100 protein-coding genes, 1 tRNA gene, 1 other RNA gene and 3 pseudogenes (2 of these 105 cut by a window edge) are annotated in these 115343 nt (G+C 71.8%); 35 read left to right on the top strand and 70 right to left on the bottom strand.

Annotated elements, in window-relative coordinates:
- From B207_RS0103510 to B207_RS0103435, 14 genes are all read right to left on the bottom strand, one after another.
- On the bottom strand, nt 1–773 hold the 5' portion of the coding sequence (locus B207_RS0103510) for a daunorubicin resistance protein DrrA family ABC transporter ATP-binding protein (RefSeq protein WP_018635129.1). Its footprint begins 304 nt before the window's first position; 773 of the gene's 1077 nt are visible here — the first part of the coding sequence; its start codon is at nt 771–773; its stop codon lies off the left edge, out of view.
- A gap of 126 nt (nt 774–899) precedes the next feature.
- Complete coding sequence (locus tag B207_RS0103505; protein WP_018635128.1) at nt 900–1526, bottom strand: MerR family transcriptional regulator; 627 nt, start codon at nt 1524–1526, stop codon at nt 900–902.
- Between the two features lie 488 nt (nt 1527–2014).
- On the bottom strand, nt 2015–2500 hold the full coding sequence (locus B207_RS0103500; RefSeq protein WP_018499998.1) for a bifunctional nuclease family protein: 486 nt from the start codon (nt 2498–2500) through the stop codon (nt 2015–2017).
- Between the two features lie 162 nt (nt 2501–2662).
- Nucleotides 2663–3475 carry a transcriptional regulator FtsR gene (ftsR, locus tag B207_RS0103495; RefSeq protein WP_026310629.1) on the bottom strand — a complete coding sequence of 271 codons (813 nt, stop codon included), beginning with the start codon at nt 3473–3475 and terminating at the stop codon, nt 2663–2665.
- Between the two features lie 16 nt (nt 3476–3491).
- Nucleotides 3492–4037 (bottom strand): FHA domain-containing protein, encoded by a 546-nt coding sequence (locus B207_RS0103490; RefSeq protein ID WP_018635126.1) that lies wholly within the window; start codon nt 4035–4037, stop codon nt 3492–3494.
- Between the two features lie 558 nt (nt 4038–4595).
- Nucleotides 4596–4976 carry a glycine cleavage system protein GcvH gene (gcvH, locus tag B207_RS0103485; protein WP_026310628.1) on the bottom strand — a complete coding sequence of 127 codons (381 nt, stop codon included), beginning with the start codon at nt 4974–4976 and terminating at the stop codon, nt 4596–4598.
- Nucleotides 4977–5096: 120 nt separating this feature from the next.
- Nucleotides 5097–5936: a DUF881 domain-containing protein gene (locus tag B207_RS32330; protein ID WP_018635124.1), complete on the bottom strand. Its 840-nt coding sequence runs from the start codon at nt 5934–5936 to the stop codon at nt 5097–5099.
- Nucleotides 5933–6283 carry a DUF1290 domain-containing protein gene (locus tag B207_RS0103475; protein ID WP_018635123.1) on the bottom strand — a complete coding sequence of 117 codons (351 nt, stop codon included), beginning with the start codon at nt 6281–6283 and terminating at the stop codon, nt 5933–5935. The genes B207_RS32330 and B207_RS0103475 overlap by 4 nt, the downstream gene beginning before the upstream one ends.
- Complete coding sequence (locus tag B207_RS0103470; protein ID WP_154675111.1) at nt 6280–7263, bottom strand: DUF881 domain-containing protein; 984 nt, start codon at nt 7261–7263, stop codon at nt 6280–6282. Before B207_RS0103470 ends, B207_RS0103475 begins: the two co-directional genes overlap by 4 nt.
- Before the next feature lie 73 nt (nt 7264–7336).
- Complete coding sequence (locus B207_RS0103465; protein ID WP_018635121.1) at nt 7337–9853, bottom strand: sugar phosphate nucleotidyltransferase; 2517 nt, start codon at nt 9851–9853, stop codon at nt 7337–7339.
- A gap of 18 nt (nt 9854–9871) precedes the next feature.
- Nucleotides 9872–10546: a CDP-alcohol phosphatidyltransferase family protein gene (locus B207_RS0103460; protein ID WP_018635120.1), complete on the bottom strand. Its 675-nt coding sequence runs from the start codon at nt 10544–10546 to the stop codon at nt 9872–9874.
- A gap of 228 nt (nt 10547–10774) precedes the next feature.
- Nucleotides 10775–11833, bottom strand: a complete 1059-nt coding sequence (locus B207_RS0103455) for a C40 family peptidase (protein WP_018635119.1) — start codon at nt 11831–11833, stop codon at nt 10775–10777.
- A 1007-nt stretch (nt 11834–12840) separates the two neighbouring features.
- Nucleotides 12841–12914 (bottom strand) — tRNA-Pro (locus tag B207_RS0103440).
- Nucleotides 12915–13259: 345 nt separating this feature from the next.
- Nucleotides 13260–13772 carry a hypothetical protein gene (locus B207_RS0103435; RefSeq protein WP_026310626.1) on the bottom strand — a complete coding sequence of 171 codons (513 nt, stop codon included), beginning with the start codon at nt 13770–13772 and terminating at the stop codon, nt 13260–13262.
- Nucleotides 13773–14108: 336 nt separating this feature from the next.
- Here B207_RS0103435 and B207_RS32325 point away from each other — a divergent pair, with 336 nt between their 5' ends.
- A complete protein-coding gene (locus B207_RS32325) occupies nt 14109–15011 on the top strand; it encodes a class F sortase (RefSeq protein ID WP_230204802.1) in 903 nt (300 codons plus the stop codon).
- A gap of 18 nt (nt 15012–15029) precedes the next feature.
- Here B207_RS32325 and der read toward each other — a convergent pair whose 3' ends face one another.
- The 9 genes from der to B207_RS0103385 all read right to left on the bottom strand — a co-directional run bounded on the left by der (nt 15030) and on the right by B207_RS0103385 (nt 24222).
- A complete protein-coding gene (der, locus tag B207_RS0103425; protein ID WP_026310625.1) occupies nt 15030–16454 on the bottom strand; it encodes a ribosome biogenesis GTPase Der in 1425 nt (474 codons plus the stop codon).
- A 145-nt stretch (nt 16455–16599) separates the two neighbouring features.
- Nucleotides 16600–17532, bottom strand: a complete 933-nt coding sequence (locus tag B207_RS32320; RefSeq protein ID WP_018635113.1) for a lysophospholipid acyltransferase family protein — start codon at nt 17530–17532, stop codon at nt 16600–16602.
- Entirely contained in the window at nt 17529–18380 is an 852-nt protein-coding gene (gene cmk, locus B207_RS0103415; protein WP_018635112.1) for a (d)CMP kinase, read from the bottom strand. Before cmk ends, B207_RS32320 begins: the two co-directional genes overlap by 4 nt.
- A 158-nt stretch (nt 18381–18538) precedes the next feature.
- A complete protein-coding gene (locus B207_RS0103410) occupies nt 18539–19726 on the bottom strand; it encodes a prephenate dehydrogenase (protein ID WP_018635111.1) in 1188 nt (395 codons plus the stop codon).
- Nucleotides 19723–20505, bottom strand: a complete 783-nt coding sequence (locus tag B207_RS0103405) for a pseudouridine synthase (protein WP_018635110.1) — start codon at nt 20503–20505, stop codon at nt 19723–19725. Before B207_RS0103405 ends, B207_RS0103410 begins: the two co-directional genes overlap by 4 nt.
- Nucleotides 20502–21191, bottom strand: a complete 690-nt coding sequence (gene scpB / locus B207_RS0103400) for an SMC-Scp complex subunit ScpB (protein WP_018635109.1) — start codon at nt 21189–21191, stop codon at nt 20502–20504. Before scpB ends, B207_RS0103405 begins: the two co-directional genes overlap by 4 nt.
- Nucleotides 21188–22357, bottom strand: a complete 1170-nt coding sequence (locus B207_RS0103395) for a segregation and condensation protein A (protein ID WP_018635108.1) — start codon at nt 22355–22357, stop codon at nt 21188–21190. The genes scpB and B207_RS0103395 overlap by 4 nt, the downstream gene beginning before the upstream one ends.
- Before the next feature lie 8 nt (nt 22358–22365).
- Entirely contained in the window at nt 22366–23055 is a 690-nt protein-coding gene (locus tag B207_RS0103390) for a zinc metalloprotease (RefSeq protein ID WP_018635107.1), read from the bottom strand.
- A 177-nt stretch (nt 23056–23232) separates the two neighbouring features.
- Nucleotides 23233–24222, bottom strand: a complete 990-nt coding sequence (locus tag B207_RS0103385; RefSeq protein WP_018635106.1) for a ParA family protein — start codon at nt 24220–24222, stop codon at nt 23233–23235.
- A gap of 389 nt (nt 24223–24611) precedes the next feature.
- On the opposite strand from B207_RS0103385, the gene B207_RS0103380 reads away from it, so the two are divergent.
- Both B207_RS0103380 and B207_RS0103375 read left to right on the top strand, forming a co-directional pair.
- Nucleotides 24612–25712, top strand: a complete 1101-nt coding sequence (locus B207_RS0103380; RefSeq protein ID WP_018635105.1) for an S-(hydroxymethyl)mycothiol dehydrogenase — start codon at nt 24612–24614, stop codon at nt 25710–25712.
- Nucleotides 25713–25854: 142 nt separating this feature from the next.
- Complete coding sequence (locus B207_RS0103375; RefSeq protein ID WP_018635104.1) at nt 25855–26502, top strand: MBL fold metallo-hydrolase; 648 nt, start codon at nt 25855–25857, stop codon at nt 26500–26502.
- A gap of 29 nt (nt 26503–26531) precedes the next feature.
- Here B207_RS0103375 and B207_RS0103370 read toward each other — a convergent pair whose 3' ends face one another.
- A complete protein-coding gene (locus tag B207_RS0103370; RefSeq protein ID WP_018635103.1) occupies nt 26532–27002 on the bottom strand; it encodes a lipopolysaccharide assembly protein LapA domain-containing protein in 471 nt (156 codons plus the stop codon).
- 140 nt (nt 27003–27142) lie between these two features.
- Here B207_RS0103370 and rnpB point away from each other — a divergent pair.
- From rnpB to B207_RS0103360, 3 genes are all read left to right on the top strand, one after another.
- An RNA gene (rnpB, locus tag B207_RS36660) (RNase P RNA component class A) lies at nt 27143–27555 on the top strand.
- Nucleotides 27556–27709: 154 nt separating this feature from the next.
- Nucleotides 27710–28939 carry an acyl-CoA dehydrogenase family protein gene (locus tag B207_RS0103365; RefSeq protein WP_018635102.1) on the top strand — a complete coding sequence of 410 codons (1230 nt, stop codon included), beginning with the start codon at nt 27710–27712 and terminating at the stop codon, nt 28937–28939.
- A 142-nt stretch (nt 28940–29081) separates the two neighbouring features.
- Nucleotides 29082–30245 carry an acyl-CoA dehydrogenase family protein gene (locus B207_RS0103360; RefSeq protein WP_018635101.1) on the top strand — a complete coding sequence of 388 codons (1164 nt, stop codon included), beginning with the start codon at nt 29082–29084 and terminating at the stop codon, nt 30243–30245.
- Between the two features lie 140 nt (nt 30246–30385).
- Here B207_RS0103360 and B207_RS0103355 read toward each other — a convergent pair whose 3' ends face one another.
- The 7 genes from B207_RS0103355 to B207_RS0103325 form a co-directional block, all read right to left on the bottom strand.
- On the bottom strand, nt 30386–31534 hold the full coding sequence (locus B207_RS0103355; protein WP_018635100.1) for a thiolase family protein: 1149 nt from the start codon (nt 31532–31534) through the stop codon (nt 30386–30388).
- Between the two features lie 176 nt (nt 31535–31710).
- Nucleotides 31711–32865: an acyl-CoA dehydrogenase family protein gene (locus B207_RS0103350; RefSeq protein WP_018635098.1), complete on the bottom strand. Its 1155-nt coding sequence runs from the start codon at nt 32863–32865 to the stop codon at nt 31711–31713.
- Nucleotides 32866–32982: 117 nt separating this feature from the next.
- On the bottom strand, nt 32983–33795 hold the full coding sequence (locus tag B207_RS0103345; RefSeq protein ID WP_018635097.1) for a crotonase/enoyl-CoA hydratase family protein: 813 nt from the start codon (nt 33793–33795) through the stop codon (nt 32983–32985).
- 100 nt (nt 33796–33895) lie between these two features.
- Nucleotides 33896–34660, bottom strand: a complete 765-nt coding sequence (locus B207_RS0103340) for an ABC transporter ATP-binding protein (protein ID WP_018635096.1) — start codon at nt 34658–34660, stop codon at nt 33896–33898.
- Nucleotides 34653–36830, bottom strand: a complete 2178-nt coding sequence (locus B207_RS0103335) for a branched-chain amino acid ABC transporter ATP-binding protein/permease (protein ID WP_018635095.1) — start codon at nt 36828–36830, stop codon at nt 34653–34655. The genes B207_RS0103340 and B207_RS0103335 overlap by 8 nt, the downstream gene beginning before the upstream one ends.
- Nucleotides 36827–37696: a branched-chain amino acid ABC transporter permease gene (locus tag B207_RS0103330; protein ID WP_018635094.1), complete on the bottom strand. Its 870-nt coding sequence runs from the start codon at nt 37694–37696 to the stop codon at nt 36827–36829. Before B207_RS0103330 ends, B207_RS0103335 begins: the two co-directional genes overlap by 4 nt.
- A gap of 19 nt (nt 37697–37715) precedes the next feature.
- Nucleotides 37716–38903 (bottom strand): ABC transporter substrate-binding protein, encoded by a 1188-nt coding sequence (locus B207_RS0103325; protein WP_195905230.1) that lies wholly within the window; start codon nt 38901–38903, stop codon nt 37716–37718.
- A 313-nt stretch (nt 38904–39216) separates the two neighbouring features.
- On the opposite strand from B207_RS0103325, the gene B207_RS0103320 reads away from it, so the two are divergent.
- Nucleotides 39217–39945: a TetR/AcrR family transcriptional regulator gene (locus B207_RS0103320; RefSeq protein WP_018635092.1), complete on the top strand. Its 729-nt coding sequence runs from the start codon at nt 39217–39219 to the stop codon at nt 39943–39945.
- Between the two features lie 51 nt (nt 39946–39996).
- On the opposite strand, the gene B207_RS0103315 is transcribed toward B207_RS0103320, so the two are convergent.
- The 3 genes from B207_RS0103315 to B207_RS0103305 form a co-directional block, all read right to left on the bottom strand.
- The gene (locus B207_RS0103315) at nt 39997–41550 is read right to left on the bottom strand and encodes an acyl-CoA synthetase (protein ID WP_026310623.1); all 1554 of its coding nucleotides are present in this window, start codon (nt 41548–41550) and stop codon (nt 39997–39999) included.
- A gap of 72 nt (nt 41551–41622) precedes the next feature.
- On the bottom strand, nt 41623–42387 hold the full coding sequence (locus B207_RS0103310) for an SDR family NAD(P)-dependent oxidoreductase (RefSeq protein WP_018635090.1): 765 nt from the start codon (nt 42385–42387) through the stop codon (nt 41623–41625).
- A 76-nt stretch (nt 42388–42463) separates the two neighbouring features.
- Nucleotides 42464–43534 (bottom strand): phosphotransferase family protein, encoded by a 1071-nt coding sequence (locus tag B207_RS0103305; RefSeq protein WP_018635089.1) that lies wholly within the window; start codon nt 43532–43534, stop codon nt 42464–42466.
- A gap of 123 nt (nt 43535–43657) precedes the next feature.
- Between B207_RS0103305 and B207_RS32315 the strand changes: the two genes are divergently transcribed.
- Together B207_RS32315 and B207_RS0103295 are read left to right on the top strand one after the other, a co-directional pair.
- The gene (locus tag B207_RS32315) at nt 43658–44515 is read left to right on the top strand and encodes a TetR family transcriptional regulator (RefSeq protein ID WP_018635088.1); all 858 of its coding nucleotides are present in this window, start codon (nt 43658–43660) and stop codon (nt 44513–44515) included.
- A gap of 247 nt (nt 44516–44762) precedes the next feature.
- Complete coding sequence (locus B207_RS0103295; protein WP_035739820.1) at nt 44763–47183, top strand: GGDEF domain-containing protein; 2421 nt, start codon at nt 44763–44765, stop codon at nt 47181–47183.
- A gap of 324 nt (nt 47184–47507) precedes the next feature.
- On the opposite strand, the pseudogene B207_RS42720 reads toward B207_RS0103295, so the two are convergent.
- From B207_RS42720 to B207_RS0103275, 4 genes and pseudogenes are all read right to left on the bottom strand, one after another.
- A pseudogene (locus B207_RS42720) lies at nt 47508–48707 on the bottom strand (RNA-guided endonuclease InsQ/TnpB family protein).
- Nucleotides 48704–49126: an IS200/IS605 family transposase gene (tnpA, locus tag B207_RS0103285; protein ID WP_018635084.1), complete on the bottom strand. Its 423-nt coding sequence runs from the start codon at nt 49124–49126 to the stop codon at nt 48704–48706. Before tnpA ends, B207_RS42720 begins: the two are co-directional and overlap by 4 nt.
- Before the next feature lie 392 nt (nt 49127–49518).
- A complete protein-coding gene (locus B207_RS36655) occupies nt 49519–49926 on the bottom strand; it encodes a helix-turn-helix transcriptional regulator (protein WP_018635083.1) in 408 nt (135 codons plus the stop codon).
- Nucleotides 49926–50171 (bottom strand): annotated as a pseudogene (locus tag B207_RS0103275) (type II toxin-antitoxin system RelE/ParE family toxin); the annotation flags it as partial. The gene B207_RS36655 and the pseudogene B207_RS0103275, both read right to left, overlap by 1 nt.
- 690 nt (nt 50172–50861) lie before the next feature.
- Here B207_RS0103275 and B207_RS0103265 point away from each other — a divergent pair.
- A complete protein-coding gene (locus B207_RS0103265; protein ID WP_018635080.1) occupies nt 50862–51827 on the top strand; it encodes a pirin family protein in 966 nt (321 codons plus the stop codon).
- A 66-nt stretch (nt 51828–51893) separates the two neighbouring features.
- Nucleotides 51894–52229 carry a tetratricopeptide repeat protein gene (locus B207_RS0103260; RefSeq protein ID WP_018635079.1) on the top strand — a complete coding sequence of 112 codons (336 nt, stop codon included), beginning with the start codon at nt 51894–51896 and terminating at the stop codon, nt 52227–52229.
- 57 nt (nt 52230–52286) lie between these two features.
- On the opposite strand, the gene B207_RS0103255 is transcribed toward B207_RS0103260, so the two are convergent.
- Complete coding sequence (locus tag B207_RS0103255; protein WP_018635078.1) at nt 52287–53522, bottom strand: CaiB/BaiF CoA transferase family protein; 1236 nt, start codon at nt 53520–53522, stop codon at nt 52287–52289.
- Nucleotides 53519–54814, bottom strand: a complete 1296-nt coding sequence (locus B207_RS0103250; RefSeq protein WP_018635077.1) for an amidohydrolase family protein — start codon at nt 54812–54814, stop codon at nt 53519–53521. Before B207_RS0103250 ends, B207_RS0103255 begins: the two co-directional genes overlap by 4 nt.
- A gap of 293 nt (nt 54815–55107) precedes the next feature.
- Here B207_RS0103250 and B207_RS40450 point away from each other — a divergent pair, with 293 nt between their 5' ends.
- The 12 genes from B207_RS40450 to B207_RS0103190 all read left to right on the top strand — a co-directional run bounded on the left by B207_RS40450 (nt 55108) and on the right by B207_RS0103190 (nt 67571).
- A complete protein-coding gene (locus B207_RS40450; protein ID WP_018635076.1) occupies nt 55108–55557 on the top strand; it encodes a Zn-ribbon domain-containing OB-fold protein in 450 nt (149 codons plus the stop codon).
- Nucleotides 55554–56738 (top strand): thiolase family protein, encoded by a 1185-nt coding sequence (locus B207_RS0103240; RefSeq protein WP_018635075.1) that lies wholly within the window; start codon nt 55554–55556, stop codon nt 56736–56738. The genes B207_RS40450 and B207_RS0103240 overlap by 4 nt, the downstream gene beginning before the upstream one ends.
- A gap of 169 nt (nt 56739–56907) precedes the next feature.
- Nucleotides 56908–57720, top strand: coding sequence for a fumarylacetoacetate hydrolase family protein (locus B207_RS0103235; protein ID WP_035739813.1), 813 nt, complete (start codon nt 56908–56910; stop codon nt 57718–57720).
- A 146-nt stretch (nt 57721–57866) separates the two neighbouring features.
- The gene (locus B207_RS0103230; protein WP_154675123.1) at nt 57867–58805 is read left to right on the top strand and encodes a thiamine pyrophosphate-dependent dehydrogenase E1 component subunit alpha; all 939 of its coding nucleotides are present in this window, start codon (nt 57867–57869) and stop codon (nt 58803–58805) included.
- Nucleotides 58806–58932: 127 nt separating this feature from the next.
- Nucleotides 58933–59943: an alpha-ketoacid dehydrogenase subunit beta gene (locus B207_RS0103225; RefSeq protein WP_084691979.1), complete on the top strand. Its 1011-nt coding sequence runs from the start codon at nt 58933–58935 to the stop codon at nt 59941–59943.
- Complete coding sequence (locus B207_RS0103220; RefSeq protein ID WP_018635071.1) at nt 59936–60178, top strand: biotin/lipoyl-containing protein; 243 nt, start codon at nt 59936–59938, stop codon at nt 60176–60178. The genes B207_RS0103225 and B207_RS0103220 overlap by 8 nt, the downstream gene beginning before the upstream one ends.
- A gap of 29 nt (nt 60179–60207) precedes the next feature.
- On the top strand, nt 60208–61551 hold the full coding sequence (locus B207_RS0103215; protein ID WP_018635070.1) for an aromatic ring-hydroxylating oxygenase subunit alpha: 1344 nt from the start codon (nt 60208–60210) through the stop codon (nt 61549–61551).
- 55 nt (nt 61552–61606) lie between these two features.
- Nucleotides 61607–63295, top strand: a complete 1689-nt coding sequence (locus B207_RS0103210) for an FAD-dependent oxidoreductase (RefSeq protein ID WP_018635069.1) — start codon at nt 61607–61609, stop codon at nt 63293–63295.
- Nucleotides 63292–63747 (top strand): 2Fe-2S iron-sulfur cluster-binding protein, encoded by a 456-nt coding sequence (locus tag B207_RS32300; RefSeq protein WP_018635068.1) that lies wholly within the window; start codon nt 63292–63294, stop codon nt 63745–63747. Before B207_RS0103210 ends, B207_RS32300 begins: the two co-directional genes overlap by 4 nt.
- A gap of 101 nt (nt 63748–63848) precedes the next feature.
- Nucleotides 63849–65036 carry an amidohydrolase family protein gene (locus B207_RS0103200; protein ID WP_018635067.1) on the top strand — a complete coding sequence of 396 codons (1188 nt, stop codon included), beginning with the start codon at nt 63849–63851 and terminating at the stop codon, nt 65034–65036.
- Between the two features lie 195 nt (nt 65037–65231).
- A complete protein-coding gene (locus B207_RS0103195) occupies nt 65232–65963 on the top strand; it encodes an AraC family transcriptional regulator (protein ID WP_018635066.1) in 732 nt (243 codons plus the stop codon).
- A 54-nt stretch (nt 65964–66017) separates the two neighbouring features.
- Nucleotides 66018–67571 carry an ABC transporter substrate-binding protein gene (locus B207_RS0103190; RefSeq protein ID WP_018635065.1) on the top strand — a complete coding sequence of 518 codons (1554 nt, stop codon included), beginning with the start codon at nt 66018–66020 and terminating at the stop codon, nt 67569–67571.
- A 158-nt stretch (nt 67572–67729) separates the two neighbouring features.
- Here the strand turns inward: B207_RS0103190 and B207_RS0103185 are convergent, their stop codons facing one another.
- The 5 genes from B207_RS0103185 to B207_RS0103160 form a co-directional block, all read right to left on the bottom strand.
- A complete protein-coding gene (locus tag B207_RS0103185; protein ID WP_018635064.1) occupies nt 67730–69271 on the bottom strand; it encodes a polyamine aminopropyltransferase in 1542 nt (513 codons plus the stop codon).
- Between the two features lie 30 nt (nt 69272–69301).
- Nucleotides 69302–69745: a DUF350 domain-containing protein gene (locus tag B207_RS0103180; RefSeq protein ID WP_018635063.1), complete on the bottom strand. Its 444-nt coding sequence runs from the start codon at nt 69743–69745 to the stop codon at nt 69302–69304.
- A 75-nt stretch (nt 69746–69820) separates the two neighbouring features.
- Complete coding sequence (locus tag B207_RS0103175) at nt 69821–70270, bottom strand: DUF4247 domain-containing protein (RefSeq protein ID WP_018635062.1); 450 nt, start codon at nt 70268–70270, stop codon at nt 69821–69823.
- Nucleotides 70267–70773 carry a DUF2617 family protein gene (locus B207_RS0103170; RefSeq protein ID WP_018635061.1) on the bottom strand — a complete coding sequence of 169 codons (507 nt, stop codon included), beginning with the start codon at nt 70771–70773 and terminating at the stop codon, nt 70267–70269. Before B207_RS0103170 ends, B207_RS0103175 begins: the two co-directional genes overlap by 4 nt.
- 171 nt (nt 70774–70944) lie before the next feature.
- Nucleotides 70945–71646, bottom strand: coding sequence for a DNA alkylation repair protein (locus tag B207_RS0103160; RefSeq protein ID WP_026310620.1), 702 nt, complete (start codon nt 71644–71646; stop codon nt 70945–70947).
- 180 nt (nt 71647–71826) lie between these two features.
- On the opposite strand from B207_RS0103160, the pseudogene B207_RS42510 reads away from it, so the two are divergent.
- Nucleotides 71827–72891, top strand: a pseudogene (locus B207_RS42510) (PP2C family protein-serine/threonine phosphatase); the annotation flags it as partial.
- Nucleotides 72892–72990: 99 nt separating this feature from the next.
- On the opposite strand, the gene B207_RS39445 reads toward B207_RS42510, so the two are convergent.
- The 4 genes from B207_RS39445 to B207_RS0103135 all read right to left on the bottom strand — a co-directional run bounded on the left by B207_RS39445 (nt 72991) and on the right by B207_RS0103135 (nt 77289).
- Nucleotides 72991–74025, bottom strand: a complete 1035-nt coding sequence (locus tag B207_RS39445) for a hypothetical protein (protein ID WP_026310619.1) — start codon at nt 74023–74025, stop codon at nt 72991–72993.
- Nucleotides 74026–74313: 288 nt separating this feature from the next.
- Nucleotides 74314–75450 (bottom strand): bifunctional RNase H/acid phosphatase, encoded by a 1137-nt coding sequence (locus B207_RS0103145; RefSeq protein ID WP_018635057.1) that lies wholly within the window; start codon nt 75448–75450, stop codon nt 74314–74316.
- A 112-nt stretch (nt 75451–75562) separates the two neighbouring features.
- Entirely contained in the window at nt 75563–76306 is a 744-nt protein-coding gene (locus B207_RS0103140; RefSeq protein WP_018635056.1) for a zinc ribbon domain-containing protein, read from the bottom strand.
- Between the two features lie 11 nt (nt 76307–76317).
- Nucleotides 76318–77289 (bottom strand): Nif3-like dinuclear metal center hexameric protein, encoded by a 972-nt coding sequence (locus B207_RS0103135; protein ID WP_018635055.1) that lies wholly within the window; start codon nt 77287–77289, stop codon nt 76318–76320.
- A gap of 163 nt (nt 77290–77452) precedes the next feature.
- On the opposite strand from B207_RS0103135, the gene B207_RS0103130 reads away from it, so the two are divergent.
- Nucleotides 77453–77674, top strand: a complete 222-nt coding sequence (locus B207_RS0103130; protein ID WP_018635054.1) for a hypothetical protein — start codon at nt 77453–77455, stop codon at nt 77672–77674.
- 193 nt (nt 77675–77867) lie between these two features.
- A complete protein-coding gene (locus B207_RS0103125) occupies nt 77868–80135 on the top strand; it encodes a zinc metalloprotease (protein ID WP_018635053.1) in 2268 nt (755 codons plus the stop codon).
- 31 nt (nt 80136–80166) lie between these two features.
- Here the strand turns inward: B207_RS0103125 and B207_RS0103120 are convergent, their stop codons facing one another.
- On the bottom strand, nt 80167–80517 hold the full coding sequence (locus B207_RS0103120) for a hypothetical protein (protein ID WP_018635052.1): 351 nt from the start codon (nt 80515–80517) through the stop codon (nt 80167–80169).
- Nucleotides 80518–80666: 149 nt separating this feature from the next.
- Here B207_RS0103120 and B207_RS0103115 point away from each other — a divergent pair, with 149 nt between their 5' ends.
- Complete coding sequence (locus B207_RS0103115) at nt 80667–81341, top strand: LON peptidase substrate-binding domain-containing protein (protein ID WP_026310618.1); 675 nt, start codon at nt 80667–80669, stop codon at nt 81339–81341.
- A 43-nt stretch (nt 81342–81384) separates the two neighbouring features.
- Here B207_RS0103115 and B207_RS36650 read toward each other — a convergent pair whose 3' ends face one another.
- Nucleotides 81385–81891 (bottom strand): GNAT family N-acetyltransferase, encoded by a 507-nt coding sequence (locus tag B207_RS36650; RefSeq protein ID WP_018635051.1) that lies wholly within the window; start codon nt 81889–81891, stop codon nt 81385–81387.
- Nucleotides 81892–82674: 783 nt separating this feature from the next.
- On the opposite strand from B207_RS36650, the gene B207_RS0103105 reads away from it, so the two are divergent.
- The 5 genes from B207_RS0103105 (at nt 82675) to B207_RS0103085 (ending at nt 88010) form a co-directional block, all read left to right on the top strand.
- Entirely contained in the window at nt 82675–84114 is a 1440-nt protein-coding gene (locus B207_RS0103105; RefSeq protein ID WP_018635050.1) for an MmgE/PrpD family protein, read from the top strand.
- 15 nt (nt 84115–84129) lie between these two features.
- Nucleotides 84130–84870: an alpha/beta fold hydrolase gene (locus B207_RS0103100; protein ID WP_018635049.1), complete on the top strand. Its 741-nt coding sequence runs from the start codon at nt 84130–84132 to the stop codon at nt 84868–84870.
- Between the two features lie 202 nt (nt 84871–85072).
- On the top strand, nt 85073–85669 hold the full coding sequence (locus tag B207_RS0103095; RefSeq protein ID WP_026310617.1) for a dihydrofolate reductase family protein: 597 nt from the start codon (nt 85073–85075) through the stop codon (nt 85667–85669).
- A gap of 269 nt (nt 85670–85938) precedes the next feature.
- Nucleotides 85939–87441: an anthranilate synthase component I family protein gene (locus B207_RS0103090; RefSeq protein ID WP_018635047.1), complete on the top strand. Its 1503-nt coding sequence runs from the start codon at nt 85939–85941 to the stop codon at nt 87439–87441.
- The gene (locus B207_RS0103085; protein ID WP_018635046.1) at nt 87438–88010 is read left to right on the top strand and encodes an anthranilate synthase component II; all 573 of its coding nucleotides are present in this window, start codon (nt 87438–87440) and stop codon (nt 88008–88010) included. The genes B207_RS0103090 and B207_RS0103085 overlap by 4 nt, the downstream gene beginning before the upstream one ends.
- A 13-nt stretch (nt 88011–88023) precedes the next feature.
- Here B207_RS0103085 and B207_RS0103080 read toward each other — a convergent pair whose 3' ends face one another.
- The gene (locus B207_RS0103080) at nt 88024–89421 is read right to left on the bottom strand and encodes an aminotransferase-like domain-containing protein (RefSeq protein ID WP_026310616.1); all 1398 of its coding nucleotides are present in this window, start codon (nt 89419–89421) and stop codon (nt 88024–88026) included.
- A gap of 149 nt (nt 89422–89570) precedes the next feature.
- On the opposite strand from B207_RS0103080, the gene trpD reads away from it, so the two are divergent.
- Nucleotides 89571–90704, top strand: a complete 1134-nt coding sequence (gene trpD, locus B207_RS0103075) for an anthranilate phosphoribosyltransferase (protein ID WP_018635044.1) — start codon at nt 89571–89573, stop codon at nt 90702–90704.
- Here the strand turns inward: trpD and trpA are convergent.
- From trpA to B207_RS32280, 11 genes are all read right to left on the bottom strand, one after another.
- Nucleotides 90701–91546, bottom strand: coding sequence for a tryptophan synthase subunit alpha (trpA, locus tag B207_RS0103070; RefSeq protein ID WP_018635043.1), 846 nt, complete (start codon nt 91544–91546; stop codon nt 90701–90703). The two genes, trpD and trpA, sit on opposite strands and share 4 nt — an antisense overlap.
- Nucleotides 91543–92700 carry a tryptophan synthase subunit beta gene (gene trpB / locus B207_RS0103065; RefSeq protein ID WP_407671343.1) on the bottom strand — a complete coding sequence of 386 codons (1158 nt, stop codon included), beginning with the start codon at nt 92698–92700 and terminating at the stop codon, nt 91543–91545. Before trpB ends, trpA begins: the two co-directional genes overlap by 4 nt.
- Before the next feature lie 119 nt (nt 92701–92819).
- The gene (locus B207_RS0103060; RefSeq protein ID WP_051102366.1) at nt 92820–93575 is read right to left on the bottom strand and encodes an indole-3-glycerol phosphate synthase TrpC; all 756 of its coding nucleotides are present in this window, start codon (nt 93573–93575) and stop codon (nt 92820–92822) included.
- A gap of 74 nt (nt 93576–93649) precedes the next feature.
- Nucleotides 93650–94300, bottom strand: a complete 651-nt coding sequence (locus B207_RS36645; RefSeq protein WP_051102348.1) for a DsbA family oxidoreductase — start codon at nt 94298–94300, stop codon at nt 93650–93652.
- The gene (locus tag B207_RS0103050; protein WP_018635039.1) at nt 94297–95586 is read right to left on the bottom strand and encodes a flavin-dependent oxidoreductase; all 1290 of its coding nucleotides are present in this window, start codon (nt 95584–95586) and stop codon (nt 94297–94299) included. The genes B207_RS36645 and B207_RS0103050 overlap by 4 nt, the downstream gene beginning before the upstream one ends.
- Nucleotides 95583–96707 carry a monodechloroaminopyrrolnitrin synthase PrnB family protein gene (locus B207_RS0103045; protein WP_026310613.1) on the bottom strand — a complete coding sequence of 375 codons (1125 nt, stop codon included), beginning with the start codon at nt 96705–96707 and terminating at the stop codon, nt 95583–95585. Before B207_RS0103045 ends, B207_RS0103050 begins: the two co-directional genes overlap by 4 nt.
- Nucleotides 96708–96793: 86 nt before the next feature.
- A complete protein-coding gene (locus tag B207_RS0103040; protein WP_018635037.1) occupies nt 96794–98110 on the bottom strand; it encodes a beta-ketoacyl [acyl carrier protein] synthase domain-containing protein in 1317 nt (438 codons plus the stop codon).
- Nucleotides 98100–99056 carry an SDR family oxidoreductase gene (locus tag B207_RS0103035; RefSeq protein ID WP_026310612.1) on the bottom strand — a complete coding sequence of 319 codons (957 nt, stop codon included), beginning with the start codon at nt 99054–99056 and terminating at the stop codon, nt 98100–98102. The genes B207_RS0103040 and B207_RS0103035 overlap by 11 nt, the downstream gene beginning before the upstream one ends.
- A gap of 92 nt (nt 99057–99148) precedes the next feature.
- A complete protein-coding gene (locus B207_RS0103030; RefSeq protein ID WP_018635035.1) occupies nt 99149–100594 on the bottom strand; it encodes an MFS transporter in 1446 nt (481 codons plus the stop codon).
- Nucleotides 100595–100613: 19 nt separating this feature from the next.
- Nucleotides 100614–102092, bottom strand: a complete 1479-nt coding sequence (locus B207_RS0103025) for a 4-hydroxyphenylacetate 3-hydroxylase family protein (RefSeq protein ID WP_026310611.1) — start codon at nt 102090–102092, stop codon at nt 100614–100616.
- Nucleotides 102089–103513: a flavin-dependent oxidoreductase gene (locus tag B207_RS32280; RefSeq protein ID WP_084691976.1), complete on the bottom strand. Its 1425-nt coding sequence runs from the start codon at nt 103511–103513 to the stop codon at nt 102089–102091. Before B207_RS32280 ends, B207_RS0103025 begins: the two co-directional genes overlap by 4 nt.
- A 718-nt stretch (nt 103514–104231) precedes the next feature.
- On the opposite strand from B207_RS32280, the gene B207_RS0103010 reads away from it, so the two are divergent.
- A complete protein-coding gene (locus B207_RS0103010; protein ID WP_018635031.1) occupies nt 104232–105281 on the top strand; it encodes an AraC family transcriptional regulator in 1050 nt (349 codons plus the stop codon).
- Nucleotides 105282–105318: 37 nt separating this feature from the next.
- Here the strand turns inward: B207_RS0103010 and B207_RS0103005 are convergent, their stop codons facing one another.
- The 7 genes from B207_RS0103005 to lspA all read right to left on the bottom strand — a co-directional run bounded on the left by B207_RS0103005 (nt 105319) and on the right by lspA (nt 112048).
- Nucleotides 105319–106002, bottom strand: a complete 684-nt coding sequence (locus tag B207_RS0103005; RefSeq protein WP_018635030.1) for a hypothetical protein — start codon at nt 106000–106002, stop codon at nt 105319–105321.
- A gap of 200 nt (nt 106003–106202) precedes the next feature.
- Nucleotides 106203–107102 carry an ABC transporter permease gene (locus B207_RS0103000; protein WP_018635029.1) on the bottom strand — a complete coding sequence of 300 codons (900 nt, stop codon included), beginning with the start codon at nt 107100–107102 and terminating at the stop codon, nt 106203–106205.
- On the bottom strand, nt 107099–108061 hold the full coding sequence (locus B207_RS0102995) for an ABC transporter ATP-binding protein (RefSeq protein ID WP_026310610.1): 963 nt from the start codon (nt 108059–108061) through the stop codon (nt 107099–107101). The genes B207_RS0103000 and B207_RS0102995 overlap by 4 nt, the downstream gene beginning before the upstream one ends.
- Nucleotides 108062–108205: 144 nt before the next feature.
- Nucleotides 108206–108850, bottom strand: coding sequence for a DUF6308 family protein (locus B207_RS0102990; protein WP_026310609.1), 645 nt, complete (start codon nt 108848–108850; stop codon nt 108206–108208).
- A 281-nt stretch (nt 108851–109131) separates the two neighbouring features.
- Nucleotides 109132–110265: a hypothetical protein gene (locus B207_RS0102985; RefSeq protein WP_018635026.1), complete on the bottom strand. Its 1134-nt coding sequence runs from the start codon at nt 110263–110265 to the stop codon at nt 109132–109134.
- Nucleotides 110262–111203, bottom strand: coding sequence for an RluA family pseudouridine synthase (locus B207_RS0102980; protein ID WP_018635025.1), 942 nt, complete (start codon nt 111201–111203; stop codon nt 110262–110264). Before B207_RS0102980 ends, B207_RS0102985 begins: the two co-directional genes overlap by 4 nt.
- The gene (lspA, locus tag B207_RS0102975) at nt 111200–112048 is read right to left on the bottom strand and encodes a signal peptidase II (RefSeq protein WP_018635024.1); all 849 of its coding nucleotides are present in this window, start codon (nt 112046–112048) and stop codon (nt 111200–111202) included. The genes B207_RS0102980 and lspA overlap by 4 nt, the downstream gene beginning before the upstream one ends.
- A gap of 492 nt (nt 112049–112540) precedes the next feature.
- Here lspA and ileS point away from each other — a divergent pair, with 492 nt between their 5' ends.
- On the top strand, nt 112541–115343 hold the 5' portion of the coding sequence (gene ileS, locus B207_RS0102970; protein WP_018635023.1) for an isoleucine--tRNA ligase. It continues 641 nt past the right edge of the window; the window shows 2803 of its 3444 coding nt (coding positions 1–2803); the start codon lies at nt 112541–112543; the stop codon falls past the right edge of the window.

The following is a 115343-nucleotide window of genomic DNA, read 5'->3' as shown; positions in this document are numbered from 1 at the left end:
GCCGGGCCGCTGCCGAGCCGGGTGAGGACCTCCGCGGCCGCCGCCGTGTCGTCGCCCTCGGCGAGGACGATCTCCAACCGGTCACCGCCGATCTGGCGCTTGAGCTCGTCGGGCGTGCCCTCCGCGATGACCCGGCCCCCGTCGATGACGGAGACCCGGTCGGCGAGGTGGTCGGCCTCCTCCAGGTACTGGGTGGTGAGGAGCACCGTGGTGCCCTCGCGGACGAGATCGGCGATCACCCGCCACATCTCCTGGCGGCTGCGCGGGTCCAGCCCTGTGGTCGGCTCGTCGAGAAAGAGCACCGCCGGGGCCATGATCAGGCTCGCCGCGAGGTCGAGACGCCGGCGCATGCCGCCCGAATAGGTTTTCGCCTGCCGGCCGGCGGCCTCGGTGAGAGCGAAGCGCTCCAGCAGCTCGGCAGCCCTGGCCCGGGCGACCCGTGACGGCAGCCGGTAGAGCCGGCCGAACATCTCCAGGTTCTCCTGACCGGTCAGCCTCTCGTCGACCGCGGCGTACTGGCCGGTCAGGCCGATGCGCGGGCGCACTCTGTCCGGATGGCGCAGCACATCCACCCCGAGGACCTCGGCCCGCCCGCCGTCGGCCGCGAGCAGGGTCGACAGGATGCGAACCGCGGTCGTCTTACCCGCGCCGTTGGGGCCGAGAACCCCGTGGACGCTGCCCGCGCGGACGCTCAGGTCGAGCCCGGCCAGGGCCGTGTGCCGGCCGTAGCTCTTGCGGAGGCCCTCGACGAGGATCGCTGTCTGATCGGTCACCCGCGCACAGTACGACAGCGCACCGACAGATCCCCAACGGTTTTCCGCCGCCCAGCCGCCGCCCAGCCGCCACCCGGGCGGCAGCCGGCCGCCGATTCCCCGCCCAGTCCGAGCCGCCGGGGCCGCTCAGGCCGAGCTGCGGCGACGCCGGCGGTGCGCCAGCTCGTCTCCCGGGTGGGCCGCGGGCGGCTGGCCGGGCCGCTCGCAGGGCAGCTCGGCGAGCTGGCCGCGCATGTCCTCCAGGGCCCGCCCGACCGCGATCGCGAAGACGCCCTGGCCACCCCGGACCAGATCGATGACCTCGTCGTCCGAGGTGCACTCGTAGACCGTCGAGCCGTCGCTGATCAGCGTCAGGTGCGCCAGGTCGGCCACCCCACGCGTACGCAGGTGCTCGACCGCGGCCCGGATGTTCTGCAGCGACACGCCGGCCTCGAGCAGCTTGCGGACGACCCGCAGGACCAGCACGTCACGGAAGGAGTAGAGCCGCTGGCTGCCGGACCCACTGGCCCCCCGCACACTCGGGACCACCAGGCCGGTACGGGCCCAGTAGTCGAGCTGGCGGTAGGTGATGCCGGCGGCGGCGCAGGCTGTCGGCCCCCGGTAGCCGACGTCGTCGCCCGGCGGCTGCGGGATCTCGTCCCCGAAGAGCTGACCCTGCTCGATCATGGTCGCCCGCTCGTCATCCTCCCAGTGCGGATCCTCATCGTCCGGCGCCACCCGCGCGGCTGCCCCCATCGAGGTGCCACTCTTCACCAGTCCCATCCTCCGGACAGTCCGGGAGCCTCACGGCCCGCCCGCCGACGACGCCACACACATCACCGCCGTCGCACCACCACCGCCACCCCATCACCACGGACGCGCCGCCGCAGCACTGCGACACGGCCGCGACCGCCCCCGCCGCGGTGGACGGCCCCTGCTCCCCGCCAGGCCCGGCGATGGTTCGCCCGACCGTAGGGGCCGGGGCACCGCCCCTTCAATGATCCAAGGCAGCGTGTCCGTAGTCCAGCGGACATGCTGGTGCCAGCCGGTCGAGTCCGGTTTCACCCGGACGAATCGCCTCAGGTCGGACGGCGTGTCGGGCCCACAGCCACGGCCACGCCCCCGGATCGGTCATGCCGGACCTGCCGGCCCGGCCCCGCGGCGCCGTCCACGTGGTAGGCGGGCCCGCCGCACCGGAGAGCGCGGCACCGCCTCCCCGGTACCGGGTACCGGGTACCGGCGCGGCGACACCGCTCTCCGGATCACGAACCCGGCGTGTTGAAGTCCTCCGGCGAGATGGTGTCCAGGAACTCCCGGAACTTCTCCAGCTCGCTCTCCTGTTCCTGCTCCTGCTCCTCGGGGACGGTGATGCCGGCCTCGGCGAGCACCGCCTCCACGCCGTACACGGGCACGCCCATCCGCATGGCCAGCGCGATCGCGTCCGAGGGACGGGCCGAGACCTCCACGCCGTTGCCGAACACCAGGGTCGCGAAGAAGACGCCGTCCTGCAGGTCGGTGATGGTGACCTGGGTCAGCTCCGTCTGCAGGGCCCGCAGCACGTCCCTCATCAGGTCGTGCGTCATCGGTCGGGCGGTCGTGATGCCCTCCTGGGCAAAGGCGATCGCCGTGGCCTCGACCGCCCCGATCCAGATCGGCAGGTACCGTTCCCCGCCCACCTCCTTGAGCAGGACGATCGGCTGCTTCGACGGAAGCTCGACACGCACGCCGACGATGTCCAGCCGATGCACCGATCTACCTCCTAGCGCAGGTGGGGCAGGGCGGAACGCTGTGACCGGAGCCAGAAAACCCCACGAGGAGACAGTATCCCCGCTACCGCCCCGCGTCAGCGTGCCCGTCGCTTCTCACTTTCCGTTGACGATCGCACCATTTGGGTAGTGGATACCCGTGCACTACCCCGAGCGAACGGCGGCAAGCCGGGTACGCAGCAGCGCCGCGTGCATGCGCACCAGCAGCGTGGCGAGCTCGTCGACGGTCTCCGCAGCCCGGCCGTCGGTCTCGCCGAGACGCCCCGACCGCAGCGGGGCCACCGCCGCCTCGATGAGACCGGCCTCACGGTCGGCCGCGGCCCGCGCCGCCCGCAGGTGCCGGACCTGGACCCCGTGAGCCGCCAGCAGGGCCACGGTACGGGCCACCAGCAGCGCGTCGGCGTCGTAGTACCCGCCGCCCGCGATCGGCCCGACGAGCCCGTTGCTCTCCAGCTCCGCCAGCACGTCGTCGTCCAGCCCACTCGCGGCCAGCAGCTCCCGGCGGGATATCCGGATCCGCTCGGCTCCCAGCAGCGAGTCCAGGCCACGCCCCGCCGGCCGGTCCGGCACCGCCCGGGGACCCGTCCTCGGCAGCTGGGTCTCCCCCCGGTCCAGCGCGGCGAGCTCCTCCTTGATCACGCGCAGCGGGAGATAGCGCTCCCGCTGCGCGTGCAGGACGTGCCGCAGGCGCAGGACGTCATCCAGCGAGTACTTGCGGTAGTTGGCACTCGTGCGGGCCGGCTCGACGAGCCCCTCCGACTCGAGATACCGGATCTTCGACAGGGTGATGTCGGGATACTCGGCGCGTAGCCGGTCCAGCACCTCGCCGATGTTCAGCGTCTTCGCGGCGTCCCCCGCCCGCGCGGGCGTGCCCCGCCGGCCAGCGGCCGACCGGGCGTCACCCGCGGAAACGGACGGCCGCATCGACTCCGCCGCGGCGCCGCTGCCGCCGCTCACCGCCCCGTGACCCCGTTCACCGTGCTCCGACCCCCCCATAGGTCGCCCCCGTCAGGAAGACGAGGCGAAACTTTCCGATCTGGACCTCGTCCCCGCCGGTGAGCTCGGCCGAGTCGATCCGCTCGCGGTTCAGGTAGGTGCCGTTGAGGCTGCCGACATCGCGGACGGAGAAGCCCTTGGTGTACGGCGAGCGGTGGAACTCGGCATGCCGCCGCGAGACGGTCACGTCGTCGAGGAAGATGTCGCTCTCCGGATGGCGACCCACCGTGGTGAGATCAGCGTCCAGCAGGAACCGGCTGCCCGCGTTCGGGCCGCGCTTGACCACCAGCAGCGCCGACCCGGGCGGCAGCGCGTCGACCGCGGCGACGGCGTCACGCTCGGTCGACTCGTCGACGTGGTCGCCCTCGATCCCGGAGAGCGCGGCGGCGAGATTCAGCGTGGAGGTCTGCTCCGCGGGGCGCTCCGGCGCCACGGGCTCGCCCGGACGCACCAGAGGCGACCCGCACCGCGCGCAGTACAGCGCGTCGGACGGGTTCTGCTGGCCGCACCTCGTGCAGAACACAGTCTCGTCCGCTTCCTGCCGGACGCCCGCAGGCGGGTGGCCGGCCGCTCGGTCCGCCGCCCTCACGGCAGCGGGAATGGTGCCCGACAGGGGCTGACCCGACGCATCCGGGACATCACCCCACGCAGACGACCGAACGCGGCAGCATCCGCGGCCGCGGCCGTCACGGCGCACTCCGAGGCTAGTGCATCAGGAGCACCGTCGTGAAAAGGGTGCGGCGGGCGATTGTTCGGCGTGGCGTCACCGGACGCACGCGACGAGCATCCCCGCCTTGACACGGAACGCAGGACGACATAACAGACAAACCTGCGCTCCACCCTGAAGCGCGACAGCCACGCACACTGCACGTCACCAAAGAATGCTCCGGCGACCACAGTCCGTACACGGATCGTCTGGTGCGGGGGTTCGCGGGTGACGGACGGCCGATCGTCACCCCGCCCGGACGGACACCGGAGCCCGCCCCGCGACCCCCGAAACGGTCAGACGTGGCCTCGGCGTGGCCCGCCGAGGCCCGGCCCCCCGCGGAGGCCTCCCGCCGCCGGCCGTCACCGGGGTGTGCTACTGCTCCTTGGCATACTCGCCGTACTGGGCGGCATCCAGCAACTCGTCGAGCACGGACGGTTCGGCGACAGTCACCTCGACCAGCCAGCCCTCGCCGTACGGATCGGAGTTCACCAGCTCCGGCGCCGCGACGAGGGCCTCGTTGCGCGCCGCGACCGTGCCCGAGACGGGGGCATAGATGTCGGAGACGCTCTTGGTCGACTCCACCTCGCCACACGGCTCACCGGCCGCGACCGGCGCCCCGACCTCCGGCAGCGAGACGAAGACGATGTCACCGAGCGCCTCCTGGGCATACGCGGTGATACCGACCCGCACCGTGGTCCCCTCGGCCCGGGCCCACTCGTGCTCGCGGGTGTACTTCAGGTCCTCGGGATACAGCGCAATCGCCTCCTGCGGTCGTGGTGCTGCACCGGTACCGGACACCGGCGCCGGCCTGTCGCGGACCCGGCGGCCCGCCGACGGCCCGACGCCCCCGCCCCGTCCGTGCGGGGCTGTCGATCAGTCCGCGGGACGGGCGAAACGAGGGCTCGGTGCGGTGCGCAGGGCCCTGATCTCGATCTGCTCGGAGTTCGCGACCTCGGCCTGCGCGCCGTCCCGGGTAGCTACCGTATCGAGCACCCCGCCAGGAATCCGCATCGCCTGCGCGAGCGTATGCGCATCCCCGATGGCCCGCATGACATACGGCCCGGCGACCTGGCCGCCGTCGACGGTCATGCCCCCGCCCGGGGCGTCGACGATGTAGGTCGAGGCCACCACCCGCACGCCCGACAGCTCGATGGCCTCGGCCCCGGCGTCCCGCAGTTCCTGCAGCGCGTCGACGAGAATCCACGCCTCGACGGTGCCCCGAGGGTCGTCGATCGTCAGGGTGACGCCCGGACCCGTCGCCGGGCTGGTCCCGGCCAGCACGGCGAGTGCGTCGGCCTCCTGTCGGGCCCGGTCGATGTCGGCGTCGCCGCGCGCGCCGTCCGCGATCGCCGACTGGGTCGCACGCAGGCCGCCGGCCTCGTCCTGCAGGCGCTGCCCGTCGGCGGAGAGATTCTCCAGCTCGGCCGCGAGCTCGTCCGGTCGCAGCCTGCCGAGACGGTCGGCCGGGTCGGCGGATCTGATCATCACGGCCAGGCCGAATCCCAGTCCCGCGAGCAGCAGGACACTGACGATCCGCAACGCCGGACGCGCCAGACCGCCGCCGCCCTGCGTCGTGTTGCCGACAGTCGCCTCCGCGACAGGCACCGCTCCCCCCGTGACAGCTGCCGCCGCCTCCGTGACAGCTGCCGCCGCCTCCGCGACAGGCGCCGCTCCCGCCGCGCCGTCGCCGACGGCCTCGTGGTCGGCGGTCAAGGCTTCAGCAGCGATCGCCGGACCGCGCTCGCGTTGGTGAAGATCCTGATGCCGAGGACGACGACCACCGCCGTCGACATCGCGCCACCGACCCCGAGGGCGTCGCCCAGTGCGACCAGGGCGACCGCGAGGGCGACGTCCGACAGAAAGGACACCACGAAGACCCGGTCGGAGAAGACCCGCTCCAGCGCGGCTCGCAGCCCGCCGACCGCCGCGTCGACCGCGGCCATCACCGCCACCGGGAGGTACGGGTCGAGCCAGGCGGGCGGCCGCGGGGCGGCCAGCAGCCCGGCGACGACACCGACGACGAGTGCCAGCAGTCCGGTGATCGCGCCTTCACGGGTCATGATCCACTCCCTCGGGCGTATCGGAGGTCTGGTCCCGGCGCCGCCGGGACCGTCACCTCGTCGAGCCGCGCGACGGTGACCGCGTCCGGCGGGGCGCCCACCCGGGTGCGCAACCGGACGGTGACCGACGCGGAGGCCACTCGGGCCACGATCGTGCCAGGGACACCGATCGCCTCGATCACATAGGGGGCCTCGACCGGGCTCAGGCCGACCAGGATCGCGTCGCCGGCGGCCCGGACCGCGCTCAGCGCGGTGAGCCGGACCCCGTTGACCGCGACAGCCTCGGCCCCTGCGCTCCACAGCAGGTTCACCATGTCGGCCAGGTCGTGGTCGGCGAGCCTGCTGTTCGGGCCCTGCGCGAGCGGGCGTGGGTTCCCCGCGTCGGACGCCGGGCCGGTCGGCGGATCGACCAGCGTCACCCGGACCCCCGGGCCCCGGGCCGGCGCGAGCCCGGCCGGGGCCGCAAGAGAGCCGATCCGCTCCGTCGCGGCAGCCCAGGCCTCATCCGCCAGGCGCCGGCGGGTGAGCATGTCGGCGGTGACGGAACGTTGCTCGCGCACCCCACCGGCGAGGTCGTCCCGCTGCTCCGACCGGGTTTCGTAGACGGTGCCCAGCAGGCCCCGCAGTCGCTCCCGGGCCGGTGCCGACTGCGCTGCCGTCTGCAGGCTCACCGCGGTGAGCAGGCCCACGAGCAGCAGCACGAGGGGAAGAAGCAGACGGTGCGGCGCACTCCGGGGAGAGACCGGCCCCCGCACGGCCGCCTGGTCGGGCGCCCGGGCGGCCGCGCGCGCGTAGGCGGGGTCGAGCGCCGTCTCGGTCACCTGCCTGAGGGGCGAAGCCTCCTGCCCGCGGGTCGGCTCCGTCGGGTCAGGGGTCGACGGCGGCCGCGGCTGCCCGCGGGTCACCAGCCGGTCCTCGACCGGCGGCGCGGGGGACGGTGCCGGCGGGTGGGTCCGTGTCCGTACGTGCACACCTGGCATCTTGACGTCCTCTCCGGCCCGAAGGCCGGGGGTTCCCCCCGTGCCGCGCCAATCGGGGCGCGGTCACCACCGGTCAGGCCTGGCCGGTGGGAGCGTCCACCGGCGGCGCCGTGGCCACCACGGCGCTCCACCGGCGAATGAGGGCCTCGGCGTCGTCCAGGTCGGCCGCCTCGGCCCACAGATGGGTGACGGCCTCGGACGGGTCGGGCAGCACGAGCACCCAGGAGCCGTCGAGGCTGACGATGCGGACCCCGTCCGTGGTGTCCACCCGCGCCCCGGAGCCGCTGTCGACCGATTCGACGACGCGCCGCATGACCATGCCCTTCTCGGCCCAGGGGGTCGGTACCGAGGTGCGGACCATGGCGACCGGCGGGATCCGGGAGTCGATCGCGCTCAGGGTGAGGCGGGTACGCGCGACCAGCGCGACCAGTCGGACGAACACGGCCAGCCCGTCGATCACCGGGGCGAACTCGGGGACGACGAAGCCGCCGCGCCCGTCCGCGGCGAACACCACCCGCTCGCTCTCCACAATCTTGGACAGTCCCGCGCCGGACATCGGGATCCGCCGCAGGGTCAGCCCGTGGAAACGGCTGACCTGGTCGGCCACCTGGGTGGTGGCGACCGGGACGGCGACCGTCGAGCCGCGGTTCTCCGCGGCGACGAGGTCGAGCATGACCAGCAGCGCCCGCTCGTCGCTGATGAGGTCGCCGCGCTCGTCGACGATGGTGATCCGCTCACCGATGTGGTCGAAGCGCACCCCGAAGGCCGCCCGCGAGCTGGCCACCAGCGCGCCCAGCCGGTCCAGGGCGCGGCGTTCCTGGGCGGCGCCGGGTTCGGGGTAGGTCTCGTCCAGGCGGCCGTTGACGGTCAGCACGTCCACCCCGAGCCGGCCGAGCAGGGTGGGCAGCAGCAGCGACGCCGCTCCCCCGGACGGGTCGACGACCACCTTCAGATCGGCCTCGGCCAGGCCCCTGGTGTCGACGCGGTCGAGCAGGTCCTGGGTGTAGACGTCCGCCGTGCGGGCGGGGAAGCGCAGGTCGCCGATCTCGCCGGGGAACGCGCGGCGGAACTCCTGCCGGGTGAAGACCCGGTCGAGCTTGCGCTGCGCGGCCGGGGTGAGATCGTGCCCGTCCGCGTCGAGGAAGACGATGTCGATGCGCTCCGCGTCGCCGGGCTTGGAGCGCAGCATGATGCCGCCGGCGGCGGCGGAGGTCCGCACGTCGAAGCGCGCCACCGGCAGCGGGGCGACCTCCAGGTCCCGGACGTTGATCGCGCCCGCGGTGAGCGCGCTGATCACGGCCCGCTTGAGGGCGCGGGCCGCCCGCGAGCCGTCGCGGGCGGTGGTGACGGTGGTCCCCTTCTTCAGGGTCGTCGCGTAGGCGCTGGCCAGGCGCACCACCAGCTCCGGGGTGATCTCGGCGTTGACCAGGCCGGAGACCCCGCGCGGCCCGAACAGCGAGCGCTGCCCGCGTGACTCCCAGATCACGCTGGTGTTGACGACGGCCCCGGCCTCGATCGTCTTGAAGGGGTACACCTTCACGTCGTGGGAGACGAACGCCTCCTCCTGGATGACGCACTCGTCCCCGATGACCGCGCCCTCCTCGATCCGCGCGGCGCGCAGCACGTCGGTGCTCTTGCCGATCACGCAGCCGCGCAGGTTCGCCCGCGGGCCGATCAGCGCGTTGTCCTGGACGACCGCGCGGTGCAGGAACGCCCCCCGCTTCACCACGACGTTGCTGCCGAGCACGGTGAACTCCCGCAGCTCGGCGCCGGCCTCGACCTTGCTGTAGTCCCCGACGACCAGCGGCCCCTTGAGGATGGCGTCGGGATGGACGTCGGCGTCCTCCCCGATCCACACGCCCGGGGAGACCTCGAACCCGCCGATCTCGACGTCCACCTGCCGGTTCAGGACGTCCGCCTGCGCCCGCTGGAAGCTGGTGATGGTGCCGACGTCCTCCCAGTAGCCGCCGGCGACATAGCCGTAGACCGGCGCTCCGGCGGCGACCAGGCGGGGGAAGACGTCGCCGGACCAGTCCACGGCCTCCCCTGCCGGGACGTGTGCGAGCACCTCGGGTTCCATGACGTAGATGCCGGTGTTCACCGTGTCGGAGAAGACCTGCCCCCAGGTCGGCTTCTCCAGGAAGCGGGAGATCCGCCCGTCCTCGCCGGCGATGACGATGCCGAACTCCAGCGGGTCGGGCACCGACCGCAGCGCGACGGTGACCAGCGCCCCGCGGGCCCGGTGGTAGGCGACGAGCGCGGTGAGGTCGATGTCGGTCAGCGCGTCCCCGCTGATCACCAGGAACCGCTCGTGGCGCAGGGCGTCCTCGGCGTTCTTCACGCTGCCCGCGGTGCCCAGCGGGGTCGTCTCCGTGGCGTAGGACAGGTGCATGCCCAGCTCGTCCCCCGACCCGAAGTAGTTCCGGATCATGGCGGCCAGGAACTGGACGGTCACCACCGTCTCGTCGAAGCCGTGCCGCTTGAGCAGCCGCAGCACATGCTCCATGATCGGGCGGTTGACGACGGGCAGCAGCGGCTTCGGCAGGTTCGCGGTCAGCGGCCGCAGCCGGGTGCCCTCGCCGCCCGCCATGACGACGGCTCTCAAGGCTTACCTCCCGATCTTCCCGGACACCGGTCCGGAGGCCGGCCCGGCCGATCCGACTGGCCCGACCGGCCCGGCCGATCCGGAGGCGGGTGGCCGGGCGCGCTGTTCCACGGCCAGCCGGCGGGCCTGTTCGAAGTACAGGAGACCGGACCACCAGTACAGGGCGGTACCCCAGATGGCGAACGCCCACCCGACGGGACGGGCCGCCGTCGCCAGCCAGGAGTCACCGGCGGACAGCAGCAGCAGCGGGAAGGCGTACAGCAGGTTGAAGGTGGCCGCCTTGCCCAGATAGTGCACGGGCAGCGTGGTGCCGACGTGGAGACGGCGCAGGATCGGCACCAGCCCCAGCAGGACGGCGTCCCGGGCGACGAGCAGCAGCGCGAACCACAGCGGGACGATGTCACGCAGAGTAAGGGCGATGATCGTCGCGAGAATGTAGAGCCGGTCCGCCAGCGGGTCGAGCATCACCCCGAGGCGGCTGGTCTGGTTCAGGACCCGGGCGAGCTTGCCGTCCAGGTAGTCGCTGACCCCGGCGAACGCGAGCACCCCGAGTGCGGCGCCGTCCGCCTCCGGCCCGAGGGCCAGCCACAGGAACAGCGGGACGCCCAGCAGGCGCAGGCCGGACAGCAGGTTCGGAATGGTCCAGATCCGGTCGGAGGCCTGCGTAGCCGCCGTCACGCCGAGTGCCTCCTCCCCGACCCGGCCACGTGTGAACAGCCGTGACAGCCGCTGGCGCCGGCAGGCGCCGGCAGGGCTGGCAGTCCCCAGCGGCTCGCGCGCCGACCTGGCGGACGCGGGTCGTCTCCCAGACGCTAGCGGATAAGCGCAGGCAGGGTCATCGTGTGCTGGGCGCGCCGGGCAGGACGGGCACCGACCGGGCGGCGGCAGCGGGCCGCCGCCGCCCGGTCACATGATGCGGCCGACCTTGTAGGTGGAGCTGTAGATGGGGCGCAGCGAGACGACACCGCCGGTCTGCGGCGCGGCCCACATGTAGCCGTTCCCGGCGTAGATGCCCACGTGGTAGATGTCGCCCTCGGTGCCGTAGAAGATCAGGTCGCCGGGCCGCTTCCCGGACTGCGGGACGCGCGTCGACGCGTTGTACTGGCCCTGCGCCGTGCGCGGCAGCGAGCGCCCGAGCTGCTTGAAGACGTACTGCACCAGGCCCGAGCAGTCGAACGAGTAGGGCCCCTCCGCGCCCCACACGTACGGCTTGCCCTTCTGCAGCGAGGCCAGGTAGACGGCCTTCTCCCCGATGGAGCTGCCCGGGATCACCGAGGGGATCGCCTGGCTTATCGGTGCCGGGCGCGGCGCCACCGGCGCCTTGATGGTGATCGTGGCGGAGCCGGCCACCGAGGGCCGCAGGGCGCTGGTGCCGTCGAACACCGCGGTGATCGTGGTGGTGGTCAGCAGACGCGCGGTGACCTGCGCCTGACCGTTCGCGTCGGTGGTCAGCGCGGTGGACGTCTGCCACTTCGGCCCGTTCACCACGACGATGCGGACCTGCTGGTTGCTCAGCGGGGCACCGCTGGCCTCCTGCGCCCGCACGGTGAGGACGACCGGCGCGTTCGGCGCGACGGTGGAGTTGTCCGCGGACAGCGCCACCCGGGTGAAGATCGGGTCGGGGGCGGCGATGGCACCCGCGAGCGGTGCCGCCACGGCCGCCGCCGTCGCCTCCGGCGAGTCGGCTGCGCCGCCGCCCTGACCGGGGAGCACGGACGCGGTCTGGGTCGCGCCCGGCTCCAGGGACGCCGGGGCCTCCGGGGTGGACGGCACTGTAGCGGCGAACGCGGCGGTGGAGGCGGCGAGCGTTCCGGTGGTGAACGCGGCGATCGTCGCGGCCCGCCGCGGCGGGTGGGAGGCACCCCTCCGGGAGCTGGTGCCGGATCGGACGTTCGAGGAGCGCGACCGCCCCTTGACGAACTGGTCCCAGTCCTCGGGCAGCCAGGCAATTCCGCGACGGGGCAACGCGTGTCCTTCTCTCTCCGGCGCCTGCAACACGCGCTGCCGGATACAGCAGCGCGCCGTCCCGCCGGCCCGGGGCTGGCCGGTGGAACCGGGTCCGTCATCCAGCCGACCGGGGGGCGACCACCCACCCACCGGGACCGCTGACGGCCCTTGTCCCGCCCCACCTGTCTCGGAGGGGAAGTCGAGCCGGGGACGGGACACGGCGCATCGGCTCGACGCTTTACATACATCGGACAGTGCTCGGCACTCTCGAATAGCTCTGCACACAGGTGCCGAAGCTGAAGATAGTGGACTTCGGCACATGCCCGACAATCACCCCCCTCACAACAATCACCCACCCTGCGATGTGATCACCATGCGGAAATGCCCGCTTACTTTCCGTCGGATCAAGCCCGCACGCACATGGCCGCCGGCGATCGCCCATGCACCCCGCGGGGCGGCACCGAAGCCTGCCTGGTATAGGAATTCAGCCCGCCCGGAGCCCGCCGGCCTCGTGCTGGTCCGGGCCGTCGAGGCCGCCCACGGCGATCGCCGAACGGCCCGGACCAGCGCCGGGCGGTGGCGCCGGAACACCGGCGCGCCGCAGCCCGGCAATGCGCTCGAAACAGAATGCGCGGGCAACGCACACATCCCGCACCAACCTTGGTGGAGTGTCACCCGCACCGCGCAGGGGCACTCCGGAGCATCCGGGATGCAGCCGGGATGCAGCCGGGATGCAGCCGGGATGGACCAGCGAACGGGTGGATCCCCGGCCCGACCGACCCAGAGCACTCCGGATCTCCGGGAGGTCGACTGACGCACCCGAGCCGGCCGGCCACGATCCGGCCGCGATCCGGCCGCGATCCGGCCGCGATCCGGCCACGAACTCCGGCAGCGGGGACCGCGGTTTCAACGCGGTGACCCACCACCACAGGCCCGACGACGCGGGAACGTGACGGCCGTGAACAGTGCTGCGGAAAAAGCAAAAGCCCCCACTGCCACAAACGGCAGAGAGGGCTTTCCTCCTGTCGGGACGACAGGATTTGAACCTGCGACCCCCAGACCCCCAGTCTGGTGCGCTACCAAGCTGCGCCACGTCCCGTACTACCCAACATTACCCTACCGGAGATCCGGCCTCCCGCCGGGGCGGGGCCGCCTCCCGGTGTGACACCGGGTGTGGTGCGCCCCGGCGCACCTGCCCGCGCCTGGCCGAACCAGACCCGTGGAGAAGCACTGCCGAGACGCTGACTTTACCGCACCGCTGATCGCCGGCGACCGGCGGGACCCCGGGCCCGGCGCCCACGCCGGGACCCCGGACCCGGGACGGCACTCCAGATCCGGCATTCCAGGCCCGGGCACCAGATCCGGGACATCAGAACGCGCGCAGGACCGGCCGGTGTGGAACCACACCGGCCGACCCGCGCGCTCTTCCCCGGGGGGAACCGACTCAGATGGAGCCGTGCCCGCGGCGGCGCATCCCCGCGCCGATCAGGATGGCACCGAGGCCGGCCCCGGCGATCGGCAGCAGCGGGGAGCTGTCCCCGGCGACGCCACCACCACCGGCACCGACTCCGCCGACCGGAGCACCACCACCACCGACACCGACGCCGACGGCGCCGCCGGCGATCACCGTGCCGCCGCCGACCGCGCAGTCCTTGTCCTTGTCGGCGAACCAGTCGTCGTCCTTGTCCTTGTCGGCGAACCAGTCGTCGTCCTTGTCCTTGTCGCCGTCGACCTTGTCCTTGTCGTCGATGGCGGCACGGGCGACCTTGTCGTCCTTGATCTCGCCGTCCTTGTCGGCCTTGTCGTCGCCGAACCAGTCCTCGGACTGCTTGTCCCCGCACTTGTCCTTGTCCTCGAAGGCGTGCGCGGCCGTCAGGCCCGGCCCGAAGGTGAGGATGACGGAGGCCGCGCTCGACATGGCGAGAAGCGCGGCGCTCCGTCCCATTCCCTTCTTCATCTGGTCCCCTCTCTCACACATGGTTATGGCTTGGTCACTGCGAGTGACACCATAACGAGGAGTGCTCCGGATGGGACGCAGCGAGACGGCGTGGTGCGACGGCTCCGAGCGGACAGCGGCCGAGCGGCGGACAGCGTGGCCTTCCATTGCGGGACATGATCCGAGCCGCGCCCCGTGAGCCCATCGCCCGCCCTGCGCCGATGTGAACGCGCCCGACCCCGCACTCCCACGCGCCGCCGCGAGTGATTACGGTCCGCATCCACCGCGTGCCGATAGCCTCACGTTGTGTAGTTCCTGGTTGTCGTACCAGGAGCCGCCCAGAGGACGGAGAGCGACGTGGGACGTGGAACGGCAGGACCGCAGCCGGCACGGATGACGTTCTCCCGTCTCCTGCTGGTCGCGGGCGTGGTGCTGATCGTCGGAAGTGGGTTCCGTCTGGCGGACGTCGGCTCCGACCCGCCGTCCGATACCGAGCGGGTGGCCGTCAGCGATCTCGGCTCCGCGGCAGGCAAAGCGGAGGCCCCGGTCGTGCCCGGCGGTTCCGGTGCACCCCCCGTGCCGACACTGCCGCCCGTCGTGGTGACCGACCCGACGCGCCTGCGGATCCCGGTCATCAGGCTGGACGCACCGATCATCCGGCTCGGCCTGAACGCCGACGGCACCCTGGAAGTCCCGAAGAAGTGGCAGGACGTCGGCTGGTACGACAAGGGCCCGGCACCGGGAGCTCTCGGCCCGTCCGTCCTCGTCGGCCACTACGACTCGACCAGTGGGCCGGCCGTGTTCTACCGCCTGCGCGCGCTGCGTGCCGGCGACCAGATCGAGGTCGCGTCCCCGACCGGCGTCACCACGACCTTCACCGTCGACCGCACGGAGGACGTGACCAAGACGGAGTTCCCCACCGACCGGGCGTACGGGCCGGTGAACCGTCCCGAACTCCGCCTGATCACCTGTTCCGGCGGGTTCGACGACAACACCAACCACTACCTGAGCAATCTGATCGTCTACGCCCATGCCAACAGCCCGCCCGCCCCTACGGCCGCGGGGGTGCCCGGTGCACCCGGGACCATCTCGCCTGCCGTGCCCGGCGCCACCGCCCCGGTCCCGGCTGTACTCGGGCCGACCGCAGCGACGCCGTCAGCGCCTGGGCCCCCTGCGCCCCCTCAGCCGGCCCAACCGGCTCAGGGGACGCCCGCGGCCCCGCCCGCCCGGGCCGTGCCGCCGGTCCCACCCCCGGCCTGATGTCTCCGCGGCGGGAGGTCAGCGGTGGCGGTCGGGGCGCTCCCGCACGCGGATCGAGATCTCGATCGGGGTGCCGGCGAAGCCGAAGTCCTCCCGCAGCTTCCGCTCCAGGAAGCGCCGGTAGGCCGGCTCCAGGAAGCCGGTGGTGAACACGACGAACCGCGGCGGGCGCACCCCGGCCTGGGTGGCGAACAGGACCCGGGGGATCTTCCCGCTCCGCGACGGCGGCGGCGTGGCGCCGACGATCTCGCCGAGCCAGGAGTTGAGCCGCCCGGTCGGGATCCGGGTACCCCAGGACTCCAGCGAGGTACGCAGGGCCGGGGCGAGGCGGTCGGTGGCCCGCCCGGTGCGGGCGGAGATGTTCACCCGCGGGGCCCAGGCGACGCGGCCCAGATCCCGGACGATCTCCTGCTCGAGGTCGAGGCGGCGCTCGGTGTCGAGCAGGTCCCACTTGTTGAACGCCAGCACGAGCGCGCGACCGGCCTCGGTGACCATGCTGATGATCCGCTGGTCCTGCTCGGTGACCGGCTCGTCCGCGTCGAGCAGCACGATGGCGACCTCCGCCGCCTCCAGCGCCGCGGCGGTGCGCAGGGAGGAGTAGTACTCCGCGCCGGAGGCCTCCTTCACCCGGCGCCGCAGGCCGGCGGTGTCGATGAACATCCAGGTCTCGCCGCCGACGGTGACGAGCTCGTCGACCGGGTCGCGGGTCGTGCCGGCGACGTCGTCCACCAGCGAGCGCTCCGAGCCGACCAGCTTGTTCAGCAGACTGGACTTGCCCACGTTCGGCCGGCCGATCAGCGCCACCCGCCGCGGCCCGTCCTCCTCGGTGAACTGCTCCCGCGGCGCCTCGGGCAGCACCGCGAGGACGGCGTCGAGCAGGTCACCGCTGCCGCGGCCATGCAGTGCGGAGACGGGATACGGCTCCCCCAGGCCGAGGCTCCACAGCGCGGCCGCGTCGGCCTCGGCGCGGGCGTCGTCGACCTTGTTCGCGGCGAGGACGACCGGCCGGCCCGACCGGTGCAGGACCCGGGCGACGGCCTCGTCCGCGTCGGTGGCCCCGACGGTGGCGTCGATGACGAACAGCACCCCGTCGGCCGTGTCGATCGCGGCCCGGGCCTGCTCGGCGACCCGCCCGGCCAGGCCGCGGGCGTCCGGCTCCCAGCCGCCGGTGTCGACGACGGTGAACCGCCGCCCGTTCCAGACCGCGTCGTAGGCGACCCTGTCCCGGGTGACGCCCGGGACGTCCTCGATGATGGCCGCGCGGCGCCCGAGAATACGGTTGACCAGCGTCGACTTGCCGACGTTGGGCCTGCCGACGACCGCGAGGACGGGCTGGCCACCGGTGGACGACCCGCCCGGAAGCCCGGGCTCGCCCTGCGCGGGCAGACCGGCCCCGCCCACGGCGTCATCGTGCACGGCGGCGGCGAGGTCTTCGATGTTCATGATCTGCTGTACTCCGCGTGAACTGGACATCTCGGTGGGGGACGACGAGCTGTCCTTCCGCGGACGGCGGGCCCAGTACTCCAGTGACGGCAGTACTCCAGTGACGGTAGTGGCGCACCCGGAACAAACAGCGATCCGGTAGAACTTACTCCGCGCCGGGCGATTCCAGAGCGGCGCCGGCACGCGCTGTTGCCAGATGGTCGGCAAGGCGTACCCGGATGTCCTCGGCGACGGCGGCCAGCGCCCGCCGGGAACGGGGGTTCGCCGGCACCTCCACCTCGAACGGCTCGCCGAACACCACCCGGACCTTCACCGAGCGACGCGGCCAGCGCGCCCCCCGCGGCAGCGCCGCGCCGGTGTTGATGCAGGCCACCGGCAGCACCCGGCACCGGCCGTGCACAGCGAGGTAGGCGATGCCGTGCTGGACGGCCGCCATCTCACCGCTGCCCCGGGTGCCCTCGGGGAACACCCCGATCGCCCCGCCGCGCCCCAGTTCGTCCAGCGCGGTGTGCAGGGCGGCCCGGTCCGGGCGCCCACGGTCGACCGGGATCTGGCCGACGAACATCAGCAGCCGGCCCACGATGCCCTTGTACATCTCGGACTTCACCAGGCACCGCACGGTGCGGGGCGCCTCGATGACGACCAGCGGGCCGTCCATCCAGCTGCTGTGGTTGCCCGCGAAGATCAGCGGCTCGTCCCGCGGGACCTTCTCCCAGCCCTCGTGAGTGACGCTCATCACCAGGTGGTTGAGCACCTGGCGCACCGGTGGCTTGAGCACCCGGTGGGTGATGTCGTTGAACGGCTTCGACTCGGCGCCGCGGTGCGCGGGCCCCGTCTGTGCCTGCCGCGCCACGGGACGCCCCGCCGGGCGGGACGCGGCGAGCTCGGAGACCTCGGCCGGACGTACCCGCGCCACCGAGGTCTCCGCTCCCTCCGCTGCCCCCTCCGGGACACCGGGCCTGGCGAGACCGGTCCGCGCCTCCTCGGGTTCCGCCGGGGCCGGCGACGCGGGCACGGCCGTGGGGGCTGGCGGCACCGCCGGGGGCGCGGGGTCGAGGGGGTGGTCGGCGGTCGTCATGGGGTCGCGGCGAGCAGATGCTGGCTCTGACGCAGGACTTCGTCCACCACCTCGGGGACGGAGAGCGCGCTGGAATCCAGCACGATGGCACCGTCCGGAACGGACAGCGGGTCAGCTGTCCGCGTGCTGTCGAGCGCGTCGCGGCGATCCAGCTCGGCGAGGGTGCGGGCGACGTCGTCGACGCCCTTCTCCCCCAGCTGCCGGGACCGGCGCAGGGCCCGCACCTCGGTCGACGCGGTGAGGAAGACCTTGACCGGCGCGTCCGGCGCGACGACCGAACCGATGTCACGGCCCTCGACCACGATGCCGCCGGCGGCGAGCGACTCGGCGATGATCTCCCGCTGCTGGGCGACCAGCCGGGAGCGGACCGCGGACACCGCGGCGACCGCGCTCACCGCGTTGGTGACGGCCCGGGTGCGGATCTGCTCGTCGACGTTGACCCCGTCCACCGCGATCGACGGCCGGTCGGGGTCGGTGCCGACGGTGAGCACCGTGCGCTCGGCGACCTCGGCCACCGCCGACGGGTCCTCGATGTCGATGCGCCGCTCCAGGGCGACCTGGGTGATCGCCCGGTACATGGCGCCCGTGTCCAGGTAGCGCAGGCCCAACCGGCGCGCGATCTCCCGGGAGACGGTGCTCTTGCCGGAGCCGCCCGGGCCGTCGACCGCCACCACCAGGCCGGTCGGGGTCAACGGGGCGGTGCCGGTCCCGGCGGGCGCCGGGACGGGGGCTGAGGAGAGCCGTACGGCGCTCTGCTCCGCGCCCCTGCGCTGCTCCGTCCTGAGTACCTCGTCGTGGCTGCCGGTGGCCGTAACCCCCGGCGAAGCGGACCCGTCGTCGGGGCTCACCCGTCTCCTCCGTCCGGACGCGCGTCTGTCGACTCGCTGTTTCCTGTCCTCACCGGGCCGGCGGCGCCCGACCTGCACGCCGGCGGCCCGATCACAGGCCGTTGGTCCCTGCGGCACCTGCCAGGTGGCCGACCCGGATCAGGCTACTCGCTGGTCCGTCACGAACGGCGGTATGCCGTCCATCCGGCCCTCGTCAGCCGCTCGACCAGGCCGTCCGCACCGGCCGGGTCGACGGCGATCTCGACGATGCCGGCCGGGGCGTCGAGGCTGTGCTCGAACGGACCGACATCCTCGATGTTCACCTGCCACTGGCCGATCACCGCGAACAGCGCCGCGAGCTGACCCGGGCGGTCGTCGAGCACCACGCCGACCCAGCCCCACGGAAGTGCCTGCGCGCCCGCCTTGCGGGGCAGCCGTGCCCGGCCGTGACGGCCCCGGCCCATGGCGCCCGAGACGGCGGCGACGGCCTCGTCCCGGCTGCCCTCGGCCAGCACGTCGGCGAGGTGGGTGAACTCCCGCCCCAGCCGACGCACCCGTTCGGCGATGTGCGACCGGTTCCCCTCGATGATCGAGGCCCACAGCCCGGCGTCGCTGTCGGCGAGGCGGGTCGTGTCCCGGAAGCCCTGGCCGACGAACGGCAGGTCGTGCGGGTCGAGACCGAGCACGGTGCCGGCGAGCACGCTCGCGACGAGCTGCGGCACGTGCGAGACGACGGCCATCGTCGCGTCGTGCCGCTCCGGTGTCGTGCGCACCGGGATGGCGCCGCAGGACAGGGCGAGCGCGGCGGTGGCCGCCACCGCCGCCGCCCCGGTGTGCGGCACCGGGCAGACGGCCCAGACCCGCTCGGCGAACAGGTCCGCGCGGGCCGACACGGCCCCGTGCCGCTCCCGGCCGGCGATGGGATGGGCGGGGCACCAGCTGCCGAGATCGCACCCGAGCTGGACCGCTTCGACCAGCGGGCGCATCTTCACGCTGCCGGCGTCGCTGACCGTGGCCGCGAGCCCGCTCCGCTGCAGTTCCCGCAGCTCGGCGGCGACCGTCGGCAGGGGTGTGCAGATCACCGCGTGGTCGACCCGCTCGCCCTGCCAGGGCCGCCCGGCGCCCATCGCCTCGGCGAACTTGACCTGGGCCTCGTCGGTGTCACGCAGGAGCACCTCGACGCCGCGGGCGGTCAGGGCCAGCCCGATGCTCGTGCCGATCAGCCCGGACCCGACCACCGCCACCCGCCGCAGCTCCGGCAGGTGCGCGTCATCCCACGCGGGCGGGTCTGCCACCGAGGCCTCGACGCCGGGCCGCACGTAGGGCGGAGCGAACCGGCCCGCCCCACCCGCAGGCCCGGCTGTCACAGGCCCGCGGCCTTGTGGAGAGCCCCGATCTCGTGCCGGGTGAGGTGGCGGGCCCGGCCGGCCCGCAGCGTGCCGAGCGTCACCGGCCCGAACGAGACCCGGACGAGCCGGTGCACCGGGTGCCCCACGCTCTCCATCATCCGACGCACCACGTGCTTGCGGCCCTCGTGCAGCACGAGCTCCATCATCACCCGGGACGCGGCCATGTCGATGATCCGGGCGGAGTCGACCGAGACCGGACCGTCCTCGAGCTTGATGCCCGCGCGCAGTCGGCGCGGGAGATCCTTGCGTACCGGGCCGCTGATCTCGACGTAGTAGGTCTTCGCCACCCCGAAGGAGGGATGCGTCAGCCGGTGCGCGAGCTCGCCGTCGTTCATGACGAGCAGCAGGCCCTCGCTCTCGCCGTCGAGCCGCCCGACGTGGAACAGGCCGGACCCGAACTCGGTGAGCAGGTCGGCGATGGTCGGGCGGCCCCGGTCGTCGGACATCGCCGAGAGGATGCCGCGGGGCTTGTTGAGGGCCAGGTACGTCAGGCCGGCGCGGGTGACGATGCGCTCACCGTCGACCTCGATCACCGCGCGCTCGGGGTCGACCCGGCGACCCTGCTCGCGCACGACCTCGCCGTCGACGCTGACGCGCCCGGCGTCGATCAGCTCCTCGTTGTGCCGGCGGGACCCGATGCCGGCCGACGCCAGCACCTTCTGCAGGCGGATGCCCTCGGACGCCTGGCGGTCACGGCCGGGGGCGGCGCCGGAGGAGTCGGATGCGGTGCTGTTCATGACGCCACGATGTCATCGACATCGGCCACCCCGGGAAGCAGGGGTGCCAGCCGCGGCAGTTCGTCAAGGCCGCGCAGCCCCATCCGCTCCAGGAAGTAGTCGGTGGTCCGGTAGAGGATCGCGCCCGACTCGTGATCGTGGCCACACTCCTCGATCAGGTTGCGGGCGGTGAGGGTGCGGATGACCCCGTCCGCCGAGACGCCGCGCACCGCCGCGACCCGCCCCCGGCTGACCGGCTGCTGGTAGGCGACGATCGCAAGGGTCTCCAACGCCGCCTGGGACAGCCGCGCCGACTGCCCCGCCAGCACGAAGCGCTCCACCCAGGGCGCGCACTCGTCGGCGGTGTAGAGCCGCCAGCCGCGGCCCACCTGCCGCAGCCGGAAGCCGCGCTCCTCCCGCTCGTACCGCTCGGCCAGTTCGGCGAGCAGCCGCTCGACCCGGCGGGCGGGGATGTCGAGCGCGGTCGCGAACTCGGCGATGCCCACCGGTCTCTCCGCGACTGTCAGCACCGCCTCGACGAGCGTGGTGTCCGACGGGCGGCCCGGCTCCGCGCCCGCAGGCGGGCGCCTCGCCTGCCCCCTCACCGTCGGAGCCGGCGCCACCGGCTCCGACGGTGACTCGGACTCCGACGCGGACACGGGCACGTCCGCGACGCCGGTTCCGGCCGTAGTGGCTTCCTCGGTCACGCGGTCGATCTCCTCGGTCGTCTCGGTCTCCTGGGCCGGCCGCCCAGCTCGACCAGGTCCTCCTGCGGTGGCAGGCCCTCCCCCGCCTCCTCCGGCGGACCCGGGTCGTATTCAGGTGCGGGGTCGGGTTCAGGTGCGGGGTCGTATTCAGGTGTGGGGTCGGGTCCGGGTACGTCCGGCTCGTCCTCGCCAGAGTAGAGCGAGGCACCGACAGGACGGCCCTCGTCCTCGGCACGGGCCACCCAGCGGACGATCAGCTCGCCCAGCGGCCGCTCCTGCTCGAAGTCGATGCGGCCCTCCCGGAACAGCTCCAGCAGCGCGAGGAACCGGGCCACGATCTCGATCGTCTCGAGCAGGCCGACGCAGAGCACCCCGAACGAGGCCGACCCCAGTTCGCGGAGCATCCCGATGACGGCGATCATGTGCTCGCGAACGCTGACCCGCGGCAGGTGCACGTGGTCGGTCGCCACCTGCGGCGGCAGCGGCGGCTCCCGCAGCCGGGAGGCGAGCGCAGCCAGTTCGGACGGACCGATGGTGATCTGGACCTCGGGCAGCGCGGCGGCGTACCGGGGCTCCAGCGGGACGGCCCGGGCGACGAACCGCGACTCCAGCGCCATCATCGCCGTGAAGATCGCGGCGGCCTCCTTGTAGGCCCTGTACTGGAGCAGCCGGGCGAAGAGCAGGTCGCGGGCCTCGAGCAGCGCGAGGTCCTCGGCCTCGTCGTCGGAGATCGCGCCGGGAAGCAGCCGGGCGGCCTTCAGGTCGAGCAGAGTGGCGGCGATCACCAGGAACTCGGTGGCCTGCCCCAGGTCGAACCGGTCTCCCAGCCGCCGGATGTGCGCGACGAACTCGTCGGTCACCTTCGACAGCGCCACCTCGGTGACGTCCATCCGGTGCTTGGCGATGAGCGAGAGCAGCAGGTCGAACGGCCCGGAGAAGTTCTCCAGCTCCACCACGAAGGGCACCGTGCGCCCGCCGCGCGCGGTGGACGCCGCCGCAGAGCCGTCCGCCGGGCCGCCCGCGGCGCCGGACCCCGCACCGCGCGCCGCGCCGGAGGTGGAGGTGGAGGTGGAGACAGCGTCGGCAGCGGCGTTCTCCGCGAGGCCGTCCGCGGCGGGTTCGGGCGTGCCGAGGCCTCCGGCGGCACCGGGTCCGGGGAGGTCCATGTCGGCGGTCAGGGCAGGTCGATGCCGATCAGCGAGCCCAGGCCGCGCAGGAGCGGGAAGACCAGCTGACCGAGCACGGACGGGAAGCCCGGGAACAGCACCGGCAGAATGATCACCGCGAGCAGGATCGCGAGCCCGATGTTGCTGTCGGTGAGCCGGTGGTTGGCCCGGCGCCAGCCGTCGGACTGCGGGCCGAGCAGGAACAGGATGCGCCCGCCGTCCGCCGGCGGGACCGGTACCAGGCTCAGGATGCACAGCGAGGCGAAGGTGATCGCCATCCACAGCAGCAGTTCGATGCCGAAGGTGCTGCCGACGATCTCCGCCGCCCGGTCACCGGTGTCGATCAGCACCCGGCGGGTCAGCGCCCGGGCCCCGGCGAGGGCCGCCAGGGCCAGCAGGGCGTAGGCCAGCGGCCCGGCGAGCAGCGCGGCGGCCACGTGGAAGCGGCGCCTGCGCCAGACGTCGTTCATCTGGATCGGCTCCGCCCAGCCGGCCCCGCCGAGCAGCACGCCCACCCAGCTGAAGGGGCTGATCCGCTGCGTCCCGAGGCTGGCGGTGAGCCGCCCGGAGCGACGGGGCACCGGATCCCGCGCCAGCCGGGCGGCGAGGATCTGCGCGGCGTCGTGCGCGACGATGCCGATGACGAAGGCGAGCACGATCCCGAGCAGTGCCGCTGGCTCGGCAAGGTGAAACAGCACGGCGTTTGTTCCGTCCCCGATCGGTTGTCCTACTTCGGGACCCGCCGACCGGGTCCCTTCCCCACACGACCGCACCCCCCGGCCGCCCACGCCACCGCCCGCCGCTCACCGCCCGGGCCGTGCCGCCCGCACACCGCCGGGGCGATGGGACGGTGCGGGAACAACCCGGGCGGTGGTTCAGCCGACGGCCGGCGGTGTTGCGTAACGGGCCATCAGCTCACGGGCCAGACGACGGTATCCGGCCGCGCCGACCGATGTGGGTGCATACGTCGTGATCGGCTCTCCGGCGACGGTCGTCTCGGGAAAACGGACCGTACGATTGATCACCGTGTGGAATACCTCGTCCGGGAAACGCTCGACAACCCGGGCGAGCACCTCGCGGGCGTGCAGTGTCCGCGCGTCGTACATGGTCGCCAGAATCCCCGCCAGTTCCAGGCGGGAGTTGAGCCGCTCGCGAACCTTGTCGATGGTCTGCAGCAGCAGTGCGACTCCACGCAGGGCGAAGTACTCGCACTCCAGCGGAACCATGACCGCGTCGGCTGCGGTGAGCGCGTTCACGGTGAGCAGACCCAGCGAGGGCTGGCAGTCGATGAGGACGACGTCGTAGCCGTCCATGACGGGGGCCAGCGTGCGGGCCAGGCTGTGCTCCCGGCCGACCTCGGAGACCAGCAGCACCTCGGCCGCCGACAGGTCGATGTTGCTTGGCAGCAGATCGAGACCCTCGACCTGGGTCTCGACGATGGTGTCCTGGATGTCGGCGTCGCCGCCGAGCAGCAGGTCGTGCACGGTGACGTCGAACTGCATCGGGTTGATGCCGAGGCCCACCGAGAGAGCGCCCTGCGGGTCGAAGTCGACGAGCAGCACCCGGCGGCCGTACTCCGCGAGCGCGGCACCGAGGTTGATCGTGCTGGTGGTCTTGCCCACCCCGCCCTTCTGGTTGCACATCGCGACAACCCAGGCGGGGCCATGAGAGGTCAGCGCGGCCGGCACGGGGAACGCCGGCATGGGACGGCCGGTCGGGCCCGGCTTGCCGACACCCTCGTCGGCGTTGTCCTCGCCGCCGACCTCCAGCCGGCCGTCCTCGGACAGGCGAGGCTCGCCGACCGTCACCTCGCCGTAGTAGCGGCGGCCCCCCGGACCGGAGACCGCGGAGTCGGAACGGACCACGAAGTACCTGCTCCTCACGACTGCTCGGACAGCCCCGGGCTGTTACCGGATCGGTTCCTGCTGTTCTTGCTGTCTGTCGGCTGTTACTGCGTCTTCAGCGGAGATCTCCTCCTGTGACGAGCAGAAACGGACCGGTTGGAGCGTACCGACCCGGACCCGGTATCAGCGGTCTCGGGGCCCGCCCGTCGGCGTGTCGTGTTCCACGGAGCATGTGCGGCCCGAACTTCGGTGCCCACCCGGTGCGTTTCGCGCTGATATCGGTGGTACCGGGCCCCCGGCGGCTTCCGCACCTGGCGAGCGCCGCCCAGGGCGACATTGCCGGCGGGTCACCGGCGGGTGTTGGCTGAGCCGAAATCACCCGCGACACAGCCACGACGAATGGGAGTGCCATGACCGAGGGCCCGCAGGCAGTGACGGTGGAGGCGGTCGTCGCCGCAGGGAAGGGCGCGCCGGTGACCCTCACCCGGATCGTCGTGCCGGCGCCCGGCCCCGGCGAGGCCCGGGTGCGGGTGCAGGCCTGCGGCGTCTGTCACACCGACCTGCACTACCGCGAAGGCGCCATCAACGATGACTACCCCTTCCTGCTCGGCCACGAGGCCGCGGGCACGGTCGAGGCCGTCGGCGAGGGCGTGACGTCCGTCGCCCCCGGCGACTACGTCGTGCTCGCCTGGCGCGCCCCCTGCGGCATCTGCCGCTCCTGCCTGCGCGGAGCGCCCTGGTACTGCTTCGACTCCCGCAACGCCGCCAACCCGATGACGCTGGAGGACGGCACCCCGCTGTCGCCGGCACTCGGCATCGGCGCCTTCACCCCGCTGACGCTGGTCGCCGCCGGGCAGTGCGTCAAGGTCGACCCGGAGGTCCCGCCGCAGGCCGCGGGCCTGATCGGGTGCGGGGTGATGGCCGGCTTCGGCGCGGCGGTGAACACCGGGCGGGTCGGTCTGGGCGAGACCGTGGCCGTATTCGGCTGCGGAGGTGTCGGTGACGCGGCCATCGCCGGTGCGGCCGTGGCCGGCGCCCGCCGGATCATCGCCGTCGACGTCAGCGACCGCAAACTGGAGTGGGCCCGCCGCTTCGGTGCCACCGACGTGGTGAACGCCAGCACCCAGGACCCGGTCGAGGCGGTGCGGGCGCTGACCGGAGGCAACGGCGCGGACGTCGTCATCGAGGCGGTCGGGCGGCCCGAGACGTACCGGCAGGCCTTCTTCTCCCGCGACCTGGCCGGGCGGCTCGTGCTGGTCGGGGTGCCCGACCCGTCCATGACCGTCGAGCTGCCGCTCATCGAGGTCTTCAGCCGCGGCGGCTCGCTGGCCTCGTCCTGGTACGGCGACTGCCTGCCGACCCGGGACTTCCCGATCATCACCGATCTGCACCGCCAGGGGCGGCTGAACCTGGCCGACTTCGTCACCGAGACGATCGGCATCGGCGACGTCGAGGAGGCCTTCGCCCGGATGGAGCGCGGCGAGGTCCTGCGCAGCGTCGTCCTGATCTAGCGGAACGGACGCGCGCCCGCCGTTCCGGTGAATCCGGACGGGTGAGACTGACCGGCGCTGTACCTGCCCGCCAGATCGGACGGGTACGGTCGGTCGGGCCGGCCGGCGCTCGGAGCCGGAACCGGCACGGAGAGGAGTCCACGTGACGGTCAGCGGTGGCCAGCGGATCGACCGGGTCATCACCCGCGGCGAGTTCACCCTCGACGGCCAGACGTTCACCGTGGACAACAATGTGTGGCTCGTCGGCGACGAACGCACGATCGTCGTCATCGACGCGGCCCACGACCCGTCCATCATCGAAGCCGCGGCCGACGGCCGCCGGGTGACGATGATCATCGCGACGCACGGGCACAACGACCACATCAACGCCGCCGCCGAACTGTCGGACCGGGTGCACGCACCGATCGCGCTGCACCCGGACGACACAGCCCTGTGGCGCCAGGTCTACCCGCAGCGCTCGCCGGACTCGTCGCTACGGGACGGTCAGATCATCCCGATCCCCGGCGGGGAGCTGCGCGTGCTGCACACCCCCGGGCACTCCCCCGGCGGTGTCTGCCTTTACGGGCAGATCAACGGCGACCCGGTTCTCTTCAGCGGCGACACGCTGTTCCGCGGCGGCCCCGGCGCAACCGGGCGCTCCTTCTCCGACTTCCCGACGATTCTTGCCTCGATCCGCGGCAAGCTCCTCAGCCTGCCCTCCGAGACCGTCGTGCACACCGGTCACGGCGACGACACGACCATCGGCGAGGAAGCCGTCGACTACGACGACTGGGTGCGCCGCGGGCATTAGCCGCTGCCGGCCCAGCCGGCCCAGCCGGCTCAGCCGGCGCGCTTGTCCCGCCGCAGATGGCGCAGCTCCCGGCGCAGGCGGATCTGCGGGAGCACGCCGATCAGCAGGCCCACGACCAGCCCCGCCGCGGCAGCCGCGGCGAGCGCGCCGGCGACCGACATCTCCTGCGTGGAGCCGAACACCCAGATGCTCAGCCGCTGGTCGTTCTTGACGACGAACACGATCACCATGATCGCGATCAGCAGAATCAGCACCGTGATCGCGTAGGTCGTGTAGGCGACCCCGGCCCGGCGGCCCGGCCCGGAACCGCCACCGGCGGCGGCCGGCCCGGTACCCGGGGCCGGCGCGGACCCGCCCGGAGGGGCCTGCCCCGGCACCGGTGATGCCGAGGGCGGCGGGTACCCGGTGGCGGTGGCCGGGGCCGCTGCCGGCGGGACCTGGCCCGGCGCCACGGCCCGCGGAGCCTCGCCGCCACCGCCCGGCTGCTGTGGTGCCGTCATCGCCCGCCCCCTGCACAGTCCGTCCCGGCGAACTCCGGCCGGCCTGGCCGGCTCAGGCCGGCAGGGCGTCCGTCGTTCCGGGCACTGATACCCGTGCCCGCAGTCTAGGACGGCAGGTGCCATATGCTGAGTCCCGCGGACGAGTTGGCCGGGCGGTCGCGTCGGCACCGGGGCGAGAGTCCCGGCGCCGCCGAGGAACGTCCGGGCTCCACAGGGCGGGGTGGTGGGTAACGCCCACCCGGGGTGACCCGCGGGACAGTGCCACAGAAAACAGACCGCCGGTGCTCTTGGGCGCCGGTAAGGGTGAAACGGTGCGGTAAGAGCGCACCAGCGCCCGGGGTGACCCGGGCGGCTCGGTAAACCCCACCCGGAGCAAGGTCAGGATGCCCGGCCGGTAACGGCCGCGGCTGCGCAGGCGTTCGAGGGCTGCCCGCCCGAGCCTGCGGGTAGACCGCACGAGGCCGTCGGCAACGACGGCCCTAGATGGATGACCGTCACCGGCAAGCCGCAAGGCGACCCGGAACAGAACCCGGCGTACAGGCCAACTCGTCCGCCCTGGCAGACAACCCGCTCGGCACGGCGGGCCGCCCGCTTTCATCGTTATGTCGGCTTCGCCTTGGGCGCGGTCCGCTTCGCGCGTTGACGGGGCCCCGCAGAGCGCCTACGGTTCAGGCCGAACGATCGATCGGTCTGTTCAGGAGGGTTCGGTGTTCGAATACGATCTGCCCGCCCCCAGCCCTCGGGCGCGCGACCTGCATAGCCGCATGGTCACGTTCATGCGGGAGAAGGTGCTCCCGGCAGAGCACCAGTACCAGGCGCACCGCCAGGCCGTGGGCCCCGGCGGGCACCTCGTCCCACCGGTCGTCGAGGAGCTGAAGAAGCAGGCGAGGGCCGAGGGCCTCTGGAACCTGTTCCTCCCGGCGGAGTCGGGTCTGACCCAGCTCGAATACGCACCGATCGCCGAACTGTCCGGCTGGAGCCTGGACATCGCGCCCGAGGCGATCAACGGTCAGGCCCCCGACACCGGCAACATGGAACTGCTTCATCTACTCGGCAGCGAACAGCAGAAACGCGAGTGGCTGGAACCCCTGCTCAGGGGCGAAATCCGCTCCTCGTTCGCGATGACCGAACCCGACGTCGCCAGCAGCGACGCCACCAACATCGCCACCCTGATCGAAAGGGACGGCGACGAGTACATCGTGACCGGGCGCAAGTGGTGGACCAGCGGCGCCATGGATCCCCGCTGCGCCTTCTTCGTCCTCATGGGCAAGAGCGACCCCTCGGCCCCGCCCCACCGCCAGCAGACAATGGTCCTCATCCCCTGTGACAGCCCGGGCGTGACCATCGTCCGCGACTACCCCGTGCTCGGTCACCACGACCAGCACGGCCACGCCGAAGTCCTCTTCGACCGGGTCCGCGTCCCCGTCTCCAACGTCATCGGCGAGGAGGGTGGCGGCTTCGCCGCCGCCCAGGCCCGACTCGGCCCGGGCCGGATCCACCACTGCATGCGCGCGCTCGGCGCCGCCGAGCGCGCCCTCGCCCTGTTGACCGCTCGGGCCAGGGAACGGGTGGCCTTCGGCGGACCGCTCGCCGACCAGGGCGTCGTGCAACAGCAGATCGCCGAGTCTCGGCTGGAGATCGAGCAGGCGCGGCTGCTGTGCCACCACGCCAGCCACGTCATCGACGCTCATGGCAACAAGGCCGCCCGCGGCCTGGTCGCCATGGCGAAGGTCGCGATCCCCCGCGCGGCCACCCGGGTGATCGATCGCGCCATCCAGGTCCACGGCGGTGCCGGCGTCACCGATGTGACTCCCCTGGCAGCCATGTACGCGTGGCACCGCGCGATGCGGCTGTTCGACGGCCCCGACGAGGTGCACCTGCGCTCGATCGCGAAGGCCGAACTGCACCGCACGCCGGTCCTGCCGCCGCGACAGTGACAGGACGCGCCCCGATCGACGACGTGCGCCGCCCGCGCGGCCGTCCAGCTCCGCGACTGCCGGCCGAGCATGCCGCGGCTCCCGACACGATGCCCTTGAACACGATGCCCTTCGAAGAGGAACCCTGTGCCTGAGGAATCCTGTGCCTGTCGACCGTGAACTGCCCACCGAGGACGCCGTCGCCCTTCTGGCGCTGACCCGGGAGATCGCCGACGCCGAACTCGCGCCGAAGGCCACGCGGTACGAGCGGGAGGAACGCTTCCCCCGCGAGGTGTTTCGGCTGCTCGGCGAGGTCGGCCTGCTGGGCCTGCCGTTCGGCGAGGACGTGGGAGGCGGCGGCCAGCCCTACGCCGTCTATCTGCAGGTGCTCGAAGAGCTCGCGATGCGATGGGCCAGCGTCGCCCTGGGCATCAGCGTGCACACTCTCGCATGCTTTCCGATCGACAGTTTCGGCACCGAGGCTCAGCGGCGCGACCTGCTGCCGGAGATGATCGGGGGAGAGCTTCTCGGCGCCTACTGCCTGTCCGAGGCACACGCCGGATCCGACCCTGCCGCCATGCGCGCGAACGCCAGGGCGACCGACGAAGGCTGGATCGCGGTGGGAGAGAAGGCGTGGGTCACCCACGGTGGGCACGCCGACTTCTACTCGACTTTTCTCCGCACCCCTGACGACGGCCCGCGCGCCATATCGTGCTTCCACCTCACCCCGAGCCTTGCCGGCTTCAGCCCCGCGCAGCCGGAAGACAAGATGGGCCTGACCGGCTCGACCACAGCAGCCATCCGCCTCGACGGCGTCCATGTCCCGCGTGACCGCCTCGTCGGCGGTCCGGGCCGCGGCCTGAGCATCGCACTCGCCGCGCTCGACTCCGGTCGGCTCGGCGTCAGCGCGGTCGCCGTCGGTCTGGCCCAGTCGGCCCTCGACGTCGCTGTCGCCTACGCCCGCGAGCGCGAGACCTTCGGCAAGCGCATCGCCGACCACCAAGGTCTTTCCTTCCTGCTTGCCGACATGGCGGCCGCGGTGGAGTCCGCCCGCGCCACCTACCTCGTCGCCGCCCGCCGCAAGGACTCCGGCAAGCCCTACGCCAGGCAGGCCAGCATCGCCAAACTGGTCGCCACGGACGCGGCGATGAAGGTGACCACCGACGCCGTCCAGGTGCTCGGCGGAGCCGGCTACACCCGGGACTTTCCGGCTGAGCGCTACATGCGCGAGGCCAAGGTCATGCAGATCTTCGAGGGCACCAACCAGATCCAGCGCATGGTCATCGGTCGGCACCTGACCAGGGAACTCATACCGAAAACGGCCTGAGGAACAGGCTGAGGTCGGCCCGTTCCTGTTCACGGGCCGACCTCAGCCTGTTCACGCGCCCGGGCCAGAACCAGAAGCGCGGGTGGCCCTGGTCCGGGCCGGCTGCCTTTCGTGGACCAGGGCAGTGTCGCGGCGCCGGTTCAGAGCAGCTCGAAGATGGTGGCGTTGGCCTGGCCCCCGCCCTCACACATGGTCTGTAGCCCGTAGCGGATCCCGTTGTCCCGCATGTGGTGCACCAGCGTCGTCGTAAGGCGCGCCCCGGAGCCGCCCAGCGGGTGCCCGAGCGCGATCGCCCCGCCGTTCGGGTTGAGGGCCTTGGGATCGGCGCCGAGGTCGGCCAGCCAGGCCAGCGGTACCGGCGCGAACGCCTCGTTGACCTCGAACGCGCCGATCTCGGCGATATTCAGACCAGATTTCCGCAGTGCCTTCTGGGTCGCCGGGATCGGGGCCGTCAGCATGATTACGGGATCGGTGCCGGCCAGCACCGCGGTGTGAACCCGCACGATCGGGGTCAGACCCAGCTCGCGGGCCTTCTCACCGGTGGTCAGCAACAGCGCCGCCGACCCGTCGGAGATCTGCGAGCTGTTTCCCGCGGTAATCACTCCGCCCTCCGGCCTGAACACGGTCTTCAGCCCGGCCAGGGTCTCCAGCGTGCCGCCGCGGCGGATGCCCTCGTCGCTGCCCACCACGGTGCCGTCCTCCAGGGTCACCGGGGCGATCTGCGCGTCGAATCGGCCCTCGCCCTGCGCCGCGGCTGCCTTCTCGTGCGAGCCGAGAGAGAACTCGTCGAGCTGGGTACGGGTAAACCCCCAGCGTTCGGCGATCATCTCCGCGCCGATCCCCTGGTTCGGGGCGACGCCACCGTACCGGGCGTGGAACCTCGGGCCCAGTGGGTCCTCTCCCTGCATGGCGCTACCCATCGGGACCCTGCTCATGGACTCCACTCCGCCGGCCACGACGACGTCGTAGTGGCCTGCCACCAGCCCGGCCGCGGCGAAATGGACGGCCTGCTGGGACGAGCCGCACTGCCGGTCCACCGTGACCCCGGTGACCGACTCGGGCCAGCCCGCGGCCAGCGGGGCGTTGCGGGCGATGTCGAGAGTCTGCTCGCCGACCTGCGACACGCAACCCCAGATCACGTCGTCGACGATCACCGGATCGATCCCGGTCCGGTCGGCGAGCGCGCGCAGCACGTGCGCTGACAGGTCCACGGGGTGCACTCCGGACAGGGCCCCGTTTCTTCTGCCGAGCGGGGTGCGTATCGCCTCCACGATCACTGCGTCCGGCATGGCCTTCTCCTTGGTTGATGGTCGGGTCCGCTGACGAGCAGCGGTGGACGGTCGATGCCATGTGTGGAAGGACATGGTCCCGGTAAATACTTCGCGAGCATGAGTGGCGCTGATCCGCTACCGGAGTGAAGAGTTTTCCTACAGCGCCTGCCATGTGTGGCGGCACCTTCCGATGGTCACGGGCGACCTACCAGGCTACGACCGATGATCTGCTTCATGATTTCGTTGGTGCCACCGAAGATTCGCTGGATCCTGGCGTCCTGGTAGGCCCGGCCAACCGGATACTCCAACATGAAACCGTAGCCGCCGTACAACTGGAGGCAGCGGTCGATGACCCTGTTCTGCAGATCCGCCGCCCACCACTTCGCCTGCGCGGCGTCGACCTCGGTGAGCTCACCGGCGTTGAGAGCAAGAACCGCGCGATCCACGAAGACCCGGCCGATACCCACCTCCGTGTGCATCTCCGCGAGCTCGAACTGGGTGTTCTGGAAGTCCGCCACCCGTTGACCGAAAGCCCGCCGGTCACGCACGTACTGGACGGTGTCCGCGAGGATCACCTCACTGACCGCCAACGCATGCACCGCGATGCTCAGCCGCTCCAGCGGCAGCATCGCCCTGAGCTGCCCGAAGCCGCCTCCGATCTCACCGAGCACGTTTTCGGCCGGGACGAACACATCGTCGTAGACCAGCTCCGCGGTGTCCTGCGCGCGCAGACCGATCTTCTTCAGCCTGCGGCCGCGGCCGAAACCCGGCATGTCCCGCTCGACCACGAACAGGCTGAGGGCACGAGCGCCGCCCTCAGGATCGGTACGGGCAACCGTGATGACCAGATCACTCTGGATACCGCTGGTAACGAACGTCTTGGTGCCGTTGACCACCCAGCCGCCGTCCACCCGGCGCGCCGAGGTACGAATGCCCTTCAGGTCGCTGCCGGCCCCGGGTTCGGTCATCGCGATCGCGCCGATCAGCTCACCGGCGGCCATCCCCGGCAGCCAGCGCCGACGCTGCTCCTCGGTACCGATCTCGACGATGTAGGGGATCGCGATGTCGTCCTGCAGCGAGAAGCCGGAAGCCAGTGCGGTGGCGTGCGCACGGGCGAACTCCTCCATGACGACAGCACGGAACCGGTAGTCCACACCCCCACCACCGCCATAACCCTCCGGAGCCGCCAGGCCAACGATGCCCTGCCTGCCGGCGGCAAGCCAGGTCTCGCGGTCAATAAGGCACCGTTCGTCCCACCGCTCCAGATGGGGAACGACCTCACGATCCACGAACTCGGCGACAACCGACCGGAAAGCCTCATGATCATCGTCGTACAGGTCTCGCTTCATAAAGCCCCTCGGATCGTCATTGCCGGACCGAAGCCGAAGCCGAAGCCAGACCCGGGCCCGGGCCCGGGCCCGGGCCCGGGCAAGCAGACCGGTGAGGACGTCGGGCAGGCCCGCCGGTCACCGGCCCTGCCAGCTCGGTGGACGCTTCTGCGCAAAGGCCTGCGAGCCCTCAAGGGCGTCCCGACTACCGAAGACGATCTTCATGGCCTCCGCGTTGAGCAGCCACGGATCCTCACCTACCCAGGAGGCGTCCCAGTCCGAGGCGCCGGTCAGCGTGCGGTGGATCATCCGCTTGGTGTGCTGAAGGGACAGCGGCGCGTTGACGGCGATGCGGCCGGCCAGGCTCAGCGCCGCGTCGAGCACATCGCCGGCCGGGACGACCTGGTTGACCAGCCCCCAGGCGTGCGCGGTGGCGGCGTCGACCGCGTCGCCGGTCAGTGCCAGCTCGAGGGCGAGCTTGAGAGGGAGCTGCCGCTGGAGGCGTACGACGCCGCCGGCCGCGGCGAGCAGGCCACGCTTGACCTCGGGCAGTCCGAACGTGGCGGTGTCAGCGGCGACGACGAGGTCGCAGGCCAGGGCGATCTCGGTGCCGCCGCCCATCGCAAACCCGTTGACGGCGGCGATGACCGGCTTGTCGATCCAGTGCTGGACAATCCCGGCGAAGCCCCACTCGGGATGGCCGTGTGCGGCGACCGACCTCTGCTGGGCGATCTCCTTGAGATCCGCTCCGGCACAGAAGGCCCGGCCGCTGCCGGTGATCACCACAACCCGCACGTCGCGGTCGGCCGCGGCCGCTTCGAGTCCCTCTCCGACAGCAGTGGCGAGGTCGGCGTTGACGGCGTTGAGGGCGTCCGGCCGGTTCAGCGTGACAACGGCTGCGTTGTCACGCACCTCGTACAGTGCCGCCGGCATGTTCTGCGTGGTGCCCATCAACGCGCCTCCAGGACGTCACGATCAACGATCTTCTTCATGATCTCGGTGGGACCCCGGCGGATCGCGGTGGCCACGCCCGTGCCCCGCGCGCCCGCGCTCAGCCACCCAGATACGCCTTCCGCACAGCGTCGGAACGGCGGAGCTCCCCGGCCTCCCCGGACGCGACGACCCGGCCCTGTTCGAGCACGTACGCGCGGCTGGCCAGGCGCAGTGCCTGGTCGGCCATCTGTTCGACCAGCACGACGCCCGCGCCGGTGCGCTCGGCGACGAGCCGGACGAGTCGGAACACCTCGAGCGTCAGAGCGGGACTCAGACCGAGCGAGGGTTCATCGAGCAGCAGGTAGCGCGGGCGTGACGCGGCGGCCCGGGTCAGGGCCACCATCTGCTGCTGGCCGCCGGAGAGCAGTCCGGACTGCTGGTTCCAGCGTTCGCGCACCACCGGGAACGCGTCGAGCAGGTCCGCCACCGGGTCGTCGTCGGAGCGGCCGCGGGCCGCGCGGCGGCCGAGCCGGATGTTCTCCCCCACGGTGAGCTCGCCGAACAGGCGGCGGCCCTCGGGCACCAGCACGACCCCGCGCCGGGCGCGCATCTGCGCGGTGGCGCCGGTGACCCCCTCGCCGTCGAGCAGAATCTCTCCGGCGCGGGCCGGCAACAGGCCGGCGACCGTCTGGACCAACGTCGACTTGCCGGCTCCGTTCGAACCGATGACGGAGACGATCTCGCCCCGGGCGACCTGCAGGGACACACCGTGCAGGACGGTGGCCCGTCCGTACCCGGCATGCAGGTCACGGACCTCCAGTGCAGTCGCCGCCGGTCCGGCGGCACTGCGGCCCGTCGCCGACCGTGCTGCGGTGTCAGGCATCAGGCGCTCCTGCGTGATCGTGCTCAGGCGAGTCGGGCGTGGTGTCCGGGTCGGGCTCGGTAACGCCCAGGTATGCCGCGACGACGGCGGGGTCGGAGAGCACGTCGCCCACCGGACCGGCGGAGAGCAGCCCGCCCTGGTCCATGCAGCTGACCTCGTCGGCGACCTGGCCGACCAGGTCCATGTGGTGCTCCACGAGGATCATGGCCAGGCCCTGGGCGCGCAGGCTCAGCAGCAGCTCGCCCAGTTCGGCGGCTTCGGTGGGATTGAGGCCGGCCGCGGGCTCGTCGAGCACGAGCAGCCGAGGTTCGCCGGCCAGCGCGCGGGCGATCTCCAGTGCCCGCTGACGGCCGTAGGACAGGTTGCCCGCCCGCGCGTCGGCCAGGTCCACGAGGCCGACCCGGGCGAGCAGCGCCGTGGTGGCGTGCTCGAGCGCCGTCTCCCGCCGGTAGGCCGACGGCGGCTTGAGCGCCGCGCGCCAGAGTGGCATCCGCCCGGTGTCGGCGAAGCCGGACAGCACGTTCTCCCGCACCGTCTCCCCGGGGAACAGCATCGGGGTCTGAAAGGTACGGACGACGCCTGACCGGGCCACGTCGTGCACCCGCCGCCCGCTGATGGGGCGTCCGGCCAGCGTGATGCTTCCCTCGTCGGGGGCGTACACCCCTGTGATCAGGTTGGCCAGCGTCGTCTTGCCGGCTCCGTTCGGGCCGATGACCGCATGCACGGAGCCGGCGCGCACGGTCAGGCTCATCTCCCGAACCGCCTGCAACCCACCGAAACGCTTGCTCACGGCGTTCACTGCGAGAACCACCTCATCGCCGGCCGGTGGCCGCGGCGGCGCCGCCACCGACTCGACCGCCCGGCTCGCCGCTCCGTCGGGTGGCAGCGGCGCGTCCCGGTCCGCCGGATACCGCGGGTCGGCCTCCGCGGTATCCCGTCGCCTCCTCGCACCGGCCAGGGCGGCCAGGGCGGGCACGACGCGGCTCGCCGTGCCCACCAGGCCGGCGGGCAGCAGGTAGAGCACGACCACGAGCAGCAGGCCCACCAGACCCGGGACGGAGAGGTACCAGCGGTCGGAGATCAGGTCCTGCTGCAGGTCGACCAGGCCGTCGAGCGCGTCACCGTGCTGCAGCAGAACGAGGATCACCGTTCCGACCACCGGGCCGAGCACGGTGCCGCCGCCGCCGAGGATCACGGCGAGCAGCAGCGTGAGGGACAGGTAGATCCCGAAACTCTCCGGCTGCAGGTGGCCGTAGGCCTGGGTGTAGAACACCCCGCCGAGGGCACCCAGGCCGGCCGAGACGGTGAACACCGCGATCTTTCGTGCGGTGAGGTTCACGCCGAGGTGCGCGGCGAGGTGCTCGCTCTCACCGAGTGCCCGCAACGACCGGCCCCACGGCGAGCGGGCCACGTTCCGGTACAGCACAACAACGACTGCGAGCACCACCGCGAGGACCGGCAGCAGGGTGCCCTCGACACCCGCGAACAGCGGCGGCTCCAGAGCGAAGCCTCCGATGCTCACCGGGTCCAGCAGTCCGGATCCGTGCTCGACCGGGTTCGGGTAGCCGGACAACCGCCCGAAGACGCTCCACTCGGCGAGCACCCGCTCCGTCAACACCGCGAACACCAGCGTGATCATGGCGAACTGCGGGCCACGCAGCCGCATCGAGCCGAGCGCGACGAGCGCACCGACACCCGACGAGAGCAGCACGGCAGCGATGATCGCCACGGGCCACGGCCATCCCCCGTCGAGGATCAGCCAGGCGCTCGCGTAGGCACCGAGCGCGTAGAAGGCCCCCTGGCCCAGGGACACCAGCTTCGCGAAGCCGGTGAGCAGGTTCAGCCCGAGCGCGGCGAGGACCGTCGCGAAGGCAACACCGACCATCTGCATCGTCGCCAGCCGCGGCCCGTCACCGGCGAGGCCGGGGAGGGTGACGCCTACCGCCAGAGCCAGCACGACGAGGGCGAACCCGGCGTCTTTCGCGGGGGCCGGCAGCCGGTGCCACCAGGTCGTCCGCGTCGCCGTCCGCGTCGCCGTCCTCGGCGCGGATCCCGGGGACGACATCGCCTCGGCTTCGCTCGAACCGGCCTCGGCGGCATCAGCGGCCTTGGTCCCAGGGGAGCCGGCGACGCCGGCATCCGTACCGGTGGATCTGGTCGTCGCGGTCACAGCTTCGCCTCCACGCGCCGTCCGACGATGCCTTCGGGCCGCAGCACCAGCACCGCCACCACCAGCAGCAGGCCGGCGACCTGCCCCCACAGGGCGTCGATGTGGTAGCCCACGAACTGGGTGGTGACGCCGTAGACAGCGCCGCCGAGCAACGGACCCCAGAAACTGGTCAGGCCGCCGATCACGCCGACGGCCAGGGCGCCGACGAGCAGTGGCGATCCGAGACCGGGAGTGACCCCGACCTCGGCCGCCCACAGCGTGCCGGCCAGCGCCGCGATCGCCGTCGCGAGGCCGTAGGCCAGCATGCCGACCGCCCGCGGTGAGACACCCATGAGCGAGGCGGTACGCGGGTCGGCCGACACCGCCCGCATGTACAGGCCCAGCGGTGTCCGCGTCGTCAGGAGCACGAGGCCGACAGTCACCCCGATCGCGATCCCGGCGAGCAGCAGCGACTGGCCGCTGAGACGCACGCCGAGGACGGTCGGGACCGCCTTCACCCGCCCGAAGCCCAGGTTCTGCGGATTGGCTCCCTCAGCGTTTGTCAGCAGGTTGAGCAGCACATACGACATCCCCACGGTGCTGAGCAGCCAGCGCACGTCATGTGGGCCCCCCACGGTGAAGGGCACTACGAGCAGGCGGTAGACGACCGCCCCGAGCACCCCGAGCACGACCACCGTGACGGCGATCCTGAGCGGTCCGGGCAGCCACCCCCACCCGGCCAGCGCCAGCGCGATGAACGCGGCGAGCGCCATGAACTCGCCGACGGCGAAGTTCAGGGTCCGGGTGGTCAGGAAGGTCAGGACAAAACTCTGCGCGACGAGCGCGAACAGGCCCCCCGAGACCAGCCCGCCGATGACGACGTCCATGAGCGTCTCCGTCGCCCGGTCAGCAGCCGGCTGCGCCGAGGCAGTCAGCCACCGTGCCCTGCAGACTGAGCGAACCCTGGGCGTCGAACCCGTACACGTACCAGGCCGCCTGGTCCTCGGCCTCGTACAGCTCGTGGTCGTCGGCGCTGAACGGCGAGGCGATCGACTCGCCGCGCACGCTCACTGCCGGAACCGACTCCATGGCTTCCCGGACTGCGTCGTAGTCGTCCGCGTCACCGACCTGGGCCACGGCCTGCAGGTAGGCGTCCATGCCGGCGAAGAAGCTGTAGACGTTCGTGGGCAGAATCGGGGCCTCGCCGTAGCGCTTCTCGTAGTCGGCGCTGATCTCGGCCATCGCGCCCTCGGCGAGCCTGCGGGTGTCGACGAAGACCAGGTTCTCCCACTGAGCCGGCTCGGCGAGCTGCTCGAAGTCGGCCAGGATCGTCGCGTTCGTGACCTTGAGCTCGGGGCGGAAGCCCTCCTGGACCATCGCCCGCGTCACGGTGGCGGTATCCGCGCCGGCGGTGATTCCCATGAAGACCGCGGTGACGCCGGCCTCCTCCAGGCGACGCACACTCGGCGCGAAGTCCGTACTCCCGGGCTGGATGGCCTCCTCCGCGGCGATCTCGAGGCCGTTCGCCTCGGCATAGGCCTGGACCGCCTCGAGCGAGGTCTGGCCGTAGGCGTCCGTCGAGTGCACGACCCCGACCCGGTTGCCGCCCGCGAACAGCAGGTCGCCGACGATCGTGGCCAGGTCGTCGCTGGCGTAGTTGGTCCGGAAGGCCCAGTTGGGGTCGGCCTCGGGGTTGATCAGCGCAGGCGCCTGCGCGGGCAGCAGCCACGGCCGCCCGGTGCGCTGCACGACCTCGGCGACCTGGAGCGCGTTACCCGACTGCGGCGGGCCGAACAGCGCGTCGACGTCCTCGGAGTTCAGCAGCGTCTGGATGGCCTGGGAGGCGCCTTCCGGGGTGCCCCCGTCGTCCGCCTCGACGATCTCGACGTTGATGCCGTACTTCTCGCCGAGTTCGTCGGCTGCCAGCTCGACCGGCCGGATCGCGTCGGTCCAGAACTGCGGTGCGCTGCCGCTCTCGGGCCCGACGACACCGATGCGGACGGTGGGCCTGCCGCCGTCCGACACGCTGTCCGAAGACGAGCTGTCAGAGCCGCAGGCCGCGAGCAGCAGCGCGCCGACGGTGCTGGTTAACACGAGGGTGAGCGTGCGGGACCTCTTCATGGCGTTTGCGACTCCTCGATGTGTGCACGCGACGACGTGCGTCGGACTGGTAGCTCCAGGACCACGGCAACCGTCCGCAGTCGCGCCTGAGCTGGCGGCGAGTCACGACGGCACTGCCGGTGAGTTACGACGAGGTGGCGCACAAGGGACCGAAGGCGCCGAGGTGCCTCACAACACAGCAACTTGAGATGCGTGTCAAGAAAAACTTGAGATGCAGCTCAACTCTTGCCGAAGGTCGCGACACTGGGGCACCCTGCGGAGACGACTGCATGGGAGGGAAACGGGGATGACCGAGGTGGAGCCCGTCGATCGACGGGCCGACGCGCAGAGCGAGCGCCGGGACACCGGCCCGCTCACCCGCAGGGGGCGTGCACGCAGGGACGAGCTGCTCGCCGCCGCGCGCCGCGTCTTCGAACGCGACGGCTACCTCGAGACGCGCGTCGTCGACATCACCGACGAGGCGGGCGCCTCCCAGGGCACGTTCTACACGTACTTCGAGTCCAAGGAAACGGTCTTCTACGAGGTCGCCGAACGCGCCATCAGGGAGGTTCTCGACCAGTTGCACAGCGACGAGGTGCCGTCAGAGCCGGTCGAGCGGATCCGCGCGGCGCTCAAGCGCTTCCTCGACGCCTACCGGCCCGCCGCGTCGATCATCGCCCTCGTCGAGCAGGTCGGCACGATCCGGCCCGACGTCAAGGCGATGCGGCTGGCGATGCGCGAGGAGTTCGTGCAGCGCACCGTCCGCGGCATCACCCGCTGGCAGCAGGAGGGAATCGCCGACACCACGATCAACCTGCGGCTCACCGCCGAAGCCCTCGGGTCGATGCTCGACCACCTCTGCTATCTGTGGCACAGCCTGGGTGTCGACTTCGACGAGGAACCGCTGCTGGACACGCTGACCCTGCTGTGGGCACGCACGGTCGGCGTCGAGGGCGCCGCCCCCGTGGTGCGGATGGCGCCGGCGCCCCAGAACGTCCAGGCGGAGCTGCCCGTGGCGGCGGTTTCAGGGTCCTGACCTCGGTCCGGGCTCCGCACGCCGCCGCCGTCCTGTCGAGCACCGCGGCTGTCACGAGCGCGCGACGCTCGCCCGGTAGCGATCGCGCAGATCGCCCTTCAGGAGTTTTCCCGTGGGAGTGCGCGGCAGCTCGTCGACGAAGTCGATGCTTCGCGGCACCTTGTACCCGGCCAGCCGGGACCGGACGTGAACGGTCAGTTCGGCGGCGAGCTCCTCACCCGGCAGGTGGCCGGGGGCAACCTGCACGACCGCCTTGACCTGCTCGCCCATCTCGGGGTCCGGGACACCGATGACCGCGACGTCCGCGACCGCGGGATGCACCGTGAGGGCGTCCTCGATCTCCTGGGGATAGATGTTGACGCCACCAGATATGATCATGAATGCTCGTCGGTCGGTGAGATACAGGTAACCCTCCTCGTCGAGGAAGCCGATGTCTCCGACGGTCACCCAGTTCGGGTGGTCGGGGTGCTCGGCGGCCCGGGTCCTCTCCGGGTCGTTGTGGTACTCGAACGGGCGCGCGTCGCGTTCGAAGTACACCGCCCCGGCCGTGCCGGTGGGCAGGTCACGGCCGCCGTCGTCGCAGATGTGCGGAACGCCGAGGATCGCCCGACCGACCGAGCCCTGGTGGGCGGCCCACTCCTGCGGACCGATCCACGTCACCCCGGCCACCTCGGTGGAGGAGTAGTACTCGTACAGGATCGGCCCCCACCAGGCCATCATCTGCTGCTTGATCTCCGCCGGGCAGGGAGCGGCCGCGTGCACGGCGACGCGCAGGCTCGACAGGTCGTAGCGGTCGCGGGCCTCGGCCGGCAGTCGGAGCATGCGGACGAACATCGTCGGCACCCACTGGCTGTGCGTCACCTGGTAGGTCTCGACGGCACGGAGCGCTGCCTCGGCGTCGAACCTCTCCATGGCCACGACAGTCCCGCCCAGGGCCTGCACCGTCGCGCACAGGCGCAGCGACGCGGCGTGATACAGGGGTGCCGGTGAGAGGAAGACGGTGTCCGGCCCGAGCCCGAGCCTGTCACCGAACAACGCGACCATGCTGTCTCCGGGGTCACTCACCTGCCGGTCCGGAAGCGGCGGTTGGATGCCCTTCGGACGCCCGGTGGTACCGGAGGAGTAGAGCATGTCACCGCCGCGCGGCTGGTCGTCCAGAGAGTCGGTCAGCCCGGCGGCGAGCTCGGCAGCATAGTCGTGCCATTCCCCACCGTCCGCGGGCGCCGAGTCCATGGCCACCGCGTAGCGCACGCGGGCATGAGCGCTCAGGCCCGCCGCGGAGGCGGTGACGCCCGGTCCGACGAAGAGGGCCTGCGCGCCGCTGTCCGCCAGGATGTACCGCAGCTCGTCGGGCCCGAGGAGCTTGTTCACGGCGGTCACGTAGAGACCGGTGCGCTGCGCCGCCCAGTACACCTCGAAAACACGCGGATCGTTGCCCGAGAACAACGCGATGACGTCGCCCCGCCGTAATCCCTGCTCCCGCAGCCGATGCGCGAGGCGGAGCGAGTTCTCCTCCAGCTCACCGAAGGTGAGCCGGGCACCGCTCGCCGCCATGATGACGGCCGGTTGGTCGGGTGTCCGGGCAGCGTGTACACCTGGATACATCGTGTCCTCCATTCCCCGTGGTCCCTGGTTCGGCCTGGTCCCTGGTTCGGCCTGGTCCCTGGTCCGGTCGACTCAGCGGGGGGCCATGCGGATCGCTCCGTCGAGCCGGATGACCTCGCCGTTGAGCATCGGGTTGGCGATGATGTGCTGCACGAGGGCGGCGTACTCGTCCGGCTGGGCCAGCCGGCTCGGGTGTGGCACCTGCCTCCCGAGCGACGCCCTCGCCTCCTCTGGCAGGGTGGCGAGCAGGGGGGTGTCGAACAGGCCGGGGGCGATCGTCACCACTCTGATCAGGTGCTGTGCCAGGTCCCGAGCGGCGGGAAGCGTCATGGCGACGATGCCGCCCTTGCTCGAGGAGTAGGCCACCTGGCCGATCTGGCCGTCGAAGGCCGCCACGCTCGCCGTGTTGACGATGACGCCGCGTTCCTCCCCGACCGGCTCCGCCCTGAGCATCCGCTCGGCGCCGAGCCGAAGGACGTTGAAGGAACCGACGAGGTTGACCTCGACGATCTTCCGGTAGTCGGCGAGGGGCGCGGCCCTGCCCTCACGGGTCAGCACCCGTGCGGGGGGGCCGATGCCCGCGCAGTTGACGACCACCCGGACCGGGCCGAGGCTCTCGGCGGCGTCGAACGCGGCGGCGACGGCCGTCTCGTCGGCGACGTCGGCCCCGACGAAGACAGCCGCGCCGTCCAGGGCGGCGGCGGCCTCCTCACCCCGGGGACCAGGCAGGTCGATCAGGACGACCTGTGCTCCGGCCTCGGCCAGCCGCCGGGCCGTCGCCAGCCCCAGCCCACTGGCCCCACCGGTCACGACGGCCGAGGCGCCCTTGATATCCATCGTCCACCTTTTCCTGTGTGTCCGGCCGTGAACGGCCGTGATCTCCTGGTGTCGCGTCGACGGCGACGCGGACGCACTAGGTCCACGCGTCGAGCGCGGCGTGTCCGCGCTCGACCAGCGCGGGAACCATGACTCCCAGCCGCTCGAACCCGTCGCCGACGGTCAGCCCCTGCTGGGAGCGGTAGTGGATGCCCTCGAAAATCGTCGCGATCTTGTAGAAGGCGAAGCCCAGGTACCAGGGAAGGTCGGACAGATCCCGGCTGGTCCTTCGGGCGTAGGAATCGACGATCACCCGGCTGTCCGGGAAGCCGGGCACATCTCCCGGCACTGCCGCCACCGGGCTGTCCAGGCCTCGGATGCCGTCCCACCAGAGCACCGTGGAGGCGAGATCCGTGAGCGGGTCGCCCAGTGTGGCCATCTCCCAGTCGAGTACCGCGAGCACGCGCCCGCCGGCCGGATCGACGGTGGCGTTGTCCAGGCGGTAGTCCCCGTGGACGATCGCCGCCGGCTGCGGGGTCGGCAACCGCTGCCCCAGCCGCCCGCCCAGTCGGCTGAGCTCGGGCAGGTCGCGGCTGTGTGAGGCCGCGAGCTGTGCGGCCCAGCGGCGCAGCTGCCGTCCGAGATAGCCGTCCGGGCGACCGAGGTCGGCGAGCCCCACCGCCACGAAATCCGTGCGGTGCAACCGCGCCAGGACGTCGACGAGGGCTTCCGCCAGGGCCGCCGGCACCTGACCCGCGAGCGCGTCGAGCTGCCGCCGTTCCCGGAGCACGACACCGTCGCTGAAGTCCATGACGTAGAAGGGCGCTCCGATGATCTCAGGTCCGGCGCGCAGTCGTGGCCTCGGCACCGGGACGTCGGTGTGCTGCAGCGCCTCGAGCATGCGGTACTCACGGTCCATGTCGTGGGCGGTGGCGAGCACGTGCCCCAGGGGGGGCCGGCGCAGCACCCACCGGTCGTGACCGTCCCTGAGCAGGTAGGTCAGGTTGGACCGTCCGCCCGAGAGCAGCTCGACGTGCAGCGGACCCCGAGGTGGGTCCGGGAGCGTCCGCCGCAGGAAGTCCTCGAGCGCGGGGACGGACAGCCCCGGCGGACCGCCGTCCGGCGGCGGACTGCCGTCCAGCGCCGCTCTCGACCCCGTCATCGCCATCTCCTGAAACGCCACAACCTGAAACCGACCGATCGAACGTTCGCCCTGAACAGATTTCGGTACTATGTGCCCAGCCGGCGAGCGGTGTCAAGGCAGTAGGGTCGGGGCCCCAGGAGGGCGATCGTGGCACCAGTACCCGAGAAGACACCCGAGGACCGCCTCGAACGAGAGGCGCTCGGCGGACGGCTCCGGGCGGCACGACGCGCCGCCGGCCTCACCCTGCGCGAGACCGCGCAGGCGCTCGGAGTCAGCATCGGCACCTGGAGCGCCGTCGAGAACGGCCACACGAGAACCGGCGACGATCGGCTCGGCGCGGCGGCCCACCTCTTCGGCGCGGATCCGAGACAGCTGCGCGCGCCGCACACCGTCGTCCCGGCGCAGGCCCCGGCCCGAAGCTGGCGGGACTTCCCGCCGTTGGAACTGGCCCCGCCGCTGGCCGGCGCGCTCGACGCCTTCGTCGAGCTCGGCTACCACGGCGCGAGCATTCGGGACATCGCCCAACGTGCCGGGCTTTCGGCCCCCGGCGTCTACCACCACTGGCCGACGAAACAGCATCTCCTCGTCGCCCTGCTCGACCTGACCATGGACGACCTGCTGGAGCGCAGCCGCGCCGCAAGGGCCGAGGGCGACGGCCCGGTCGAGCGGCTCACCATGCTCGTCGAGTGCCTGAGCCTCTACCACACCCACCGTCGACAGCTGGGCTTCATCGGCTCCAGCGAGATGCGCAGCCTCGCGGAGCCGGACCGCACCCGCATCGCCGCCGCCCGCCAGGACGTGCAGCACATGGTCGACGACGAGGTGGTCGAGGGATGCCGGCGTGGGCTGATGGCGACCCCGCTGCCCCGGGAGGCCGCGCGCGCCGTCGTCACCCTGTGCACGGCGCTGCCGCAGTGGTGGTCGCCCGCCGGCCGCTACTCCCCCGAGCTGATCGCCGGCCAGTACGTCGACTTCGCCCTGGACGTCGTTCGCGCCACGCGTTGACGTCGCACCAGACGTCGCACCAGACGACCTCCGGCGTACAGGCCGACTCGTCCGCCCCGCAGGTCTGGCTGTGGCTACTCCTTTCCGGAAGCCTCCTGCGCTCGGTAACCATTCGTGTCGATCCGAGTACTACCAGTCATCCTGGGGCAGAGGAAGGGGATGCGGGGCTCTGCGGTCCGGCCAGGACGTCGGGCCTGCGGACGCGGACGCGGAGGCGGAGGCGGTGAGCGCGGAGGCGGTGAGCGCGATGGGCCCTACGGCTACGCCGCCGGCCGAGCGCTCGCGGACGGCGACAGCGCCGGCGCACCACCCTCTGGCCGGCCGCGGCTTCTGGTGGGCGGGGCTGACGAGTCTGCTGCTGGTCGCGGGTTCGGCGGTCGCCGCGGTGGCGCTCCCCGACCGGGCGGCGCTGCTCACCGTCCGCCTGGCCATGATCTTCTGTCTGTTGCTGGGCGGCCTCACCTGTGTGGTGACAGGGCTGCGGCGTCACGGGGCGGAACGGGCCTGGCGGCTCCTGGTCTCGGTGCTGGTACTGGCCATCTTCGCCGGCGCGGTCGCGATGTTTCCGGAGATGGCCGCAGGAGGGCCGCCGGTTCCGCCGCAGGGCGCGGCGTCGCTGGCCTATCTCGTCCCGCAGGCGTTCGGGCTGGCCGGCGTGCTGAGCTACCCTTCGGATCCGTTCGACCTGATACTGCGGGAGCCGGGGCGGGGCCGGGATCGCCGCTGGTACGTGATCACCATCCTGGATGGGATGATCATGGTCGGTGCGGCCGTGCTGCTGGTCTGGGTCGCCGTTCTCGAGGACGCCCTCGAAGAGAGGAGTCCGCTCGCGAACGGACCCATCTACTCGATCCTCCTCGCGGCGACGATTCTGGTCGTCATGGTCGGCGTGATCCTGATGGCCGTGTTTCGCCAGCCGCGGGCCGGGAGCGGGCTGGGCCTGCTGATTCTCGGCCTGCTCGCCGTGAGCGCGTCCATCATGTGGTACACGTCCGTGGTTGTCCGCGGTCTGCGTGACGTCCCGCGGCTGGTCGACGTTCTCCAGCTCACGGGTCCGTTGCTGATCGGGCTCGCGGCACTGGCACCTGACACCTCGCAGCCCACGCGCCCCGCCGGCGCCGAGGCGGACAGCCGGGTCGTGGCACCGCGGCGCCGCTGGTGGCATGCGGTCCTGCCCTACCTGCCGCTGACCGCGGCAGCCATCGTGACACTGATCGAGATCTCCGGCGAGAACCTCTCCCACTCGGAGGAGCTCTGGGCACTGCTCGCCCTGCTGCTGCTCGCACTGATCCGGCAGATGACCACGATGGCCGACAACATCCGCCTCCTCGGGAAGGTGGAGGAAAAGCAGCGCCTGCTGCGCTATCAGGCGTTCCACGACCCGCTCACCGGCCTGGCGAACCGTGCGCTGTTCACCGACCGGCTCGACCGGGCGCTGCGCCACACCGGGCAGCTTGCCGTGCTGTTCTGCGATCTCGACGACTTCAAAAGCGTCAACGACACCTACGGCCACGCCGCCGGCGACGACCTGCTGCGGGTCACGGCCCGCCGCCTCACCAACTGCGTCCGGCAGACAGACACCGTCGCCCGACTCGGCGGCGACGAGTTCGCGATCCTCCTCCATGCCGACACGCAGAACCCCGAGACGGTCGGGCGGCGCATCACCGCGTCGCTACGATCCCCGATCCGCCTCGGCCGCGCCACCTGCACCGTCGCCGCCAGCACCGGCCTCGTCGTCATCGAGCCAGCCCGCGAACCCGTCACCGTCGAGGCACTCCTGCACCGCGCCGACCTCGCGATGTACGCCGCGAAGACACGGCGGACAGGCGACCTGACCACCTACACCCCCGACCTCGCAGCCCCCCGGATCTCACCAGCGGGAAACGCCACACCCGCCACCACCCCCCGCGAGGACACCGCCAGGGGGCACCTCCCTGTCGCCTGCCGGCCTGTCATCGCCTACCGGCCCGTCATCGACCTCGCCACCGGCAGCCCGGTGGCCTACGAGGCCCGACTCGCCGGGCCCCATCCCGGCAGCGGCGCCCCGCGGTCACTACTCACCGACGGCCTGCCCGCACTCGGCCAGATACCGCCTGACGCCACCGACACCACCGACCGCCTCGACGCCACCGGCGACCCCGGCCATCCGCTGCCCATCCACATCACGATCTCCGCCGACGACGCCGGGCAGGCGACCCTGGTCGAGGACGTCACCACCGCCCTGCGCACCGCGCACCTCGCCCCCGCCGACCTCGTCCTCCAGATTCGTCCGACCCGGCGCAGTGTCGATCTGACCGCCCTCACCCGTCTGCACTCCACGGGAGTACGGATCGGCCTCGCCGAGCTGGGAGCGCCCGACAACACCTTCGACGCCACGATCGACACCCTTGGACGGGCCCCCGTCGAGCTGGTCACCCTCCACCCCGACCTCACCGCCCGCTGGACCGCCCCCCGGCACAGCAGCCCCGCCGTCGCGCTCACCCACGACGTCCTCGCCGCTCTGCTCGGCCCGGGCATCACTGTCATCGCCGACGGCGTCAACCACAACCACCCGGCCACGATCCGACGGCTCAGGGAACACGGATGCCACCTCGCTCTCGGTGACTCCCTCGACCTCGACCTCCCGCCGCGGCGGACGCGGCCGGCTCGGGAACGCCCGGCAGATTGACGCTCCAGACCATCCCCTCGACGACCCGCGGCGCCGCTGCCCACCTCCAGCACCCGGATACCCGGATGCCCGGCACGAACCCGCCCGGTCGATCATCCGGGCCTGCGGCCGCGGGGCCGTTCGCGTCCGGGAGGCGGAGCCGACATCCTGGATCTCCGGGGTTGGCGCCGGACCACGGGTGGTCGTCACCATCCTCTGGGCACACCGTCCACACCGTGTACCGCCCACGCCACGCACGCCACGCACGCCGCCCACGCCACGCACCGCCCCTGCCACCAGGAGAAGCAAACCGTGACTACTCCGGCGGCTGAAGCCGCTGGCTTCTCAGGCCGCTTGCGCGGCCTGACGGGCCAGCCCGGCCCGCAGGATGTTGACCGCCGCGTTGACGTCGGCGTGCGCCGTGTGCCCGCAGGCGACGCAGGCGAACTCGGCCTGCGTTCTGCGGTTCTCGGCGGTGCAGTGGCCGCATGCGGCGCAGGTGCGGGACGTGTGGGGGGCGGGAACTGGGACCACGGTCCGTCCGGCGCTTTCAGCCTTGGCGTGCAGGATTCCCAGGAACACCCCCCATCCCGCGTCGTGGATCGACCGGTTCAGCCCCGACTTGGCGGCCTGCCCGTTCGGCAGGAAGGTGCCGGGGTTGCCGGGGTCGGGCCTGGCCTTGGCCCGGCGGGCCATGCCCTTGATGTTGAGGGCCTCGACAACGATCAGGTCGTGGTCGCGAACCAGCCCGAGCGCCGTCTTGTGCGCGAGGTCGGCCCGCTGCCGGGCGACTGTGCGGTGCAGCCCGGCAACGCGGGCGACTGCCTTGCCTCGCCGCTTCGAGTGACGCTTCCTGCGGGCAAGGTCGCGTTACGCGCCGGCGAGCCGGCCGGCGGTGCGCTCCAGGAACCGGGGGTTGCCGTAGTGCCGGCCGTCGCTGGTCGTGGCCAGCGAGGCGATCCCGAGGTCGATGCCGACCACCGCTCCGGTCGGCGCCAGCGGCTCGGCGGGCACACCGTCGCAGGACAGGACCACGTACCAGCGACGACCCTCCCGCTTGACCGAAACCGTCTTGACCGTGCCACGCACCGGCCGGTGCTGGTTGACCTTCACGTGGCCGACGCCCTGGAGACGGACGAACATCTGGGCAGGATTGTCCGGCTGGGAGTCCCAGCGGCAGCCGTCGCCATCCTTGGGCCAGTCGACGGTGTCGAACCAGTTCCGGCCCTTGAACCGGGGATAGCCCGGGGCCTCGCCGGCCTTGACGCGGCGGAAGAACGCAGCGAACGCCCTGTCGAGCCGGCGCAGCGTGGCCTGCTGCGAGGAGTACGACCAGCGAGCCTGGTCGGGGTCATAGGCACGGATCCCGGAAAGCTGCCCGGCCTGCGCGACGTAGCGGACCGTCGTGTGGGACGGATGCCGGTAGGCGTCGCGCCGCTCCTGGAGGGCGGCGTTGTAGAGGACCCGGTGGTCGTCGAGCATCATGGTCAGCGCGGCTGCCTGCCGGGCCGTGGGACGCAGCAGGAACATGAAGGTCCGTCTCACCGGGTCACGCCCCTGCGCCACGGGCGTTCGTTCTGCGTGTCGATGTACCGCCGCACCGCCTCGGCCGACACCGCGCCGACGGTGGCCATGAAGTACGACCGCGACCACAGCGTGGGTAGCCGGGACCGCAGGTGGCCGAACTCGCCGCGCAGTTCGTGGCTGGTGAAGCCCTTCAGCTGGTTGGCGATGTACGACGGCGGGTGCTTCGGATGAGCCTTCACGAACAGGTGCACATGGTCGGGCTCGATCTCCAGCGCGACGATCGGCCAGTCATGCTCGGCGCACTTCGCGCGCAGCAGTTCTTCCAGCCGGTCACGGACCGGGCCGACGAGTACGGGACGGCGGTACTTCGGGCACCACACGACGTGGTAGCCGAGGTCGTAGACCCCGCCCCCTCCCGCGGTCACCTGCCGTCCCACACCACCGACTATACCAACGTGGCCAGTCTAACAGTTACGGTCCGTACCGGATTCCCTCGTCACCTGAAGGCGACAGTCCCCTCCGGAGGCCATTGATGGGCCGGTGACGTCAGCAAGCGGCTCGCTCCTGTTCCAATGCTGGCCTCGCCGGTCCCCGGCTGGCCGGGATCTACGCCCTCGCCGCGTTGACCGGGGCGGGGCGGTGGCCATCCAGGACGTGCTGACCGAACCGGGTGCGGGCGGCGGGCAGACCGCCCCGGCGATCCGGGGGCGCCAAACCCGTCGGCTGGCGCCTTCCCTGACCTGACGTTCCCGCTCATCGCCGTACGGCCGGGGCACCGCACGGGTTTGGAGGGCCGGCGCCGAACAACCAACCCACGTGGGTGGTCGGGCTAAGCGCGTAGCCGACTGGTAGGTGCTCCAACCACGCCGAAGCTGTGGCCCGCCGTGGCCGCGAGAGCGGCGATCTGCGAGGGGTCCGGCGTCCCCGCGGCCAGTTCGACACCACCGTTTGAGACCGTCATCAGGAACGTGAGGCCCGTCGCCCTGCTCAGCTTCGCCAGCGTGGCGAGGGACGGCTCATGTTCAGCCAACTCCAGGCGGGCGATCGCTGGCTGCGTCATGCCGACCAGCTTGGCCAGGCCGCGCTGCGACAGGCCGTTGTCGGTGCGGTAGGCGACGACCCGGTTCGCGACCTCGCGGGCGAATGCTGTGCTGTCCCACAATCGGCGAAACTCCTCGTCGCTGCCGCGGCGATCTTCAATGACCTGATCAAAAGTCTTGAGATCCGAGAGCTTCATCAGTCCTCCAGGTCTTCGAGGCGTTGTTCTGCCGCAGCCAGAGCCCGCTGGAACTCCTGTACGTCAACTCTGGCCTCGGGGCCGATGGCCGCGATGACGAGTATCTGCCCGATCTGCCGGTAGAAGGCCCGCCAGGGACAGTTGCCCTGGCGCGGGCGAAGCTCCCGTAGCTTGCGGGCCCCCTTCATGGCGCTGGTGTGTGGGTAGCCGAGCTTTGGACCGGACGCCTTCAGCTTCTCGACGGCCTTGGCGCATCTGCTTCCTTCGCGGGGAGCTTGTCGAGTTCATCCGCGGCGGCGGGAAGGATCAGCACCTGCCAGGTCACCAGCCAACGATAGCACCTGTGGTATCGGCTCCCACCTCGTCGAGCCACTACACCGGAGCGCTCGTCCGACTCACCGCCGGTGAGCTCGGCGCGCACAGCGGTCCCGGCGCCACCTACACCCCGATCACTACGCCCACGCCCACGCCCACGCCCACGCCAGTGTGAGCAGGGTGCGCAGCTGGACGTCCCCTGGGAACCGGGACGTCAACGCGCTGACGTACGTGCTCACCGGCAACCGGCTACGCCGGGGCGGAGCGCCGACCGGTCGCGGCCGTCCACGTGGTCGGCGCGGTCGAGGGCGGTGGAGGGCCTGGCCGCCCACGTCGGGTAGCGACCTTTCCCGCCATCAGGACGATGTCGGGAGACTGGAGATCGAGAGGTGGCGCGGAGATGCCCGTGAACTTGCACGACGAAGCAGTGGCTTCAGTCAGCCGGGCCGGCCGCACAGCGAGCAGGCGGGCAGCCTCACCCACCGAGTAGATCTCACGCTCCAACACCGCGACGGCCACCCGGGCCGGCCGGCGGCGGGGAATGTCTGGGGTCGCCAGCAGGTTCGGAGCGGGTACATGACACGTCAACCAGACGTGGATCCGGCTACTGAGAGGTTCCGATGCCCGCGATCACTGTGGAGAACTCGCTGGTTCTGCCGCGCATCGACCATCCGTCGGTGGAGGCCGTGGAGCGGCCGGTGGCGCGGGTCGTCGACGCCCATCACGCGGTCGAGGGGGCGGGGTTCGAGGTGTGGCGGCCGTTCCCGGGCGGGGTGGACGCGCACCTCGCCGATCCGTTCTTCCTGCTCGACCAGCTGGGCCCGGTCGACTACGGCCCGCTGCAGGCGGTCGGCGCCCCCTGGCATCCGCACCGGGGCCTGGAGACGGTGACCTACCTGCTCGACGGCGTCGTCGAGCACCACGACTCGAACGGCGGCGGCGGGGTCATCGGGGAGGGTGACACCCAGTGGATGACCGCCGGGGCGGGCATCCTGCACGACGAGGTGCCGACGACGTCCTTCGCCCGCGAGGGGGGCCGTTCGCACGGGGTCCAGCTGTGGGTGAACCTGCCGGCGGCGTCGAAGTTCGCCCCGCCGCGCTACCAGGCCATCCCAGGAGGTGAACTGACACTGCTGAGCAGCGCGGACGGCGCGACGCTGGTCCGGCTCATCGCCGGGGAGCTGGGCGACCACCGTGGTCCCGGTGTCACGCACACCCCGATCACCTACGCCCACGCCAGTGTGAGCCCGGGTGCGCGCCTCGACGTCCCCTGGAACCGGGACTTCAACGCGCTGGCCTACGTGCTCACCGGCCGCGGCTATGCCGGGGCGGAGCGCCGGCCGGTCGAGGCGCACCAGCTCGTCGTGTTCGGCCCGGGCGACGCCGTCACCGTCGGCGCCGCGGACCGGCAGCCGGAGGACTCCCCGAACCTGGAGATCCTGCTGCTGGGCGGGCTTCCGCTGCGCGAGCCGATCGCCCACTACGGACCGTTCCTGATGAACAGCCGCGAGCAGATCATGGAGGCGATCGAGGACTACAACGCAGGACGGATGGGACGCGTCCCCGCCGTCGAACGCAGCCACTGAGCGAGCACGGCCACGACCCTCTGACGACGATCACCGGACGAGCCGGGAAGGGACGGAGGAACCGTCATGACACACATCGATCTGGCCGAGGAGTACCGGCGCGGGCAGCTGTTCTTCGACGCCCAGGACTTCGCCGGCGCGGCCCGCATTCTGGCCGGTGTCGTCGCCGAGGAGCCCCGCCACCTGTCGGCCCGGCTGCTGCTCGCCCGCGCCTACTTCCACTCCGCCCAGCTGCGTCACGCCGAGACCGAGCTGCGCACCGTCCTCGCGCAGGACCCGGTCGAGCCCTACGCGCACCTGCTGCTCGCCCGGACCCTGGAGCGGCAGAACCGGCCGGAGGAGGCGGGCACGCACCGGCGCCAGGCCGCCGCGCTGACGGGCGGCGAGCCACTCGTGCTCTAAGGCTCTCGGGCTCCGTGCCAGACCCACCCGCACTGCACCGCGGAACGCCGCGGCCGGTCAGAGGATGGCCGAGCTGTCCTTCAGGGCGGTGATCTCGTCCCAGCCGAGACCGAGTTCGAGCAGCACGGCCTCGGTGTGCTCACCGTGCTCGGGGGCCCGCACCGGCGCGCCGGGCTGCTCGTCGAACTGCACGGGCGTCGTCACCAACGGCAGGGCCTCGCCCGCACCCACGTCGATGTGGGCGAGGTAGCTGTTGGCCCGGACCTGCGGATCGGCGGCGAGTTCGTGGGGCAGCTGGCTGGGCACCCACTCGCCGTCGAACTCGGCGAGGATCCGCCGCCACTCGTCGAGGGTCCGTTCGACGAAGATGCCTTCGAGCCGTTCGATGCAGGCCCGCGAGTTGTGGCGGCGGGCGTCGATGTCGGCGAAACGCGGGTCCGTGGCCATCTCGGGCTGGCCGAGAACCTTGCAGAGGCCGGGCCAGTGGCGGTCCGGGGCGAGCATCTGCAGGACGAGGATGCGGCCGTCGGCGGTCCGGTAGGGCAGCATCAGCGGGTTCGGGGCCTCATAGCGGCTGCGGGGGCGCACCGGCGTCGCCGCCCCGTCCAGGGCGGCGTTCATGAGGTCCATCTGGACCTGCCACATACCGGACGCGAGCAGCGAGGCGTCGACCACCGACGGCGCACCGGTCGCCAGCCGGCGGAACAGGGCGGTGCTGACGGCGCCGGCGATGGTCAGGCCGCCGACGACGTCACCGAATGCCGGGCGCGGCATCGCCGGCCACGTCGCGTCCGGGGCGGTGAGGACCTGCTGCATCCCGCTGCGCGCCCAGTAGGCACCGGCGTCGTAGCCGCCCCGGCCGGCGTCGGGCCCGCGGGCGCCGAACGCGGTGCCCCGCACGTAGATCACCGAGGGGTTGTCGGCGCGCACGTCGGGGACGTCGAGTTTCAGCCGGGCGCGGGTGTCGGCGCGCAGGTTCGTCACGAACACGTCGCTGGCGGCGATCAGGCGGGACAGCAGGCGCCGACCCTCGGGATGCTTCAGGTCCAGGCCGACGGAGCGCTTTCCCCGGTTGGTGGCCTGGAACTGCACGTCCACGCCGTTCCACAGCTTGTGCAGGCCGGCGGTGACCAGCCCCCGGTAGGGATCTCCGGTGGTGGGGTGCTCGATCTTGACGACGTCGGCGCCCCATTCCGCGAGCACGGCCCCCGCCATCGGGACGAACACGTGGGAGGCGACCTCCAGGACACGCACTCCGGCCAGCGGTGCGGCGGCCAGCGGTGCGGCGCTCATGCCGACGGGGCGGGCTGGTGGGACTGCGCGAACTGCCCGAGGTCGACCGCGGCGCCGTCCCCACGAACGCCGTGCGACACGATCGAGATGTCGTGGCCGACCGCCTCCTGCCGCAGCGCCCCGACGGTGCACCGCTCACGCGGCCGGATCGAGAACGGGTCGAACGAGAAGGCCCGCATCGCGTTGAGATGGGTGACCTTGTCGATCTGCCTGTCGGTCAGCCCGCGCACCGCCTCCTCGACGACCTCGGGCGAGTTCGGCCAGGTGCTGTCGGAATGCGGGTAGTCGCATTCCCAGCTCACCATGTCCTCGTTGAGCCGGTCGATGTTGGCCACCCCGAAGTCGTCGACGATGAAGCAGGTCAGGATGTGCTCGAGAAAGATCTCGCTGGGCAGCCGGCCGCCGAGCCGGGGCCGGGTCCAGGCCCTGTGGCGCCGGTAGGTGTAGTCCGCGCGCTCCAGGAAGTACGGGATCCAGCCGATTCCGCCCTCGGACAGTGCCACCCGGAGCCCGCGGAACTTCTGGAAGACGGGCGACCAGACGAGGTCGGCCGCGGTCGGGAAGCTCTTGAAGCCCGCGCAGGTGATCTCGACGTTCATCGGGGCGTCCGGGGAGGTGACGACACCGACGGCACCGGACCCGATGTGCATGCACACGACCGTCCCGGTGTCCTCGCACGCCGCCCAGAACGGGTCCCAGTGGTCGCTGTGCAGGGACGGGAGACCGAGGCCGAGAGCGTGCGGATTCATGGAGAAACTGACGGCGTGCGAGCCCTTGGCGGCGGTCCGGTGGATCTCCGCGGCCATCAGCTGCGGATCCCAGATCGGCGGAATGGAGCAGGGGATGAACCGGCCGGGATAGGAGCCGCACCAGGCGTCGATGTGCCAGTCGTTGTAGGCCCGCAGCACCGCCAGGGCGAGCTCGGGGTCCTGGTCGACGCGGCTGGCGAAGAACTGGCCGCAGAACCGGGCCATCGAGGGGAAGTTGAGCTGCGCGAGAACGCCGTTCGCGTTCATGTCCTTCACCCGCTCGTGGACGTCGTAACACCCGCGGCGCAGCTCGGACAGTCGCATCGGCTCGACGCCGTACTCCTCCGGGGGCCGGCCCGCCACCGCGTTCAGCCCCGAGCTGCGGGCCTCACCCGCACCGAACACCCACTTGTCGCTTCGTTCGTCCGAGACCAGCCGTGGCGCGCGGTCGGCGTACGCGGCCGGGATGAAGCCGTCGAACATGTCCGGGGGTTCGATCACGTGATCGTCCACGCTGACGAGAATGAAATCATTCCTGCGCATGGCATCATGATCGACCGGCGGCGCCTGACCGTCTTTGCATCACCGGCCAGATCCTTGCCTGTTGCGGCCGTGGATCGTCGCGCCTCCGTCGGGCGCACGCCGCATCCGGCCGGATCCGGCCGCGTCCGGTGGCCGAACCGGGCAAGGACCTGGCCGGGCGCGCAAAGACGGCCGGCGTCCGGTCACCGAGGATGATCCGGGGACGGGACAACCGGTGCTCTCCTTCGAGCGGAGACAACGCCCTTCCAGCAGCTGATCCCCGTGCCGACGGCCATGGATGGCGGAGGGGGCGGGTGACCCGAACGACGGGAGGCGATCCGGTGGCGGGCGACGACCGACCCGTGCCGGCGGTCGACGACGACAGTCGCGACTTCTGGCTCGGTGGCGCGCAGGGACAGCTCCTGATCAGAGCGTGCACGGCGTGCGACCGGCTGTTCCATCCGCCCGCACCCGTCTGCCCGCACTGCTTCGCCCGCTCGGTCACCTCACGGCCGGTGTCCGGCCGGGCGACGGTCCTGTCCCACACGGTGGTGCGACGTGGGTGGGTGCCGGGTTTCCCGCCCCCCTACGTCGTGGCGCGGGTGGTGCTCGACGAGCAGCCCGACCTGCATCTGCTGACCAACATCGTGGACTGCGAGATCGAGGCGGTCGTCACCGGACTCCCGGTCGAGGTGACCTTCGACCAGCGCGGCGAGGTCTACGTCCCGGTGTTCCGGCCGGCCCGACGGACATCGGCCGCATGAGCGCGGCCCCCGCGACCCCCGCGAACATCGAGCGCCAGGCGATCGTCTCCGGCATCGGTCGCTCGCGGACCGGCCGCCGGCTCGGCCGGCCCGCGATCGACCTGACCCTGGACGCCTGCCTGGCCGCCATCGCCGACGCGGGCCTGACACCCCGTGACATCGACGGACTGACCACCTGGCCCGACAGCGCCGCCCCGCACGGCTTCGGCGGCCCGCGCGCCGGCGACCTGCACTCCCTGCTGCGGCTGGACCTGTCGTGGATCCTCGGCGGCGGCGACGGTGCCAACGTCATCGGTGTTCTCGGGATCGCCGCCCACGCGGTGGCCGCCGGGCTGGCCCGACACGTGCTCGTCTACCGGACCGTCACCGAGGCGACCGCCCAGAACGGAGGGGGACGCCCCGCCGTCCTGTCCGGCTCCGCGGTGGCGCCGTGGAAGACCACCTACGGAGTCGGCTCCCCCGTGCAGTTCGCAGCCCTGTGGGCCCGCCGCCACTTCGACCGGTACGGCACCACCCGCGAGCAGCTCGGCTGGATCGCCGTGAACAACCGCCGCAACGCCGCCGACAACCCGGCCGCCGTGTACCGCGAGCCGCTGACCCTCGACGACTATCTGAGCAGCCGGATGATCAGCGATCCGCTGTGCCTCTACGACTGTGACGTCCCGTCCGACGGTGCGATCGCCTTCGTCGTCTCCCACGTCACCCACCGCCGGGACGTCGAGCGGCCGGTGTTCTTCGAAGCCGTCGGCGGTGGACGGCCCAGCACGTCGAGCTGGGAGTTCTGGCCGGACCTCGACCACATGGCCGCCACCGCGGCCGCGGAACAGCTGTGGTCACGCACGGCGCTGCGCCCCGAGGACGTCGACGTCACCGGCATCTACGACGGCTTCAGCATCTTCGTCCCGCTCTGGCTGGAGGCACTCGGCTTCTGCGCCCCCGGCGAGGCCGGTGCGTTCGTGGAAGGGGGAGAGCGCCTCGCCCGCGACGGCGGCATCGCGCTGAACACCTCCGGCGGCCAGCTGTCGGAAGGGCGTTTCCTCGGTTTCGGCCTGGCCTACGAGACCTTTCTCCAGCTGCGCGGCCAGGCCGGCGCGCGCCAGGTCACGGGCCCGCGGGTCGGCCTCGTCACCGGCGGCGGCGGTCCGCTCGCCCAGGCTTTCCTGTTCACCAACGACCGGTGACACCCCGGCCCGGAGCCGGCCGAAACAGGCAAGGACCTGACCGCTTTTGCAAAGAATGTCACCGCGGCACCGAAGATGATGAACGGACGGGCCACCGCCGGTCTCTCCGAACCGGATGGCTCCCAGACGATGCCAGTGCACACGATTCCCGTTCGTGGAGGCGCCCGTCATGTTACTCGGCCGAACCGTCATCGACCGGACGTCATGTTTTGGGGAGGTGGCGGACGGTCGCTTCCACGTCCTGGACGGCGACGTGTTCGGCGACACCCGACGCACCGGAAAGTCCCTGCCCCTTTCGGAGGTGACCCTGGGGCCGCCGTTGCGCGACGTCCGGTTCATCGCCGTGATGGGGGGGTTTCTGGAACCGGGAACGACCCGCCCCGCGGGAGTCTCGCCGGTGTGGGTGCCCAAGGCGTGCCGCCACGCCAGCGGCGACGGCGGACGGATCCGGGCCCCGGCCGTGCTGACCGGCCCGGTGCAGATGGAGGCGGAGCTCGCGGTCGTCGTCGGGCGCCGGCTGCGCGCCGCGTCGCCCGACGAGGCCTCCGAGGGAATCTTCGGCTGGACCGTTTTCAACGATGTCACCGCAGCCGAGTACGTCCGCCCCGGGCTGTGGGCGACGGCCAAGTCCATCGACGGATTCGCCTCCTGGGGCCCGTGGATCCGTCGGGACCTCACCGAGGAGCGCGTGATGGACGGACTCTCGATTACCGGCGCCCGCAACGGCGTCCGGGTGCAGTCGGGAAGCACCCGGTACTACCGGTTCACGCCCGGGGAGATTCTGAGTCACGTCAGCCGCCACATGAGCCTCCTCCCGGGCGACGTCGTGACGCTGGGGACCCCGCCGCCGGCCGCGGATGTCGACGTCGGCGACCACTACACGTCCACGGTCGAGGAGGTGGGCGTGCTGGCCAACCAGCTGGTCGCGGATGATCTCGCCGGGGCCGTGTCGGGGCGCGTGACAGAAGGTGGCGACGCCTGATGGCAGGTACTCCGCACGACTCGACCGACCTGACCGACCGGCCCGGCCTGCCCGGCGGCGGCGATCCGGACGACCGCGACGACCGCGACGACCGCGACGACCTGGCGTCGCTGGCGCCGGCGACGGGGCGGCGGCTGTACGAACTGATGACGCTCATGAAGGCGGCCGACGACCGGCTGAGCCGGGGCATCTCCTCGGGTGAGCTGCTCACCGTGTACTGGCCCTCCCGGGGCCAGGAGGCGATCGCCGCGGCGATGGGGGTGTGCCTGCGGTCCGACGACCAGCTCGTCACCACCTACCGGGGCCTGCACGACCTCATCGGCAAGGGCGTCGGGCTGGTGGAGATCTACGGCGAGATGCTGGGCCGGCAGGTCGGGGCCGGCCGGGGCAAGGGCGGGACGATGCACATCGCCAGCCCCGAGGTCGGAGTCATGCTCTCGACCGGGATCGTCGGGGCCGGGCCGCCGGTCGCGGTGGGCCTGGCGATGGCCGCGCAGCGCCTGGGGCTCGACCGGGTGGTGGTGGCGAGTTTCGGGGACGGGGCGACGAACACCGGTTCGTTCCACGAGGCGGCCAACATGGCCGCGCTGTGGGATCTGCCGCTGGTGCTGCTCTGCCAGAACAACCTCTACGCCGAGATGACCCCGACCGAGCACACGATGAGGATCGAACATGTCGCCGACCGGGCTGCCGGGTACGGCATGCCGGGCACGCGGGTCGACGGCAACGATCCGGTCGCCCTCGTGTCGGCCGTGGCGGAGGCGGTCGAGCGGGCACGCTCGGGGCGCGGCCCGACGCTGCTGGAATGTGTGACGTTCCGGCTGCGCGGCCACTACTTCGGCGACCCGATGGCCTACATTCCGGCCGAGCGGCTGGCCGCCGCGGCCGAAGCCGACCCGGTCCCGCGGTTCCGGGCACGTCTGGTGGGCTCGGGCGCCTGCACCGCGGGCGACCTCGACACGATCGACGCGGCCGCGGCCGCGTCGGTGGAGGAGGCGCTGGCCGCCGCGCAGGCGGCGCCGCCCACGGCGCTGGCGGAGATCGACCGTGACGTGTATGCCGACGCCCGCAACTGCCCGGCCTGACCACCGGCCCGGCCGGGCCTGAGCCCAGGCCCGGCCCCGGCACCCACACCCGTTCCGAGGGCGTTCCGAGGGCCGCGGCCCGCCGGGACGACCTGCCCGCAGTGAGGTGGACGTGGACGAACGACGGATGACCATGACCGAGGCGCTGCATCTCGCTCTGGACCAGGCACTCGAGCGCGACGAGCGCGTCTTCCTGCTGGGCGAGGACATCGCCGACCCCGGGGCGTCAGGTCCGACGGCCGGCCTGTCGACCAGGTACGGCGCGCAGCGCGTGCTCGACACACCGATCTCCGAAGCGGCGATCGTGGGCGCGGCCATCGGTGCCGCGATGGCGGGTTTCCGCCCGGTCGCCGAAATAATGATCATGGATTTCATCGGCATCGCCGCCGACCAGATCATCAACAACGCGGCGAAGCTGCGGTTCATGACCGGCGGCCGGACAGGCGCCCCGATCACCGTCCGGACGCAGGTCTACGGCGGGCTGAGCACCGGAGCGACGCATTCCCAGTCGCTGGAGGCGTGGTTCATGCACATCCCGGGGCTGAAGGTGATCACGCCCGCGACCCCGCGGGACGCCAAGGGCCTGCTCACCACGGCCATCTTCGACGACGACCCCTGCATCTTCCTGGAGCCGATCCGGCTGCGCGGCCAGCGCGGGATGGTCCCGCTCGATCCGGCCTTCGCCATTCCGCTCGGCGAGGCCGAGGTGAAGCGGCCGGGCACGGACGTGACCCTGATCAGCTACGGCCGGGCGGTGGTCGAGGTGCTGAAGGCGGCCGACCGGCTCGCCACCGACGGGATCAGCGCCGAAGTACTCGACCTGCGCACCCTCGTCCCCCTCGACGTCGCCGCGATGGTCCGGTCCGTGGGGCGTACCCGCCGGGCCGTCGTCGTGCACGACGCGGTGGGCTTCGCCGGGCCCGGCGCGGAGATCACCGCGATCGTCCAGCGTGAGCTGTTCGGCACGCTGCTGGCCCCGATCGAGCGGGTGGGCGCGCGGTTCGTTCCCAATCCGGCGCCCGCGGCACTCGAGTCATCCATCTATCCCAGTGTGGAGCGCATCGTCGCGGCGGTCCGCCAGACCCTGCGCCCGGACCCGGCACACACGGACCCGGCAAAGGCAGGAATCCGTGGCTGACTTCATCGTCCGCATCCCCCGGGTATCGGTGGCGATCTCCGAGGCGGAACTCGTCGATCTCCTGGTGGCGGACGGCTCGTCCGTCACCGAGGGCGAACCCCTGTTCGTCATCGCCACGGACAAGGTCGAGTCCGAGATCTCCGCCGGTGGCTCCGGCGTCGTCCGCTGGAGCGGCTCGATCGGCACGGTCTACGAGATCGGGGAGGAGATCGGGAAGATCGAGGCGACCGGCTGAACCCTGCGGAGAAGGAAAGGCTGCGAACAATGGCGATGACCGACGACCGCAGGCCGGCACACAGCCGGGACGTCCCGTTCGCGATGCGGGACACGCTGCACGTCCCCCGCGAACGCTACTACGACCGTGCCTTCTTCGAGCTGGAGAAGGAATTTCTCTGGCCACGCGTCTGGCAGATGGCGTGCCGGCTGGAGGAGATTCCCCGCACCGGGGACTTCGTCGAATACGAGATCTGCGACCAGTCCGTTCTCCTGATCCGCCAGCACGACGGATCCGTGAAGGCCTTCCACAACGCCTGCCGCCATCGGGCCACCCAGCTCTGCAACGGTTCCGGGCGGCTGCCCGGCGGGCAGATCGTCTGCCCGTTCCACGGCTGGCGCTGGAATCTCGACGGGACCAGCTCGTTCGTCTACGGCGCCGAGGGCTTTGCCCCCGAGTGCCTGCGCCCGGAGGACATCCGGCTGCAGGAGTGCAGGGTCGACACCTTCGCCGGCTGCGCCTGGGTCAACCTGGACCCCGACGCCCGCCCGCTGCGGGAGTTCCTGTCCCCGGTGGCCCGGCTGCTCGACTCGGTACGTGCCGAGAACCTACGGGTCTGGTGGTGGAAGGAGACGATTCTCAACGCCAACTGGAAGGTGGCCCAGGAGGCCTTCCACGAGGGCTACCACGTGATGGCCACCCACCCGCAGCTGACCTTCGACATGGGCGAGGACTACCCGTTCGGGAACGTCGAGTACGCCGGCTTCGAGAACGGCCACGGGCGCTTCCAGGGCCGTTTCGACCCGACCGCGGGGGGCATCTCCCAGGGGCGCGGCGGAGAGACCTTCCTGGAGCGGTCACGGGTCCTCTGGGAGGGCCAGGACGCCATGACCCTCGAACGCGATCTCCATGTCTTCCGGTCGGTACGCAACCGGCTGCAGCCCGGCGAGGACTTCGCGACGGCCGCCGTGCGGGCGCTGATCGACTACGCCGAGGGCGCGGGTATCCCGATGCGGCCGACGCCGGAGGGCCTGCGGCTGTGGGGCGGGCAGGTGTTCGTCTTCCCGAACTTCATGCTCCTGCCCCAGTTCGGCAACGCGCTCTCCTACCGGGCCCGTCCGTACCGGGACGACCCCGAGTGGTGCCGCTTCGAGGTGTGGTCGCTGACCACCTATCCCGAGGCCGAGGAGCCCGGCCGGGCATCGCTGAAGGGCCGCTTCGCCCCGGACGACACCGAGAACTGGGGCCTGATTCCGCGCCAGGACTTCGGCAACATCGAGCGCCAGCAGCGCGGCCTGCGCTCCCGCAGCTACGAGCAGCACCGTCTCGCCACCGAGATGGAACAGATCATCAGCAACATGCACATCGAGCTCGACCGGTATCTGGCCGGCTGACGGTCCGGCCCGACCATCCAGTGCACAACCATCCAGCGCAGCCGAGGGATTCACCATGTCCGAACCGGACCACACCACCGACGTCGTCGTCGTCGGATCAGGAGGCGGGCTCAGCGGGGCCGTGACCGCGGCGGCCGCCGGGCTGCAGACGTTGGTGATCGAGAAACAGCCCCTGATCGGCGGTGCGACAGCCATGTCCGGCGGCGTGCTGTGGCTGCCGGACAACCCGCTCATGCGGGCCGCGAAGATCCCCGACTCGCTGGCCGACGGGCTGGCCTACTTCGACTCGGTCGTCGGTGAGCCCACCGCGGCGTCCTCCCCCGAACGCCGGCGGGCCTACATCGTCGAGGGCTCCGCCATGGTCGACTTCCTGGTGGGCAGGGGGATGCGGTTCCAGCGGTGCGAGGGGTACAGCGACTACTACGCGGAGATGGCCGGCGTGCGCGGCGGCTGCTCGCGCGGGCGTTCCCTCGAGCCGGTCGTGACCGACGGCAGGGAGCTGGGGCCGTGGTACGACAGGCTCATGCCCGGGATGACGGTGGGGCTCGGCATCGTCGTCCTCACCCGGGAGGCGGCCATCCTCCAGCTGGTCAAACGCCGACCGAGGGCCATGGTGACCGCCGCGCGGGTCGGGCTGCGGACCGCCGCCGGCAGGCTCCTGCGCCAGGCACGGCTGGCGAACGGAGGCGCGCTGGTCGCCCAGGCCCTGAAGGCCACCCTCGAGGCGGGGGCGACCGTGTGGACGGGCACCGGCCTGACCGACCTGATCGTGGAGGACGGCCGGGTCACCGGGGTTGTCGCCATCCGGGACGGCGAGACCATCCGCATCCGCGCCCGGCACGCCGTGCTGCTGAGCTCGGGCGGGTTCGCCCGCAACCCCGGCATGCGCCGGCGGTACTCCAGGCAGCCGAACGACGCGACGTGGACCAGCGCCAGCCCCGGGGACACCGGGGAGGCGATCGAAGCGGCCATGCGGATCGGCGCGGCGGTCGATCTCATGGACGAGGCGTGGTGGATCCCGGCCGGGATCCGGCCTGACGGCCGGCCGAGCATGCTCAACGGCGAGCGCAGCAAGCCGGGCTCGATCATCGTCGACCGCGCCGGCCGGCGGTACTTCAACGAGTCCGTGGCCTACATGGAGGCCGGGCGGCAGATGTACGCCCACAACGCCACCGGCGAGTCCATTCCGAGCTGGCTCGTCATGGACTCCCACAATCGAAGCCGGTATCTCTTCTCGCTGCGCCTGAAAACACCCGACGACTGGCTCTCCAGCGGCTTCATGAAGAAGGCGGACACACTGGAGGAGCTGGCCCGGCTCTGCGGCGTGGACCCGACCGGGCTGGCCGGGACGGTCTCCCGTTTCAATCACTTCGCCGAACAGGGTACGGACCCCGACTTCCATCGCGGTGACGGCGCCCACGAGAGATACCAGGGTGACTATGGAAACAAGCCGAATGCCTCGCTCGCACCCCTGACGAAACCACCGTTCTACGCCGTCGAGATCTATCCGAGCGATGTCGGTACCAGCGGTGGGCTGCTGTGCGACGAGTACGCGCGGGTACTCGACGCCGACCACGCGCCGATTCCCGGCCTGTACGCGGCCGGGAACTGCACCGCGTCGGTGATGGGGCGGACCTATCCCGGTGCGGGAGCGAGCATCGGTGCGAGCTTCGTCTTCTCCTACATCGGTATGAAGCATGTCGCCCGGCTCGCCGCGACGGCCGCGGACCGGGCGCAGGCATGACCGACCGGAACGGCGAACGGCAGCAGACGGTGGTGGTGGTGGTGCGGGTCGAGCCCGTCGGCGCCGACCTCCAGGTCGCTCCCGGTGAGACGATCATCGAGGCGGCCTGGCGGCACGGCTACCACTGGCCGACCACCTGCCACGGCCAGGCCACCTGCATGATCTGCCGGGTGGAGGTGCTCGGCGGGGCGGAGCACCTCACCCCCGTCGGGGCGGACGAGCGGGACGTCCTGGCGAACCGCCTCCCCGGCGCGGCCCGGCGGGACCTCACCCGCGTGCGGCTCGCCTGCCGGGCGGGGGCCACCGGCCGGGTCACCGTGCTGAAGAAGGGCGTGCGCCGGCTCACGACCGTGCACCTGCCGCCGGCGAACAAACCGACGACGGACGAACCGACGGCGACCGGAACGGCCGCCGACCCGCCGGAAACCGGGCGCGCGGCGGAAAAACCGTAGCCGCCACGGGCAAGAAACTGACCGATAACGCAAAGACGATCGGCCTCCCGGGCACCGATGATGAAACGGGAGCGAACAGCCCCCGGACCGAGGAGGGAAAATTGACACCCACCCCAGAACTGATCATCGATGCGGACAGTCACATCACCGAACCGCCGGACGTGTGGACCGCCCGGGTACCGCGGAAATACCGTGAGGAAGTTCCGTTCGTGGTGCGGCAGGGAACGGCCGACACCTGGGTGCTGGGCGGTGAAAGACTGGCGCCGGTCGGCGCGACGGCGGTCGCCGGCTGGCCGACCTTCCCGCCCGACTATCCGCAGACCTACGAGGACTGCCACCCGGCGGCCTACCAGGCCGACGCCCGACTCCGCTACATGGATGCGGCCGGAATCTGGGCACAGGTCCTCTATCCGAACGTCGGTGGATTCGGCAGCGAGAACTTCCTGAAGCTGAAGGACGACAGCCTGAAACTGCTGTGCGTCTCGGCCTACAACGACTTCCTGCTGGAATGGTCCGCGGCTGACTCGCGCCGGCTGCTGCCGGTGGTCGCCACCCCCTTCTGGGACATCCGACAGACCGTCCGGGAGATCGAGCGGTGCGCTCCGCTGGGCGCACGCGGCATCCTGTTCACCGGAGAGCCACAGCGCTACGGGCTGCCGGTGCTCGGCGCGGCACACTGGGACCCGCTGTGGGAGGTGGCCCGCGAGACGGGGCTGCCCATCCACTTCCACATCGGCAGTGCCGGTGACACCCTCGAACTGTCCACGCCGGAACGCTACGCGACGCACCGGGCCGAAGGCGCCCAGGCCTACACCGCGGTCAGCCTGTTCATGAAGAACGGCGTCCAGTGCTCCGACCTCATCACCTCCGGCGTGCTCTCCCGCCACCCCGAACTGAAGTTCGTCTCGGTCGAAAGCGGAATCGGCTGGCTGCCGTTCATGCTGGAAGCCACCGATTACAGCTGGCTGGGCGCGTTCAGGCCCGGCCGGGAACGCCAGAAGGGGGATGTGCTGCCGTCGGAGCTGTTCCGCCAGAGTGTCTACGTCACCTACTGGTTCGAATCCGTCGCGCCGAAGCACTTCCTCGATCTCGTGCCGATCGACAACGTGATGTTCGAAACTGATTTCCCGCACGTCACCTGCCTGTTCGAGAACATCCAGGAGACCATTTCCTCCGGTCTCGGCCACCTCGACCCGGGCGCCCGCCGCAAAATCCTGTGGGACAACGCCGAGAAGCTCTACCGAATTGAGAGGCCGCCGGCGTCGTGGTGGGAGACGGCCGGGCGCTGATGCCGGGTTCGCACCGCCCGGCCGGCACACAGTCCACCCACCGGGCTCATGTCAAGACTTTGCCGAGGTGAGGATCTGCACTAACGTCACATCATGATCCCCGCAGAAAGTCCCGACCGGAATTTACCCGTCTGGAGCGCCAGGACCCACGGTGGAGACGCTCACGCCGTCCGGGCCGGTACCTGGGCCAAGGAGGTGGGAGACGAAGTCGTCACCGGGTGGCATCTGCACGACCTGCACCAGCTGGAATACGCGCTGGAGGGCGTCATCCAGGTCGAGACCGCGACCACCCGTTACCTGCTGCCTCCCCAGCAGGCCGTCTGGATTCCCGCCGGCACGTCACATTCGAGCACCTGGACGAACGTCAAGGCCGTCTCGGTCTTCTTCGACCCGGCGATGAACGTGCCGGGAGGCGACCGGGTACGTGTGCTGGCCGCCGCGCCGGTGATCCGTGAGATGATTCTGTACGGCAAAAGGTGGCCGATCAACCGGACCCAACGGGATCCCATGGCCGATTCCTTCTTCGATGTCCTCGCCTCTCTCGTCGTCGAATGGCTCGAACACGAGACCCCGCTGTGTCTGCCGACCGCCAGCGATTCGCTGGTGGCCGCGGCCATGGACTACACCGACAAACACCTCGCCGAGGTCACCCTGCCCAGGTTGTGTGCCGCGGTGGGCACCTCGGAACGGTCGCTGCGCCGGGCGTTCCACACCGCGACCGGAATGTCCTGGCGGCAGTACCTCCTGGAGAGCCGCCTCCTGAGGGCCATGGCCATGCTCGCGCAGGACGGCGACAAACTGAACGTGATCGACATCGCCGTCGCCGTCGGCTTCCAGAGCGTCAGCGCCTTCACCCGGGCGTTCACCCGCTACGCGGGTGAGGCGCCCAGCACCTATCGTCAGCGCGTTCGCACCCGTATCCACTGAGCTCGGACGCGCCTCGGCCGGCCCCACGAAGCTCTCGGAGTCCTCATGCACAGAATGCGATTACTCGTCGCTGCCACCGTCTGCGCCACCGCTCTCCTCCTCGGCGCCTGCGGTGGCAGTTCCAGCCCGGCCTCCGACTCCGCCTCGCCCTCCGGAGCACCGGTGTCCGGTGGCCACGCACGGATCATCCTCATCAACGACGTACGCACCCTGGACCCGGTCGTCCTCGGCAACGCCTTCACGGTCGGCGCCCTCGTGGGCAATGCGCTGTACGGAACTCTGCTGCGAGCCGACGAGACCGGTGTGGTGCGATCCTCGATGGCCGAGTCGTTCACGACCACCGACGGCGGCGCCACGTTCACCCTGAAGCTGCGGCCCGGTCTGGTGTTCTCGGACGGCACCCCGCTGAACGCCGAGGCCGTGCGGTTCAACTGGGACCGCGCCAAGGACCCGACCACCGGCTCCACCGCGCGCGCGGAGGCCTCGGTGATCACATCCTCCGCGGTGGTGGACGCCACGACGCTGAGCGTCAGTCTGGCGTCCCCGTCACCGAGGTATGCCGAGTCGATTCTGACCTCGACACTGAACTGGATCGCCTCGCCGGCCGCCCTGCGGCAGGGGCGGGAGGCCTTCGACGCCAGGCCGATCGGCGCGGGGCCGTTCACCCTGCGCAGCTGGACGCGCAACAGCACCCTGGAGCTGACCAGAAACTCCCGCTACTGGGACCAGCCCCGACCGTACCTGGCCAGTCTCACGCTGCGCGCGGTGCCCGACGCCACGCAGCGGCTGAACACGGTGGTCACCGGCGGCGCTGACCTGGCCATCGAGTCGAGCCCGGCCAACCTCGGCAAGGCCACGGACGCCGGCCTGGCCACCGCCGTCATGCCCCTGTCCGGCGGAACGCTCATCGCGCTCAACAGCCGCCGGCCACCGTTCGACGACATCCGCGCCCGGCGGGCCCTCGCCCTCGCCCTCGACATGGACGACCTGAACCTCGCGGTCTACAACGGCGCCGCGGAGCCGGCCACCACACTGTTCACGAAGAGCTCACCCTTCTACTCGGACACTCCGCTGCGCAGGACGGACCGGCCTGCCGCCCAGCGCCTGTTCGACGAGCTGGCCGCCGCGGGAAAACCGCTCACCTTCACCTACACCAACGTTCCGACCTCGGAGAACCGGCTGACCGCGGAGAACGTCCAGGCCCAGCTCAGCAGATTCCGGAACGTGAAGGTCGAGATCCGTACGATCCAGGTCGCCGAGCTCGCCGCGCTACGCACGACCCATGACTTCGACGCGGCCACCTCGACCGCGATCTTCATCGATCCCGAGCCGCGGCTGGCGACCGTCTTCGCCGGAAACTCCCTGGCGAACCTGTCCGGCGTCGCCGACCCGGAACTGGACCGGGCCCTGCGGACCGGTGGGTCCGCCAGCTCCGAGGCGGACCGTCGGGCTGCCTACGGAACTGTGCAGAAGCGGCTGGCCGATCTGGTTCCGGCGGTCTTCCTCATGCGCACGACCCCCGGGGTCGTCGCGAACGCCAGGGTCTCCGGCTTCGAGCAGTACGGTCTCGGGTCCCTGCTGCCCGACCAGCTGTGGATGGACGACTGACAGCCGGACCGCCATGGTCCACACTCCGACGCTGAACCCGACCTCGCGGCGAGGAACCGGCCGCCGTGTCAGATCACCGGACCCGGGCCGGCCGTGGGAGCCGGAGAGCGCGAGAAGCTCTGCCCGGCTCTCCACCCGGCCGGCCCTCCCTCCATCCGCTAACGCTGGTAGCCGGTTCGCAGGTCGTCGACGATCCTCGGGTGGTCGAGCGTGGAGGGGGCGAGGGCGCGGGGAGCCCGGTCCGGGGGGAAGACGCCGGCGGCGGTGAGTACCGCCTGGCTGAGAAAGCGGGCCTGGGCGGCGCGCTCGGAGAGCACGAGCGGCGGGGGCGGCCCTCCCGTCGTCGCGAGCAGGAAACCCCAGTCCCCGAAGCTCGGGACGTCCACGTGGTACGGCGTGGTGGCCAGGCCCGCGGCCGCGGCCGTGCTCACCGTGCGCCAGTAGGCATCCGGGGTCGCGTACGGGCTGCCGGCCTGCACGGTGAGCAGGCCGCCGGGGGCGAGGACCGCCCGGACCAGGCCGTAGAACTCCTGGGAGTAGAGCCGGCCGAGCGCCGGGGTGTCCGGGTCGGGCATGTCCACGACCACGGCGTCGAACGGCCGCGGCGGCGGGTCGCGCAGCCAGCGGAAGGCGTCGGCCACCACCACCTGGACCCGGGGGTCGTCGAGCGCGCCGCGGTTGAGCCGGGCGAAGGTCGTCCGGGCGACTGTGATCACCTGCGGGTCCAGCTCGACCTGCACCACCTGGCGGACGGTCCGGTGGCGCAGCAGTTCGCGGGCGGCGAGCCCGTCGCCACCGCCGAGGACGAGGACACGTGCCGGGTCACGGGCGAGCGCGGGGGCGACGAGCGACTCGGTGTAGCGGTGTTCGTCGGCGCTGGAGAACTGCAGGTCACCATCGAGGTAGAGGCGCAGGTCGCTGCCGCGGCGGGTCACGACGATCTCCTGGTAGTCCGACCGGGTGGCGACGATGATCGGGTCCGCGTAGAGCCGCTGGCGGGCGTCGGTCTCGATGTCCCGGGCGCGCACCAGCAGCGTGCCGAGCAGCGTGGCGGCGGACAGGAGCGCGACGAGCGCGGTGACGAGCGCGCGCCGGGTCAGCCACCGCCGCAGCAGCAGCGCGGCGACCACGCTCGCGGCGGCCAGGTTGACCAGCCCGGTCAGCGCGGCTCCGCGGATCATGCCGGCGGCGGGGAGCAGGACGAACGGCCAGACCAGCCCGCCGACGAGGGCGCCGGCGTAGTCGGCCGCGTTGAGGTCGGCGAGCAGCCGGCCGCTGCCCTGGGCGTCCATGTCCGTCCGGCCGGTCTGCAGGAGGGTGACGAGCAGCGGCAGTTCGGCGCCGACGAGCATGCCGAGCAGCGCGGTGCCGAGGACGAGCACCGGCCCGCTGGTCGCGTAGAAGCTGAAGGCCACGTAGAGGGTGACGGCGCTGAGCCCGCCGAGGACGCCGAGGAGGGTCTCGACGGCGACGAAGGCGGCGGCCGCGCTGCCGAGGAAGGGTTTGACCAGCAGCGCACCGGCGCCGAGGGCGGCGACGAAACCGGCGACGATCAGCGACGTCTGGGTGATACCGCCGCCGGCGAGGCTGGCCGACAGGGTGAGCAGGACCAGCTCGTACACCAGGCCGCAGGCGGCGCAGACCGCGACCGCGGCCAGCAGGAGCGGGCGGGCCCGGGCGGGCAGCGGGCCGGGTGCCACGGGCGGCCTCGATGTCAGGAGAGCGCGGTGTCAGGAGAGCGCGGCGGCGTTGACCGCGCCGATCGCGAGCAGGCTGGCGGCGACCGCCCACGCCGCCGGGCTCAGGGTCGGCTCGTTGACGATCGCGCGCAGGTGCCCGGGCACGACGGCGTCGAGCACCCGGAGCGCGAGCGCGTGCAGCGCGACGCCGACGAGGCCGTAGACCGCCGAGTCGACGAGGCCCTGGGCCAGCGAGTCCGAGCTGGTCACGATGGCCGTGGCCACGATGAGCGTCAGCGAGAGATGGTTCCCCACCAGCAGGACGGTGGCGTTCGGACGGTGGTCGACATAGACCTGCTGGCGCAGGCTGCCGGGGGTGAGCATGTCGAGGACCAGAAAGCCCAGCGCGAGGACGCCGGCGCCGACCACGAAGTAGAGCAGGGTGGCGACGATGCCTTCGCCGAGGTCACCGGCGTCCAGGCTGCCGAAGTTCACAAGGCTCTCCCGGTGAGGTGCGGGGGGACGGGGGGACGCTGCTGACCGGCCGGGTGACGGCGCTCCCGCCCCGGGTCACTTCCCATCGCCGGGACCGCCGTCGCCGTCGGCCGGCGAGCCGGGGCCGAATCCGCTGCCGAGGAACGCGTACTGGCCCCGGTTGAACTGGTCGTCGAGGTCCTCCACCCGCACGGTGCTGCCGGCGCCGGCGGCCGCCGCGCTGACGATCACGATGTCGTCGGCGTAGCGGAGGTACTCGTTGCCCCGGTCGGTGGCTCGGGCGGCCGGCGCCGCCCCGGCGGCGATGGCCGCGGCGGTCCGCCCGACCGGGTCGGAGGAGGTGTAGCGCACGGTGTCGCCCTGCGCGCCGGTGCGGCGGTAGTGGTCGGCGACCCAGCTCCGGGCGTCGTTGTCGCTCCCGCAGGCGGGGAGGACCGCGACGACGAGCGCGACGGGGAGGGCGAGGGGGAGGCCGAACGCGGCGCGGGTGGTCCCGGCGACACGGGCGACACGGGCGGCGGTCATCGCGGCTCCCAGCGGCTGTGCGTGGTCACGATCTCGTGCGTGCGCGAGCCCGGGTAGAGATGCCAGGTGCGCCACTGCCAGCCGTGCGGCGTCGGCGCGCCGGTCAGGGCGGTCACCGCCCACTCGTCGCCGGGGAAGGCGGCGCACAGCCAGTCGGACCTTCCGGCCGCCCGGGCCCGCAGACTTTCCGCGAGCGAGTCGAGTTCGCGCCGATCGACGGTGCGCACCTGCGCTCGCAGGGTGTAGCCGTCCTCCTCCGCTCGTGACGGCAGCGGGCAGCCGCCGGCCGCGACGGCGTCGCAGGATACCTCCTCGGTCAGCCGGCGGGTGCCCGCCGAGGCGCTCACCGCATGCGAGGCGCCCAGGACGGCGAGGGTCAGCGTGCCGTGCGGCGCGTGCAGCTCGACGCTGGCCAGCGAGGCCGGGCTCGAAGCTCCGAGCAGCAGCCCGAGGGAGGCGGCGCGGACGTCGCGGGGCACGACCGCCAGCTCAAGTGTGGTCACCGGACCAGGACCTCGCCGCTGTGGTCCGGCAGGACCGGCAGGACCGGCAGGACCGAATCGACCGGCCGGACCGGCGCACGGCGGAGGTCGGGCACCTGGGTCCTTCCGGCCGGGGAACTGGCTGGCAAGAACATACCGGACGTACTGCTCACTTTCCGCTGGTGAGGAACGTCAGGCGAGGTGCTTCAGCGCCTCGCGGCGGGACAGGGGCGACAGGGCGCCGCCGCGAGCGGCGACGAAGCGGCGAACCTCCGCCGGGTCAGTCCGGGCGTACTGGCGCAGGGCCCAGCCGATGGCCTTGCGGAGGAAGAAGTCCCGGTCGTCGAGGTTGGCGTCGATGCAGGCGTACAGCAGCTCGAGGTCTGTCGCCGCCTTGAAGGACAGCTGGCAGATGATCGACGCCCGCCGCCGCCACCGGTCACCGTCGCGGCTCCAGCGCAGCATCACGGGGCGGATCACAGCGGGGTCGGTGGCGAGCAGCGGCCCGACCCGACGGGAGGCGATCTCGTCGACGTGGTCCCACCAGGCACCGGTCGTGATCATCTCCTCGTAGAGCTCCAGCGTCTCCGCTCGCTGGTAGGCGCGGTAGGCGCGGTGGCCGGTCAGGTCGACCGCCGCGTACCGCTCCTCGCGGTAGGCCGCCCCCCGCCACAGCTCCAGGACGGTCGCGGCCCAGGCGGCCTGGTCGGGCAGGGTCCGCGCGGCGAGGACGGGACGTAACACCCGCTCCCGCACGGGCTTCGGCACACCGCGGTACGGCATGGCGGACTTCATGTACGCCTGCATCGCCGGCGCCTTCGCCGGGTCGGCGGCATCGGCGAGCGCTCCCCGCACCGCCGCCACCAGCCGGCCATCGACCGCCCCGCCCGCCATCCCGTCGCCTCCCATGGGACGGGATGGTGCCCGCCACCACCGACAGTCTTTCGCCGCACCTGTCCGAACTGCTCCGGACGGCCTCCGTCCTGTGACGCGCTGCCTCGCTCCCGTGGCGTTGGGTATGGGGGACATGTGGGTCAACGCCGGGTGCCGGACGGGCAGTGGTGCCGCCAACGCATGTTCCGGGCGCACCGCGGGAGCGCGCCGCGCCGCCGTGGCAGGGGCCGGGCATCCCCCGGGCGGTGCGCCCGCTCGGCCACGGCGATCGCGCCACTCATGATCATTCTTGTGGTGTGCGTGGTCGATGCCGTGGGCGGGCCCGGGTTCGTCATCATCGCCCTGGTCATGGGAGCTCCGCTGCTGGCCGCCAGCTTCGCCGGTCCGCGGCTGACCGGGATCTACGCCGTCGCCGCCCTGGCTGGAGCGGGTGCGCTGGCAGTCTCGGACGGGGTGACGGACCCGGGGGCGGGCGGCGGGCAGAGCGCCAGGCTCATCCGACTCGTCGGCATCGCGCTCGCGGGGGTCGTCGCGGTCGGCGTCAGCCGGGCCCGGCAGGCCCGCGACCGCCGGATGACCGAGATCGTGCGGGTCTCGGAGGTCGCCCAGCGCGCGATTCTCGGCACCGTCCCCGAGACCGTGCACGGCCTGCGTTTCGCGGCCGCCTACCGGAGCGCGGCGGTGGAGGCGCGGGTCGGCGGAGACCTCTACGAGGTGGTGGACGGCCCGCGGGGGGTGCGGTTGATCGTGGGGGACGTACGGGGCAAGGGCCTGGGGGCGGTCCGGCTCACCAGTCGTGTGCTGGGTACCTTCCGCGCGCTGGCCGGGCGGCTGGACGACCCGAGGTCCCTGGTCGTGGCCCTGGACTGCGAGGTCGCCGGGTTCGAGGGCGAGGAGCCGGACTGCGGTGTGGCGGACTTCGTCACGGCGGTCGTCGCCCAGATCGACGACGCCGGGTGCATGCAGCTGTTCAACGCCGGCCATCCCGATCCGCTGCGGGTGCGCCGGGGGCGGGTGGAAGCCCTGTCCCCTCCCGCCCGGGACCTCCCCCTGGGTCTGGGTTGCCGCCCGGACCCGGCCCGGGTGCGGCTCGACCGGTCCGACCGGGTGCTGTTCTACACCGACGGCCTCGCCGAGGCCCGCCACCCGGCGACCCGGCAGTTCTTCCCGCTCCGCCCGGCGGTGCAGGCCGCGTTCGCCGCCGACAGGGAGCTGCCCGAGTCGCTGGCGGTCCTGGTCGACGCGCTCGCGGACTGGACGGAGGGTTCGCTCGACGACGATGTCGCGATGGTGGCCGTGGAGCGTGTCGGCCGCGGCAGCCCGGTGCCGGGCGGTCTGGGCGGGTCACGGGGTGAGGCGCGGGGCGTGCCAGGTACGGAGGCGGTCGTCGAGGTCGTCCAGGGCGGCGTGCCAGCCGACGTAGCCGCGGGCCTCGCCGACGAAGCGCCGGGCCCGCCCGGCGATGACGGAGCTCGGCCGGTCGCGGGAGATGGTGAGGGCCGCGTCGACGAGGTGGACCGCATGGTCCAGATCCCTGCGTCCGGCGGCGGCGGTGGCCGCCGCGATCCGGGCCATGGACCGCAGGCCGGTGGCGCCCGCCAGGTCGAGCTGGTGGATGGCCGCGTCGGTGTAGACACTCGCCGCCCCCGGCATCCCGAGCTCGACATAGGCGGCTGCTGACAGCTCGGAGAGGGTCAGCACGTGCAGTGTGTCGATCGAGAAGCCGGGCTCGCCGTGCTGGTCCGCGGTCAGCGAACCGACGATGCTCCAGGCCCGGCCGACGGCTTCGTGGACTTTCCAGCGGGCGCCGAGCGCACCGTGGGCGCGTGCCTCGATGGCCGCCGCCCGCGCCGCCGCGGGGGTCCCGGGGCCGACGAGTGCGCGCCCGGCGGCGGCGAGCCCGACCGCGTCCGCCGGACGTCCGGCCTTGCGGGCCAGGGACGACTGCCACAGCCGGATCCAGCACATCAGCGTCGCGTCGCCGGCCTCGGCGGCGTGCTGGTAGGCCTCGCCGAACGCGGCCGCGGCACCGGTGGTGTCCCCGGTGTCGTGACGGGTCGTGGCCCACAGGGCCGCGAGCCGGCCGACCACCTGGTGCAGCCGCAGCCGGGTGGCGGGCGGCAGGGAGTCCCGTGCCAGCAGGGAGCGCACCACGGGCAGCTGGCGCCGCAGCCGGGCGGCGGTGACGGCGATCGGGGTGCGCTCGTAGTCGGCGGTGATCCGCGCCACCCGGTCGTCGAGGTGGCCGAGAAGATCCGGTGACGGGCTCACCGCGCCGCTGCCCCGGCCCGCCCGGCCCGGCAGCTCACCCGCGCCGAGAAGGTCGAGGGGGAGCAGGGCACCGGCGGCCAGCAGCCGGCGCCGGGAACTGGCGTCCATGTCCGGTGTCCTCCGCGTGGCACAGCGGAGGGTGGCAGCTGCCTTCGAGGTGGCGCCGTCGACCGGCCCCGTACTCCGCGCATGTCCCGGATCCTGGGGCCACCGGGACGGCCCCGTCACCCTCCGATGCCACTGCCGGACACGAGCCGGCGACGGTTTCCGCAGGCAGGGTGTCCGTTCACCCCGCCTGCGGCCCGTTTTCCACCACGCAAAAACAATCGACGCGCAACATGCGAGCTGCGTCGCTGGGGGCGGGAGGGGCTGGTGGCGGGAGGGGCTGGTGGCGGGCTACTCGCCCGCGGTGACGAGGTGTGCCACGTGGTGGGTGTCGTTGAAGCCGCGCAGCACCGCGGGGCCGTCGGAGTACCAGTCGACGGTGGTGATCGACACCAGGTCGAGGTGCAGGCGGTAGAGAACGGCCGGCTCCGCGGCGAGCGCCAGCTGGGTGAGGGCCTTGATCGGCGTGACGTGCGAGACGATCAGGACCCGCCCGGCGGGGTACCGGGCCAGGATGCGGTCCCGGGCGGCGGTGACCCGGGTGACGGTGCCCAGCAGGCTCTCACCTCCCGGCGGGGGAACCGCCGGGTCGGCCAGCCAGGCGTTGAGCTCGTCCGGGAAGCGCTCCCGGACCTCGGCGAAGGTGAGACCCTCCCAGGCGCCGAAGTCGGTCTCCCGCAGGTCCTCGTCGATGAGGTAGTCGCGGCCGAGTGCGTCGGCGGTCTGCCGGGCGCGCTTGAGCGGCGAGCTGATGACCGCGTCGAACGGCTCCTCGCGCAGCCGGTCGGCGGCGGCCGCCACCTGGTACAGCCCGGTGTCGGTGAGGGCCGCCTCGACGTTGCCGCTGAACCGCTTCTCCACCGACATCGGGGTCTGGCCGTGGCGGAGCAGGACGGTCATGGTCGGCGGCGCGGGCGGAGCCATCCAGCCGGACAGCCGGTTGGTGGTCGGCGCCTGGTGCGGCGCCGGATCCGGCGACTGCGGGATGCTGGGCTCCCAGGTGCGGCCGGCGGCGGCCGCGTCCATGGCCTCGTTCGCCAGCCGGTCGGCGTGCCCGTTGCGGGCCCGCGGCACCCAGACGAACCGGACCCGGCCGAACCGCGACGCTAGCCCGGACGCCTCCGCGACCAGCGGCCGCATCGACGGGTGCTTCACCTTCCAGCGCCCGCTCATCTGCTCGACGACGAGCTTCGAATCCATCCGGACCTCGACGTCGGCTCCGGGATCGACGTCCGCCGCGGCGCGCAGGCCGGCGAGCAGGCCCTCGTACTCGGCGACGTTGTTCGTGGCCGAGCCGATCGAGGCGGCGCGCTCCGCGAGCACCTCGCCGGAGCCGGCGTCCCGGACGAGCGCGCCGTACCCGGCAGGCCCCGGATTACCCCGGGAGCCTCCGTCAGCCTCGACGACCAGTCTGCGCCCAGCGCTCATGCCGCCACTCCCCTCGCTCGTCCGGCCCGCAGAGGTACCCGCCTCCGCAGGGGGGATGCGTGACTTTACCGGCCGTTCGGCGGTGTGGACAGCGGGCGGGTGTGGCCCCCGGTCACAGGCCGGACTCGGCCGTCCGGACCAGGATGCGGCGGCACTCCTCGCAGCGCACCACCTCGTCGGCGGGCGCGGCCGCGACCGCGCGCAGGTCGCCGCCGGAGAGCTCCAGATGGCACCCCTGGCAGCGGCGCCGGACCAGCGACGCGGCGCCCACCCCGCCGGAGGAGCCGCGGATCCGCTCGTACAGGACGACCAGCGGCTCGGGCAGGGCCGGCGCCAGCGCCTCCCGCTCGGTGCGCCGCTTCACCGCCTCGGCGTCGATCTCGCCGAACTGCTCGTCCCGGCGCTCCTCGGCTGCCTGCCGCTCGCCGGCGATCTTCTCCTGCTCGCCGACGAGGCCGGCCAGGCGGGTCTCCAGCGCGTCCACGGCCTCCATGCGCTCCAGGGCGTCGTCCTCGAGCACACCCTGGCGGCGGGCCAGCGACGCCAGCTCGGCCTGCAGGTTCTCCAGCTCACGCGGGTTGCCGATCTGACCGGACTCGAGCCGGGCGCGGTCGCGCTCGGCGCGGGAGCGGACCAGCTCGATCTCGTTCTCCAGCTTCTGCTGGGCACGGGCGATGTCGGCGATCTCCGTCCGTACCCGGACGATGTCCGTGTCGAGGCTCTCCAGGGCCGCCGACCGCTCGGCGATCATGGCGAGCTCCGGGAGGGAGCGCCGCCGCGCGGCGAGCCGGTCAAGCGCCGTGTCCAGCGCCTGGAGGTCGAGGAGGCGAAGCTGTGTTGCCGGGTCAGCCTTCATGGACTCCGTGCCTAGAGCCTTTCTTCGGGACGCGCGCCGGGCGCGTGGGGCGGATCGGACGGGCGCGCGGCGTACTCCGCGTCGGCGTACTCCGCGTCGGCACCCGGGCTGGTCGTGGTGGCGCTCACGTGCAGGCGCCAGGGGTCGGTGACACGGGTCGACACCAGAGTGTTCACGGTACGTCCCCGGGCGGCGAGACCCGCGCGCAGCCGGTCGGCGGCGCCGGCGAGCCAGGGCCACTCGCTGGCCCAGTGGGCGACGTCGACGATGACCAGCCGATGGTCCGCCACGGCGTCCAGGGTGTGGTGGTGCCGGCCGTCCGCGGTGAGCAGGGCGTCCGCCCCGGCCGCCGCGGCGGCGCCGGCGAGCTCGCCGCCCGATCCGCCGCAGACGGCGACGCGGTGTACCAGGGTGTCGGGGTCGCCGGTGGCGCGTACCCCGCCCGCGGTCGCCGGCAGCGCCCGCGCCACCCGCTCGCAGAACACCGACAGTGGTTCGGGCGCCGGCAGGGCACCTGTCCGCCCGAGCCCGCGGCACTCGGTGCCGGCGTCGGTGCGGCCCCGGGCCCGGGCCTCGGCCCGCCCGACGTTCTGCGGCAGCGGCCGCACCTCCCGCAGGCCGATCGCCGCCGCCAGGGCGTCGCTGACCCCCGGGTCGGCCACGTCGGCGTTCGTGTGCGCGGTGAACAGCGCCACCCCGGCGCGAACCAGCGTGCCCACAACCCGCCCGCCGGCCGCCGTCTCGGCGACGGAGTGGGCCCCGCGCAGGAAGAGCGGGTGGTGGGTCACCAGCAGCTGGGCCCCGGCCGCGGCCTCGGCGGCGACGTCGGGAGTCGGGTCGACCGCGAACAGCACGTCGCGCACGGGAGTGTCCGGGTCGCCGACCGACAGGCCCACCGCGTCCCACGACTCCGCCCACGCAGGCGGGTAGCAGGCTTCGAGCACGGAGACGCAGTCACGGACCGTCGCCACAAGGGAGGTCATCCCCGCGACCTTACCCGGGCGGCCGGGCGGCGGTGTCGACCGGTGACCACACGGCTGCCCTCGGACGAGGCGCCGTCACTTCGTCCTGACCTGACCCGTAACGTCACCCCTGGCGTAGGTCGTCCGCACGGGGTTACCACCCCGACGAGAAGGGGTTCGGAGCATGGCTGACGTATCGGTGCGGTTTCAGATCGCCGGGGATTCGGAGATCGTCCTGAACCTGGCGACGCCGCAGGCCGTCCGGCTTGTCGAGGCACTGATGGGCAAGGTCGCCGATGCCATGGCGGCACCGGAGCGACTCGCCGTCGGTACCTCGTGGCAGCAGGGGACGCCCGCCCCGCCCGCACCGCCGACCTTCAACCCGGGCCAGCAGCTGCCGCGGTAGCGCCCCGGGCAAACGTCGCAGCCACAACCACAACCACCGACATAACGAACACCACCGACAGAGCGGACACCGCGGGCCCGGCCGTCGCCCGGCCGGCGGTCAATGCTGCCAAAAGGCGAAATCCGACAACAACGTCGGCGCAACGCGATACAACCTCGCAAAGCATCCCCTACGAAAGGACACCTGATTTCCCATGGCGGGGGACGTACCGGCCGACGAACGGATCCTCATCACGCTCGATGATCTCGGTCCCGAGACGGACGCCCGGCCCGGTCCGCCCGGTGCCCCCGAGCTGCCGGCGGTGCAGGCGCAGCCCGGCGGCGGCACTCCGGACGCCGCGGACCTGCCCGTCCCGAGCAGCGAGCCCGAGCCGCAGGTCATCGACCTGGCGCCGGACGACCTGCCGGTCTGGGGAGTTCGCCGCAGCACCGCGACCCCGGCGCCGACCCGTGCCCAGCACGGCGAGCGGACCGTCCACCGCTACGGCCGGGTCCGTGTCCTGGGCCGCCCGGTGGACTCCGCGGTGACGCAGGCACTGCGCGGGATCTCCGCCGACCTCGCCCCCGGCGACGGGACGATCGTCTCCACGCACAGCCTGCCCGGCGGCCTGAACCGCACCGAGTCCCTGGGGGTGGAGGCGTTCCGCCTGCGCGCCAGCGAGGGCTACCGCCGCCGCAAGCGGTCCCGCCCGCGGGACGCGGCGCCCTGGGACATGGCCCACCCCTGCACCGACATCGCACCGCCGCGAGGCGCGGGCGAGACCGCGACCCCGACACCGACACCGCTCCGTGCCCTGGCCAACGGCCTGCTGGCGGACGCGGACGGCAACGGGTCCGGCGCCGCCCCAGCGCCGCTGCCGACCCTGCCGATCAGTTCCCTCAGCGGCTACCTGGAGGGCTCGGTCGCCGTCGGCCTGATCCTCGTCGAGGGCCCGACACCCGCCCTGCGGCTGACCGCCGCGGAACGCACCAAGATCGTCGCCGAGGTGCAGAACGGGCTGTCCTGGTACGCGACCCAGAACCCCGCCGCCGAGCTGACGTTCAGCTACGACATCCAGATCGTCCAGCTCCCCACCCCCGCCAACCCGGGCGCCACCGACCTCGAGGCGGTGTGGCGCGACCCGGCGATGAGCAGGCTGGGGTACGCACCGAACTTCGACGGCGTCTACGACTACGTCGAGGCGCTGCGCGCACGGCTGGGCACCCGGTGGGCGTACTGCGCGTTCGTCACCAAGTACCCGCTCGGCCACTTCGCCTACGCGTCGGTCGGCGGCCCGCGCATGGTGCTCGCCGCCGACGCCGACGGGTGGGGGCCGGACAACATCGACCGGGTCTTCGCCCACGAGACCGGGCACATCTTCGGCGCCCCGGACGAGTACGCGGGCGCCGGCTGCGACTGCGGCGGCAGCTGGGGCCGCTACGGCACCCCCAACGGCAACTGCGACAGCTGCGCGCCGGCGCCGGTCGAGTGCCTGATGCGGGCCAACACCTTCGCGCTGTGCCGCTACACGCCGTCCCACCTCGGCTGGGGCCACGGGGTCGGCGGCAACCCGGTGCTGATCCAGTCCCGCGGGCTCGGCGTCCGGGGCAACTTCGACGCCGTCGTGCCGTCGGCCTTCTCCGGGCTCACCCACGTCTGGCGGGACAACGACGCCACCGGCGCGCCCTGGCGCGACCCGTGGCAGACCGCGCAGGCCCTCGGCCGGGTCGACGCGGTCACCATGGTCCAGAGCACCCTGGCGAACCCGGGGCCGCTGGAGACGGTCGTCCGGGTCGGCCCGCGGCTGTTCTTCCTGTGGCGGGACAGCACCGGCGCCTACCAGTGGCGCCCGCCCGTCCAGCTCGCCCAGGGCGTCGGCGGCGTGCCGTCTCTGGTCCAGAGCCGGCTGGGGGCCAGAGGCAACTTCGAGCTGCTGGCACCCGCGGCGGACGTCGGCATCTTCCACCTGTGGCGCAACCACGACGTGGCGGGCTATCCGTGGAGCACGCCCCGGCTGTTCGGGGCGAACCTCGGGCGGGTCGACGCGGTGAGCCTGATCCACGGGACGCTCGGCGGCGGCGCGGGCCTGCTCGAGGCCGTCGCGCTGGTCGGCACCCGGCTGGTCCACCTCACCCGCGGCCAGGACGCCGTCTGGCGCACGGGCCAGACCTTCGCCGAAGGCGTCTCCGGCAACCCGGCGCTGATCCAGGCCCAGTACTGCGGGGCACGCAACTTCGAGGTGGTCGTGCCGTCCGCCGGCACCGGGCTGATCCACTACTTCCGGGACAACAACCCGGCCCAGCCGGTCTGGAGCGGCCCGCGCCCGTTCGCCGCCCAGCTCGGCCACGTGGACGCCGTCTCGCTGATCCAGAGCAACTACAGCGGCAACCTGGAGGTGCTGGCCCGGGTCGGCAACCGTCTCCACCTGCTCACCCGGTCGGGCGCGGCAGCGGTCTGGTCGGCACCGCAACGGGTGTTCTGACAGCTTCTCAGGCCGGGGACGTCCAGCCTCCCTAGGTCGGGGCGTCCCAGGGCTCGCCGTCGCGGCGGCGGGACGGCTTCGGGCGTCCGCGAGCCTGCCAGCCACCCACGAACAGCTGCTCCTCGGGGCGGAGCGTGCCGAGCAGCGCCGCCGGCACCTCCTCCTCGAAGACACCGGCGACGCCGGGGACACCACGGGCGTCCCCGACCCGCTCGGCGGGCAGCAGAACCAGGGCGAGCCGCGGCTCCAGCCGCGAGGTCACCCGCCCCCACCCGGTCACCCGCTCCAGCGCCGCCGAGGCCACAGTGGTGTCCCCGTCCAGGACGACGAGCAGTTCGTGGGGCGGGCCCCACCCGCCGTCCTGCTGACCCCGATCACTCACCGGACTTCCTCCTGTTCTCGGCCCGCAGCAGGCACGACACCCGCCGTGTCCGAGTGCGGATGGACGCGGCGGCCGGTACAGGACAGGCTGGGACCATGCGGGCCCGTCCACGGGCCGGTGATGCGCGGTCTATGGGGGTGAGGGAGATCATGGGTGAGCGCCTGCCCCTGTTTCCGCTCGGTACTGTCCTGCTGCCCGGTCTGCTGATGCCACTGCAGATCTTCGAGGAACGCTACCGGGTCCTGGTCCGCGAACTGCTCGAAATCCCCGAGACGGAGACCCGCCGGTTCGGGGTGGTCGCGATCCGGCGCGGGCGGGAGGTCGGCCCGGCGGTCCCCCAGACCTACGACATCGGCTGCACGGCACTGGTGCGCCGCATCGAGACCCAGCCGGACGGGAAGTTCTCCATGGTCACCGTCGGCGGGCCCCGGTTCCGGATCGGTTCCGTCGACAGCGGCAGCAAGCCCTACCTCGTCGGAGACGTCGAGTTCCTGGACGACGTCCCCGGGGACGAGGCCGCCGCGGCGAACCACGCGGCGGTCGTCACCCGGCTGATGCGCGAGTACACCGACCGCCTCACCGCCAGCGGCACCGTCGAGATCAGGCTTCCCGACATGCCGACCGACCCGATCGCGCTGTCCTACCTCATCGCGGCGGCGGTGGCGAACGACCTCGCCGAACGCCAGGAACTGCTCGCCGCCCCGGACGCGGCGACCAGACTGCGCGCCGAGCGCGCCCTTCTCCGCCGCGAACTGGGCCTGCTCGAACGAATCACCACCGTGGGCTCCAGCGAACTGAACCGCATCACCCCCAGCTCCAACTGACCCGAGCGGTCGCCTGACCCGAATGGTCGCCTGACCCGAGCGGTCAGACCAGGCCGCCGGGGTGCAGGCGTCCGCGCCCGGGGCTCAGCCGGAACACCCGCAGCGGGCCGAGGTCGCCCGGGCGGACACCGATCTCGGCCGCCCCGAGCCAGTGCACCAGCCGCAGCGACGCGGCGTTGTCCTCGTCGACCTCCACCAGCACCTCGCCCAGCCCGACCGGGCCGAACGGGCCGAACGGGCCGAACGCGTGGTCGAGGATCGCGGTGGCCGCCTCCCGGGCGAACCCCTGCCCCCAGCGGGCCGGATCGAGGCTGCACCACAGCTCGACCCCGGCACCACCGGACCACGCCACCAGCCCGGCCGCTCCGACCAGCCGGGCGGAGTCCTCGCCCTCGCCCCATGGCTCGAGCAGAACCCACAACCCCCAGCCGTGCGCCGCCATCGCCGCGGTGCTGTCCCCCACGAGCCCGGCGATCTGCTCTGCCGTGACCGGCCTGTCTGCAGCTCGCTCACCCCGCCATACTCCGATCCACGGCCCCGGCCTGACCATCCGGTTTTCGGGATCTCCTCGCCGACCGTTCCTGATCACCCAGGACGCTCCGGCCCACCCATTCGACATGCCCCGTTTCATGCACTTTTGCGAAACGAGCCACCGGCAGCGGATTCCGCGCCAGCCCTCCGTGGAGCGGCTGGGATGCGAAGGGCGACGCCCTTCGCAGCACTCCGCGTAGCGCCTGGCAGTACGGGCGGACAAAGATCGACGACACGGCGCCCGGCGATCACAGGAACCCTTGACCACCCACCACGGCCTTGGTAGCGTCTCGCACCGCGTCCCGATTACGAACTACATATCGGATATACGAACGTCGGGAGGGAGGGAGACCCGCACCGTCGTCACCAGGATCGGGTAACCGGAGCGGCTCGCCACCCAGCCTCAGCCCGCTTCTCCCGCCCAGAGCCCCGGCCATCGCGACAACATCGGTGAGATTTCCGGGGCCAACAGCAGTCGGTGGTGGTGGTGGTGGCGCAGCGCATTCCCCGCCTCGAAGCAGGCCGGCCGGTCACAGCCTGGCCCGGGTTACTTTCGCGTGACCGGCCCGCCAACGCGGTTCACGTCGCGGCGCAGAAATCCCATTCACCTGTCCTCGACGGTTCTCTCCTCCCCGGCTGGAACGCCCCGACCGGAACGCGCGGTCCGCTGTTGCCACCGCTCATTCCGCAGCGTTCGAGGTGCGTCCTGACATCGACAAGTGCACTCGTACTCCCCTGACGAGCCCAGGCCTTCTGACCTCGACCGCGAGAGTCGAGTCACGAGCGAGAACGAAGGAGTTACATGCTGACCGACGGAACCCGCGCCACCGCGAGCCCGGGCGCGACCGACCGGTTCGAGACGAACGGGACCAGGGGCACCGGCCCGGTGAACATCACAGGAATCATCGCGGAGTACGCGGCCTCGACGTCGGTCGACGCATTACCCGCCGACGTGCGGGAGCGTGGGCGTCTCATCATCATGGATGAGCTTGCCTGCGCGGCCTTCGGACAGACCCGCACACCGGGGAAGCTTGCCACCGGCTACGCGGTCCCGATGGGCGGAGTCGGGACGTGTCGCGTTCTCGGAACCGAGCACCGCACAACCGCGCCCTACGCGGCTCTCGCGAACGGCACGGCCGGACATGCCGACGAGGTCGACGGCGCTCACGTCGTCGGCGGGCATCCCGGGGCGACAATCGTCCACGCCGTGGCGGCGATTGCCGAGCACCGACGGGCGACGGGCGACGCGCTGCTCAATGCCGTCGTTCTCGGCTACGAGATCGGCAACCGGCTTATCCGCGCGTGCGGCGGGGTCTTCGGGGTCAAGTCACGCCTTCACCTGCACGCGGACTTCCTGCACACGATCGGCGCCACCGTCGCGGCGTGCCGCGTGCTCGACCTCGGCCCGAAAGCATACGCCGACGCGATGGCGCTCGCGACCTTCCAGGCCAACGGTCTGGTCGCGCTCTTCCAGGAGCGGCGGCACATCAGCAAGTCGTTCTGCAACGGCCAGTACGCCTTCGCCGGTGTCTCGGCCGCGCTGATGGCGAATGCCGGGCTGGAAGGATGCGAGGATGTGCTCGGCGCGGAGAACGGCCTGCTCGCGGCGTGGGGTCTCGATGACGCCGCGAGTTCGCTGATCGACGGGCTCGGCCACGACTACGCCGTGATGGGCGCGAACTTCAAGTTCATCAACGCGGGCTACCCGATCCACGCGGCGGTCGAGGCAGCGATGGCGGTGCTGCACGACCACCGAATCCAGCCGGCCGAGATCGACGCGGTCGAGGTCGGAATGCCCACCCATGCGCTCCGGGTGGTCGACAACCGCGCCATGCACAACATCTGCCTTCAGGACATGCTTGGCGCGGCGATCGTGCAGGGCGGGCACCGGTTGCGGGAAAGCCCCTTCCCGCTCCTTCTGTCGGACCCCGCCTTCCAGGCGATGAGGGGACGCATCGATCTTCGGCCCGACCCCGAGCTGGACGCCGAGCAGCCGAACGGCCGCGGGGCCCGGGTGACCTTCGTGATGCGGGATGGCTCGAGGCTTTCGGAGCGGGTCAACCAGCCCAAAGGCCACAGCACGGGAGATCCCATCGGTTGGGACGATCTGCGTGACAAGTGGGCGGATGCCCTGCCCACCGTCGACATCGACCGCCTGGTTCGGATCTCGCAGGCCGTCGACGAGCTGGACGACGTCGAGGAACTCCTCCAGATCTTCGACCCGCCCCGGCACACCGCCTGACGCGAAGGAAGAACCATGGCCAGCACACAGCACGTTGGATTCGTCCTCGTCCACGGCGGCCGACACGGCGGCTGGGCGTGGCGTGACGTCGCCTCCCGACTCCGCGCCCTCGGCCACCCGACGTACACGCCGACCCTGACCGGCCTCGGTGAGCGGGCACATCTTCTACGCCCGGAGATCGGCCTCGAGACCCACATCAACGACCTGGCCGGGGTCTTCGAGTACGAGGACCTGAGCGACGTCGTCCTGGTCGCCCACAGCTACGGCGGCATGCCGGTGGCGGGTGCGATGCAGAAGGTCTTCGACCGCGTGCGCGCCGTTGTCTGGGTCGACGCGCACCTTCCGCGCGAGGGCGAGTCGATCTTCGAGCTGATCGGCGAGGAGCGCGCCATTCAGATGAAGAAGATGGCCGCCGAGAACGGAGAGGGCTGGTATGTGCCGACCTCCGACGCCAGCTGGTGGGGTCTGAGCGATCCCGACCAGATCGCCTGGGTCAACTCCAAGACGACTCCGCAGCCGATGAGGACCTACCTCGACCGGATCGGCCCCACCGACCGGGCCTGGTCGCACCCGGGCACGATGATCGAGTGCACGCCCAGCCGGCTTCCCGCGGTGGAGGTGGCACGTCAACGCGCGCGTGCCGAGTCCGACCCGCACTTCCATCGCCGGCTTGTCGACGCCTGCCACGAGCCGATGCTCACGCACCCCGACGAGCTCACCGCGCTCCTGGTCGAAGCGGCCGGGCAGACCGGGTAGTCGCGTCGGAGGCCTGTGCAGGCAACACGGAGGCCTGTGCAGTCGCCTCGGAGGCACAGGTCTCCGGCTGGCCGGCTGGCCGGCCGGCCAGTGGTAGTGTGCAGATCATTTCCGCTGCGCGGCGACCCCAGCCGGACTGGCCCGGTAGGCGTCCGGCCGTCGGATGGCGGCCGGTCGGCTGCCGAACATCGAGGAGGGACGCGTGCGCAGTCTGGTCTACTTCGTCGCGTCCACCGTCGACGGGTTCGTCGCGGGTCCGGATGGCGCCGACCCGACCGGCCCCGGCGGGTTCTGGCCGGTGCCGCAGGACTACCTCGAGCACCTCACCGCCGAGTACCCGGAGACGCTACCCGGCCCGGCTCGGGCCACACTCGGCATCACCGCCCCGGGAACCCGTTTCGACACCGTCCTGGAAGGCCGCCGCAGCTACGAGATCGGGCTGCGGGCCGGCCTCACGAACGCCTTCCCCCACCTGCGGCACCTGGTCTTCTCACGAACCCTGACCACCAGCCCGGATCGCGGCGTGGAACTGGTCGCCACCGACCCGTCCGCGACGGTCCGGGAGCTGAAGCGGCAGGACGGCAGGGACATCTGGCTTGTCGGCGGCGGCGAGCTCGCCGGCACGCTCTACCGGGAGATCGACGAACTCGTCGTCAAGCTGGGGCCGCTGACGCTCGGCACCGGCATCCCCCTGTTCTCGCATACCGCCGCCTTCGACCCGAGAACCTGGGAGCTGACCGACCACACCGCCCTCGGGAGCGGTGCGCTCTTCCTCACCTACCGCCGATCGGCCACGTAGCCGGGACGAAATGCCTCGGACAGGCAATACGCGCACCGGTCGAGCAGCCACAGCAGTCACCGCCTGATGCGACTATGGCTCACCCGACCGCACGGTGTCGCGCCACAATGGCCCGGATCGTTGACCCACATCGCGCTCTGCCCGGGTCCGGCCGGATTCGTCGCGGCATTGGCGAGTGGTCCGGTCGAGGGCGCATCCGATGGTCTGGTCCGCGCACTGCGGAAATGTTCCACTGACCTCCGCACGGTCGTGACCGTCGGAGGAGAAGAATGTCTGCCACCCCAGAAAGGGCCGACACGCCGCTGGACGTGGCGGTCGAGGCCACGACGCTGCCGACTGACGACGCGGACGCGCTGGAGGTGTTTCTCGCGCTGCGCGACCGGCTCGGGGACGAGGAGGTGTTCCTGCTCGAGGATCTGCACCGCGACCAGGCCGGCCAGTGGCAGGGGAGCGTCGTCGGCATCGGCCGACTAGCCGAGATAACGGTCACTGGTCTGCAGGTGCGCGCCACGGGCACAGGACACGTCGCGGACGTACTGCGTTCTCACTGTGCGTCGTATACCCACGACGGATCGCGACTGACCGGCCCCTCGGCCGTCTGGGATCTCCTGCGTGGCGCGCTGAACCTGTTCCGGGTCCACACGGCGGTCCCCACATCCCGGTTCGCGTTCGGTTTCCTCACCTCGGTCGCCTATGACGCCGCCGCCCTGATCGAGGACCTCCGCCCGCGGGAGGCCGAGCCCGATGTCCCGGACCTGACGGTCACCCTGTTCCAGCGGACGATCTGGTTCGACCGGCAGCAGCGCGGCCCGGTCGTACTCACGGCCACCGGGCCCGGCCTGCCCGTCCCGCCCCTCCTCGAGCTGAACACGGACGTCTCCTTCGCCCCGGCCACGGTGCCCGACGCGCCCGCCGCGCTGTCGGTGCACGACACCGTGGACCGCGCCGAGTTCCTCAGCTGGGTGCAGCGCTGCCTCGACCACATCCGCGTCGGTGACGTCTACCAGATCCAGGTCGGCCACCGGATCGACATCCGGTCCAGGCTGGGCCCCGCCGGGGTCTACCAGCGACTGCGGGCTCGCAACCCGTCGCCCTACATGTACTTCGTCACCCAGGCCGGCGTGACACTGATCGGCGCCAGCCCCGAGGTGTTGTTCCGCATCCAGGACGGCCGCGTCGTCATGCGGCCCATCGCGGGCACCACCCGTCGGGATCCCACCGGCACCGACAACGAGCGCCGGGTCGAGGAGCTGGTGAGCAGCGTGAAGGAGCAGGCCGAGCACATCATGCTGGTCGACCTGTCCCGCAACGACGTCAGCAGAGTCTGCCGGCCGGGGTCGCTGGCGGTGGACGCGCTGATGGCGGTCGAGGAGTTCTCCCACGTCTTTCACCTCGTCTCCACGGTGTCCGGGCAGCTCACGGCCCAGGCTGACGTGTGGGACACCCTGCGGGCAACCTTCCCGGCGGGCACGGTGACCGGCGCGCCGAAGATCCGCGCGATGCAGATCATCGACGAGACCGAGCATGAGCGCCGCGGCATGTACGCCGGTGCCGTCGGCCTGCTCGACGTCCGTGGCTGGAGCGAACTGGCGCTGTGCATCCGTACGATCGTCCACCGACGCTCTCCCGAGCCCGACGGCGATGTTCACCACTACTCCACGCAGAGCTGCGCAGGGGTGGTGGCTCTGTCCGAGCCGAAACGCGAATGGGACGAGACATTGGCGAAGATGAGCGCCACCTACTGGGCGGTCACCGGAAACGAGCTGGCATGACCGTGTTCGTGGTGGATGCCTACGACAGCTTCGTCCACATCATCGTCGAGTACCTGGGGGCGTTGGGCGCGGACACGGCGGTGGTCCGGTCCGGGACCCACACTCCGGACGGGCTTGCCTCCCGGCGGCCCAGTGCCCTCGTACTCGGTCCCGGGCCCGGGCACCCCGCCGACTCCGGGCACGTGGAACTCGTCAACCGCTTCGCCGGCGAGCTCCCGGTGCTCGGGGTATGCCTGGGCCACCAGGCGATCGCACTCGCCTTCGGCGGCGGGGTACACCTGGCGGACAATCTGATGCACGGCCGAACCAGCACGATCTCCCACGACGGCGCCGGGGTGTTCGCCGGGCTGTCCGACCGGCTCACGGTCACCCGCTACCACTCGATCGTGGTCGCCGAGCCGCTGCCCGCGGGGCTGGTGGCCACCGCGCGGTCGACCGACGACGGTCACATCATGGGGCTGCGTCATCGCGATCTGCCGATCGAGGGCCTGCAGTTCCACCCGGAGAGCATCGCCACGCCGGACGGCTCGGTCATGCTGGCGAACTTCCTCGCCGCCGCGGTCTCCTGATCGCTGCGCGCGCCTACCCGCGCCCGGCGCCGCGCTCGTCCAGGTGGCCGATCAGCGCGATCGCCTCGGCGATGTGGTCCCGCTCGACGGCTCCGTATCCGACCACCAGCGCGGGTTCGGCCGCCTGCCCGTCGGCGCGGAAGTCCCGTCCCGTCTGCGCGAGGACGAGGCGTCGGCCGGCGACCAGAGCCAGGCGGGCGTCGTCGACACCGGCCGGCAGCGCCACATAACTGTGTGAGCCAGCCTCGACGCCGAGGGCCCTCGCGCCCGGCAGGGAGGAGGCGACCGCGCTCCTGAGTGCGTCATGCCGCGCCCGGTACACCTCCCGAACCCTGCGGATGTGCTGGTCGAACAGACCCCTGGAGACGAGGTCGGCCAGGGCCAGCTGGGTGAGCGTGTCCGGCGTGCCCAACCATCTGGCCTGGCCGCGGCGCAACGCGTCGAGCACCGCGGGCGGCCCGACCAACCAGCCGAGCAGGGGGCCGGGTCCGAGGAGGCTACGGGTCGAGCCGGTATACACGATCCGGTCACGCAGGCGGCGCTGGAGAGCCAGCGGAGCACTGCCGCCGCCGAACCAGAGGTGGCCTTCCGGATCGAACTCGATCACCCACCCCCGCGTCTGTTCGGCCCAACCCACGAGCGCGTCCCGCCGCGGCCCGGAGAGCGCGACGCCGGTCGGTAGCTGCTTCACCGGGTTGACGAGCACCGCGCGGGCGCCGGACCGGGCCAGGGCAGCCACGTCCAGGCCGGCGTGGTCGACCGGGACACCGATCACCTCGGTGCCCGCCCTGGAGATCACCCTCCGGTGCCGCGGGTCGCCCGGGTCCTCCACGGCCAGGCGGTCGATGCCGAACTCACGCAGAACAGCACACATCGCGGTCAGGGCATGGGTGAACCCCGAGGTGACAGCGATCTCCGACGGCGCCGCGGTCACGCCGCGTACCCGGCCGAGATAGCCGGCAAGCTCGGCGCGCAGCTCGGGGGCGCCCAGCGCGTTGTGCGCCGGACGCTGGCCACGGTCCATCGACCGGACGACACCTTCGTAGGCGATCAGCCATTCCCTGCTGGGGAACAACGCCACGCCCATCGCGCCCGCCCTCAGATCGAACCGGACCGGATGCGGCGTGACAGCGGTGGTGTCGGGGAACGCATCGACCGGCAGATGGGACGAGACCCGGGTACCCGAGCCCTGGGCCGCGCGCAGGTAGCCCTCCCCGACCAGCTGTTCGTATGCCTGGACCACGACGCTGCGGGACACCCCGAGGTCCTCTGCCAGGCTCCTGCTCGACGGCAGCCTGGTCCCCGGGGGGAGGGTGCCGTCGATAACACGGCTCCGGACAACCGCCTTGATCTGCGTGGACATCGATACCGCGGAACCGCGGTCGACGTCCATCGAAAGCATTCTCGACATTTCTTCTCTTCCAGGTTCCAGGAGATTCGCCCGCTGATCGCCGCGCCGGCGGCGCTGCCGAAATGGACCGGCCACGCCGGCCCGTGGCGGTCTTGTGCCCCGGCGCAGGCGCTGACAGCCTGGCTTCCATCAGACGGAGGGAGACAGCAATGGCCGACCGGGAGAGACGTCCTGTCACCGACGCGGCCCGCTGGACCTCGATCCTGTCCGCGCTCACGGAAGGCCAGGATCTCGCCGAGCCGGACGTCGAGTGGGTCATGAACGAGGTCATGCGGGGCGCGGCGGACGATGCGCGGCTCGCCGGGTTCCTGGTCGCTCTGCGCGCCAAGGGCGAGACGGTCGCCGAGCTGGACGCGCTGCTGCGCGCGATGCTCCGCCACGCCGTGCCCGTCCAGGTCGACGGCCCGGTTCTGGACATCGTCGGCACGGGTGGAGACCACGGCGGCACGGTGAACGTCTCCACCATGTCGGCGGTCGTCGCCGCGGCTGCCGGGGCCCGTGTTGTCAAACACGGAAACCGCTCCTCGTCCTCACGATGCGGTTCCGCCGACCTGCTCGAACAGCTCGGTGTCGCGATCGACCTGCCGGCCTCGGCCGTGCCGGCATCGCTCGACGAGGTCGGAATAGCGTTCTGTTTCGCTCCGGTGTTCCATCCGGCGATGCGCCATGCCTCGCCCGTCCGCCGCGCACTGGGCCTCCCGACCGCCTTCAACCTGCTGGGCCCGTTGAGCAACCCAGCCGCACCCGCCGCCTGCGCGGTCGGTGTCGCCGACCGCCGGATGATCCCCGTGGTGGCCGGTGTGCTGGCCGAGCGCGGCGCCCGCGCCCTGGTGTTCCGCGGTGACGATGGTCTCGATGAGCTGACCGTGACTACCACCTCGCAGGTGTGGACGGTGCAGGACGGCACGGTTCGCGCGGAGGCGTTCGACCCCCGATCGGTCGGCGTCCGCCGAGCGGGACCCGATGCACTGCGGGGCGACGACCCGGTACACAACGCGGCGGTGGCCCGCGAGGTGTTCGCCGGCGCGCGCGGACCCGTCCGCGACGCCGTGCTGCTGTCCGCCGCAGCCGGGCTGGCCGCCGCCGCGTCCAGCGCCGAGCCGGTGGCGGCACGCATCGGGGCGCAGCTCGCCAGGGCCGAACGGGCGATCGACGAGGGCCATGCCCAGGGGTTGCTGGAACGCTGGGCCGCGGTCAGCGCCAGGCTGGCCAGCACGGGGCCGGCCGGCGATGTGCCGGCAGCATCCGCCGCCACCGCACCACACCCGCCCCTCGCCGGCTAGGCCCCGCGGACCCCTCGCGCCAGGTCGGCCGCGAGGCGGCCCACCGCCCGGATGCCCGCAGCCTCCGAGTCCGCGTCCAGCAGCTGTCGCACGAAGGCCGCTCCGACGATCACCCCGTCGCACTCGGGCGCGATGGCGGCGGCCTGCTTCGGAGTGGACACTCCGAGCCCCACGCACACCGGGATGTCCCTCGCCGCGCGAACCCTGCGCACCAGCCCGGCGGCGACGGCGGGCTGCGCCCCGCCCGTCCCGGTCACCCCCATGAGGGATGCCGCATACACGAAACCCGTCGAGGCCTGCGCGGTCAGGCTGATCCGCTCCGGGGTGGAGGACGGCGCGACCAGGTACACGCGGTGCAGCCCGAACTCGGTGGAGGCAGCGTTCCAACCGCTGGTACCGGCCTCCTCCGGGATGAGATCCGGGGTCACCAGCCCGTGCCCACCCGCCCGCGCAAGCCGGCTCGCGAACCTCATGACGCCATAGCGTTCCACCAGGTTCCAGTAGGTCATGCACAGGACCGGGACGTTCTGGCGGGTGACAGCCGCGACGATGTCGAACAGGTCGTCGGTGGTGAAGCCGGCGGCCAGGGCCGCCGCGGTGGCCTGCTGGATCACCGGGCCGTCCATAACCGGGTCGCTGTAAGGCAGGCCCAACTCGATGATATCGACACCGGACTCGGCCATGGCCCGCGCCGCCTCCACTGTCGCGCGGACGGACGGGAACCCCGCAGGCAGGTATCCGACCAGTGCCGCGTGCCCCTGGGCTCCGGTTCCGCGCAGCGCAGCGGTGAGCCGCTCCGTGCCGCCGGTGCGTTGGTCCGTCTCGCCGTCGTGCCCGGTCACCCGTCGCTCCCCTGCAGTCCGAAGTAGGCGGCCGCGGTGCCCATGTCCTTGTCTCCCCGGCCGGACAGGCAGATGACCACCAGCGGCTCCCGGCCCAGCTCGGCGGCGAGCCGGGGCGTCAGCCGCAACGCGCCGGCCACCGCGTGCGCGGACTCGATCGCCGGGATGATGCCCTCGGTTCGGCTCAACAGCCGGAAGGCCGCCATGGCCTCGTCGTCGGTCACCCGTTCGTAGTGCACCCGCCCCTGGTCGTGCAGCATCGCGTGTTCAGGCCCGACACCCGGGTAGTCCAGCCCCGCGGAGATGGAGTGGCTCTCCCGGGTCTGCCCGAACTCGTCCTGGAGCAGGTAGGTGCGTGCTCCGTGGAGCACTCCCACCGAGCCTCCGGTGATGGACGCGGCATGGCGGAGGGAGCCGTCGCCCGCGCCGCCGGCCTCCATGCCATACAGCCGCACGGACTCGTCCTGCAGAAAGGGATGGAACGCGCCGATTGCGTTGGACCCTCCGCCGACGCAGGCCACGATCGCGTCCGGAAGCGCGCCGTAGGCGAGGCGCATCTGCCGCCGGGTCTCCACTCCGATGACACGGTGGAAGTCCCGGACCATCGCTGGGAACGGATGTGCGCCCGCCGCCGTGCCGAGCAGGTAGTGGGTGGTGCCGGCGTTCGTCACCCAGTCGCGTAGCGCCTCGTTGATCGCGTCCTTGAGCGTACGGCTGCCGGTGTTGACCGGTACCACGGTCGCCCCGAGGACGGCCATCCTGGCCACGTTGAGCGCCTGGCGGCGGGTGTCCTCAGCGCCCATGTAGACGACGCACTCCAGCCCGAGCAACGCCGCCGCGGTGGCGGTGGCCACGCCGTGCTGGCCGGCCCCCGTCTCGGCGATCAGCCGGCTTTTGCCCGTGGAACGGGCCAGCAGCGCCTGACCGAGCACATTGTTGATCTTGTGTGATCCGGTGTGGTTGAGATCCTCGCGCTTGAGCAGAATGCGCGCCCGGGTGCCGGCCGCGAGGCGGGTGGCCTCGGTGAGCAGGCTCGGCCGGCCCGCGTACCCCGTCAGGAGGCGGGCGAAGTCGGCGAGGAATCCGGGATCCATGCGCGCGGCGTGGTAGGCCCGGGTCAGTTCCGTGAGCGTCGCCATCAGCGCCTCCGGCATGAACTGGCCGCCGAACCGGCCGAAGTGCCCCGCCCGGTCCGGCAGGACGTCCGCGGGGGCACCCAGCGCCTCGACGACCACATCGAGGTAGTCGACGTCGCCGCGCATCGGATTCCCGGTCAGCACGGGACCGCCCGTCGGCCGGCCTCCACCAGCGCGGCCACCGCGTCAGCGGGCTGCTCATGGACGACGAGCGACGAACCGACCAGGACTGCGTCCGCGCCTGCCGCGGCATAGGCCCGGACGTCGTCGGGCCCCCGCACACCGGACTCCGCGACGCAGACCACGTCGCCCGGGATCGCGTGTGCCAGCCTCGAGAGGATGTCGCGGTCGACGGCGAGCGTGGTCAGGTCGCGGGCGTTGACGCCGACGATCTGTGCCCCGGCGTCGACCGCCACGGCCAGCTCCGCCTCCGAGTGCACCTCGACCAGCGCCGCCAGGCCGCAGCCGGCCGCCTCGTCCAGCAGGCCCGCCAGCTCGCGCGGCTCAAGCGCAGCGACGATAAGCAGCACCAGATCCGCGCCATACGCTGCGGCCTCCACAACCTGGTACGGATGCACGACGAAGTCCTTGCGCAGCACCGGGACACCGACCCGTTCCCGGACAGCCGCGAGATCGTCGAGCGTCCCGCCGAAGAACCGCGGCTCGGTCAGAACGCTGATCGCGGCGGCTCCGCCCGCGGCATAAGCCGCCGCCAGCGCGGCCGGATCCGCGATCGGGGCCAGCGCGCCCCGCGCGGGGCTGTTGCGCTTCACCTCTGCGATCACCCGCACGCCCTCGGGCCCGCGCAGCGACGTGATGATCTGGGCGCCCGACAGCCGCATCGCCCGGTCCTCCACCCGGCGCCGCAGGCTGGCGATGCCGACCTGCGCCATCCGCCGGGGCAGCTCGGCGCGCTGAGACGCCAGGATCTCCGCCAGGAGGCGTCCACGGGAACCAACGGGTGTCGTCACGATCTCTCACTCCCGGACACCTCGGTGGGAGCAGCAGCCAGCAGGGCGGTGAGATAACGGGAGGACGACTGGTAGTGCTCGATCCGGGTGCTCCGGTCGAACACCACCACGGGGACCGCGGCGCACTCGACGCGGGTCTCGGCGATCCTGGCCCGTACCGCGGCCAGGTACTCGTCCGAGGCGACGAGCCGCTCAGCGCGCGCGGGCGCCACGCCCGCCGCGACGGCGCACCGCACGAGCACCTCGGCGTCCGTGACGTTCCCGCCGTGGACGAACCACTCCGCGAAGAGGTTCTCCTCGACATCGGCGCGTACCCGCCATCCGTACTCGCGCCCGGTCATCCAGAGGAGGCGGTGCGCGTGGACGGTGTTCACCGCGAGTGCCTTCTCGTTCGCGAACCGCACGCCGAGCCCCGCGCCGGCAACGGTGACCTCCTCGCTCATGCGGCGGGCCCGGTCAGGCCCGTACTTGCGGCCGAGGAACTCCAGGACCGGGACGGGCCGGTCGGGATTCTCCCCGTCGATCTGACAGGGGTGCGCAAGAACCTCGACCCGCTCCTCGCCGTACTGGGCGGTCGCGGCACGGAGGTTGCGCACGGCGAGATAGCACCATGGGCACGAGATGTCGGAGTACACGTCGATCCTCACCCGCCACCGCCTCGCTGCGCGGCGACCGGGCCGGTCAGGTAGGACGCACGGGTATTCACGGTGTGTGGGTCGAAGCCGCCCTGCCGGGCGTAGGAGCGCGCCAGCTCGTCGAGCTCGTCGGCCGGAATCACGTCCTCGACGGACTCGAAGCCGTTCGGGGCGCGCTCGTCGGCCAGGTCGATCACCCTTTCCGGTCCTCTTCGGCGGCCTGCCTCCTGCAGTTCCGCCATGGCGGGCCGACGCCGGCGGTCATAGGCCGCGAGTGCCTCGTCCAGGTCCGGATGTCCCGCCAGCGCGCCGGCGAGCGCCCGGCCGTCCACGATGGACTGGGTGGCGCCGTTGGATCCCATCGGGTGCATGGCGTGCGCGGCGTCGCCGAGCAGGACGACCCGGCCGCTGGTCCAGCCCGGCAGCGGGTCGAGGTCCACCATGGGGTACTCCAGCGCCTGGTCCGCCGAGAGGACCAGCCGGGGGATGTCGAGCCAGTCGTACGCCAGGTCGGCGAAGTCCTCGATGAACCGCCCGGGCTCGACCGGGCGGTTCCAGTCGGCCCGGTCGACCACGTCGCCCTCCCGTGCCTGCCGGGCCACAGCCCAGTTCATCAGCACGGGATCCGCAGGCTGCAGCGGTCTGGACATGGGATAGACCACGGCACGGCGGCCACGGTCACCAGCGATGATCATCGTGTGGCCGTCGAGAAAGGGAAGCGCCCACGCGGTGCCCCGCCAGACGACGAAACCGTTCCACCGCGGCCCGCCGTCGCGTGGGTGCATCGCAGCCCGGACCGCGGAGTGGATGCCGTCGGCGCCGATCAGCAGCTCCGCGTGCCGGCGGGAGGCGGTGGCGCCGCGGTGTTCCACGCCGATCGCCACCTCGCCGATCGGCGTGTTCTCGAAGTCGGTCACCCTCGCGTCCAGAACAACCGCCTCGTGCCCGAGGCGCTCCCGGACGGCTTCGAGCAGAACGCTGTGCAGCCGCCCTCTGGGAACCGACAGCTGGGGCCAGCGGTATCCGGCGGCGAGCCCTCTGGGCTCGTTCCAGATCAGCGAGCCGAAACGGTTGTAGTAGGAAAGGTTCCCGGTCATCACCGCGACCTCGGCGAGCCGTCCCAGCAAACCGAGCTCGTCGAGCTCACGCACGGCGTTGGGAAGGATGTTCAGACCGACCCCGAGCGGTCGGATCCGGGGCACCGACTCCAGCACGGTGACGTCGGAGAATCCGGCTGCCTGCAGGCTCAGAGCTGCCGACAGCCCGGCTATCCCCGCCCCGGCGATGACGATCCTCACGTGGCCGCCCCGGCTGCCCGAGCACGGAGGTCCAGCCCGCTCATCCCCTTGGTGACCTGGGAGTTCTGCCTGGTAAGGGTGATGATCTCGCGGAGCAGATCGACGCTGGCGCCGCCGCTGCCGACCGGGTAGAGCCGCAGATCCTCCTGATAGGCCTGCCGCGCGATGGTGAGGTGGCGCCCCCGGAAGACGAGCATGGTGCGCAGCACCCGGGCGAGCGCACGGGCGCTGGAGACCAGGGTGGGCGCCGCCCGGTCCGCGGCGTCGTGATCGTCGCCGTAGGCGTCGATGACAGCTGTGACCAGCGATGAGGTGCCGACCCAGGCCGTGTGTAGCTCCCGCCATCGGGGCAGGCTGTAGGGCACCGAATGGTCGAGGAAGTCCAGGTAGTTCCGCTCCCCGCGGTCGGAGGCCCACACCGCCTCGTCGACCAGCCACAACGGAACCTGCGCCGCGGCTGGCCCCAGGTATCTCCGCCCGTCCACCTCCACATCCTCGAAATAGGGGCGCAGTGTGCGGGCGAAGAACTGTGGGCTCACGTGTTCGCCGACCAGTTTGATCGCCTCGACCATGGGCTGCAGCTCCCGGTCGAGCGCATCCGCCAACACCGCGAACTTCGGATCCGCGGGCTCCACGTCACGGAGAATGTGGCACATCTCCAGCGCCGCACGCAGGTGGGGAAAAACGATGCGCACGGCGTTCTGCAGATGGTTCTCCTGAGCGTCTCCCGTGTACATGCGCTGCCGCTCACCGAGCGGGTTCCAGGTGCAGTAATGATGCACGATGTCTCTGGGGACGAGATCGGTCCTGTTGCCGAGTTCGACCAGAAGCGGGCCCACCTCGGGGACCAGCCCAACCGGTTCGTGACCGTGCCGCCTGATCGATCCGAGGAAGATGCCGATGTCCCGCATGGCCGCCAGGCAGTCGTCCATGTCGAGGTCCGCCAGTCCGCGGGCGTCAGGCAGAAGACCGCGCAGCGATCCGACCAGGCTCGCGACGTCGGCACGCCGGTTCATCTCGGGAAGCCTGCCACACACCTCGTCGGCACCCAGCGGATCAATGGCGCATACATGCTCGATCTGTATGTCGTTTCCGTGAAGTAAGGAGCCACGGAAGAACATTGTTGCCTCCAGGATGTTCAGGGGAACAGCAGCGAGGCGAGCAAGAAGAGTGGCGCGGGAAAGGCCCGCACCCGCCGGCGCCCGGATTACGGTCGCCGGCAGGGCGCCCTCTCTTCCGGGGCCGCAGTGAGGACCACGTGAACGTTCGTCGAGGAAACACTCTGGCCGTTGACCGCCGCGACGACGGGCGTTCCCCGGTTCGGCAGCCTGGTCAGGACGGTCGGCACGGCAAGGGGAACGCGATCCCAGTCGACCGCCGGATGGGGGACGGTGAAGTGGAGACTGGCGGGAACGGCGCCGTTCTCCAGGCACAGCACGGTCTTGATGAGCCCGGCAACGCCACCCGCAGCCTCGGCGTGGCCGATGTTGGACTTGAGCGAGCCGACCAGGCAGGGTCGGCCGGCCGGGCGCCCCTGTCCCAGCACGGCGGTGAGCGCGCGCAGCTCCGCCACGTCGATCCGGGTGCCGGTGCCGTGCGCCTCGACATAGTCGACCTCGGCGGGCGCGATTCCGGCATCCAGGTAGGCACGACGCATCGCTTCGGCCTGGCCCTTCTCCGAGGGGTGCAGCAGCGTCTCCTTGCCCCGGCCGTCATTGGTGACTGCGCTGCCGGCGATGACGGCGCGCACCCGGTCGCCGTCCGACAGCGCGCGGGCCAGCGGCTTGAGCAGCACCACGCCGGCCCCTTCGGCCCGCACGAAGCCGTCGGCGGACGCGTCGCCGAACCTGCACCGCCCGTCGGAGGAGAGCACCCCACCGCGACCGAGCATGACACCGGTCTGCCGGCCCAACAGCAGGTTGACGCCGCCGGCAAGGGCCAGCTCCGCGTCCCCCGCGCGCAGGCTGCGACAGGCCAGGTGGACCGCCACCAGGGAGGACGCCTGCGCCGTGTCCACGGTGACGGAGGGCCCTCGGAGATCGAACGTGTGACTCACCCGCCCGGAAAGAAGTCCGCGCTGGTGGGAGCCCACGAAGTCACCCAGGTCGAGGCCGGCGGACCGGGACCGGAGATCCCAGAAGTCCGAAGCGGACTGCCCGACGTAGACGGCTGTGGGGCTCCCGGCGATGCCGGCCGGGTCGAGGACGGCGTCGGCGATGGCGTCGTACGCGACTCGCAGCAGCAGGTGCTGCTGCGGATCCATCCCGGCCGCCTCGTCGGGATCGATACCGAAGCGGGTCAGGTCGGAACAGCCGGCGTCGTCGATGTGCCCGGCCTGCCGCAGACCGGTCCCGGCCCGGGCCGGGCCGACCGCGTCGCGCGCCTGCGCGAGCAGACGCCACAGCTCCTGCGGGCCACGGGCGGACGGCAGCTCACAGCCCATGCCGACAACAGCGACGGCGCTCCCCCAGCCTTCGACGGTGGCCAGGCCCTCCCGCCTCTCCTCGGGACGCTCAACCACCATGGTCGGCTCTGACCGGATCCGGCGGCCCGGCGCCGTTCGAGCGAACAGCCGCCCATGTGCTCCAGGGCTGGGCGGCGACCCACTCGTTGATCGGGGTGAGGCGGACGCCCAGGACATGCTCGACCTCGTCGTGGTCCGCGACGAAGAGCTCGGCGTCACCGCCGGTGCCGACCCACCGGTAGATTCCCGCCACGCCTGCCGCGGCAGGCGTGCCGAGCACCGTCCGCAGCCCCGCCTCGAAGTCGTCCGCCTCCAGCGGAACGTAGGCGACGTCCCTGCCGAGCGCGGCGGCGAAGGCCTGGGCCAGCTCTCCTCCCGTCACCGTGTCGGGGCCGCCCAACGACAGCACCGTTCCCTCGAGCCCCTCACCGTGCAGGGCCGCGAGGGTGGCCGTGGCAAGGTCCGCGTGCGAGAGCCAGGAGACCCTGCGCCCCTCGGGCAGCGGATAGGCCAGTACCCCGTCGTTGATCAGCGCGGGCCCGTTCCACGGGCTGAACAGGTTGTCCAGGTACACCGGCGGGCGCAGCACGACCGTCGGCAGAATACCGTCCGCCAGCACGGCCTCGGCGGCGCGGCGGGTCTCATAGGCCGCATACGGGGTGACCTGCCTCGGCAACGGGGTGTTGGTGTTGTAGACCAGTCGGGTCACGCCCGCCTCACGCGCGGCGGCGGCCACATTGCGCGCATAGGTCTGGACCAGCTCCACGTCGTAGACCAGCGGCAGCACCACGGATACGTGCGTGACGCCGACGAAGGCCTTGCGGACGTCGTCGAGCTCGGCGAGGTCACCCAGAACCGTCGGAAGCGCTGGTATGCCGGCGACCGGTGCACCGGAGCCCCGGGCGAACCCGCGGGCATCGAGGCCCTCGGCGAGCAGGGCTCGGGCCACAGCGGCTCCCTGGAAGCCACGCGCTCCGATCACCAGATAAGTGCGGTCCTCTGACATGCCTTTTCTCGCCCTTTCGTCGCTGTGCTGTCGTGGGCCGGCGGCGGTCCCGGACGCACCGGCCGTTGTGTGGTCATGCGCCCTCAGGGGGCTCAGCTCTTCCTGTCTCCCGGTGCAGCCATCGACACCGGTGGTCCTTCCCGGGTCGGCTCCTGTCGGGGCCTCGCCGTCCGTGGCACCGCCGCGTAGAGGGCGGACAGCAGCGCGATGGCGGAGGCGACGATGAAGGCGAGGGCGAAGCCACTGGTGAGCGCCGCGGGATCGTCCGGACCGCCCTCGGCGGTGACACGCGCGCTGGCGATACCGCTCAGCACCGCGAGACCGATCACCGAGCCGAACTGCTGGCTGGTGTTGATCAGTCCGGAGGCGAGGCCGATCTCCTCCGGGCCGGCGTCCGCGGTCGCCGCGACGTTCGTGGTGATGACAACCAGCGGCAGGCCGACTCCGAGGATCAGGCTGGGCAGGAAGAGATCCCCGACGAACGAGCCGTCGGGAGACAGCAGCGACAGCCATGCCATGCCGACGGCCACGAGCACGAAGCCCGCGATCATCGCCGGACGGAGCCCGAGGCCGCCGATCAGCCGCTCCGCGTTGGAAGCCACCAGAATGACCACGACGCACAACGGGAGCAGTGCGCCGCCGCCCGCGACCGGTGAGTAACCGAGAACATCCTGCAGATACACACTGACGAGGAAGAACATTGGAAAGAGCACGACCTGCCCGAGGGCCGAGAGAAGGTTCGCCCGCCGTAGGACCGGCCTGCGCACGACCGCGGCCGGAACCAGGGGAACGCGTGCTCTGCCCTCCAGCCAGACGAAGATCGCCAGGAACGCCACCGCCGTCGCGCCGGGTAGGAGGGTCCGCGGCGAGGTCCAGCCGGCCACGCCCGTGTTCACCAGGCTGTAGGCGAGCAGCGCGAGCCCCGAGGTGACGGCCAGCGCGCCACCGAGGTCGAAGCCGCGACGTGCCGGCGGACGCATGTCCGGCGCCAGCGCCCGAAGTGCCGACCCGACGAGCACGAGGCCGGCGACCACGTTCAGCCCGAAGGTGGACCGCCAGGTCAACCAGCTTGTGAGCACGCCGCCGAGCACGGTTCCCGCGGCGCCGCCCGCCCCGGCCATTGCCGCGAACACGCCCAGCGCCCGATGACGGTCTGGGCCGTCCGGGAACAGGCTGAGCAGCAGCGCGAACGCCGCGGCCGCGGCCAGAGCCGCGCCAGCACCCTGCACCGCTCGGGCGGCGATCAGCCAGGCGGCCGTCTGCGCCACCGCGCCGGTCAGCGACGCGGCGACCAGGACGGCCAGACCCGTGAGGAACAGCCGTCTGCGCCCGAGCAGGTCCGCCAGACGACCGCTCAGCAGCAACAGACCGCCGAACGTCACCAGATAGGCGTTGGCCACCCAGGACAGCGTCGCCGCCGAGACGTCGAACTCGTCTCCGATCGACGGCGCCGCGACATTTATGATCGCCGTGTCCAGAATGAGAAGAAACTGGGTTCCGGCGAGCAGCGTCAGGGCGCTACGGGCAGATTTTCCCAAAAGAAGTCACCTGTTTCGGCTAGCTCGTCGTCGCGGGCGCGGCGGGAAGGTCGTAGCCCTGCATGCACTTCTCGACGAGCTGCTCCAGAAGTTCCGGTCGGCTGTCGCGCAGAATCATCGGAAAGTAGATGTGCGGCGCGCCGTGGTAAAAGCGTTCGTACTGCTCGTGCCGGCCGGCGAACTCCGAACCGAGCGCATCCCACGCGAGCTTCAGGAGCTTGATCCGACGCTCGGCGGGATGCCCCGGCGAGCGCACGTACTTCGCGATCAGGCCACCCATCTCGGGGTGGCGCAGGTCGAGGCCGGACGCGGGGAGCTGGATAAGCCCGCCACCGGCAAGGAGCTTGACCTCCTGGATGACCTTCGGGTAGATCTCCCCGGCCATCGCCCGGTGCGCGGATGCGATCTCATTGTTGATCCGCACTCCGCTGCCCCCCGGTACGGGTTCCCAGGCCGCCTCGGCGGCGAGAACCATCGACCTCGCGACCGCCAGCCAGCCGAGGATCCTCCCGATCTGGTTCTGCACCGGCGGCAGCTCATAGGTGTTGTTCGCCTTCGCGATGAGGATGGCAAGCCCGGACAGGAACTCGAGTTTCGTCCAGAACCGTGTCGCCGCCTGATGCACGAAGTTCGCGTAGGCCGCCGTGCCCCACCACTGCAGCAGCGCGGCACGGGTGTCCCGGTACACCAGTACCCGGTCCCAGGGGACGAAGACGTCGTCGCACACCAGTAACGCGTCGTTCTCGTCGAACCGGGAGGACAGTGGATTGTCGAACACGCTTCGCGCCGAGGCCTCGTACGAGGCACGAGAGACGAGCTTCAGCCCCGGCGTGTCGATTGGCACCGAGAACGACAGCGCATAGTCCACGTCCTGCGGGGGCAACGGCTCGATGGTGCCGACGATGATCTCGTTTCCGAAGACCGCCGCGGTACCTATCATCTTGGCGCCACGGACCACGATCCCGCCGTCCAGCTCCTTCACCGCCCGGACGTAGAGATCGTCTTCCTCCTGCTCGGAGGCGGACCTCGTCCGGTCGATCTGCGGGTTCGTGATGGTGAACGCCTGGTACAGGTCGCCGCCGGCCATCCGGCGGTGGTAGGAACCGAGGTTCTGCCTGCCGTCGAAGGACTCGCCCGCGAACACCTCGGGGACAGCCAGGAACCCGGCGATGCCACCGGCCATGTAGTCGGGCGAGCGCCCGAGGTATCCGAAGCTCGCTTCGGCCCAGACCTTGTACGCCTTGCGCCGGGCGACCAGGTCCTCGTAGTTCTCCGGAATCCGGTACGCCCGGTGTTCTCTGGTGCTTCCGTCGCCGCCGGGCACGGTCAGAACGTCGACGAGTCCCGGATCGTGGGTCAGATCGTAGAGCTCGGCGATCGAGCGCGCCGTGTTCTGGAAGGCCGGATGCTTCGTGACGTCCCTGACGAGTTCGCCGTCAAGCCACACCTGACGGCCATCGCGCAGGGAATCAAGATACTGGCTTCCGGTACGGGTCATGTTGCCTCTCTCGCTGCAGTGACCAGTTCTGCGGTGATCCGCCTGGCAGGCAGGGAATCGTCGGGGTGCGGCGGGGCCGGGGAGGCTGACCCGCCACTTGGAGAGCATTCGCCTGCGCCCACGAGACGGGCCCGGCGGGTGTCATAGGGAGACCTGGTGTTGACGCTGCCGCGGTCGAAGGCAGCCAGTTCGGCGTATTCATTGCATATCGCGTGCAGTTCGGCGGTGGGCAGCACATCGTCGACGGCCGCGAATCCCTCCGGTGCACGGCAGGCAACCAGGTCGATAACGGCCTCCGGGCCCATCGCCCGGTTGGCGATCTGGACCTGCGTGGCCACCGGGCGGCGATGTCGTTCGTAGGCCGTCAGGGCACGTTCGACATCCGGCTCCAGTGCCACGAAGTAGGCGAGAGCACGTGCGTCGATCACAGCCTGGGTCGTCGCGTTGGAGCCCATGGGATGCATCGCGTGCGCGGCGTCGCCGAGCAGTGTGGCCCGCCCGCGGCTCCAGGTGGGCAGCGGATCGCGATCAATCATCGGGTACTCGAAACATCCGCTCGCGGCCTGGAACAGGTCGGTCAGTAGGTGCCCGCCGGTACGCCACCCCACGAACTCGTGGGCGAACCTCCCCGCCGGCACTGGCCGGTTCCAGTCCGAGCGGTCGACCTCGGCGGTGGTGAAGTGACGGGAAACCGCCCAGTTGAGCAGCGTGTAGCCGTCACCGCGAGGAGGGGTCACCGCATACACCACCGCTTTTCGGACGCCGTCACCCATAATGATCATGCTGTTGGCTGGGTTCAGCGGCGGAGCCCAGGTCATGCCACGCCAGACGACCTGTCCATTCCAGACCGGTTCGCCGTCACCGCCGAGGAGCGACCGCCGAACGGCCGAGTGGATTCCGTCCGCGCCGACCAGCAGATCGGCGGTAAGCCTGATGGGCTGGCCACCATGCAGGACGTCGACACCCGCCCCGGACCGGCTGGACACCCCGGTCACGCGGCAGTCACTGACGAGTGCGCGTTCACCGAGCCGGGTGCGGACCGCGTCGAGAAGCACCTGCTGGAGCTCACCTCGTCGAATCGACAGTTGGGGCCAGTCGTAGCCGTCGGCCCGACCACGCGGTTCCGCCATGATCAGGTCACCGTGCTGGTTGTGGTATCGAATCTCCGAAGTCCGCACCGCCCGCCGCGTGACCTCGTGATAAAGGCCGAGCGCGGCCAGTTCACGTACCGCGTTGGGCAGCAGGTTCACCCCGGCGCCCAACGGGCGTAGTTCAGGTACGGCTTCCACCACGACGACATCGTCGAAACCGGCGTCCTGCAGACTCAGCGCTGCCGCGAGCCCGCCTATCCCCGCGCCCGCAACGAGAACCTTCGCGGCGCGAAACGACGGACCGCCCGAAACGCGCCCGGCTGCAACCACGACCTGGCTCCTTCCCGTACCCGTCGAGAACCGGCCCACGACAACGGTTCTCCACCCGAACCGGGGAGGCAATAAGGAATCGACCAGGGCTACTTAACAAACGTCCATGCGCCCGGGCGGCTCGATGCCCGTACGTCCTCGGGCATCCGATACCGTGCGCACCCTGATACCACATCTGGCCGCTCAGGTCACCCGACATGGGCCGGCCTGCGGCGGAGGAGAATCGCGGCTGGTTGGACGGTTGGACTCGTTCGGCGGGTGCGTGACCGGAGGTCGGCTCGACGATGTGCCACATCGGCTGCGAGAACGGGAGTTTCCTGGACCATCCGGCCCCGGAACGGGCCGCGCCACCCGGGGCCACAGCAGTTCTGGACACCACCGAACTGGCCGCGGCCAGGCGCGGGTGAAATGGACGTTACGTCGATCGAACCGGACAGAAATCCCCCATTGCCCGTGAGACTCGTCACCGCGACGGCGCCGTCCTACCCGCTCGAGGGCCCGGGGTCGGGGGCCTGACCTGGGCCTGGGTCCTCGAGGACCACACGGTTCCCGATCAGGGTGATATTGTCACCTTCGCGACCAAGCGCAGACCTGAATCTGGCGGTTGTGTACAGGTTAGGCTCGGGAAACTGATGTACGGCGGATGACCCGGTCGAATCCAGGTGTTCCGCAGGTACCGTCCAATAAAGCGAGCCGCCAGTACCGAGGGAGCGGGGACATGCCCGTACAGGCAGCGGACCAGGACAATGATCTGCTGGGTGAGCTTCTACGTCCGATTCGTCTGACCGGAGTGTTCCAGAGCCATTGGCTCCTGAATTCTCCCTGGTCGATCGAAGGCGATTCCGAATCGGACTGCGTCGTACTCCACTACGTCATCGAGGGCTCGTGCTGGATCGGCACCGAGGGGGCTCGGCCGGTCCTCCTGCGGGAGGGGGATCTGGCGGTATTCCCCACCGGGCGGTCGCACCGGGTCTCAGACCACCCTGATCGGCGGGGCGTGCCGCTGCGGACCCTGCTCGCCGACCGCTCGCCGGGAATCTCGAGCCAGCTGGCGCTCGGCGGAGAGGGCGAGCTGACACGGATCCTCTGCGCGGGCCTTTACTACGACACCAACACCGTGTCATCTCTCTACCACGCATTGCCGTGGATGCTCACGCTCGAGCGGGAGGCCGTGGAGGCGGAACCACTGCTGCGGGACATCATCCACCAGCTCGTCACGGACCGGGACGGCGGGCTCGGGCCGCGCCTGATCACCCTGCGGATCTTCGAGGTCTTCTTCATTCTCACCCTCCACCCCCTGCTGCGCGGCATGATGGATCGTCCGGAGGTGATCACCGCACTGAAGGACCCGGCCATCAGCAAAGCTCTGCTGATCATGTACACGCGATTCGTCGAGCCCTGGACGATCGAGTCCCTGGCCAGGGAGGTCGGCATGTCCCGATCGGCCTTCGCGGCCAGTTTCCGCGAGATCGTCGGCGAGAGCCCATCCAGCCATCTCACCCTCCGCCGGATGCGTGAGTCCGCGCGTCTACTCGCGGAGAGCGACGTCCCGCTCGGCGTGATACCCCAGAAGGTCGGTTACAAAAGTGCGGTCGGCTTCCACATCGCTTTCCGCAAGTGTTTCGGAATCACACCCGGGGAGTACCGCCAGCGTTTCCGACGGATGACCGGAAAGACACCCGCCGAGGACGGCCCGCGAGACGGCGCCGTAAGATCGACGCCAACTTCATGGGAAGGCTCCGCGCCGAGGGTTTCGGCCGGGCTCTGAGCTGAGCGTGCCCGTCATACCGCGGGCGGGCGGGCGGTCAGCGGCGGCGCCAGGGCCAGCGGAGCGTGGTCCCGCCGGCCCAGAGGAACAGCGCCAGCACGAGCACCGCCATCCCGGGCAGGACGAGGTACAGCCCGGTGGCCCGCACGTGGAACTCGGCCAGGTCGCGCAGCAGCGCCGTGGCGTTGGGCGGCAGCGAGTCGAGCACTTCGCCGGAGCGGCGCTGTTGGCCGGTCCACCCGGCCAGCAGCGACCCCACCACCCCGCCGGCGGCGAGACCGACCGGGACCGGCCAGCCCGCGCCGGCTGCCCGCCAGCCGGCGATAAGGCCGCCCACCACACCGGCGACCGCGCAGATCAGCGCGAAGTAGAGGTCGGTCGTGCTCTGCGCGCCGAACACCGACATGGCGCCGGCGAGCGCCGCGGCGACGTCGAGGCGGGGTGCGGTGGCGGCCCACAGCAGGCCCAGCAGCGGGCCGGCCACGACCATCGCGAGGGCGCAGGCCAGCCCGGCGAGCAGCCGGGCCCGGGTGCGCTCCCACTCGAGTGGCGCAGGCGTGCCGACAGCGGCGGCCGGGCCGGCAGGCAGCTCGCCGGCAGGCAGGCCGCGCTCACCCGGCGGCACCGGCGTGTCTGGGACAGGACCGCGGTCGGAGCGCCCGTCCGCCTGCGGCCCGGAACACTCTCCGGCGTCCCGGGTGCCGCCCGGCCTCTCTGCCACGACCCGTCCGTCTCCTCGCCAGCCACACCGGTTCAACCGGCCCGGATCTCCGGGGCGACCCGACCCCCCGTTGACATCAGACCCAGGGGTCGACCGTACCCGCAGGCACAGTGCCCTCGCCTGCCGCGGCCTCGCCGACCCGTCCGCGCCGGCCTGTCACCGCGTTCCGCCCAGGCACCGGGACACCGGCAGCCGCCTGGTCAGGACCGGGCGACGCGCCTCAGGGCCTGCGCGGCCACCAGCAGCGCGACCACCGCCACCGCGGCGCAGACGGCCAGATCGACCGCCACGCCGGCCCAGTCGATCGACGGGGCGAACGCCTCCGCCAGCGCGTCCACCGCGTAGCTGCTGGGCAGCAGGTCGCGCGCCAGCCGCCCGATGCCGGGCAGCCGGTTCGCCGGGATGACCCCCAGGAACAGCACCACGCTCATACCCAGCTGACCGGCGACCGTGGCGAGCTCGGGTTTGGGTGCGAGCAGTCCGATCGCGGCCCCGATACCGGCCAGGCTGGCACCGGCCAGCGCGGTGACCGGAACCAGCATCCACAGACCGGACATCGGCAGGCCATACAGGACCGAGCCGACCAGAACGGTCACGATCGTGCCGGGTACGGCGAACGTCGCGTACGACGCCGCCGTCCCGAGCACCACCGCCGCGCCGGGGATCGGCAGGGTCAGGTAGTAGTCGAGCGCACCGGCGGCCCGCAGCGCCCCGAACCGCTGCGCCAGCAGGTTGAGCGCCACGAAGGCCACCACGAGCACCGTGGAGCCGGCGACGACCGAGGCCGCCGCCGAGTCGTCGCCGACGTCCACGATGCCCCGCAGCAGGATCATGATCCCGAGGGACTGGAAGGCGGCGACGAACAGCAACGGCACCCGGGCCACCCGGGCGCGGGCCAGCTGGCCCCGGTACACGGCCGCCAGCGCGGCCAGGAAGGCCGTGCCGTGTGGCAGCGGGGCGACGGTGAGGGCCGACGGGACGGCGCCATCCTGATCGGTCTTGCGGGAGTCAGTCGGCACGACGGGCGCTCCGGGAGCGAGCGCGGGCGACAGCGCGGCCGCGCCCGCTCCGGTGGCGGGGTGAGGCGTCGCCAAGGTCATGTCCGCTCCAGGTCACGGCAGGTTCCGCCGAGAGTGAGATACACGTCCTCCAGCGACGGAGTCGCGAGGCTGAAATCGTCCAGGGCGGCGAACGCCGGCCCGGAGGTGAGGCGGCCCAGCGCGTCACGGGCCTCGGCCTGCGCCAGCCGGGTCGTCCACCGGCGGCCGGTGACCCGCGCCGACGCGGCCAGTCGGGCCACCGTCGGGTCGTCCACCGGCGGGTCGTGGCGCCAGACGAGGTCGAGCCGGACGTCGGCGGAGACGGACGCCTTGAGCCTGCCGGGCGAGTCGCAGGCGATCACCCGGCCCGCCTCCAGGACGGCGACGCGGTCGAGCACCGTCTCCGCCTCCAGCACGTTGTGGGTGATCAGGACGACGGTGGTGCCGTGCGAGGCACGGCGGCGTTCCAGCGCCGCCCACACCGCGCGGCGGGCCACCGGGTCCAGGCCGGTCGTCGGCTCGTCGAGCACCAGCACCGGGCGTTCGCCGACCAGTGTGGTGGCCACGCAGGCAAGCCTGCGCTGCCCGCCGGAGAGCCGCCCGAGCGGGCGGTTCACGACCTCGCCCAGGGAGAACTCCTCGATGACCGCGGCGCGCTCACGCCGCGCGCCGGCCCGGGACAGGCCGCGCATCCGCGCGGTGGTCTCGACCGCGAGGCCGACCGGCAGCTCGGCCAGCGCGAGATCATCCTGGCCCAGGTAGGCGGCCATCCGGGCAGCGACACCCGGACGGCTGACGACGTCATGCCCGAACATCGTGATGGAGCCGGCGTCCGGCCGGATCAGGCCCATGAGCTGGCGGACCAGGGTGGTCTTGCCGGCCCCGTTGGGGCCGAGCACGCCAAAGACCTCGGCCGGACGGACATCGAGATCGATCCGGTCGTTGGCGAGGACGGCGCACTCCCCGGCACCGTGCCGCCGGGTGAGGCCACGCACGGCGTAGCTCAGCACGGCTGTCATTCTCGCAGCCGCCACGCCGAGCCGAGGCCGTGGGCCGATGCCGTCGACGTCACACCCACAACGGAAGCCACACCAGGGCACACCCGCCAGCGCATCACCGGGTGCTCCGAAGACAGGCGGACGCCGCGCACGAGCCGGTGGGTGTCAGACCGCGCTGCTCATCCAGACCACGATGTCGAGGATCCGCAGCGGGGTGACCGGCGGGCCGCCGGCCGGGACGAGCCCGGCGAGGCGGCGGAACTCGTCGGCGTTCTCACGCAGGTCGTGCTGCATGGCCCGGACGAGCATCTCCATGTACTGGCGCCAGGACCGCCCGTCCCGCGGTGACGGCGGAACACAGTCCTCGTGCTGGTAGAAGATCCGCACCTTCGAGTCGAACAGCGGGACGAGCGCCGGCCGCTTGCGGTGCAGCACCTTCGCGATCAGCGAGCCCTTGACGTCGCGGTCCGCGACGTCCGGGTCGTCGAGCGGGTCGTAGAGGGCCGCGACCAGGTCGAGGGTGACCTCGTCCGCCTCGATCAGCTCGATGCCCGGGGGAAGCCGGTCGAGCGCGCGCTGCAGCAGCGGCATCAGCGCGGTCAGGGTGTGCATCCGGTCGAGGTCCACATTGACGCCGAGCAGGCAGGGCGAAAGGAGATCGCTGGTGCACAGCAGATCGGGGTCACCATTGGTGACCAGCCCGTCGTAGTACGGGTAGGCGTAGCGCAGGCCGCGCCTGCGCGGCCCCAGGTACTCCTCCAGCAGGCTCTCCGCGTCGAAGACCTCCCGGGTGCCCTTTGCCAACCTCACCCGAAAGTCCTCCTTCGTCAGCCACACCGCGCCGGGCGCCCGACCGAGGCGCCTGGGGCAATCCTGCCCTGTCCCCCGTGGCGGGCGGAAGACGCCCCCCGGTGGACGACCGGCCGGTGCCACCCGGGACACGCCGGGAACACCCGTGGCCGGCGCCGTGCCCACCGCCGCGCGGCCCAGCCGGGCCGGCCCAGGTGTGCCTGCCCCGACATGCACGGACAGGCACCTCGGAGCGGTCAGGCTCTGCCCGGTCATGTCTGGTAAGGGTTCTTCGGGGTTGGTCAGGGCCGCTCGGGCTCCAGCGGCACGAAACGTACCGCCGGCGGTACGAGGCCCGGTGGAGCCGGATCCACGACCCTCACCTGGCCGCCCCGGGCGAGCTCGAGCAGGCGTGCCGCCGGTGCCCGCAGGACCACTCCGAACAGGCACGCGCACCGCGCCCGCAGCGCGGCCGCCTGCTCGTTCGCCGCCTGCTGACTCGCGCCCGGCTGATCCTCCTGCCCTGGCCGGGCGGCGCCCACATCGGTGCCGGCTCCCACATCGGTGCCGGCTCCCTCGCCGGCGTCGCGGGCGAGGGTCTCGGCGGCATCGCCCGCGCTGGCGAAGGCCGCCTCCACATCCGCGACGGGATCACGGACTGGTGCGGAGAGCACGGCACCGTCCGGCGGAACGCGGAAGAACACCTCGCTGATCCGGAAGGTCGCGAACAGCCGGTGCAGCTCCTCCGGCGTCCGATAGCCGGCCAGGCTGACCACCGCGTAGAGGTCTGCCTGCGGGGCCGCGCCGACCAGCGACTCCAGCTCCGCCCGGGCAGCGGCGGCATACTCCGCGGCCTCGTCCCCCGCGACCGGGCCCACCGTGGCGGTCGGTGTGGCGGGACCGGCAGGTGCGCCGCCGGGCCCGGGGCCCGGGATCCCGCTGCTGCTGTTGCCGGGATCGGGGCCGCGCAGCATCGTGCTGACAGCGCCGACGATGATCAGGACAACCAGGGCGAGGACGAGCAGCCGGAAGGTGCCCCTCACGACGCTGGCGGCGGTGGAGGTGAGGGATGTGCGGGAGTCCTGCGGGTCAGCCGCTCCGTCGACCGCCGAGGCAGCCGCGCCTCCGGCGGCCAGGGCAGCCGAGCCGTCGACGGTCGGGACGGCGACGGTCGGCGGGGCCGCCGGTCCGCCGGCCGGTGGCAGGCCGGCATCGACGACGGTTCGGTCGGTGGGCGGTTCCCCCACCCGGCGCACCCGTACCGCGGGCAGGCGCCGGGCGGCGGCCGCGAGATCCGCACCCCGGGCCAGCATGTGGCCCGCCACCGGCAGCGCGGCGTCGTCCACCCGGTCGAGCAGACGTAGCGGCCAGCGCGACCGGGCCGGCCCGTACCGCCGAGGCGGACGGGGCGGGTCGGCGGCCTGCGGCGCCGTCATGTCTGGTCGTTCAGCCGCTTCAGCGCCTCGGCCAGGTCATCGGGGTCGGGGCTGACGAACTCGACCCAGGACCCGTCCGCCGGATGCTCGAAGGCGAGCCGGGCGGCATGCAGCCACTGGCGGGTCAGACCCAGGCGCTCCGCCAGGGTGGGGTCGGCGCCGTAGGCGAGGTCCCCGACGCAGGGATGGCGCAGTGCGGACATGTGGACCCGGATCTGGTGGGTGCGCCCGGTCTCAAGGCGCACGGACAGCAGCGAGGCGGCGCGGAACGCCTCCTCCGTGTCGTAGTGGGTCACGCTGGGCTTGCCGTCCGCGACGACCGCGAACAGACCGGGGCGCCGTGGGTGCCGGTCGATGGGGGCGTCGACGGTGCCGCGCAGCGGATCCGGGTGCCCCTGGACGACCGCGCGGTACACCTTCTCGACCTCGCGCTCGCGGAAGGCCCGCTTGAGCAGCGTGTAGGCACGCTCGCTCTTCGCGACGACCATCGCGCCGGTGGTGCCGACGTCGAGCCGGTGCACCACGCCCTGACGCTCGGCCGCGCCCGAGGTGGAGACCCGGAAGCCGGCCGCGGCGAGCGCGCCGATGACTGTCGGCCCGGTGAACCCCGGTGCCGGATGGGCGGCGACTCCCACCGGCTTGTCGACCACCACGATGTCGTCGTCGTCGTGCAGGATGCCCAGGCCCTCGACCGGGGTGGCCTCCACCGACACCGGCCGCGGCGGCGCCGGCAGGTCGACCTCCAGCCAGGCACCGCCGGCGACCCGGTCGGAGCGCCCCCGGACCTGCCCGTCGACGCTCACCTGACCGTCGTCGACCAGCGCGGCGGCCGCCGTCCGGGAGAGCCCGAACATGCGGGCGAGGGCGGCGTCCAGGCGGATGCCGTCAAGGCCGTCGGGAACAGGCAGCGAGCGGCGGTCCGTGTAGGCCGTCGTCATCGGGCACCCGGCCTCTCGTGGCGCCCGCCCGACGCGCCGGGGCGCTCCCCCTGCTCGGCACCGGCGCTCGGGCCGGGGCCGGGGCCGGGGCCGGCATCGCTGTCGGCGTCACCACCAGCGGCACCGGCAGCGCTTCCGGCGCCGGTGGGATTCGTCACGGTGGGATTCGTCACGGTGGGCTCCGTGGGAACGGCGGTCAGCCTCGTGCCGTCCAGGCCGATGCCGCGCAGCGAGAGGATCACAGCGAGCACACCACCGCAGACGATGGCCGAGTCCGCCAGGTTGAAGATCGGCCAGTGGTGGATGTGGACGAAGTCGACCACATGGCCGCGCAGGGGCCCCGGCGACCGGAAGACCCGGTCGATCAGGTTCCCGACCGCGCCGCCGACCATCGCGCCGAAGACGAACGCCCACCCGACCGAGGCCAGCCGGCGCGCCGTGACGACGACGACCCCGACGACCACCAGTGCGACCAGGCTCAGGATCACCGTGGCCCCGCCGGCGAGGCTGAACGCGGCCCCGGAGTTCCGGGTGAGCCGCAGGTCGAGGAAGCCGGGGATGATCTCCACCGGCCTGCGGCCGGAAAGCTCGGCGACCGCGAGCAGCTTGGTCAGCACGTCCAGCACGATGAGACAGGCCGCGGTCAGCGCGACGATGAGAACCGTGCGGCGCGAGGCGACCCGCGGGACGGACGCCCGCCGGGCAGGGACGGGGGATGCGGCGGATGCGGCGCCGGGGACGGCCGGCGCGGCCGGGCCCGGGCCGGCATCGTCACGGGTCGGCGCATGGCCCGGCACGTCACGCCCGCGCCGGGCACCCCGCTCTGTTCCCGGCTCGGCGACCACAACCACCACTCTACGGGTGTCATATCACCGACCGACCACCGCGGGACCCGCTGCCAGCCCACGCCATCCCGCGCCCATCCCGCGCCCGGCCCGCGCCCGGCCCGCGCCCGGCCCCGGCGCTGCGCGCCTGGGCGCTGCCGGAACGCCGTCGGCTACGCTGGGGACGCGGAAAGGCGTTGACGGGACGAGTAGCGGCGTGCGCAGCCACAGCGAGCCGGGGGCGGTGCGAGCCCGGTGGCCAGCGCGGCGTGAAGATCACCCCTGAGCCGCCGGGAGAACGGGGCCCGCTGAGGGCCCCCAGTAGATCCGGCCGCCGCGGCAGGACAAGAGTGGCCGCTTCCACCGGCTGCCCGCGAGGGCAGCCTGGTCCGGGGCGCGCAAGGAGGGTGGTACCGCGGTACCCCAGTATCGCCGCCGGCGCGGAGCCGCAGCGGTGGTGCGGGGCGTCGTCCCTCCGCCGGAGAGCCGCACCCGCCGACGGAGACCGCCACGATGACCGCCACCCCCGACGTACCCCCGCCCGCGTTCCGGCCGCTGCCCGCGCGGGTCGACCTGCCGGCCTTCGAGCGCGAGACGCTGGAGCGCTGGAAGGACTCCAAGGTCTTCCACCGGTCGCTGCAGGCCAGCGCCGACCGCCCGCTGTGGATGTTCTACGAGGGCCCGCCGACCGCGAACGGCCGGCCGGGCGCCCACCATGTCGAGGCGCGGGTGTTCAAGGACCTGTTTCCGCGCTACCGGACGATGAAGGGCTACCACGTCCCCCGCCGCGCCGGCTGGGACTGCCACGGCCTGCCGGTCGAGCTGGCGGTCGAGAAGGAACTCGGCTTCACCAGCAAGGGCGACATCGAGGACTACGGCATCGCCGCGTTCAACGCGAAGTGCCGTGAGTCCGTGCTGCGCCACGTCGCGGATTTCTCCGCCATGACCGAGCGCATGGGCTACTGGGTCGACCTCGACACCGCCTACCGCACGATGGACACCGAGTACATCGAGAGCGTCTGGTGGTCGCTGAAGCAGATCTTCGACAAGGGCCTGCTGGTGGAGGACTTCCGGGTCACTCCCTACTGCCCGCGCGACGAGACGCCGCTGTCCGACCACGAGGTCTCCCAGGGTTACAGCGACACCGACGACCCGTCGGTGTACGTGCGCTTCCCCGTCCTGGACGGCCCCCGGGACCTCGCCGCACGCGGCGCGCACCTGCTGGTGTGGACGACTACCCCGTGGACGCTGGTCTCGAACACCGCCGTGGCCGTGCACCCCGAGGTCACCTACGTGCTCGCCCGGGCCGCCGGCGGCGAGCTCCTGGTCGTCGCCGAGCCGCTGGTGGCCGCCGCTGTCGGCGAGGACGCCGAGATCCTCGACCGGTTCACCGGCACCGAGCTCGCCGGCACCCGCTACGCCCGGCCGTTCGAGCTGATCCCCCTGGCGCGGTTCGAGGAGTCCGCGGCGAAGGTCGCCGCCGGCCTGGGTGGCGGCACCGGGGCGGCCGGAGCGGCGGGGGCCGGCCCGTCCGCGGCGGGACCCGCGGGTCCGGCCCGCCTGCACTCGGTCGTGCTCGCCGAGTACGTGACGACGACGGACGGCACCGGGCTCGTCCACCAGTCGCCCGCCTTCGGCGCCGAGGACCTCACTGTCTGCCGCGCCAACGGCCTGGGAGTGGTCAACCCGGTCGGCCGCGACGGCCGCTTCCTGCCGGACGTGCCGCTGGTCGGCGGGCTGTTCTTCAAGGACGCCGACGCGCCGCTGTCCGCCGACCTCACCACCCGCGGCCTGATGTGGCGGGCGTCGACGTTCACGCACAGCTACCCGCACTGCTGGCGCTGCCACACCCCGCTGATCTACTATCCGCTGCCCTCCTGGTACATCCGCACCACGGCCGTCCGGGACCGGCTGATCGCCGAGAACGCGCGGACGGACTGGCACCCGGAGCGGATCCGTGACGGCCGCTACGGGGAGTGGCTGCGCAACAACGTCGACTGGGCGCTGTCGCGCAGCCGGTACTGGGGCACGCCGCTGCCGGTCTGGCGCTGTGAGGCGGACCCGTCCCACGTGACCTGCGTGGGTTCGCTCGCCGAACTCTCGGAGCTCGCCGGGGCGGACCACTCCGGCCTCGACCCGCACCGCCCGTTCGTCGACGACGTCACGCTGCCCTGCCCGACCTGCGGCGGCCTCGCCCGGCGGGTCCCCGAGGTGATCGACGTCTGGTACGACAGCGGCGCCATGCCGTTCGCGCAGTGGGGCGCGCCGCACCGCAACGCCGAGGAGTTCGCCCGCCAGTACCCGGCGCGCTACATCTGTGAGGCGATCGACCAGACCCGCGGCTGGTTCTACACGCTGATGGCGATCGGCACCCTCGTGTTCGACCGGTCGTCCTACGAGACGGTCCTGTGCCTGGGCCTGCTGCTGGACGCCGAGGGCCGCAAGATGAGCAAGCACGTGGGCAACGTCCTCGACCCGTTCGAGCTGTTCGAGCGGCACGGCGCGGACGCCGTCCGGTGGCTGATGCTGGCCGGGGGCTCGCCCTGGTCGGACCGGCGGGTCGGGCACGAGGCGATCGAGGACATCGTCCGCAAGATCCTCCTCACCTACTGGAACACCGCGTCGTTCTTCAGCCTCTACGCCGGCGCGGCGAACTGGCGCCCCACGGCCGCGGACGGGACCGGCACCGGTTTCGGTGCCACCGCGGCGGCGCCAGGGGCGGCCGAGACGGCCGGAGCCGCCACGGACGGGCTGGAGCCCGGTGCGGCGGTGTCGGTGGTCGGGTCCGCCCCCGAGGAGCCGGTGCGTCGGCCCGTGCTGGACCGGTGGGCGCTGTCCGAGCTGGCCGACACCGTCGCCGAGGTGGATCTGGCTCTGGAGAGCTTCGACTCGCTGCGGGCCGGCCGGCGCATCGCTCGCTTCGTCGACGACCTGTCCAACTGGTACGTCCGCCGGTCCCGGCGCCGTTTCTGGGCGGGCGACCCGAACGCGCTGGCCACCCTCTACACCTGCCTCGACGGGCTGACCCGGCTGATGTCGCCGTTCACCCCGTTCCTGACCGACTGGCTGTGGTCCCGCCTGTTCGCCGGCGTGCTGCCCGGAGCGCCGGACTCCGTCCACCTCGCGCCGTGGCCGGTGCTGCCGCCGGAACTGGTCGAGCCGGGCCTTTCCGACCGGATGGACCTGGTGCGCCGGGTCGTCGAGCTGGGCCGCTCGGCCCGGGCCGCCAGCGGGGTGCGGACCCGCCAGCCCCTGCCGCGCGCAGTGGTCGGCTCGTCCGCGTTCGCCGACCTCCCGGACGAGCTGCGCGCCCAGA

The sequence above is a fragment of the Parafrankia elaeagni genome (assembly GCF_000374165.1).
In the GTDB taxonomy this organism is placed as follows: Bacteria; Actinomycetota; Actinomycetes; order Frankiales; family Frankiaceae; genus Parafrankia; species Parafrankia elaeagni.
Note: the sequence above shows the minus strand (reverse complement) of the source record. Positions and strands in the feature narration are given on the sequence as shown.

Bases quoted from the DNA above. Each gene is read 5' to 3' on its own strand.
- B207_RS0103465 (WP_018635121.1), bottom strand. From the start codon at position 9,853: ATGGCGGGCGGCGAGGGCACCCGGCTGCGGCCGCTGACCGCGAACCTG.
- B207_RS0103340 (WP_018635096.1), bottom strand. From the start codon at position 34,660: ATGCCTGACACCGCAGCACGGTCGGCGACGGGCCGCAGTGCCGCCGGA.
- B207_RS0103235 (WP_035739813.1), top strand. From the start codon at position 56,908: ATGTTACTCGGCCGAACCGTCATCGACCGGACGTCATGTTTTGGGGAG.
- B207_RS0103260 (WP_018635079.1), top strand. From the start codon at position 51,894: ATGACACACATCGATCTGGCCGAGGAGTACCGGCGCGGGCAGCTGTTC.
- B207_RS0103395 (WP_018635108.1), bottom strand. From the start codon at position 22,357: ATGGACCTCCCCGGACCCGGTGCCGCCGGAGGCCTCGGCACGCCCGAA.
- B207_RS0102995 (WP_026310610.1), bottom strand. From the start codon at position 108,061: ATGACAGCCGTGCTGAGCTACGCCGTGCGTGGCCTCACCCGGCGGCAC.
- B207_RS0103090 (WP_018635047.1), top strand. From the start codon at position 85,939: ATGTCTGCCACCCCAGAAAGGGCCGACACGCCGCTGGACGTGGCGGTC.
- B207_RS0103295 (WP_035739820.1), top strand. From the start codon at position 44,763: ATGGGCCCTACGGCTACGCCGCCGGCCGAGCGCTCGCGGACGGCGACA.
- B207_RS0103035 (WP_026310612.1), bottom strand. From the start codon at position 99,056: ATGTCAGAGGACCGCACTTATCTGGTGATCGGAGCGCGTGGCTTCCAG.
- B207_RS0103060 (WP_051102366.1), bottom strand. From the start codon at position 93,575: ATGGCGCAGGTCGGCATCGCCAGCCTGCGGCGCCGGGTGGAGGACCGG.
- B207_RS0103405 (WP_018635110.1), bottom strand. From the start codon at position 20,505: ATGAACAGCACCGCATCCGACTCCTCCGGCGCCGCCCCCGGCCGTGAC.
- B207_RS0102985 (WP_018635026.1), bottom strand. From the start codon at position 110,265: ATGACGGCGCCGCAGGCCGCCGACCCGCCCCGTCCGCCTCGGCGGTAC.
- B207_RS0103350 (WP_018635098.1), bottom strand. From the start codon at position 32,865: ATGAAGCGAGACCTGTACGACGATGATCATGAGGCTTTCCGGTCGGTT.
- B207_RS0103250 (WP_018635077.1), bottom strand. From the start codon at position 54,814: ATGCGCAGGAATGATTTCATTCTCGTCAGCGTGGACGATCACGTGATC.
- B207_RS0103370 (WP_018635103.1), bottom strand. From the start codon at position 27,002: ATGACGGCACCACAGCAGCCGGGCGGTGGCGGCGAGGCTCCGCGGGCC.
- B207_RS0103310 (WP_018635090.1), bottom strand. From the start codon at position 42,387: ATGGATATCAAGGGCGCCTCGGCCGTCGTGACCGGTGGGGCCAGTGGG.
- B207_RS0103190 (WP_018635065.1), top strand. From the start codon at position 66,018: ATGCGATTACTCGTCGCTGCCACCGTCTGCGCCACCGCTCTCCTCCTC.
- B207_RS0103105 (WP_018635050.1), top strand. From the start codon at position 82,675: ATGCTGACCGACGGAACCCGCGCCACCGCGAGCCCGGGCGCGACCGAC.
- B207_RS0103225 (WP_084691979.1), top strand. From the start codon at position 58,933: ATGACCATGACCGAGGCGCTGCATCTCGCTCTGGACCAGGCACTCGAG.
- B207_RS36650 (WP_018635051.1), bottom strand. From the start codon at position 81,891: ATGGTCAGGCCGGGGCCGTGGATCGGAGTATGGCGGGGTGAGCGAGCT.
- B207_RS0103380 (WP_018635105.1), top strand. From the start codon at position 24,612: ATGACCGAGGGCCCGCAGGCAGTGACGGTGGAGGCGGTCGTCGCCGCA.
- B207_RS0103345 (WP_018635097.1), bottom strand. From the start codon at position 33,795: ATGGGCACCACGCAGAACATGCCGGCGGCACTGTACGAGGTGCGTGAC.
- B207_RS0103010 (WP_018635031.1), top strand. From the start codon at position 104,232: ATGCCCGTACAGGCAGCGGACCAGGACAATGATCTGCTGGGTGAGCTT.
- B207_RS0102980 (WP_018635025.1), bottom strand. From the start codon at position 111,203: ATGACGACGGCCTACACGGACCGCCGCTCGCTGCCTGTTCCCGACGGC.
- B207_RS32300 (WP_018635068.1), top strand. From the start codon at position 63,292: ATGACCGACCGGAACGGCGAACGGCAGCAGACGGTGGTGGTGGTGGTG.
- B207_RS0103355 (WP_018635100.1), bottom strand. From the start codon at position 31,534: ATGCCGGACGCAGTGATCGTGGAGGCGATACGCACCCCGCTCGGCAGA.
- B207_RS39445 (WP_026310619.1), bottom strand. From the start codon at position 74,025: ATGGACGCCAGTTCCCGGCGCCGGCTGCTGGCCGCCGGTGCCCTGCTC.
- B207_RS36655 (WP_018635083.1), bottom strand. From the start codon at position 49,926: ATGAAGCTCTCGGATCTCAAGACTTTTGATCAGGTCATTGAAGATCGC.
- B207_RS0103100 (WP_018635049.1), top strand. From the start codon at position 84,130: ATGGCCAGCACACAGCACGTTGGATTCGTCCTCGTCCACGGCGGCCGA.
- B207_RS0103330 (WP_018635094.1), bottom strand. From the start codon at position 37,696: ATGGACGTCGTCATCGGCGGGCTGGTCTCGGGGGGCCTGTTCGCGCTC.
- B207_RS0103255 (WP_018635078.1), bottom strand. From the start codon at position 53,522: ATGAGCGCCGCACCGCTGGCCGCCGCACCGCTGGCCGGAGTGCGTGTC.
- B207_RS0103215 (WP_018635070.1), top strand. From the start codon at position 60,208: ATGGCGATGACCGACGACCGCAGGCCGGCACACAGCCGGGACGTCCCG.
- B207_RS0103160 (WP_026310620.1), bottom strand. From the start codon at position 71,646: ATGGCGGGCGGGGCGGTCGATGGCCGGCTGGTGGCGGCGGTGCGGGGA.
- B207_RS0103470 (WP_154675111.1), bottom strand. From the start codon at position 7,263: ATGCCAGGTGTGCACGTACGGACACGGACCCACCCGCCGGCACCGTCC.
- B207_RS0103125 (WP_018635053.1), top strand. From the start codon at position 77,868: ATGGCGGGGGACGTACCGGCCGACGAACGGATCCTCATCACGCTCGAT.
- B207_RS0103045 (WP_026310613.1), bottom strand. From the start codon at position 96,707: ATGTTCTTCCGTGGCTCCTTACTTCACGGAAACGACATACAGATCGAG.
- B207_RS0103230 (WP_154675123.1), top strand. From the start codon at position 57,867: ATGACGCTCATGAAGGCGGCCGACGACCGGCTGAGCCGGGGCATCTCC.
- B207_RS0103080 (WP_026310616.1), bottom strand. From the start codon at position 89,421: ATGTCGAGAATGCTTTCGATGGACGTCGACCGCGGTTCCGCGGTATCG.
- B207_RS0103085 (WP_018635046.1), top strand. From the start codon at position 87,438: ATGACCGTGTTCGTGGTGGATGCCTACGACAGCTTCGTCCACATCATC.
- trpB (WP_407671343.1), bottom strand. From the start codon at position 92,700: ATGCCGGAGGCGCTGATGGCGACGCTCACGGAACTGACCCGGGCCTAC.
- B207_RS0103175 (WP_018635062.1), bottom strand. From the start codon at position 70,270: ATGACCGCCGCCCGTGTCGCCCGTGTCGCCGGGACCACCCGCGCCGCG.
- B207_RS0103320 (WP_018635092.1), top strand. From the start codon at position 39,217: ATGACCGAGGTGGAGCCCGTCGATCGACGGGCCGACGCGCAGAGCGAG.
- B207_RS0103210 (WP_018635069.1), top strand. From the start codon at position 61,607: ATGTCCGAACCGGACCACACCACCGACGTCGTCGTCGTCGGATCAGGA.
- B207_RS0103040 (WP_018635037.1), bottom strand. From the start codon at position 98,110: ATGGTGGTTGAGCGTCCCGAGGAGAGGCGGGAGGGCCTGGCCACCGTC.
- B207_RS0103305 (WP_018635089.1), bottom strand. From the start codon at position 43,534: ATGGCGATGACGGGGTCGAGAGCGGCGCTGGACGGCAGTCCGCCGCCG.
- B207_RS0103140 (WP_018635056.1), bottom strand. From the start codon at position 76,306: ATGAAGGCTGACCCGGCAACACAGCTTCGCCTCCTCGACCTCCAGGCG.
- B207_RS0103135 (WP_018635055.1), bottom strand. From the start codon at position 77,289: ATGACCTCCCTTGTGGCGACGGTCCGTGACTGCGTCTCCGTGCTCGAA.
- der (WP_026310625.1), bottom strand. From the start codon at position 16,454: ATGAACATCGAAGACCTCGCCGCCGCCGTGCACGATGACGCCGTGGGC.
- B207_RS0103240 (WP_018635075.1), top strand. From the start codon at position 55,554: ATGAGCGCGGCCCCCGCGACCCCCGCGAACATCGAGCGCCAGGCGATC.
- B207_RS0103000 (WP_018635029.1), bottom strand. From the start codon at position 107,102: ATGACCTTGGCGACGCCTCACCCCGCCACCGGAGCGGGCGCGGCCGCG.
- trpD (WP_018635044.1), top strand. From the start codon at position 89,571: ATGGCCGACCGGGAGAGACGTCCTGTCACCGACGCGGCCCGCTGGACC.
- B207_RS0103435 (WP_026310626.1), bottom strand. From the start codon at position 13,772: ATGAAGAAGGGAATGGGACGGAGCGCCGCGCTTCTCGCCATGTCGAGC.
- B207_RS32320 (WP_018635113.1), bottom strand. From the start codon at position 17,532: ATGACGACCGCCGACCACCCCCTCGACCCCGCGCCCCCGGCGGTGCCG.
- B207_RS0103265 (WP_018635080.1), top strand. From the start codon at position 50,862: ATGCCCGCGATCACTGTGGAGAACTCGCTGGTTCTGCCGCGCATCGAC.
- B207_RS0103130 (WP_018635054.1), top strand. From the start codon at position 77,453: ATGGCTGACGTATCGGTGCGGTTTCAGATCGCCGGGGATTCGGAGATC.
- B207_RS0103025 (WP_026310611.1), bottom strand. From the start codon at position 102,092: ATGACCCGTACCGGAAGCCAGTATCTTGATTCCCTGCGCGATGGCCGT.
- B207_RS0103475 (WP_018635123.1), bottom strand. From the start codon at position 6,283: ATGACCCGTGAAGGCGCGATCACCGGACTGCTGGCACTCGTCGTCGGT.
- B207_RS0103145 (WP_018635057.1), bottom strand. From the start codon at position 75,450: ATGAGCGCTGGGCGCAGACTGGTCGTCGAGGCTGACGGAGGCTCCCGG.
- B207_RS0103315 (WP_026310623.1), bottom strand. From the start codon at position 41,550: ATGTATCCAGGTGTACACGCTGCCCGGACACCCGACCAACCGGCCGTC.
- B207_RS0103115 (WP_026310618.1), top strand. From the start codon at position 80,667: ATGGGTGAGCGCCTGCCCCTGTTTCCGCTCGGTACTGTCCTGCTGCCC.